The sequence below is a fragment of the Micromonospora echinospora genome (genome assembly GCF_900091495.1).
Classification (GTDB): domain Bacteria; phylum Actinomycetota; class Actinomycetes; order Mycobacteriales; family Micromonosporaceae; genus Micromonospora; species Micromonospora echinospora.
Genome location: NZ_LT607413.1, coordinates 1,546,235 through 1,660,879, shown reverse-complemented (window position 1 = coordinate 1,660,879; position 114,645 = coordinate 1,546,235). Strand labels below are relative to the sequence as shown.

General features: G+C 73.0%; 105 protein-coding genes, 1 pseudogene and 1 riboswitch (2 of these 107 only partly in view). Of the genes and pseudogenes, 64 read left to right on the top strand and 42 right to left on the bottom strand.

Annotated elements, in window-relative coordinates; all coding sequences use genetic code 11:
• Nucleotides 1–231 carry the 3' portion of a hypothetical protein gene (locus GA0070618_RS07420; protein WP_088980985.1) on the top strand. 279 nt of this gene lie to the left of the window's left edge, so the window shows 231 of its 510 coding nt (coding positions 280–510); its start codon lies beyond the left edge, outside the window; its stop codon occupies nt 229–231.
• Between the two features lie 16 nt (nt 232–247).
• Nucleotides 248–832: an RNA 2',3'-cyclic phosphodiesterase gene (gene thpR / locus GA0070618_RS07415; protein ID WP_088980984.1), complete on the top strand. Its 585-nt coding sequence runs from the start codon at nt 248–250 to the stop codon at nt 830–832.
• Between the two features lie 17 nt (nt 833–849).
• Here thpR and GA0070618_RS07410 read toward each other — a convergent pair whose 3' ends face one another.
• The 4 genes from GA0070618_RS07410 to GA0070618_RS07395 all read right to left on the bottom strand — a co-directional run bounded on the left by GA0070618_RS07410 (nt 850) and on the right by GA0070618_RS07395 (nt 5,766).
• Complete coding sequence (locus GA0070618_RS07410; RefSeq protein ID WP_088980983.1) at nt 850–1,836, bottom strand: aldo/keto reductase; 987 nt, start codon at nt 1,834–1,836, stop codon at nt 850–852.
• 103 nt (nt 1,837–1,939) lie between these two features.
• Nucleotides 1,940–3,007, bottom strand: coding sequence for a septation protein SepH (sepH, locus tag GA0070618_RS07405; protein WP_088980982.1), 1,068 nt, complete (start codon nt 3,005–3,007; stop codon nt 1,940–1,942).
• 182 nt (nt 3,008–3,189) lie between these two features.
• Nucleotides 3,190–4,317: a phosphoserine transaminase gene (gene serC / locus GA0070618_RS07400; RefSeq protein WP_088985352.1), complete on the bottom strand. Its 1,128-nt coding sequence runs from the start codon at nt 4,315–4,317 to the stop codon at nt 3,190–3,192.
• Between the two features lie 342 nt (nt 4,318–4,659).
• Entirely contained in the window at nt 4,660–5,766 is a 1,107-nt protein-coding gene (locus tag GA0070618_RS07395; protein ID WP_088980981.1) for a citrate synthase 2, read from the bottom strand.
• A gap of 249 nt (nt 5,767–6,015) precedes the next feature.
• Between GA0070618_RS07395 and pdxH the strand changes: the two genes are divergently transcribed.
• The 6 genes from pdxH to GA0070618_RS07365 all read left to right on the top strand — a co-directional run bounded on the left by pdxH (nt 6,016) and on the right by GA0070618_RS07365 (nt 11,504).
• Entirely contained in the window at nt 6,016–6,675 is a 660-nt protein-coding gene (gene pdxH / locus GA0070618_RS07390) for a pyridoxamine 5'-phosphate oxidase (RefSeq protein ID WP_088980980.1), read from the top strand.
• A complete protein-coding gene (locus GA0070618_RS07385) occupies nt 6,672–8,039 on the top strand; it encodes an MFS transporter (protein ID WP_231931647.1) in 1,368 nt (455 codons plus the stop codon). The genes pdxH and GA0070618_RS07385 overlap by 4 nt, the downstream gene beginning before the upstream one ends.
• A 172-nt stretch (nt 8,040–8,211) precedes the next feature.
• Nucleotides 8,212–9,141 (top strand): aldose 1-epimerase family protein, encoded by a 930-nt coding sequence (locus tag GA0070618_RS07380; protein WP_088980979.1) that lies wholly within the window; start codon nt 8,212–8,214, stop codon nt 9,139–9,141.
• Nucleotides 9,142–9,195: 54 nt separating this feature from the next.
• Entirely contained in the window at nt 9,196–9,837 is a 642-nt protein-coding gene (locus tag GA0070618_RS07375; RefSeq protein WP_088980978.1) for a nitroreductase family protein, read from the top strand.
• Nucleotides 9,838–9,985: 148 nt separating this feature from the next.
• Nucleotides 9,986–10,291, top strand: a complete 306-nt coding sequence (locus GA0070618_RS07370; protein WP_088980977.1) for a type II toxin-antitoxin system VapB family antitoxin — start codon at nt 9,986–9,988, stop codon at nt 10,289–10,291.
• 46 nt (nt 10,292–10,337) lie between these two features.
• Nucleotides 10,338–11,504 carry an acyl-CoA dehydrogenase family protein gene (locus tag GA0070618_RS07365; protein WP_088980976.1) on the top strand — a complete coding sequence of 389 codons (1,167 nt, stop codon included), beginning with the start codon at nt 10,338–10,340 and terminating at the stop codon, nt 11,502–11,504.
• Between the two features lie 67 nt (nt 11,505–11,571).
• Here the strand turns inward: GA0070618_RS07365 and GA0070618_RS07360 are convergent, their stop codons facing one another.
• The 3 genes from GA0070618_RS07360 to argS form a co-directional block, all read right to left on the bottom strand.
• Nucleotides 11,572–12,072: an SRPBCC family protein gene (locus tag GA0070618_RS07360; RefSeq protein ID WP_088980975.1), complete on the bottom strand. Its 501-nt coding sequence runs from the start codon at nt 12,070–12,072 to the stop codon at nt 11,572–11,574.
• 16 nt (nt 12,073–12,088) lie between these two features.
• Nucleotides 12,089–12,421 (bottom strand): ArsR/SmtB family transcription factor, encoded by a 333-nt coding sequence (locus GA0070618_RS07355; protein ID WP_088980974.1) that lies wholly within the window; start codon nt 12,419–12,421, stop codon nt 12,089–12,091.
• A gap of 64 nt (nt 12,422–12,485) precedes the next feature.
• On the bottom strand, nt 12,486–14,210 hold the full coding sequence (gene argS, locus GA0070618_RS07350) for an arginine--tRNA ligase (protein WP_414467600.1): 1,725 nt from the start codon (nt 14,208–14,210) through the stop codon (nt 12,486–12,488).
• 414 nt (nt 14,211–14,624) lie between these two features.
• Between argS and GA0070618_RS07345 the strand changes: the two genes are divergently transcribed.
• Complete coding sequence (locus GA0070618_RS07345) at nt 14,625–15,398, top strand: DUF4230 domain-containing protein (protein WP_088980972.1); 774 nt, start codon at nt 14,625–14,627, stop codon at nt 15,396–15,398.
• Nucleotides 15,399–15,494: 96 nt separating this feature from the next.
• Here GA0070618_RS07345 and GA0070618_RS07340 read toward each other — a convergent pair whose 3' ends face one another.
• The gene (locus tag GA0070618_RS07340) at nt 15,495–15,698 is read right to left on the bottom strand and encodes a PspC domain-containing protein (protein WP_088980971.1); all 204 of its coding nucleotides are present in this window, start codon (nt 15,696–15,698) and stop codon (nt 15,495–15,497) included.
• A gap of 265 nt (nt 15,699–15,963) precedes the next feature.
• On the opposite strand from GA0070618_RS07340, the gene GA0070618_RS07335 reads away from it, so the two are divergent.
• From GA0070618_RS07335 to GA0070618_RS07295, 9 genes are all read left to right on the top strand, one after another.
• Nucleotides 15,964–17,334 carry an L-serine ammonia-lyase gene (locus tag GA0070618_RS07335; protein ID WP_088985350.1) on the top strand — a complete coding sequence of 457 codons (1,371 nt, stop codon included), beginning with the start codon at nt 15,964–15,966 and terminating at the stop codon, nt 17,332–17,334.
• 77 nt (nt 17,335–17,411) lie between these two features.
• Complete coding sequence (locus GA0070618_RS07330) at nt 17,412–18,239, top strand: ABC transporter permease (protein ID WP_088980970.1); 828 nt, start codon at nt 17,412–17,414, stop codon at nt 18,237–18,239.
• A gap of 95 nt (nt 18,240–18,334) precedes the next feature.
• Nucleotides 18,335–19,009 carry an ABC transporter ATP-binding protein gene (locus GA0070618_RS07325; RefSeq protein ID WP_414467599.1) on the top strand — a complete coding sequence of 225 codons (675 nt, stop codon included), beginning with the start codon at nt 18,335–18,337 and terminating at the stop codon, nt 19,007–19,009.
• Nucleotides 19,006–21,003 (top strand): DUF5941 domain-containing protein, encoded by a 1,998-nt coding sequence (locus GA0070618_RS07320; RefSeq protein WP_088980969.1) that lies wholly within the window; start codon nt 19,006–19,008, stop codon nt 21,001–21,003. The genes GA0070618_RS07325 and GA0070618_RS07320 overlap by 4 nt, the downstream gene beginning before the upstream one ends.
• A gap of 37 nt (nt 21,004–21,040) precedes the next feature.
• On the top strand, nt 21,041–23,263 hold the full coding sequence (locus GA0070618_RS07315) for a bifunctional glycosyltransferase/CDP-glycerol:glycerophosphate glycerophosphotransferase (protein ID WP_088980968.1): 2,223 nt from the start codon (nt 21,041–21,043) through the stop codon (nt 23,261–23,263).
• 142 nt (nt 23,264–23,405) lie between these two features.
• Complete coding sequence (locus tag GA0070618_RS07310) at nt 23,406–24,719, top strand: ABC transporter ATP-binding protein (RefSeq protein ID WP_088980967.1); 1,314 nt, start codon at nt 23,406–23,408, stop codon at nt 24,717–24,719.
• A gap of 72 nt (nt 24,720–24,791) precedes the next feature.
• Entirely contained in the window at nt 24,792–25,256 is a 465-nt protein-coding gene (locus GA0070618_RS07305) for a DUF4442 domain-containing protein (protein WP_088980966.1), read from the top strand.
• A 64-nt stretch (nt 25,257–25,320) separates the two neighbouring features.
• A complete protein-coding gene (locus GA0070618_RS07300; protein WP_088980965.1) occupies nt 25,321–26,073 on the top strand; it encodes a beta-phosphoglucomutase family hydrolase in 753 nt (250 codons plus the stop codon).
• Complete coding sequence (locus GA0070618_RS07295; protein WP_088980964.1) at nt 26,070–28,442, top strand: glycoside hydrolase family 65 protein; 2,373 nt, start codon at nt 26,070–26,072, stop codon at nt 28,440–28,442. The genes GA0070618_RS07300 and GA0070618_RS07295 overlap by 4 nt, the downstream gene beginning before the upstream one ends.
• 26 nt (nt 28,443–28,468) lie before the next feature.
• On the opposite strand, the gene GA0070618_RS33930 is transcribed toward GA0070618_RS07295, so the two are convergent.
• Nucleotides 28,469–28,645 carry a hypothetical protein gene (locus GA0070618_RS33930; RefSeq protein ID WP_170107924.1) on the bottom strand — a complete coding sequence of 59 codons (177 nt, stop codon included), beginning with the start codon at nt 28,643–28,645 and terminating at the stop codon, nt 28,469–28,471.
• A 228-nt stretch (nt 28,646–28,873) separates the two neighbouring features.
• Here GA0070618_RS33930 and GA0070618_RS07290 point away from each other — a divergent pair, with 228 nt between their 5' ends.
• Nucleotides 28,874–29,557 carry a dienelactone hydrolase family protein gene (locus tag GA0070618_RS07290; protein ID WP_143740466.1) on the top strand — a complete coding sequence of 228 codons (684 nt, stop codon included), beginning with the start codon at nt 28,874–28,876 and terminating at the stop codon, nt 29,555–29,557.
• Nucleotides 29,558–29,628: 71 nt separating this feature from the next.
• Here GA0070618_RS07290 and GA0070618_RS07285 read toward each other — a convergent pair whose 3' ends face one another.
• Nucleotides 29,629–30,792 carry an AI-2E family transporter gene (locus GA0070618_RS07285; protein ID WP_231931645.1) on the bottom strand — a complete coding sequence of 388 codons (1,164 nt, stop codon included), beginning with the start codon at nt 30,790–30,792 and terminating at the stop codon, nt 29,629–29,631.
• Nucleotides 30,793–30,947: 155 nt separating this feature from the next.
• On the opposite strand from GA0070618_RS07285, the gene GA0070618_RS07280 reads away from it, so the two are divergent.
• From GA0070618_RS07280 to GA0070618_RS07270, 3 genes are all read left to right on the top strand, one after another.
• On the top strand, nt 30,948–31,130 hold the full coding sequence (locus GA0070618_RS07280) for an antitoxin (protein WP_088980963.1): 183 nt from the start codon (nt 30,948–30,950) through the stop codon (nt 31,128–31,130).
• A 143-nt stretch (nt 31,131–31,273) separates the two neighbouring features.
• Nucleotides 31,274–32,470, top strand: coding sequence for a cytochrome P450 (locus GA0070618_RS07275; RefSeq protein ID WP_172900268.1), 1,197 nt, complete (start codon nt 31,274–31,276; stop codon nt 32,468–32,470).
• Nucleotides 32,471–32,486: 16 nt separating this feature from the next.
• Nucleotides 32,487–32,714, top strand: a complete 228-nt coding sequence (locus GA0070618_RS07270) for a ferredoxin (protein WP_088980962.1) — start codon at nt 32,487–32,489, stop codon at nt 32,712–32,714.
• A 79-nt stretch (nt 32,715–32,793) separates the two neighbouring features.
• Here GA0070618_RS07270 and GA0070618_RS07265 read toward each other — a convergent pair whose 3' ends face one another.
• From GA0070618_RS07265 to GA0070618_RS07240, 6 genes are all read right to left on the bottom strand, one after another.
• Complete coding sequence (locus GA0070618_RS07265; RefSeq protein ID WP_088980961.1) at nt 32,794–33,399, bottom strand: hemerythrin domain-containing protein; 606 nt, start codon at nt 33,397–33,399, stop codon at nt 32,794–32,796.
• A 181-nt stretch (nt 33,400–33,580) separates the two neighbouring features.
• Complete coding sequence (locus tag GA0070618_RS07260) at nt 33,581–34,321, bottom strand: C39 family peptidase (protein ID WP_088980960.1); 741 nt, start codon at nt 34,319–34,321, stop codon at nt 33,581–33,583.
• A 179-nt stretch (nt 34,322–34,500) separates the two neighbouring features.
• The gene (locus GA0070618_RS07255) at nt 34,501–34,920 is read right to left on the bottom strand and encodes a pyridoxamine 5'-phosphate oxidase family protein (RefSeq protein WP_088980959.1); all 420 of its coding nucleotides are present in this window, start codon (nt 34,918–34,920) and stop codon (nt 34,501–34,503) included.
• A 75-nt stretch (nt 34,921–34,995) separates the two neighbouring features.
• On the bottom strand, nt 34,996–35,784 hold the full coding sequence (locus GA0070618_RS07250; protein WP_088985345.1) for a hypothetical protein: 789 nt from the start codon (nt 35,782–35,784) through the stop codon (nt 34,996–34,998).
• 152 nt (nt 35,785–35,936) lie between these two features.
• Nucleotides 35,937–36,314: a hypothetical protein gene (locus tag GA0070618_RS07245; RefSeq protein ID WP_088980958.1), complete on the bottom strand. Its 378-nt coding sequence runs from the start codon at nt 36,312–36,314 to the stop codon at nt 35,937–35,939.
• A gap of 167 nt (nt 36,315–36,481) precedes the next feature.
• Complete coding sequence (locus GA0070618_RS07240; protein WP_088980957.1) at nt 36,482–36,835, bottom strand: helix-turn-helix transcriptional regulator; 354 nt, start codon at nt 36,833–36,835, stop codon at nt 36,482–36,484.
• Nucleotides 36,836–37,001: 166 nt separating this feature from the next.
• Between GA0070618_RS07240 and GA0070618_RS07235 the strand changes: the two genes are divergently transcribed.
• Nucleotides 37,002–37,682: a carbonic anhydrase gene (locus tag GA0070618_RS07235; protein ID WP_088980956.1), complete on the top strand. Its 681-nt coding sequence runs from the start codon at nt 37,002–37,004 to the stop codon at nt 37,680–37,682.
• 79 nt (nt 37,683–37,761) lie between these two features.
• Here the strand turns inward: GA0070618_RS07235 and GA0070618_RS07230 are convergent, their stop codons facing one another.
• The 5 genes from GA0070618_RS07230 to GA0070618_RS07210 form a co-directional block, all read right to left on the bottom strand.
• Complete coding sequence (locus GA0070618_RS07230) at nt 37,762–38,772, bottom strand: coiled-coil domain-containing protein (RefSeq protein ID WP_088980955.1); 1,011 nt, start codon at nt 38,770–38,772, stop codon at nt 37,762–37,764.
• Nucleotides 38,773–38,776: 4 nt separating this feature from the next.
• A riboswitch (cyclic di-AMP (ydaO/yuaA leader) is annotated at nt 38,777–38,907 on the bottom strand.
• Nucleotides 38,908–39,072: 165 nt separating this feature from the next.
• Nucleotides 39,073–40,389, bottom strand: coding sequence for a YibE/F family protein (locus tag GA0070618_RS07225; protein WP_088980954.1), 1,317 nt, complete (start codon nt 40,387–40,389; stop codon nt 39,073–39,075).
• A 164-nt stretch (nt 40,390–40,553) separates the two neighbouring features.
• On the bottom strand, nt 40,554–40,787 hold the full coding sequence (locus GA0070618_RS07220) for a hypothetical protein (protein ID WP_231931644.1): 234 nt from the start codon (nt 40,785–40,787) through the stop codon (nt 40,554–40,556).
• A gap of 2 nt (nt 40,788–40,789) precedes the next feature.
• A complete protein-coding gene (locus GA0070618_RS07215) occupies nt 40,790–41,047 on the bottom strand; it encodes a DivIVA domain-containing protein (RefSeq protein ID WP_088980953.1) in 258 nt (85 codons plus the stop codon).
• Complete coding sequence (locus GA0070618_RS07210) at nt 41,044–41,733, bottom strand: hypothetical protein (RefSeq protein ID WP_143740464.1); 690 nt, start codon at nt 41,731–41,733, stop codon at nt 41,044–41,046. Before GA0070618_RS07210 ends, GA0070618_RS07215 begins: the two co-directional genes overlap by 4 nt.
• A gap of 169 nt (nt 41,734–41,902) precedes the next feature.
• Between GA0070618_RS07210 and GA0070618_RS07205 the strand changes: the two genes are divergently transcribed.
• Both GA0070618_RS07205 and GA0070618_RS07200 read left to right on the top strand, forming a co-directional pair.
• On the top strand, nt 41,903–42,706 hold the full coding sequence (locus tag GA0070618_RS07205; RefSeq protein ID WP_231931643.1) for a helix-turn-helix domain-containing protein: 804 nt from the start codon (nt 41,903–41,905) through the stop codon (nt 42,704–42,706).
• On the top strand, nt 42,697–42,888 hold the full coding sequence (locus GA0070618_RS07200) for a DUF397 domain-containing protein (RefSeq protein ID WP_088980950.1): 192 nt from the start codon (nt 42,697–42,699) through the stop codon (nt 42,886–42,888). Before GA0070618_RS07205 ends, GA0070618_RS07200 begins: the two co-directional genes overlap by 10 nt.
• Nucleotides 42,889–43,288: 400 nt before the next feature.
• On the opposite strand, the gene GA0070618_RS07195 is transcribed toward GA0070618_RS07200, so the two are convergent.
• A complete protein-coding gene (locus GA0070618_RS07195) occupies nt 43,289–43,585 on the bottom strand; it encodes a metal-sensitive transcriptional regulator (RefSeq protein ID WP_088980949.1) in 297 nt (98 codons plus the stop codon).
• Nucleotides 43,586–43,675: 90 nt separating this feature from the next.
• On the opposite strand from GA0070618_RS07195, the gene GA0070618_RS07190 reads away from it, so the two are divergent.
• From GA0070618_RS07190 to GA0070618_RS07170, 5 genes are all read left to right on the top strand, one after another.
• Complete coding sequence (locus GA0070618_RS07190) at nt 43,676–43,885, top strand: heavy-metal-associated domain-containing protein (protein WP_088980948.1); 210 nt, start codon at nt 43,676–43,678, stop codon at nt 43,883–43,885.
• Complete coding sequence (locus GA0070618_RS07185; protein WP_088980947.1) at nt 43,882–44,778, top strand: hypothetical protein; 897 nt, start codon at nt 43,882–43,884, stop codon at nt 44,776–44,778. Before GA0070618_RS07190 ends, GA0070618_RS07185 begins: the two co-directional genes overlap by 4 nt.
• A gap of 13 nt (nt 44,779–44,791) precedes the next feature.
• Nucleotides 44,792–47,047 (top strand): heavy metal translocating P-type ATPase, encoded by a 2,256-nt coding sequence (locus GA0070618_RS07180; protein WP_088980946.1) that lies wholly within the window; start codon nt 44,792–44,794, stop codon nt 47,045–47,047.
• A gap of 105 nt (nt 47,048–47,152) precedes the next feature.
• A complete protein-coding gene (locus GA0070618_RS07175; protein ID WP_088980945.1) occupies nt 47,153–47,326 on the top strand; it encodes a CsbD family protein in 174 nt (57 codons plus the stop codon).
• Nucleotides 47,327–47,388: 62 nt separating this feature from the next.
• Nucleotides 47,389–47,823, top strand: coding sequence for a hypothetical protein (locus tag GA0070618_RS07170; RefSeq protein ID WP_088980944.1), 435 nt, complete (start codon nt 47,389–47,391; stop codon nt 47,821–47,823).
• An 84-nt stretch (nt 47,824–47,907) separates the two neighbouring features.
• Here the strand turns inward: GA0070618_RS07170 and GA0070618_RS07165 are convergent, their stop codons facing one another.
• Complete coding sequence (locus GA0070618_RS07165; protein WP_088980943.1) at nt 47,908–48,438, bottom strand: DinB family protein; 531 nt, start codon at nt 48,436–48,438, stop codon at nt 47,908–47,910.
• A gap of 511 nt (nt 48,439–48,949) precedes the next feature.
• Between GA0070618_RS07165 and GA0070618_RS07160 the strand changes: the two genes are divergently transcribed.
• Entirely contained in the window at nt 48,950–49,543 is a 594-nt protein-coding gene (locus GA0070618_RS07160) for a hypothetical protein (RefSeq protein WP_088980942.1), read from the top strand.
• Nucleotides 49,544–49,619: 76 nt separating this feature from the next.
• Here the strand turns inward: GA0070618_RS07160 and GA0070618_RS07155 are convergent, their stop codons facing one another.
• Entirely contained in the window at nt 49,620–50,756 is a 1,137-nt protein-coding gene (locus GA0070618_RS07155; RefSeq protein WP_088980941.1) for a polysaccharide lyase family 7 protein, read from the bottom strand.
• Nucleotides 50,757–51,020: 264 nt separating this feature from the next.
• Here GA0070618_RS07155 and GA0070618_RS07150 point away from each other — a divergent pair, with 264 nt between their 5' ends.
• The gene (locus GA0070618_RS07150; protein WP_088980940.1) at nt 51,021–51,470 is read left to right on the top strand and encodes a DUF4383 domain-containing protein; all 450 of its coding nucleotides are present in this window, start codon (nt 51,021–51,023) and stop codon (nt 51,468–51,470) included.
• Here GA0070618_RS07150 and GA0070618_RS07145 read toward each other — a convergent pair.
• The 6 genes from GA0070618_RS07145 to GA0070618_RS07120 all read right to left on the bottom strand — a co-directional run bounded on the left by GA0070618_RS07145 (nt 51,467) and on the right by GA0070618_RS07120 (nt 58,595).
• Entirely contained in the window at nt 51,467–52,729 is a 1,263-nt protein-coding gene (locus GA0070618_RS07145; RefSeq protein WP_088980939.1) for an RNA polymerase sigma factor, read from the bottom strand. The two genes, GA0070618_RS07150 and GA0070618_RS07145, sit on opposite strands and share 4 nt — an antisense overlap.
• Entirely contained in the window at nt 52,726–53,127 is a 402-nt protein-coding gene (locus tag GA0070618_RS07140) for a YciI family protein (protein ID WP_088980938.1), read from the bottom strand. Before GA0070618_RS07140 ends, GA0070618_RS07145 begins: the two co-directional genes overlap by 4 nt.
• A 105-nt stretch (nt 53,128–53,232) precedes the next feature.
• Nucleotides 53,233–55,050, bottom strand: coding sequence for an IucA/IucC family protein (locus GA0070618_RS07135; RefSeq protein ID WP_088985343.1), 1,818 nt, complete (start codon nt 55,048–55,050; stop codon nt 53,233–53,235).
• Nucleotides 55,051–55,079: 29 nt separating this feature from the next.
• The gene (locus tag GA0070618_RS07130) at nt 55,080–55,682 is read right to left on the bottom strand and encodes a GNAT family N-acetyltransferase (protein ID WP_088980937.1); all 603 of its coding nucleotides are present in this window, start codon (nt 55,680–55,682) and stop codon (nt 55,080–55,082) included.
• Complete coding sequence (locus GA0070618_RS07125) at nt 55,679–56,971, bottom strand: lysine N(6)-hydroxylase/L-ornithine N(5)-oxygenase family protein (RefSeq protein WP_088980936.1); 1,293 nt, start codon at nt 56,969–56,971, stop codon at nt 55,679–55,681. The genes GA0070618_RS07130 and GA0070618_RS07125 overlap by 4 nt, the downstream gene beginning before the upstream one ends.
• A gap of 67 nt (nt 56,972–57,038) precedes the next feature.
• The gene (locus tag GA0070618_RS07120; RefSeq protein ID WP_088980935.1) at nt 57,039–58,595 is read right to left on the bottom strand and encodes a pyridoxal phosphate-dependent decarboxylase family protein; all 1,557 of its coding nucleotides are present in this window, start codon (nt 58,593–58,595) and stop codon (nt 57,039–57,041) included.
• Between the two features lie 207 nt (nt 58,596–58,802).
• Here GA0070618_RS07120 and GA0070618_RS07115 point away from each other — a divergent pair, with 207 nt between their 5' ends.
• A complete protein-coding gene (locus GA0070618_RS07115) occupies nt 58,803–60,851 on the top strand; it encodes a penicillin acylase family protein (protein ID WP_088980934.1) in 2,049 nt (682 codons plus the stop codon).
• Nucleotides 60,835–61,392, top strand: coding sequence for a GNAT family N-acetyltransferase (locus tag GA0070618_RS07110; protein WP_088980933.1), 558 nt, complete (start codon nt 60,835–60,837; stop codon nt 61,390–61,392). Before GA0070618_RS07115 ends, GA0070618_RS07110 begins: the two co-directional genes overlap by 17 nt.
• Nucleotides 61,393–61,496: 104 nt before the next feature.
• On the opposite strand, the gene GA0070618_RS07105 is transcribed toward GA0070618_RS07110, so the two are convergent.
• The 4 genes from GA0070618_RS07105 to GA0070618_RS07090 form a co-directional block, all read right to left on the bottom strand.
• The gene (locus GA0070618_RS07105; protein WP_088980932.1) at nt 61,497–62,417 is read right to left on the bottom strand and encodes a siderophore-interacting protein; all 921 of its coding nucleotides are present in this window, start codon (nt 62,415–62,417) and stop codon (nt 61,497–61,499) included.
• Between the two features lie 62 nt (nt 62,418–62,479).
• The gene (locus GA0070618_RS07100; RefSeq protein WP_088980931.1) at nt 62,480–64,588 is read right to left on the bottom strand and encodes an iron ABC transporter permease; all 2,109 of its coding nucleotides are present in this window, start codon (nt 64,586–64,588) and stop codon (nt 62,480–62,482) included.
• On the bottom strand, nt 64,585–65,571 hold the full coding sequence (locus GA0070618_RS07095) for an ABC transporter substrate-binding protein (protein WP_088980930.1): 987 nt from the start codon (nt 65,569–65,571) through the stop codon (nt 64,585–64,587). Before GA0070618_RS07095 ends, GA0070618_RS07100 begins: the two co-directional genes overlap by 4 nt.
• Before the next feature lie 33 nt (nt 65,572–65,604).
• A complete protein-coding gene (locus tag GA0070618_RS07090; RefSeq protein WP_088980929.1) occupies nt 65,605–66,429 on the bottom strand; it encodes an ABC transporter ATP-binding protein in 825 nt (274 codons plus the stop codon).
• Nucleotides 66,430–67,128: 699 nt separating this feature from the next.
• On the opposite strand from GA0070618_RS07090, the gene GA0070618_RS07085 reads away from it, so the two are divergent.
• A complete protein-coding gene (locus GA0070618_RS07085) occupies nt 67,129–68,235 on the top strand; it encodes a polyprenyl synthetase family protein (RefSeq protein WP_088980928.1) in 1,107 nt (368 codons plus the stop codon).
• 90 nt (nt 68,236–68,325) lie between these two features.
• On the opposite strand, the gene GA0070618_RS07080 is transcribed toward GA0070618_RS07085, so the two are convergent.
• On the bottom strand, nt 68,326–69,072 hold the full coding sequence (locus tag GA0070618_RS07080) for an SAM-dependent methyltransferase (protein ID WP_088980927.1): 747 nt from the start codon (nt 69,070–69,072) through the stop codon (nt 68,326–68,328).
• A gap of 165 nt (nt 69,073–69,237) precedes the next feature.
• On the opposite strand from GA0070618_RS07080, the gene GA0070618_RS07075 reads away from it, so the two are divergent.
• From GA0070618_RS07075 to mnhG, 8 genes are all read left to right on the top strand, one after another.
• A complete protein-coding gene (locus GA0070618_RS07075) occupies nt 69,238–69,681 on the top strand; it encodes an SRPBCC family protein (RefSeq protein ID WP_231931642.1) in 444 nt (147 codons plus the stop codon).
• A gap of 22 nt (nt 69,682–69,703) precedes the next feature.
• On the top strand, nt 69,704–70,630 hold the full coding sequence (locus GA0070618_RS07070) for an ion transporter (protein WP_088980926.1): 927 nt from the start codon (nt 69,704–69,706) through the stop codon (nt 70,628–70,630).
• A gap of 143 nt (nt 70,631–70,773) precedes the next feature.
• On the top strand, nt 70,774–73,611 hold the full coding sequence (locus GA0070618_RS07065; RefSeq protein ID WP_088980925.1) for a Na+/H+ antiporter subunit A: 2,838 nt from the start codon (nt 70,774–70,776) through the stop codon (nt 73,609–73,611).
• On the top strand, nt 73,608–74,069 hold the full coding sequence (locus GA0070618_RS07060) for a Na(+)/H(+) antiporter subunit C (RefSeq protein ID WP_088980924.1): 462 nt from the start codon (nt 73,608–73,610) through the stop codon (nt 74,067–74,069). The genes GA0070618_RS07065 and GA0070618_RS07060 overlap by 4 nt, the downstream gene beginning before the upstream one ends.
• The gene (locus GA0070618_RS07055) at nt 74,066–75,625 is read left to right on the top strand and encodes a Na+/H+ antiporter subunit D (RefSeq protein WP_088980923.1); all 1,560 of its coding nucleotides are present in this window, start codon (nt 74,066–74,068) and stop codon (nt 75,623–75,625) included. The genes GA0070618_RS07060 and GA0070618_RS07055 overlap by 4 nt, the downstream gene beginning before the upstream one ends.
• Before the next feature lie 11 nt (nt 75,626–75,636).
• Nucleotides 75,637–76,242 carry a Na+/H+ antiporter subunit E gene (locus GA0070618_RS07050; RefSeq protein WP_088980922.1) on the top strand — a complete coding sequence of 202 codons (606 nt, stop codon included), beginning with the start codon at nt 75,637–75,639 and terminating at the stop codon, nt 76,240–76,242.
• Between the two features lie 11 nt (nt 76,243–76,253).
• The gene (locus GA0070618_RS07045; RefSeq protein ID WP_088980921.1) at nt 76,254–76,517 is read left to right on the top strand and encodes a monovalent cation/H+ antiporter complex subunit F; all 264 of its coding nucleotides are present in this window, start codon (nt 76,254–76,256) and stop codon (nt 76,515–76,517) included.
• Nucleotides 76,514–76,873, top strand: a complete 360-nt coding sequence (mnhG, locus tag GA0070618_RS07040; protein ID WP_088980920.1) for a monovalent cation/H(+) antiporter subunit G — start codon at nt 76,514–76,516, stop codon at nt 76,871–76,873. Before GA0070618_RS07045 ends, mnhG begins: the two co-directional genes overlap by 4 nt.
• 57 nt (nt 76,874–76,930) lie before the next feature.
• Here the strand turns inward: mnhG and GA0070618_RS07035 are convergent, their stop codons facing one another.
• Nucleotides 76,931–77,311: a YccF domain-containing protein gene (locus tag GA0070618_RS07035; protein WP_088980919.1), complete on the bottom strand. Its 381-nt coding sequence runs from the start codon at nt 77,309–77,311 to the stop codon at nt 76,931–76,933.
• 267 nt (nt 77,312–77,578) lie between these two features.
• Here GA0070618_RS07035 and GA0070618_RS07030 point away from each other — a divergent pair, with 267 nt between their 5' ends.
• Complete coding sequence (locus GA0070618_RS07030; RefSeq protein ID WP_088980918.1) at nt 77,579–77,800, top strand: hypothetical protein; 222 nt, start codon at nt 77,579–77,581, stop codon at nt 77,798–77,800.
• A gap of 73 nt (nt 77,801–77,873) precedes the next feature.
• Here the strand turns inward: GA0070618_RS07030 and yidD are convergent, their stop codons facing one another.
• A complete protein-coding gene (gene yidD, locus GA0070618_RS07025) occupies nt 77,874–78,251 on the bottom strand; it encodes a membrane protein insertion efficiency factor YidD (protein ID WP_088980917.1) in 378 nt (125 codons plus the stop codon).
• A 359-nt stretch (nt 78,252–78,610) separates the two neighbouring features.
• On the opposite strand from yidD, the pseudogene GA0070618_RS07020 reads away from it, so the two are divergent.
• From GA0070618_RS07020 to GA0070618_RS07005, 4 genes and pseudogenes are all read left to right on the top strand, one after another.
• Nucleotides 78,611–80,595 (top strand): annotated as a pseudogene (locus tag GA0070618_RS07020) (ATP-binding cassette domain-containing protein); the annotation flags it as partial.
• 215 nt (nt 80,596–80,810) lie between these two features.
• Nucleotides 80,811–82,133 carry an NAD(P)/FAD-dependent oxidoreductase gene (locus tag GA0070618_RS07015; RefSeq protein ID WP_088980916.1) on the top strand — a complete coding sequence of 441 codons (1,323 nt, stop codon included), beginning with the start codon at nt 80,811–80,813 and terminating at the stop codon, nt 82,131–82,133.
• 22 nt (nt 82,134–82,155) lie between these two features.
• A complete protein-coding gene (locus tag GA0070618_RS07010) occupies nt 82,156–83,715 on the top strand; it encodes an aminotransferase class I/II-fold pyridoxal phosphate-dependent enzyme (RefSeq protein WP_088980915.1) in 1,560 nt (519 codons plus the stop codon).
• A gap of 231 nt (nt 83,716–83,946) precedes the next feature.
• Nucleotides 83,947–85,554, top strand: coding sequence for an amidohydrolase (locus GA0070618_RS07005; protein WP_088980914.1), 1,608 nt, complete (start codon nt 83,947–83,949; stop codon nt 85,552–85,554).
• 94 nt (nt 85,555–85,648) lie between these two features.
• Here GA0070618_RS07005 and GA0070618_RS07000 read toward each other — a convergent pair whose 3' ends face one another.
• Nucleotides 85,649–86,050: a hypothetical protein gene (locus GA0070618_RS07000; RefSeq protein ID WP_088980913.1), complete on the bottom strand. Its 402-nt coding sequence runs from the start codon at nt 86,048–86,050 to the stop codon at nt 85,649–85,651.
• A gap of 191 nt (nt 86,051–86,241) precedes the next feature.
• Here GA0070618_RS07000 and GA0070618_RS06995 point away from each other — a divergent pair, with 191 nt between their 5' ends.
• Both GA0070618_RS06995 and GA0070618_RS06990 read left to right on the top strand, forming a co-directional pair.
• Nucleotides 86,242–88,029, top strand: coding sequence for an HSP90 family protein (locus tag GA0070618_RS06995; RefSeq protein ID WP_088980912.1), 1,788 nt, complete (start codon nt 86,242–86,244; stop codon nt 88,027–88,029).
• 3 nt (nt 88,030–88,032) lie between these two features.
• Nucleotides 88,033–90,915: a hypothetical protein gene (locus GA0070618_RS06990; RefSeq protein ID WP_231931640.1), complete on the top strand. Its 2,883-nt coding sequence runs from the start codon at nt 88,033–88,035 to the stop codon at nt 90,913–90,915.
• 133 nt (nt 90,916–91,048) lie between these two features.
• On the opposite strand, the gene GA0070618_RS06985 is transcribed toward GA0070618_RS06990, so the two are convergent.
• Nucleotides 91,049–91,927 carry a hypothetical protein gene (locus GA0070618_RS06985; RefSeq protein ID WP_088980911.1) on the bottom strand — a complete coding sequence of 293 codons (879 nt, stop codon included), beginning with the start codon at nt 91,925–91,927 and terminating at the stop codon, nt 91,049–91,051.
• Nucleotides 91,928–92,334: 407 nt separating this feature from the next.
• Between GA0070618_RS06985 and GA0070618_RS06980 the strand changes: the two genes are divergently transcribed.
• From GA0070618_RS06980 to GA0070618_RS06965, 4 genes are all read left to right on the top strand, one after another.
• A complete protein-coding gene (locus GA0070618_RS06980; RefSeq protein ID WP_088980910.1) occupies nt 92,335–93,033 on the top strand; it encodes a hypothetical protein in 699 nt (232 codons plus the stop codon).
• A gap of 139 nt (nt 93,034–93,172) precedes the next feature.
• Nucleotides 93,173–93,724, top strand: a complete 552-nt coding sequence (locus GA0070618_RS06975) for a DUF5872 domain-containing protein (RefSeq protein ID WP_088980909.1) — start codon at nt 93,173–93,175, stop codon at nt 93,722–93,724.
• 97 nt (nt 93,725–93,821) lie between these two features.
• Nucleotides 93,822–94,169: a PadR family transcriptional regulator gene (locus GA0070618_RS06970; protein ID WP_231931639.1), complete on the top strand. Its 348-nt coding sequence runs from the start codon at nt 93,822–93,824 to the stop codon at nt 94,167–94,169.
• Entirely contained in the window at nt 94,166–95,224 is a 1,059-nt protein-coding gene (locus GA0070618_RS06965) for a hypothetical protein (protein WP_088980907.1), read from the top strand. The genes GA0070618_RS06970 and GA0070618_RS06965 overlap by 4 nt, the downstream gene beginning before the upstream one ends.
• Nucleotides 95,225–95,293: 69 nt before the next feature.
• On the opposite strand, the gene GA0070618_RS06960 is transcribed toward GA0070618_RS06965, so the two are convergent.
• Nucleotides 95,294–97,738, bottom strand: a complete 2,445-nt coding sequence (locus GA0070618_RS06960) for a PASTA domain-containing protein (RefSeq protein WP_088980906.1) — start codon at nt 97,736–97,738, stop codon at nt 95,294–95,296.
• A gap of 155 nt (nt 97,739–97,893) precedes the next feature.
• Between GA0070618_RS06960 and GA0070618_RS06955 the strand changes: the two genes are divergently transcribed.
• The 10 genes from GA0070618_RS06955 to GA0070618_RS06910 all read left to right on the top strand — a co-directional run bounded on the left by GA0070618_RS06955 (nt 97,894) and on the right by GA0070618_RS06910 (nt 112,061).
• Nucleotides 97,894–98,568 carry an FHA domain-containing protein gene (locus tag GA0070618_RS06955; RefSeq protein ID WP_197701730.1) on the top strand — a complete coding sequence of 225 codons (675 nt, stop codon included), beginning with the start codon at nt 97,894–97,896 and terminating at the stop codon, nt 98,566–98,568.
• A 130-nt stretch (nt 98,569–98,698) separates the two neighbouring features.
• On the top strand, nt 98,699–98,962 hold the full coding sequence (locus tag GA0070618_RS06950; protein WP_088980904.1) for a WXG100 family type VII secretion target: 264 nt from the start codon (nt 98,699–98,701) through the stop codon (nt 98,960–98,962).
• Between the two features lie 40 nt (nt 98,963–99,002).
• Nucleotides 99,003–103,463 carry an FtsK/SpoIIIE domain-containing protein gene (locus GA0070618_RS06945; RefSeq protein WP_143740421.1) on the top strand — a complete coding sequence of 1,487 codons (4,461 nt, stop codon included), beginning with the start codon at nt 99,003–99,005 and terminating at the stop codon, nt 103,461–103,463.
• Nucleotides 103,464–103,573: 110 nt separating this feature from the next.
• Entirely contained in the window at nt 103,574–105,325 is a 1,752-nt protein-coding gene (locus tag GA0070618_RS06940) for a serine/threonine-protein kinase (protein WP_170107909.1), read from the top strand.
• 94 nt (nt 105,326–105,419) lie between these two features.
• Nucleotides 105,420–106,403 (top strand): AAA family ATPase, encoded by a 984-nt coding sequence (locus tag GA0070618_RS06935; protein WP_088980901.1) that lies wholly within the window; start codon nt 105,420–105,422, stop codon nt 106,401–106,403.
• Nucleotides 106,403–107,731: a DUF58 domain-containing protein gene (locus GA0070618_RS06930; protein WP_088980900.1), complete on the top strand. Its 1,329-nt coding sequence runs from the start codon at nt 106,403–106,405 to the stop codon at nt 107,729–107,731. Before GA0070618_RS06935 ends, GA0070618_RS06930 begins: the two co-directional genes overlap by 1 nt.
• Nucleotides 107,728–109,869 (top strand): transglutaminase TgpA family protein, encoded by a 2,142-nt coding sequence (locus GA0070618_RS06925; protein ID WP_088980899.1) that lies wholly within the window; start codon nt 107,728–107,730, stop codon nt 109,867–109,869. Before GA0070618_RS06930 ends, GA0070618_RS06925 begins: the two co-directional genes overlap by 4 nt.
• A gap of 55 nt (nt 109,870–109,924) precedes the next feature.
• Nucleotides 109,925–110,176, top strand: a complete 252-nt coding sequence (locus GA0070618_RS06920) for a hypothetical protein (RefSeq protein WP_143740422.1) — start codon at nt 109,925–109,927, stop codon at nt 110,174–110,176.
• 2 nt (nt 110,177–110,178) lie between these two features.
• On the top strand, nt 110,179–111,570 hold the full coding sequence (locus GA0070618_RS06915) for a hypothetical protein (protein ID WP_088980897.1): 1,392 nt from the start codon (nt 110,179–110,181) through the stop codon (nt 111,568–111,570).
• A gap of 14 nt (nt 111,571–111,584) precedes the next feature.
• Nucleotides 111,585–112,061, top strand: coding sequence for a hypothetical protein (locus GA0070618_RS06910; protein WP_088980896.1), 477 nt, complete (start codon nt 111,585–111,587; stop codon nt 112,059–112,061).
• Nucleotides 112,062–112,239: 178 nt separating this feature from the next.
• Here GA0070618_RS06910 and GA0070618_RS06905 read toward each other — a convergent pair whose 3' ends face one another.
• Complete coding sequence (locus tag GA0070618_RS06905; RefSeq protein ID WP_088980895.1) at nt 112,240–112,968, bottom strand: PaeR7I family type II restriction endonuclease; 729 nt, start codon at nt 112,966–112,968, stop codon at nt 112,240–112,242.
• Between the two features lie 25 nt (nt 112,969–112,993).
• Nucleotides 112,994–114,645 carry the 3' portion of an HsdM family class I SAM-dependent methyltransferase gene (locus tag GA0070618_RS06900; protein WP_231931638.1) on the bottom strand. Its footprint extends 31 nt past the window's final position, so the window shows 1,652 of its 1,683 coding nt (coding positions 32–1,683); the start codon falls outside the window, past its right edge; it ends in the stop codon at nt 112,994–112,996.

Below are 114,645 nucleotides of genomic sequence, written 5' to 3'. Positions count from 1 at the left end.
GCGTACCGGCTGGGACGCGGGGGACGCCCGATCGTCTGGCCGCTGCTGCTGATCAAGGCGTACGACGACCGGCTCCGACTGGCCTGCCGGTGTCTCGGCGTTCCCGAGCACCTGGCCGAGCTGGAGGGGGTCGACCGCGAGATCGAGCGGGTCCGCGTCGAGGGGGCGCTGCACGCCGCCGGGCTGCCGCTGCCGGCGACCACCGCCGACCACCGCCAACGACACCGGTGACCCGACACCGGCGTCGATGAGGCTCTTCGTCGCGCTCCACCCGCCCGCCCAGGCGATGGCGGATCTCGCCGCGCAGGTCGCCCGGCTGCGGGTCGGACTGGCCGCCGCAGCCGGCACCAACGTACGACTGGCCGACCCGGCGGACGCGCACGTGACCGTCGCCTTCCTCGGCGAGGTCGCCGAGGACCGGCTGCCCGCCGTCCGGGACGCGCTGGGCCGGGCGGTCGGCGCGTGCCGGGGACCGGAACCGCCCCGGCTCCGGTTCGGCGGCGGCGGCCGGTTCGGGTCCGGCCGGCGCACCGTGCTCTGGGTGGACGTGCTCGGCGAGGTGGAGCGGCTGGGGACGCTCGCCGGGCGGATCCGGGACGAGCTGGATGCCGCCGGGCTGCCGTACGACGACCGGCCGTTCCGGCCCCACCTCACCATCGCCCGCCCCGGCGACCGGATCGACGTCGAGGAGGACCGGATCACGCTGGGCAGGTACCTCGGGCCGAGCTGGCCGGCGACCGAGGTGGTCCTGGTCCGCAGCCACCTCGGCCCGGTCGGCGGCCACCTCGGCCCGGTCCGCCGGTACGAGCACCTCGCCGCCTGGCCGCTGTGACCCGGCCGGGGCGGTGGCTACCAGGCCCACGCCTCCGGGGCGGGACCGCCGCTGCCGATCGGCGGGAAGAGCTCGTCGAGCCGTTCCCCGGTCGCCTCGTCGAGGCGGACCGCCAGGGCACCGAGGGTCCGGTCGAGCTGCTCGACGGTACGCGGACCGATGATCGGCGCGGTCACCCCCGGGCGGGAGAGCAGCCAGCCCAGCGCCACGTCGGCCGGGTCGTGGCCGAGGTCCGCGCAGAGCTGCTCGTACGCCTCGATGGTCTCGCGGTGGGCGGCCAACGCGTCGCCGGAACGGCCGGTCGTGCCGCGCGCCGCCCCACCGGCGGCCATCTTGGCCAGCACCCCGGCGAGCAGCCCGCCGTGCAGCGGCGACCACGGGATGATGCCGAGGCCGAGCTGCTGGGCGGCCGGGATGACCTCCAGCTCGGCGTGCCGGGTCATCAGGTTGTAGATGCACTGCTCGGAGACGAGCCCGAGGAAGTTGCGCCGTCCGGCGGCGGCCTGCGCGACGGCCAGGTGCCAGCCCGCGAAGTTCGACGAGCCGACGTAGAGCACCTTGCCCTGGGCGACCAGGGTCTCCATGGCCTGCCAGATCTCCTCCCACGGCGTGCTCCGGGAGATGTGGTGCATCTGGTACAGGTCGATGGTGTCGGTGCGGAGCCGGCGCAGCGAGTCCTCACAGGCCCGGACGATGTGCCGGGCGGAGAGGCCCTGGTCGTTCGGCCAGTCGCCCATCTTGCCGTAGACCTTGGTGGCCAGCACGACCTTCTCCCGGCGACCGCCGCCCTGGGCGAACCAGCGCCCGATGATCTGCTCGGTGACACCCTCGCCGGTCTGCCAGCCGTAGACGTTGGCGGTGTCGAAGAAGTTCAGGCCGTGCTCCAGGGCGCGGTCCATGATCGCGAAGCTGTCGGGTTCGCTGGTCTGCGGTCCGAAGTTCATGGTGCCGAGGCAGAGCCGGCTGACCGAGAGGCCGGTGCGGCCGAGGTTCGTGTACTCCATGGGCTCACCCTGCCACGGCACTGCCGACCGCACCGGCTGGCCGGTGCGGTCGGACCATGCGGTGGACCGGTGCGAACGTCGGGGGAGCCCGGCGCGGGTCGGATCAGGAGGACTCGCGGGCCGCCGGACCGGACCCGAAGAGGACGTCGTCCCAGCTCGGCAGCCGCTTACGTGGCTTGCCGGCAGCCTCGGCAGGGGTCTCGGCAGCGGGCGCGCCGGTGCGGCGGGGCCGGAGCACCGCCAGCGACGGCACGGCCGGCACCTCCTTCGGCGCGTCCGAGTCGTCGTCGAATGCCGAACCCTGGCCGCCGCCGAGCAGCGCTGCCGCACCCCCGCTGATCGCCCGCTGGCGGGGCGTCTCGTCGCCGAGGGCGGCCGGGGTGCGTGGTTCGAGGCCCCGGCCGGAGGTCGAGCCGAGCGGCCGGTCCAGCGAGGCGAGCAGGGCGTCCCGGCCGGCGCGGATCGGGTCACGACCGGTCCGGGTGCGCTCGACGGCAGCCGGCAGGCCGTGGCCGCCCCGGCTCGGCTCACCGCGCGACGGGCCGGGCAGCGCGTGGCCCCGCTCCGGCGGCTCCTGGCCGAGGATCGGGGTGGGCCGCTCGGCGCAGAGATACTGCGCCATGTCGTCGTGCGGCGTGACGTTCTGCCGGGTCTTGTCGAGATCCCAGACCGCCTGAGCGGTGGCCTTGCCGGAGGGCCAGGTGGCGATGATCCGCCAGGTGCCGTCGTCGCGACGGTACGCGTCCCAGGAGATCTTCTCGGTGTCGATCCCGTGCTGGGCCAGCCGGCCGTTGACCACCTCGGCGAGCGGGGTGGGCTTCTCGGCGCCCTTGAGGCGGGTGCGCCGGGCGTGCTGGGCGAGCATGGCCCGCTCCTGGAGCACCGGGCCGGCGTACCGCAGGACCCGGTCGACCGGGACGCCGGCGACCCGGGCCACGTCCTCGGCGGACTCGCCGGAGCGGATCCGGGCCTGGATGTCCCGCGGGGAGAGCGAGGGGATCGGGTCGGGGGCCCGTTCGGTCGCGACGGCCAGCGGCGGCGCGCCGGGCTCGGCGTGCAGCACGTTGGTGACGCGCTCGTCGATGGGCAGGGCGAGCAGTCGCCCCACCTCGTCGGCGAGCACCAGGGCCTGGCCGTCCTCGGAGAGGGCGACGAAGCGTACTGGGCGCATGACGTTGCCTCCGTCCCGCTTCGCTGGCCGCACGCCAGGGTCAGCCACCCGGGCGTCTGGTCAACACGGTACGCCCATCCGCCGGCGGGTGGGGGATGCCACGCCCGCATGTCACGGCTGAGCAGGTCAGGATCACAGTCGTAGGGGACGCCACCGGTCGGCGACGCCCCCCACCATAGCGGCTAGAGCCGCTCCACGACGTAGTCGATCGAGGCGGTCAGCGCCTCGACGTCGGCCGGCTCCACCGCCGGGAAGAGCGCCACCCGGAGCTGGTTACGGCCGAGCTTGCGGTACGGCTCGGTGTCCACGACGCCGTTCGCCCGCAGCGCCTTCGCGATCGCCGAGGCGTCCACCCCGTCGGCGAAGTCGATGGTGGCGACCACGTTGGAACGCAGTGCCGGGTCGGTGACGAACGGGGTCGCGACGGCGGAGCGCTCGGCCCAGCCGTAGACCGTCGCGGCGCTCTCGGCGGTGCGCTTGGCGGCCCAGGAGAGTCCGCCCTGCGCGTTCATCCAGTCGGTCTGCTCGGCGGCCAGGAAGATGGTGGCCAGCGCCGGGGTGTTGTAGGTCTGCTCCAGCCGCGAGTTGTCGATCGCGGTGACCAGGTCGAGGAAGGCCGGGACGTACCGGCCCGAGGCCTTGATCTCGGTGGCCCGCTCCAGCGCCGCCGGCGACATCAGCGCGATCCAGAGGCCGCCGTCGGAGCCGAAGCACTTCTGCGGGGCGAAGTAGTAGACGTCGGTCTCGCCGACGTTGACGTCCAGACCGCCGGCCCCGGAGGTGGCGTCGACCAGCAGCAGCGAACCCGGGTCGGCGCCGTCCACCCGGGCGATCGGCACCGCCACACCGGTCGAGGTCTCGTTGTGCGGGGTGGCGTAGACGTCGACCCCGGCCTCGGCGACCAGCGAGGGCGCGCTGCCCGGCTCGGACTTGCGGACGGTCGGCTCACCGAGGAACGGCGCGTCCTTGACCGACTTGGCGAACTTCGCCCCGAACTCACCGAAGCTGGCGAACTGCGTCCGGTCGCGGACCAGACCGAAGGTGGCGACCTCCCAGAACGCGGTGGTGCCGCCGTTGCCGATCACGACCTCGTACCCCTCGGGGAGGGAGAAGAACTCGGCGAGACCACGACGCAGCCGGGCGACCTGGTCCCGGACGGTCTTCTGCCGGTGCGAGGTGCCGAGGTAGCTGGTCGCGACGTCGGCGAGCGCGGACACGGCCGCCGGACGGACCTTGGACGGCCCGCAGCCGAACCGGCCGTCGGCGGGCTTGATCTCGTCGGGAATCCGGATGGTCGAAACATCAGCCACGGTGATCAGGCTTCCTTCTGTGGGCCACTTGACCGGGTGCGAGTGGTGGTCCGGCGACGCTGCCGAGGCACCCATCCTCCCATCCGGGCCCCCTGCCGGACCCCGCCGACGTCCGCCCGCCGGTGAGGCGCTGCCCACATCCCGGGGTGGCGTGCCTTCGCCCACCGCCCCCGTCGATCATGGACTTCGGGCACCTCATAAGTCCCGTAAAACCGGCTAATCGGGCACCACGACTCCATGATCGATGGAGTCGCCGGGAGTCGCCGGGGAATGGAGGGTGACGGCGGCAGGGCCCCGGCCACGTGAGGACGTGTGGCCGGGGCCCTGGGGTCGAGCGGAAACTCAGACGCCGTGCGGGATGGCGGTCCAGCCGTCCACGTCCTGCGGCTTACGAGGGCCGTGGCCGACGTAGCGGGCGGACGGGCGGACCAGCCGGTTGAGCTTCTTCTGCTCGAGGATGTGCGCGCTCCAGCCGCCCATCCGGGCGCAGGTGAACATCGAGGTGAACATGTGCGCCGGTACCTCGGCGAAGTCGAGCACCACGGCCGACCAGAACTCGACGTTGGTGGCGAGGACCCGGTCCGGCCGGCGGGCCTGGAGTTCGGCCAGCGCGGCCTTCTCCAGCGCCTCGGCCACCTCGAAGCGGGGTGCGCCCAGCTCGCGGGCGGTGCGGCGGAGCACCCGGGCACGCGGGTCCTCGGCCCGGTAGACCCGGTGGCCGAAGCCCATCAGCCGCTCGCCCCGGTCGAGCACGCCCTTGACGTACCCCTCGGCGTCGCCGCTGCGCTCGACCGCCTCCAGCATGGTCAGCACCCGGGAGGGGGCACCGCCGTGCAGCGGGCCGGAGAGCGCGCCGATGCCGGAGGAGATGCAGGCGGCGGCGTCCGCGCCGGTGGAGGCGACGATCCGGGTGGTGAAGGTCGAGGCGTTCATGCCGTGCTCAGCGGCCGAGATGAAGTAGGCGTCGACGGCCTTGACGTGCCGCGGGTCGGGCTCGCCCCGCCAGCGCTTCATGAACCGCTCGACGATGGTGGAGGCCTTGTCGATCTCCTTCTGCGGCACCGCCGGCAGGCCGAGACCCCGGGCCGACTGGGCGACGAAGGAGAGCGCGGTGACCGAGACCCGGGCCAGGTCCTCGCGGGCCTGCTCGTCGGAGATGTCGAGAAGCTGGTCGAGCCCCCAGTACGGGGCGAGCATCGCCACGGCGGACTGCACGTCGACCCGGATGTCGCCGGAGTGCACCGGCACCGGGAACGGCTCGGCCGGCGGCAGACCGGGACCGAACCGCCCGTCGACCAGCAGCGCCCAGACGTTGCCGAAGGAGACCTGACCGATGAGGTCCTCGATGTCGACCCCGCGGTAGCGCAGCGACCCACCCTCGCGGTCCGGCTCGGCGATCTCGGTCTCGAAGGCTACGACGCCCTCCAGGCCCGGTTTGAAGTCGGCCATGTCGTCTCCTTGGATCTGCTCGGTGCGCCCGCCTGGGCTCATCCGGCCGGTCGGCCGGGCGCCGTAGGCGACCCTCAGGGATGTGTTCGGAACATCTTGCCTGGTGGACAACCGGGTTTGCGACCCGCAACCACTGTGCTACAGGCGACATCCGGTGGGGCGGGCAACCGCAACATCGTGGTGACCCGGGGCACAACGTGCTGGTCAACGGCGTGTGGCACGGTATCGGCAGGCGAAGAGGAGGGGAACGTGACGGGAGACACAGTGGTCCCGGGCGTCGGGTCGGCCGGAAACGCCGAGCAGAAAGGGCTTTCCCGGGCGGATCTGGCGGCCGACTGGTGCACCCAGTTCGACCGCTGGTTCCGCGACGTGGTCGCCGCCGCGCTGCCCGAGCCGACCGCGATGGTGGTCGGCACCGCCGACGCGGCCGGCCGCCCGAGCGGGCGGACCGTCCTGCTCAAGCGGTACGACCCCGAGGGCTTCGTCTTCTTCACGAACCACACCTCCCGCAAGGGTGCCGAGGCGCTCGCCAACCCGTACGCCAGCCTGGTCTTCCCGTGGTTCGCGGTCGGCCGGCAGGTGACCGTCACCGGACGCGTGGGGCCGGTGGACCGGGCCGAGACGGAGGCGTACTTCGCCAGCCGGCCGCGCGGCTCCCAACTCGGCGCCTGGGCCAGCCCACAGTCCCAGGTGATTCCCGACCGGAACTACCTGGTGGAGCGCCAGCGGGAGGTGGCCGAACGGTTCGCCGGCACCGACCCGATCCCGCCCCCGCCACACTGGGGCGGGCTGCGGGTCGTCCCGGACGTGGTGGAGTTCTGGCAGGGACGGGCCAACCGGCTGCACGACCGGTTCCGTTACCGCCGTTCCGAGCAGGGCGACTGGATCGTCGAACGGCTCGCGCCGTGACCGGGACGACGGACGCGACCGGGATGAAGACCGGGACCGGGGTGAAGACCGGGACCGGGGTGCAGGACACGGCCGGGGAGGCGGGGGAACGGTCGGTCACCGCCCGCCGCTGGGCGATCGACCTGCGTCCGCTGCGGGTGCCCACGTACCGGCGGCTCTGGACCGGCAACAGCGTGGCGATGTTCGGCTTCCAGTTCACCGCCGTCGCGGTCCCGGTCGAGATGTACGCGCTGACCCGCGACTCGTTCTGGGTCGGGCTGATCGGGGTGGCTGCCTTCCTGCCGCTGCTGGTCTTCGGGCTCTGGGGCGGGGTGATCGCGGACCGCCGGGACCGCCGTCAGGTGCTGCTGGTGGGTTCCGTGCTGCTCTGGTTGTCCACGCTCGGGCTGCTGGTGCAGGCGCTGCTCGGGGCACGCAGCCCGGTGCTGCTGCTGGTCCTGGTGGCGGTGCAGTCGATCGCGTTCGCCATCAGCTCGCCGGCGCGCAGCGCGATGCTGCCCCGGCTGGTGCCGCTGGACCTGGTGCCGGCGGCCAGCACGCTGAACTACACCACCAACACCGCGGCCACGGTGGCCGGGCCGATGGTCGCCGGGCTGATCTTCGGCATCTGGGGCACCGACACCGGCCTGCCGATCGCGTACGCGGCGGACGCCCTGCTGCTCACCGCGCTGATCTGGGCCGCCCGGGGGCTGCCGGCGCTGCCGCCCGAACCGGACCCGGACGGCGCTCCGCGCCGACGCGGGCTGGCCAGCGTGGTGGACGGCTTCCGCTACCTGGTCACCACCCGGGTGCTGATGCTGTCGTTCGTCATCGATCTGATCGCGATGATCCTCGCCATGCCCCGGGCGCTCTTTCCGGAGGTCGCCGAGGAGCGCTTCGGCGGCGGCGCGGCGGTCGGCTGGCTGTTCAGCGCGATCGCCTTCGGCGCGCTGCTCGGCGGGTTGACCTCCGGCTGGATCGGCCGGCTCCAGCGGCAGGGGTTGGCGCTGGTCGTGGCGGTGGTCGGCTGGGGCGTGGCGGTCGCCCTGGCCGGGCTCGCCGGGCAGCTCTGGCTGGCCGTCGGGCTGCTCGCCGTGGCGGGTGCCGCCGACCTCGTCAGCGCGGTGCTGCGACAGTCGATGCTGCTGGTGCACGCGCCGGACCGGATGCGTGGTCGGCTCCAGGGGGTGAACACCGTGGTCGTCGCCGGTGGGCCCCGCCTGGGCGACCTGCGGGCCGGTTCGATGGCCGCCGGCCTCGGCAGCGGGGTGGCCTGGGTCGGCGGCGGTCTGGCCGCGGCGGCGCTGGCCGTGCTGCTCGCGGTCGCCTTCCCCGCCCTGGCCCGCTACCGGACCGCCCCGCCCGCCGCGACCCGGCAGCCCTGAGCCGACCGGCGCGCCGGCGGTACGACTGCCGGACGCGGTGTCGGTCGAGCGGCCCCGGGCGCGGTGGCGGACGTCCGGTCGCCGGGCGCGGTGTCGGCCGGGCGGCCCCGGGTGTGACGGTGGACGTGAGGTCGTCGGGCGCGGTGGTGGCCCAGGGACTAGGGTCGCCGGCATGCAGACCACCGAGCCCACTCCGCCCTCCGGAGCACAGTGGACCATCGCCGCCGCCGGTCATGAGGCCGTCATCGTGGAGGTGGGGGGTGGACTGCGGGTGTACCGCCGCGACGGCGTCGACTACGTCGACGGCTACGGCGCCGACGAGATCTGCCCCGGGTCCGCCGGGCAGGTGCTCGCCCCCTGGCCGAACCGGATCCGGGACGGCGCGTACACCTTCGACGGGCGGTCGTACGCGCTGCCGCTGACCGAGCCGAGCCGGCACGTCGCCATCCACGGCCTGGTGAACTGGGTGCCGTGGCGACTGGTCGAGCAGGCCGAGGACGCGGTGACCGTGGGCTACGACCTGCCGCCGCTACCGGCCTACCCGTGGGCGCTGCGCCTGCGCACCCGGTGGAGCGTGGGGACGGACGGGCTGCGCGCGGAACACGTGGTGACCAACCTTGCCACCGAGCCGGCCCCGTTCGGCCTCGCCGTGCACCCGTACCTGCGACTGCCCGGCGTGGCCGTGGACGACCTGCTGATGCGGGTTCCCGGACGCAACCGGCTGGTGGTGGACGGCCGGCTGCTGCCGGTCGGAGCGGCCCCGGTGGCCGGCACCAAGTACGACTGGACGGTGCCCCGCCCGATCGGCGACGCGGTGCTGGACACCACCTTCGGCGCGGTGGTCCGGGACGCCGACGGCGGCTCGACCGTCACCCTCGCCGCCCCGGACGGTTCGGACGCGGTGCGGCTCTGGGCGGGCGCGGAGTTCGGCTGGTGGCAGGTGTTCACCGGTGACGCCCTGTCCGGGGAGCGGCACCGCCGATCGGTGGCGGTGGAGCCGATGACCTGCCCGCCGGACGCGTTCCGCTCCGGCCGGGACCTGATCACGCTCGCCCCCGGCCAGACCTGGCGGGGCACCTGGGGCGTCCGGCCCGGAGCCTGAGCCCCAGACGACGAGGCCGGGAGTCTGAGCGACCGACGGAGAAGGAGGCGCGGCATGGAGTTCGCGGAGGTCGTCCGGCGGCGGCGGATGGTGCGCAACTACGATCCGGACCGCCCCGTCCCGCCGGAGGTGGTCGACCGGCTGCTCGACCACGCGATCCGCGCGCCGTCGGCCGGTTTCGCCCAGGGCTGGGGTTTCCTGGTCCTGGAAGACCCGGCCGACCGGGAGCGGTTCTGGGCGGCGGCGACGCCCGAACGGGGTGGCCGGGACCGTTGGCTGACCGGGATGCGACGGGCTCCGCTGATCGTGGTGCCGCACGCCAACCGCTCCGCATACCTCGACCGGTACGCCGAGCCGGACAAGGGCTGGACGGACCGCGCCGAGGAGCGCTGGCCGGTGCCGTACTGGCACGTCGACGCCGGGTTCGCCTCGTTGCTCATGCTGCTCACCGCCGTAAACGAGGGGCTGGGGGCGTGTTTCTTCGGCATCCCGCCGGAGCGCACCGCGGCGTACCGGGCCGCGTTCGACGTCCCGGCGGAGTTCACCCCGGTCGGTGCGCTCACCGTCGGTTACCGGGCGCCCGACCAGCGGTCACCGTCGTTGCGTCGCGGACGTCGACCGGTCGACGAGGTGGTGCACCGGGGACGTTGGGGCCGACCGGCTCCCACTCCGGACGCGGCGGACGCGGCCGAGTAGCGAAGCTGACAAGAGGGAGCAAAATGTGAAGTGACGGGGGCCGCTAGGCTGGCAAGGTCATCGAATACCGCTGGGTCGCGGTGTCACGCCGCGGCCCTCGGCTGGCGGGTGCCGGCCGGCTCGGCAAAGGGGAGGGGAGCGTGCCGTCGTGATCTTCAGAGCGGTTCGGGACGGGCGTCCCTACCCGGAGCACCACCTCACCCTCAAGCAGTGGGCCGAGATCCCACCGCGCCCGCTCCGCCTCGACCAGCTCATCACCACGAAGCGGGAGCTGGCGCTGGACAAGCTCCTCGCCGAGGACTCCACCTTCTACGGTGACCTCTTCCCGCACGTGGTGCAGTGGAACGGCGGGCTCTACCTGGAGGACGGGCTGCACCGAGCGTTGCGCGCCGCCCTCCAGCAGCGCAACCAGATCCACGCCCGGGTGCTCGTGCTGAGTGGCCACACCGAGTAGCCCTGCGGTGTCGCGTCCGCGCCTGAGGGATCGTTAGGGTGGCGGCATGAGCGCACCCACCCTCGACCTGCTCGACCTGGACTCGTCGCTCGGCGAGGAGGAGCGGCAGATCCGCGCCGTCGTGCGCCGGCTCGTCGACGACCGGGTACGCCCGTACGTCGCCGACTGGTACGAGCGGGGTGAGGTGCCCGCCCGCGAGCTGGCCCGGGAGTTCGGCAAGCTCGGCCTGCTCGGCATGCACCTGACCGGGTACGGCTGCGCCGGTTCCTCGGCGGTCGCGTACGGCCTGGCCTGCCTGGAACTGGAGGCCGGCGACTCGGGCGTGCGGTCCCTGGTCTCGGTGCAGGGCTCGCTGGCCATGTACGCGATCTGGCGGTACGGCAGCGAGGAGCAGAAGCAGCGCTGGCTGCCCGGCATGGCGACCGGCGAACTGATCGGCTGCTTCGGGCTGACCGAGCCGGACCACGGCTCCGACCCGGCGTCGATGGCGACCCGGGCCCGCCGGGACGGCGACGACTGGGTGCTCACCGGCGGCAAGATGTGGATCACCAACGCGCCGGTCGCCGACGTCGCGGTGATCTGGGCACGGGCCGAGGAGGGGGTGCGCGGGTTCGCCGTACCGCTGGACACGCCCGGGGTCGCCACCCGCGAGATCCGCCGCAAGATGTCGCTGCGCGCGTCGGTGACCGGTGAGATCTCCCTCGACGACGTCCGGCTCCCGGCGGACGCCCTGCTGCCGGAGGCGGTCGGGCTGAAGGCCCCGCTGAGCTGCCTCACCGAGGCCCGGCACGGCATCGTCTGGGGCGCGCTCGGCGCGGCCCGGGAGTGCCTGGAGACGACCCTTCGGTACGCGACCACGCGGACCCAGTTCGGCCGGCCGATCGCCGGGTTCCAGCTGACCCAGGCCAAGCTGGCCGACATGGCGGTGGAGTGGCAGAAGGGCTACCTGCTCGCCCTGCACCTGGGTCGGCTGGCCGACGCGGGCAGCCTCCGTCCGGAGCAGGTCAGCGTCGGCAAGCTCAACAACGTCCGGGAGGCGCTGGCCATCGCCCGGCAGTGCCGGACGATCCTCGGCGCGAACGGCGTCTCCGGGGAGTACCCGGTTATGCGGCACGGCGACAACCTGGAGAGCGTGCTCACCTACGAGGGCACCTCGGAGATCCACCAGCTGGTCATCGGCCAGAAGCTGACCGGCGTCTCCGCCTTCACCTAGGCCGACGACCAGCTGGTCCCCCGTTCCTTCGCCCGGCGTTACCGCCGGGACGACTCCCGCAGGCGGTCTAGCCGGCCGCGCGGTCCCCGGCGAGCAGCGCGTCGATCTGCCCCATGGCCGCGCGGGAGCCCTCCTCCATGCCCATGGCGACCAGTTCCTCCAGCTGCTCGACGCTGCGGAAGATGGAGACCGTGGTCATGCGGGTGCGGTCGCCGACCTGCTCCAGCGTCACCACCCCGTGTGAGCGGTCCTCGGGATCGACCGGTTCGCCGTCCTCGCCGGCGAAGCCGTCGTCGAACTCGAGCCGGTGCGGGGCGTCGATGGCGGTGATCGTCCACCAGCCACGCGACTTCTCGCCCTCGGGGCCGGTCATGTGGTAGCGGGAGGCGCCACCCACCACGAAGTCGTGCCGGTCGAAGGTGGCGGGCCACTCCGGCGGGCCCCACCAGCGCTCCAACTGGCGCGGGTCGGCCCAGAGCTGCCACACCCGATCCACGCGGGCGTCGAACTCGGCGACGATGGTGAGGGTCCTCGCCTCGGGGTCCTTCTGCGAACTGATGACAGGCATCTGTCGACCTACCTCTTCATTCCTCGTCCAGGATCTGGTCCATGCGGTGCACGCGGTGGCGCCACAGCTCCTCGTACGCGTCGAGAAGCTGGCTCACGCGGCGCAACGCCGCCAGGTCACCGTGCACGATCTGCTCCCTGCCCTTGCGTTGCTTCGTGACGAGAGACGCCCGTTCGAGGACGGCCACGTGTTTCTGCACCGCCGCGAAGCTCATGGTGTAGTGCCGCGCGAGCGCCGTCACGGACTGCCCACCGCGGATCACCCGGGCGAGGATGTCGCGGCGGGTGGCGTCGGCCAGGGCATGGAAGACGCGGTCGACCTCCGCCTGGTCCAACTCATCTACAACCATGTGGTTGTACGTTAGTGGCCCCGGGCGGTGGGCGCAAGCACCGCCTCCCTACAGCTGCTCCTGCCTACAGCTGCTCCGGCGCCTCGATGCCAAGCAGATGCAGGCCGGTGCGCAGGGTGTCGCCGGTGAGCCGGCACAGGGCGAGTCGGTTGCCCCGCTGTCGGACATCGGCGCGCAGCACCGGGCACTGCTCGTAGAAGGCGGTGAAGGTCTGCGCGAGCCGGTACAGGTAGCCGCAGAGCCGGTGGGGCTCGTGACCTGCCAGCACCTCCGTGAGGGTGTCCGCGAAGCCGTCGAGATCGAGGACGAGTGCCCGCTCTGCCGGCTCCAGGACCGCGTCGGTGTCGACGACCGCGTCACCACTGTCCGCGCGAGCCAGGATGGAACGGATCCGGGCGTGGGCGTACTGCAGGTACACGCCGGTGTTGCCGGTCAACGCCAGCATCCGGTCCGGGTCGTAGGCGTAGGCGCGAGCCCGGCCGGTGGCCAGATCGGCGTACTTGACCGCCCCGATGCCGACCTGCCGCGCCCGTTCGTCGAGGGCCGCGCCGGTGAGGTCCGGGTTCTTGGCGGCGACCACCCCCCGGGCCCGGTCGACCGCCTCGGTCAGCAGGTCGGCCAGCCGGACCGTGTCGCCGGCCCGGGTCTTGAAGGGCCGTCCGTCGGGGCCGAGGACGGTGCCGAAGGCCACGTGCACGGCGGACACGGCCGACGGCAGCCAACCGGCCCGCCGCGCGGTGTCGAAGACCATCCGGAAGTGCAACGCCTGCCGAGCGTCGACCACGTACAGCAGCCGGTCGGCCCGGAGTTGGGCCACCCGCTGCCGGAGCGCGGCCAGGTCGGTCGCCGCGTAACCGAAGCCGCCGTCGCTCTTGCGGACGATCAGCGGGGTGGGCCTGCCGTCGGGACCGTGAATGTCGTCGAAGAAGACGCAGAGTGCTCCGTCGCTGACCACCGCCACCCCGGCGCGTTCCAGTTCCTCGGCGACCTGGGGCAGCTCGCGGTTGTAGGCGCTCTCGCCGACCGCGTCGGCGTCGGATAGGCGTACGTCGAGTTGCCGGTAGATCTCGGTGAAGTACCGGGTGGACTCCGCGACGATGTCCCGCCAAGCGGCCAGGGTGGCCGGGTCGCCGCTCTGCAGGGCCACCACCCGCTGCCGGGCCCGCTCGGCGAACGCCGGGTCGGTGTCGAACGCTGTCCGCGCCCGCCGGTAGAGGGTGGCCAGCTGGCGCAGGGTGGCGCTGTCGTCCGCTGCCGACGGGCCGGGCTGCTCGAACCTGTGCTGGATCAGCATGCCGAACTGGGTGCCCCAGTCACCGATGTGGTTTCGCCGCACCACCTTCCCGCCGAGGTGTTCGAGGATCCTCACCAGGGCGTCCCCGATGATGGTGGACCGCAGATGCCCGACGTGCATCTCCTTGGCGATGTTCGGCTGTGAGTAGTCGATCACGGTGGTGACGCCCGCCTCGGGCATGCCGACTCCCAGGCGCGGATCGTCGAGGCGGGCGGCGGCCTGCGCCAGTAGCGCGGCGTCGGTGAGGTGGAGATTGACGAAACCGGGACCGGCGACGCGCGCCGAGGCCACCGGACCACCCGCTGGCAGCGCCGCGACCAGCTCCGCTGCGAGTTCCCGTGGCTGGCGCCGCAGGGCCCGGGCCGCCGCGAGGGTTCCGTCGGCCTGGAAGTCCGCGTACTCGGATCGGCGTACCTGGGGTGCCAGATCCGGAAGCCCGAGGGATGCTGCGGCGACGGTCACGGAGTCGGACAGGGACGAGGCCAACGAGGGCACGGTCACGGGTACTCCCGGAAGTTCGGGTGAATGGAGAGCGATGATCCGGAGGGAGCAGGCAGCTCCGGATCGAGGAGGCGACGCGTCGACGCGCCACGGGCACGGCCCAGGCGGCAGGAGTGCGCAGGTGGGTTGAGCGCCGACTATCGTCGTCGCAGGCGCGCGCGGAGGACGGTGCTGATCACCAGGTCCATGTCCACCGCCTCGGGCGCTACGGGCCGCGATCCACGCGACCCGACCGTCGAGCATTGTACGTGTCGCCGCCGCCTCGGCGCGGACTTATTCCTCCGGCCGTCTGCCAGCCGCGCGACCGCCACCGCCGTCAAGGTGAATCCCGCTCGACGGGCGCGTGTCGTACCGGGGACGTACCGTCATTCCCAGACAGCAATGTCACGACCGAGGACGGTGAGGGCGATGTCCCGCAACGGCGATGTCAACCAGCCCACGCGCGAGTTCCCGGAATACCCGACCGACAGCGGGTCGACCGATCCGGCACCGGCTGACCGGCCGGCCGTCGAGCCCGACGAGCCGGCCGACGCCGGTCGCCGTGGCCCGGCCCGTGGGCTGCTCCTGGTGCTCGGGGCCGCCGCGCTGGTCATGGTGATCCTGCTCGGCACCCAGGTGACCGGCCTCTGGCCGAGCTGGCGTAACCCGTTCGCCCAGGAGACCACCGACCGCAGCCAGCCGCCGTTGCTGAAGTCGATCCGGGACCTCAGCCGCTACGTGGCCGCCGAGGGCAACTTCCAGGTCGTCGTCGACCTGGAGACCGACCGGAAGTACGTGCCGGACTTCCTGCTCAACGAGCGCACCCTCTTCGTCGGGGCGGGCCGGGTCGAGGCGTACGTCGACTTCTCGAAGATCGCCGAAGGGGCGGTGGTGGAGTCCGCCGACGGGAAGTCCGTCGAGATCACTCTCCCCGCGCCGCAGATGAGCGACACCAACCTCGACATCGAGAAGAGCTACGTCTTCGCCGAGAAGCGGGGGCTGCTCAACCGGCTCGGCGACGTCTTCGCCGACGACCCGAACCGACAGCGGGAGGTCTACCGGCTGGCCGAGGAGCGGATCACCGCCGCCGCCCGGGACAGCGAACTCGCGGCCCGCGCCGAGGCGAACACCCGCAAGATGCTGGAGGGACTGCTCCGCTCACTCGGCTACCAGACGGTCACCGTCACCTACGCCGCACCCTGACCCTGCGACCGCCGCAACGTGGCGACGCCCGCCCCGGGAAGCCGGGGCGGGCGTCTTGGTCGTCGGGTCGCGCCACGTCGAACGTGGCGGCGCGGGTCAGTACTGGACGGCGTACCGGTCCTCGTTGGGCATCAGGAGCCAGAGCACCAGGTAGACGATGACCTGGGTGCCGGGCAGCAGCAGGGACAGCAGGAACAGCAGTCGGACAAACCCGGGAGACCTGCCGAACCGCTGGGCCAGGCCGGCGCAGACACCGGCGAGCATTCGCCCCTGACGGGGCCGGACCAGTTTGCGACTCATCGTCGTCTACTCCCACTCTGCGGCGCTTTGGCCGCCTCTGCAATCCACGGTAGGCGGGGCGCGCCACCGCGCCCTCGGCCCGCAGGTGGATCGGCAACCGGCGTACCCGTAGGTGCTTACCCGCGCCGGAGCCGGGTGACCCCTCCCCGACGACGGCGATCGGCGCGGGTGTGGTGGCGACCCATCGGGGAAACCGTGACCAGGGCGGGTACGCTCGCCGGCGGCCCCACCGACGTCGCCGGGGCCGAGGGGAGAGGTGGGGATCATGATCAGCGTCTTCGATCTCTTCAGTGTCGGCATCGGGCCGTCGAGTTCGCACACGGTCGGGCCGATGCGCGCCGCGCGCACCTTCGTGGAGGGGCTGAAGGCCGACGGGCTGCTCGCCGGCACCGCCCGGGTGCGCGCCGAGCTGTTCGGGTCGCTCGGCGCGACCGGACACGGGCACGGCAGCGACCGCGCCGTACTGCTCGGCCTGGCCGGTGAGGCTCCGGAGACCGTCGACACGGACGGCGTCGGCCCCCTGGTGGACCGGGTCCGCGCCGAGCGGCGGCTGAGCCTGCTCGACGTACACGAGATCGACTTCGACCCGGACCGGGACCTGGTCCTGCACCGTCGGCGGTCGCTGCCGTACCACCCCAACGGGATGACCTTCACCGGGTACGACGCCGACGGGGCCGAGCTGCGCACCCGTACGTACTACTCGGTCGGCGGCGGGTTCGTGGTGGACGAGGCGGCGGCCGGCGCGGACCGGATCCGGCCGGACACCACTCCGGTCCGGTACCCGTTCGCCACGGGCGTGGAGTTGCTGGAGGTCACCACCGCCACCGGGCTGTCGATCAGCGAGGTGATGCTCGCCAACGAGCTGTCCTGGCGCAGCGAGGCGGAGGTCCGCGCCGGTCTGCTGGAGATCTGGCGGGTGATGCGGGAGTGCGTCGACCGGGGCTGCGCGCGCGACGGCGTACTCCCCGGCGGGTTGAAGGTCCGGCGGCGCGCGGCGGAGCTGCGCCGGGGACTGGAGGCGGACGCGGGGAGCGCGGACCCGCTGCGGGTGATGGACTGGGTGACGCTGTTCGCCCTGGCGGTCAACGAGGAGAACGCGGCCGGCGGGCGGGTGGTCACCGCCCCGACCAACGGGGCGGCCGGGATCATCCCGGCGGTGCTGCACTACTACGCCCGCTTCGTGCCGGGCGCCGACGACGAGGGCGTGGTCCGGTTCCTCCTGGCGGCCGGGGCGATCGGGGTGCTCTTCAAGGAGAACGCCTCGATCTCCGGCGCCGAGGTCGGCTGCCAGGGCGAGGTCGGTTCGGCCTGTTCGATGGCGGCGGCCGGGCTGGCCGAGGCGCTCGGCGGCACCCCGGCCCAGGTGGAGAACGCCGCCGAGATCGGCATGGAGCACAACCTCGGCCTGACCTGTGACCCGGTCGGGGGTCTGGTGCAGATCCCCTGCATCGAGCGGAACGCGGTGGCTAGCATCAAGGCGATCACGGCGGCCCGGCTCGCGCTGCGGGGCGACGGGGTGCACGCGGTCTCCCTGGACAAGGTGATCAAGACGATGCGGGAGACCGGCGCCGACATGAAGGTCAAGTACAAGGAGACGGCACGCGGGGGGCTCGCGGTCAACGTGATCGAGTGCTGAGGCCAGGGGCCGGGCCACCCGTGTGACGGCTCCCGGCGAGCCGGTCGCCGGAGCGCGGGCCGGGGCGGGAGGCGACGGTGGCGACCGGTGCCGCGACCCTGTGGTCGCACCGCAACGCGCTGCGCATCCTGGTCCGCCGTGACCTGGCGGTGAAGTACCAGCGCTCCGTGCTCGGGTACCTCTGGTCGCTGATCGAGCCGCTCGGTCTGGGCGCGGTCTACTACTTCGTCTTCGGGGTCCTGTACGCCCGGGACACCGGCCGGCACCTGGGCGAGGCGGCCGGGACGTACCCGCTCTTCCTGGTCGCCGGGATCTTCGCCTGGCAGTGGGCCGCCTCGGCGATCACCGAAGCGGCCAACGCGCTGACCGGTCAGGCCCGGCTGGTCACCGTGCTGAACGTGCCCCGGGAGATCTTCCCGGTCGGCCGGGTCGCCGGCCGGTTCGCCGAGTACGTCGCCGGCCTGCCGATCCTGGTCGGCATCGCCGCGGTCTACGCCCTGCGCGGCCGGATCGACCCGGGCGTGGAGCTGCTCGCCCTCCCGTTGGCCCTGCTGGTGCAGGCGGCCCTGCTGGTCGGGGTGGCGCTGCTGCTCTCCGCCCTGAACGTGCTGGTGCGCGACGTGGAGCGGGTGATGCGACTGGTCCTCCGGGTGCTCTTCTACGCCACGCCGATCATCTATCCGCTGAGCCTGGTCCGGGACTCCCCGGCCCCCGGGTGGTGCAAGGCGGTCTACGAGCTGAACCCGCTGGTCGGCATCGTGCAGCTACACCACGCGGCCTGGTATCCGGACGAGTTCCCGGACACCCGGTTGCTGGTCACCTCGGTCACCGGCAGCCTGCTCGTGCTCGTCGTCGGTCGGCTGGCGTTCCGGCGCCTCGAACCGGCCGTGCTCAAGGAGTTGTGAGGCGTGCTACCGGGAAGCGGCGCGGAGTGACCGCGATGATCGAGGCGGACGGGCTGGGCATCCGGTTCGTCCGTAACCGGCGGCGGCGGTTGCGCCTGCGCGAGCTGGTCGTCCACCGGGGCGGCCGGGACCCGGACGGCGGTCGGTTCTGGCCGCTGCGGGAGGTGTCGTTCACCATCGCCCCCGGGGAACGGGTCGGTGTGCTGGGCCGCAACGGCAGCGGCAAGAGCACCCTGCTGCGGCTGATCGCCGGGGTGCTGATCCCCGACGAGGGACGGATCCGGGTGCGTGGTGCGGTCGCCCCGCTGCTGGAACTCTCCGCCGGCTTCGCGAACGACCTGACCGGGCGGGAGAACCTGCACCTGGTCGGTGGCCTGCACGGACTCTCTCCGGATTACCTCCGGCGGCACTTCGATGACATCATCTCCTTCGCTGGCGAGCAGGTCGAGCGGGCCGTCGACACTCCGGTACGGCACTACTCCTCCGGGATGAAGATCCGGCTCGGCTTCGCGATCGTCAGCCGGCTGCCGCACCCCGTGCTGCTGATGGACGAGGTGACGGCCGTCGGGGACGCGGAGTTCCGTGCGAAGTGCTACGCCACGATCGACCGACTGCTCGCGGAGGGGCGCACCTTGGTGCTGGTGTCACACAACGAGAAGGACCTGACCCGGTTCTGCCGTCGGGGTCTCTACCTTGACGGTGGCCGGTTGGCCGTCGACGGGTCGCTGGACGAGGCGCTCGCCGCGTACCACCGGTCGGTCGCGCGGTGACGCTCGCGATCGTGCTCGCCGCCGGGGGGCCGGCGGCGCTTCCCGACGACACCGTTCCCCACCTCGTCGCGCAGTGGCGGGCCGCCGGGGCGACCGAGGTCCGGGTCGCCGCCGACCTGGGCGAGCTGGCCGCGCTGGCCGAGCACGCGACCGGGCCGGTGCTGGTCTCCGGAGCGGACCTGGTGGCCCACACCACCGTGCTGAAGCACCTCGCCACCAGCCCGGTCCCGGGCACGGCCGCGCTGGTGCTGGCCGACCCGCCGGCCGACCGGCACGCGGTGGTCCACGAGGAACGCGGCCAGGTGGTGTCCGCCGGCTCCACCGGTACGCTGCCCGACGCCACCGGCAGCTTCGGCGGCGCGCTCCGGGTCGTTCCGGCCGACCTGCCCGCGCTGGTCGCCGCCGCCCGGACGGCCGCCACCACGACCGTCCCCGCCGGTACGGTCGGCCCGCCCGCCGACGTGGCCGGTGCTCCGGGCGCCGCCGTCCCCGCCCCGGTCGCGTCCGATGCCACGCCGGTCGGCACCGACCTGGACCGGCTCTTCGCCGCGTTCACGGCCACCGGGGCGCTGACCTTCGCGCACCGGGTGCGCCTGCTCGTCGCGCACCGGGTCGTCGACCCGGCGGGGCTGGCCGCCGCCCGCGCCGAGCTGGCCGGGGTGGACGAGGACGCGGCCGAGCTGCGGCTGTCGGTCAAGGAGCGGGACGACTTCTTCACCACGTACTTCGTCAGCACCTGGTCGCCGTACGTGACGAAGCTCTGCGCACGGCTCCGGCTGACGCCGACCGGGGTCACCATGATCTCGGTGCTCTTCGCCGTGGTCGCGGCGGTGCTGTTCGGGGTGGGCGGACGGCCCGCGCTGGTGGCCGGCGGCGTGCTGCTCTACCTCGGGTTCATGCTCGACTGCGTGGACGGGCAGCTCGCCCGGTACACCCGCAACTTCAGCCCCTGGGGCGGCTGGCTGGACACCATGGCCGACCGGGCCAAGGAGTACGTCGTCTACGCCGGGCTCGGCTTCGGGATGACGCACGCCGGGTTGGGCGACGGCTGGGTCCTGGCGCTCGCCGCGATGACCCTCCAGACCGTGCGACACCACATCGACGCCTGGTACGGGGTGCTGCACGACGCGGCGGCCCGCCGGCCGAAGGCCGCCAGCACCGGTGGGGGCATCGGCGACAAGCTGAACGCCGCGTCGAACCGGGTGCAGAACGACACCGGCTCGCTGTCGTACTGGCTGAAGCGGACCGTGGTCTTCCCGATCGGGGAACGCTGGGCGCTGATCGCGCTGGCCGCCGCGCTCTTCGACACCCGGGTAGCCCTGGTCGCCGTCCTGGTCTGGGGTGGGCTGGCGTTCGCGTACACCGGGGCGCTGCGCACCCTGCGGGCCCGGTTCATGCGGGTGCCGGCGCTCGGCACCGTCGACGCCGGTCTGCACCGCGACGACGGTCCGCTGCTGCGCCGGTTCGGCGGGCGGATCCCGGCGCAGCTCCCCCTCGCGGTGCTCGCCGCGCTGGCCGCGGCGGGCCTGCTCGGGATGGCGCTGGCCGATGCCGACACCGCCCGCTGGGCTGCCCCGGTGGCGCTGCTGGTGCTGCTCGCCGCCGGCCTCGCCGCGCGCGGCCGGGCCGAGGGCCCGCTGGACTGGCTGGTGCCGGCCGCGCTGCGGGCCGCCGAGTACGTCTTCGCGATCGCCGTCGGGGTGGCCGGCGACGTGCCGCTGCCGCTGGTCTTCGGGTACGTCTTCGTGCTGACCCTGCTCCACTACGACCTGGTGGCCCGGTTGGAGAAGCGGCAACCTGCTCCGCCGCTGCACGACCTCACGCTGGGCTGGGAGGGGCGTTCGATCCTGCTGGTCGTGGCGCTGATTGCCGGATTCGCGTGGGTGGGGATGGCTACACTCGGTGCGTACCTTTTCGTGGTGTTCGTGATGAGTGTGGTCGCCGCCTGGGTGACCGTCCCGGCCCGCGCCGCGCGTACCGCCCCGGCGCGGTGAGGGGGCACCGCGCGGTGGACTGACCGGGGGGCCCGGGATGGCGCTGATCAGCTTCGTCGTACCGGTCCACCGGGTCCAGGGCTACCTGCGCGAGTGCCTCGACTCCCTGCTCGGGCAGGCGTTCGACGACGTCGAGGTGATCGCCGTCGACGACTGCTCCCCGGACGCCAGCCCGGAGATCCTCACCGGCTACGCCGGCCGGGACCCCCGGGTCCGGCTGGTCCGGCTGACCGGGAACGTCGGGCTCGGTCCGGCCCGCAACGTCGGGCTGGACCGGGCCACCGGCGAGTACGTCTGGTTCGTCGACGGCGACGACTGGCTCACCCCCGGGTGCCTGCCGGTGGTCGCCGAGCGGCTCCGCGCCACCCGACCGGACGTGCTCCTGGTCGACCACGTCCGGGTGCACTGGGACGACAGCGTCACCCGCAGCGCGCTGCGCGACGTCCACCCGGAACCGGTCGGCCCGGAGACGTTCCGGCTGCGGGACCGCCCCGAGACGGTCGCCCTGCTGCACACCGCCTGGAACAAGCTGGTCCGCCGGGAGTTCCTGGTCTCCCTCGGGCTGCGTTTCGCGCCCGGCTGGTACGAGGACGTCTCGTTCAGCTATCCCGTGCTGCTGGCCGCCGGGCGGATCGGGCTGCTCGACCGGGTCTGCGTGAACTACCGGCAGCGGCGGGCCGGGGCGATCACCCGTACCCCGGGGGACCGGCACTTCGACGTCTTCGCCCAGTGGGAGCGGGTGTTCCGGTTCCTGGCCGACCATCCGGCCGCCGCCGGCGCGCAGGAGTTGCGCCCGGTGCTGTTCGAGCGGATGGTCTGGCACTACCTGACGGTGCTCGGCAACGGCGAGCGGATCGCCCCGGAGCTGCGGGCGGCGTTCTTCGACCGGGTCGTCGCCGAGCACGCCCGCTGGCGGCCACCGGGCGGGTACCGGGCGCCGGACGGGGTCGAGGGGCTCAAGCACCGGCTGGTGGCGGCCGGACGGTGGCGTACCTTCAGCGCGCTGCGCGGCGTCCACCAGGCGGGTGGGACGGCCCGGCGGACCGTGCGGGCGGCCCGGCGGCGGGGTGCCCCGGTGCTGCGCGGCGCGGCGCGGCTGACCCGGGACGCCGCGCTGCTCGCCGGCTACCGGGCGGAGTTGCGCCGGCCGGTGGACCCGACGCTCGCCGTCTACGCCGCGTACTGGTACCGGGGGTACGCCTGCAACCCGGCCGCGATCCACGCCGCCGCCCGCCGGCTGGCCCCGCACGTACGCGGGTTGTGGATCGTCCGGCGGGACCGGGTCGACTCGATGCCGCCCGGTCTGGAGTACGTGGTGGCGGGCACCGCCGCCTACTTCCGGGCGCTGGCCCGGGCGCGGTGGCTGGTCAACAACGTCAACTTCCCCGACCACCTGCGCAAACGCCCCGGCACCCTGCACGTGCAGACGCACCACGGCACCCCGGTCAAGGTGATGGGGCTGGACCAGCGGCGGTACCCGCTCGGCGCGTCCGGGATGGACTTCGCCGCGCTGCTGCGCCGGGTCGACCGGTGGGACTTCAGCATCTCCTCGAACAGCTTCTCCACCCAGATGTGGGAGCGGGCGTACCCGGCGTCGTACACCACCCTGGAGGTGGGCTATCCGCGCAACGACCGGCTGGTGAACGCCACCGCCGACGAGGTCGCCGACCTCCGGGCCGGGCTCGGTGCCGGGCCCGGGGAGCGGGTGGTGCTCTACGCGCCCACCCACCGGGAGCACCTGCCCGGCTACCGTCCCCCGTTCGATTCCCACCAACTGCTCGACGCGCTCGGCCCCGGCGGGCGGCTGCTGGTGCGCAGCCACTACTTCCACGACCGCGAGCCGGACGGGTCCGGCTGGCCGTCCGGCGACCGGGTGACCGACGTCAGCGCGTACGAGCCGGTGGAGGACCTCTACCTCGCCGCCGACGTGCTGGTCACCGACTACTCCTCGGCGATGTTCGACTTCGCCGTGCTGGACCGGCCGATCGTGGTGTACGCGCCGGACCTGGCGGCGTACCGGCTGGCGCGGGGCGTCTACTTCGACGTGACCGAGGAACCGCCGGGCGCGGTGGCGACCACCTTCCCCGGCCTGGTCGACGTGTTCCGCTCCGGGGCGGTCGACTCGCCGGCGGCCACCGGGGAACGGCAGCGGTTCCGGGCCCGGTTCTGCGTCTGGGACGACGGGCGGGCCGCCGAACGGGTGGTCCGCCGGGTCTTCCTCAACGAGCCGGCCGGCGACGGCCCGGGTGACGTGGGATGACGCGGAAAGTGGGGCAGCAGCAGGGCCGATCGGCGTAATAGGCCTGACACGAGGCGAACATCACACGTTTACCCGATGTCCCGATCCCTTGATGCTGGTCACAGTCAATGCGGTGTCCGCGACGACCAGCGGGAGGTGACGGGTGGCCACCGTCGCGTTGAAAGATGTCTCCAAGGTGTTCCCGAACGGGACGCTCGCGGTGGACAACGTCAGCCTCGATGTGAACGACGGCGAGTTCATGGTGCTGCTCGGGCCGTCGGGCTGCGGGAAGTCGACGGTGTTGCGCATGGTCGCCGGCCTGGAGGATCCGACCAGCGGCGCGGTGATGATCGACGGCGAGTACGCCAACGACCTGACCCCGCGCGACCGGGGGGTCGCCATGGTGTTCCAGGACTTCGCGCTCTACCCGCACATGACGGTGGAGGACAACATCGCCTTCCCGCTCAAGCTGACCGGGATGGAGTTGACCCCCCGGGAGGAGCGCGTGGCGAGCGTGGCCAGCGCGCTGGGCATCGGGGACGTCCTGGGCCGCCGGCCGAGCCAGCTCTCCGGCGGGCAGCGGCAGCGGGTCGCGATGGGCCGCGCGATCGTCCGCCGGCCCCGTCTCTTCCTGATGGACGAGCCGCTGTCCAACCTGGACAGCGGCCTGCGGGCCGAGCTGCGGGCGGAGATCTCCGGGCTGACCCGGGAACTCGGCGTCACCACGATCTACGTCACCCACGACCAGGCCGAGGCGCTGACCATGGCCGACCGGGTCGCGATCATGCGCCGGGGCGTGCTCCAGGACGTCGGCACCCCCACCCAGGTGTACGGCCGTCCGGCCACCCTCTACGTCGCCGCCTTCCTCGGCAGCCCCCGGATGAACCTGCTGGAGGCGTCGGTCTACGTCCACCTCGACCGGTACGTGGCGCTGAACCTCGGCGAGCAGTCGCTCTACCTGCCCTGGGACGACATCCGCAGCCGGGCGGTGGCGCACTACCACGGGGAGCGGATCGTGGTCGGGATGCGCGCCGAGGCGCTCACCCCGGTCGCGCCGGACGCCCCGGGCGACGTCCTCCAGGGGCGGATCCGCTTCCTGGAGCACCACGGGCACGAGTCGCTGGCCTTCCTCGACGTCGGTGCGACGGCGGTGGTGGTGGACGAGATGGGTCGCCGGGTCGACGTGGACGACACCGACTCCGGCTCGCGCGGCCTGCGCCGGGGGCTCGGGCAGATGGTGCAGCGGCTCACCGGCCGGTCGGCGGAGCCGGCACCGGAGCAGCCGGTGGTCCGCGACAACCGGGCCAGCGTGCTCGGCGAGCCGGGCCGGCACCACCGCCGTCCGGCGGAGCTGTCCGTCCGGCTGGCCCCGTACCCGGCGGTGACCGCCGGTCAGCAGCTGGCGGTCTCGGTCCGGATGGACGCCGTGCACTTCTTCGACGACCGGGGCGACCGGATCGACGTGGGCTGGCGCTGAGCGGACGCCGGTGACGGGCGGCTCCCGGCTGCCCCTTGCCCGGAAAGTTACCGGTCAGTAGCCTCTCTGGGTATGTCGATTGACTCGCGTCAGGTGGCTGCCGGTCTGCTGGCGGCGGTGCCGTTCGTCCGTACCCTCGACCTGGAGGTCGTCGAGGTCGTGTCCGAGGACGACGGCGGCCTCCGGGCCGTGCTGCGGCTGCCCGACACCACGGCGACCCACAACCACGTCGGCGGCCCACACGCCGGGGCGATGTTCACCCTCGGCGAGAGCGCCTCCGGCGCGGTGGTGCTCGCCGCCTTCGGCCACCTGCTCGACCGGGCGACGCCGCTGGCCGTGCGGGCCGAGATCGGCTACCGCCGGCTGGCGATGGGGCCGGTCACCGCGACCGCCCGACTCGGCCGGCCGGCCACCGAGGTGGTCGCCGAGCTGGACGCCGGCCGCCGGCCGGAGTTCCCGGTGCCGGTCGAGATCACCACCGCCGACGGCACCCCCACCACCACGATGACCGTCGTCTGGACCCTGCGACCCAACTGAGCCCTGTCGACGGGTGGGCGCCGAATGAGGTTTGTGGGCTGTTTCCACTGGTTAGATTCAGGGGGTGCTGGGCCTACCCGATCACGTGACCGCCTGCCTCTTCGATCTGGACGGCGTGCTGACCCAGACCGCCCGGGTGCACAACGCCGCGTGGACCGAGACCTTCGACTCGTTCCTGCGCGTCCGGGCCACCGCCACCGGTGAGCCGTACCGCCCCTTCGACCCCGGGGACGACTACAACCGGTACGTGGACGGCCGGCCCCGGGCCGACGGGGTCCGCACCTTCCTCTCCTCCCGGGGCATCGCGCTGCCCGAGGGGGCCCCGGACGACCCGCCCGGGGCGGAGACCGTGCACGGGCTCGGCAACCGCAAGAACATCGTCCTGCTGGAGCGGCTGCGCACCGGCGGCGTCGACGTCTACCCCGGCTCGGTGGCGTACCTGGAGGCGGTGGCCGCCGCCGGGCTGCGCCGGGCGGTCGTCTCGGCCAGCGCCAACTGCCGTGAGGTGGTCGCCGCCGCCGGCCTGGAACACCTGCTGGAGGTCCGGGTGGACGGGCTGGTCGCCCGGGCCGAGGGACTGCGCGGCAAACCGCACGCGGACACCTTCCTGGCCGCGGCGCGGCAGCTCGGCGTCGTACCGGCCCAGGCAGTGGTCTTCGAGGACGCGCTGGCCGGGGTGGCCGCCGGCCGGGCGGGCGGTTTCGGCTACGTGATCGGCGTCGACCGGGTCGGACAGGCCGACGAGCTGCGCGCCCAGGGCGCCGACATCGTGGTGCGCGACCTCGGTGACCTGCTCGACGCGGAGATCCGCGGGTGATCCGGGAACGGGCCTATCCGGTCGACCCGTGGCACGTGCGGGAGGTGCTGCTCGACCTCGACGTGCTGGCCCAGTCCGAGTCGATCTTCGCGCTCTCCAACGGGCACATCGGGCTGCGCGGCAACCTCGACGAGGGCGAACCGCACGGCCTCCCCGGCACCTACCTGAACTCCTTCTACGAGCTCCGCCCGCTGCCGTACGCCGAGGCCGGGTTCGGCTTCCCCGAGTCCGGGCAGACCATCGTCAACGTCACCAACGGCAAGCTGATCCGGCTACTCGTCGACGACGAGCCGTTCGACGTCCGGTACGGCGAACTCCTCGACCACGAGCGGATCCTCGACCTGCGCGCCGGCACCCTGCACCGGTACGTGCACTGGCGTTCCCCGGCCGGGCGGGAGGTCAAGCTGCGCAGCACCCGGCTGGTCTCGTTCCGCCAGCGCTCGGCCGCCGCGATCAACTACGAGGTCGAGGCGGTCGACGGGCCGCTGCGCCTGATCGTCCAGTCCGAACTGGTGGCCAACGAGGCGTTGCCCGCGCAGAGCAAGGATCCCCGGGTGGCGGCGGTGCTGGAGTCACCGCTGCTCGCCGAGGAGCAGCTCACCCGCCACAACGGCGGACTGCTGATCCACCGGACCAAGGTGAGCGGCCTGCGGGTGGCCGCCGCGATGGACCACGAGGTGCACGCGCCGGCCGACGTGACGGTCAGCACCGAGGGGTACGACGACTGGGTGCGCACCACCGTCGGCTGTGTGCTGGAGCCGGGGGAGAAGCTGAACGTGGAGAAGTTGCTCACGTACAGCTGGTCCAGCCAGCGTTCCCTGCCGGCGTTGCGCGACCAGGTCGGCGCGGCCCTCGCGGCGGCGAAGCTGGACGGCTGGGACGGGCTGCGCCGGGAACAGCGGGAGTACCTGGACGAGTTCTGGGAGGCCGCCGACGTGCGGGTCGAGGGCGACCCCGAGGTGCAGCAGGCGGTCCGGTTCGGGCTGTTCCACGTGCTGCAGTCCGGGGCCCGCGCCGAACGGCGACCGATCTCGGCCAAGGGGCTGACCGGCCCGGGGTACGACGGGCACGCGTTCTGGGACACCGAGATGTTCGTGCTGCCGGTGCTCACCTACACCCAGCCGAGCGCCGTCCGGGACGCCCTGCACTGGCGGTACGCCACCCTCACCCAGGCCCGGGAACGGGCCCGGACGTTGAACCTGGACGGCGCGGCGTTCCCCTGGCGCACCATCGAGGGGCCGGAGTCGTCGGCGTACTGGCCGGCGGGGACGGCCGCCTTCCACATCGCCGCCGACGTCGCCGACGCGCTGCGCCGCTACGTCCTGGCCACCGGGGACACCGAGGTGGAACAGTCGATCGGGCTGGAGCTGCTGGTCGAGACGGCCCGGCTGTGGCGCTCGCTCGGGCACCACGACCGGCACGGTCGGTTCCACATCGACGGCGTCACCGGACCGGACGAGTACACCGCGGTCAAGGACGACAACGTCTACACCAACCTGATGGCGCAGCGGAACCTGCTCACCGCCGCCGACGTGGCGATGCGCTACCGCGACCAGGCGCTCCGGCACGGGGTCACCGAGGAGGAGGCGGCGACCTGGCGGGACGCCGCGCACGCGATGCACATCCCGTACGACGACGAGGTCGAGGTGCACGAGCAGGTCGAGGGGTTCACCCGGCAGGAGGAGTGGGACTTCGAGCACACGCCGTCGGACAAGTACCCGCTGCTGCTGCACTACCCGTACTTCGACCTGTACCGCAAGCAGGTGGTCAAGCAGGCGGACCTGGTGCTGGCGATGCACTGGCGGGGCGACGCGTTCACGATCGAGGAGAAGCTGCGCAACTTCCTCTACTACGAGCGGCGGACCGTCCGGGACTCCTCCCTGTCCGCCTGCACCCAGGCGGTGCTCGCCGCCGAGGTGGGCCATCCCGAACTGGCGCACAGCTACCTGCGCGAGGCCGCGCTGATGGACCTGCACGACCTCAACGAGAACACCCGCGACGGCGTGCACATGGCCTCACTGGCCGGGGCGTGGATCGCGCTGGTGGCCGGGTTCGGCGGGCTCCGGGACCACGACGAGGAGCTGTCGTTCTGCCCCCGGCTCTCCAGCCGGCTCAGTCGCCTGGAGTTCTCGCTCCAGTGGCGGCAGCTCCGGTTGCGGGTGGACATCCGGGCGAACCAGACGACGTACTCGTTGCGGCACGGCGGGCCGGACGCGGTGCTGGAGCTGCGGCACTACGGTGAGTCGGTCCGGGTCACCTGCGACCAGCCGGTCACCATGCCGGTGCCGCCGCCCCGTCCGCCCGGCCCACCCCCGGCCCAGCCCCCCGGCCGCGCCCCCCTACGCCAGGCCGACAAGATCCGCGAGTAACCCCAAGCCCCCCACGGGGCGTGGGGTCAGAGGTGGCCGCCGGTGGTCGGCTTGCCGGCCGCGTCGTGCGGGGCCATCGCCCTCGGGTCGTCGGCGGTACGCGCCTGGGCCGCCTCGTCCGCCCAGTCCCGGCCGCGCTCCTCGTCCTCCGGACGCCGCTGCTCGTCGGTGCGCTCCTTGCGGGACTTCTGCTGCTGGCCCATGCCGGTCCTCCCCCGTCTGGTGGCGGCCGTGTGCCGGCCGTCTCGTGGCGGACGTCGCCCGCCGGTCGCCCACGGCTACCCGGGCGGTGCACCGGCAAACCCGCCGCAGCCGGGCCAGCCGACCCGTCGTGGGTCGTACCTCGTGGCTAGGTGACGGGCGTGCCGGCGGCGGAGCCGGGTAACGCACGCGGAGCCGGCGCAGGGGCCGGCGGTTGCGGAGGTCGGACCATGGACGTACGCACCACCGAGACGGCGATACCCGTCGCGAACGGACCCGCCCGGGTGACCGGCGCACCCTCGGGGGCCGCACTCACCGCAGACCTGTTCGTGCCCGCCGAACCGGTCGGGGTGGTGCTGTTCGCGCACGGCAGCGGTTCCTCCCGGCGCAGTCCGCGCAACGTGGCCGTGGCGGACACGCTCAACGACCGGGCGCTCGCCACCGTCCTGGTGGACCTGCTGACCCCGGAGGAGGAGCGGGTGGACGAGCGGACCGCCGAACTCCGCTTCGACATCGACCTGCTCGCCGGGCGGCTGGTGGGCATCGTCGACTGGCTGGCCGCCGAGCCCGCGCTGGGGCGGCTGCCGATCGGCCTGTTCGGAGCGAGCACGGGGGCGGCCGGGGCGCTGGTCGCGGCGGCGGAGCGGCCGGACCTCGTCCGGGCGGTGGTCTCCCGGGGCGGACGCCCCGACCTGGCCGGTGCCGCCCTGTCCCGGGTACGCGCACCGAGCCTGCTTCTGGTCGGCGGCCGGGACGAACAGGTGCTGGCGCTGAACGAGTCGGCCCTCTCCACACTCGACGGGGTGGGCGAGCTGCGGGTGGTGCCCGGCGCGACGCACCTCTTCGAGGAGCCGGGCACCCTGGAGGCGGTCGCCGACCACGCTGGCACCTGGTTCACCACCCACCTGCGCTGAGCCCTGCCACCAGCTCGCCCTGCCGTCCTTACCGGGGTGCCGGACCTCCGGCCGGACGGGCTGCCAGCGGGTCAGGCGGGGGCGGGCGGGACCGGTCCGGGCCCGGGTTCGACGCCGTCCGGCAGGTGGAGAGCCTCCTGGCGGACGGCCTGCTGGCGGTGCCGCTGGATGGTGTCGACCACACGGTAGGTGACGGCGGTGATCGGCACCGACACGAAAGCCCCGGCGATCCCGGCGACCAGCGTGCCGGCGGTCACCGCCACCAGGATCACCGCCGGATGCAGCCGGACCTGACGTTTCATGATCAGGGGTTCCAGCAGGTTGCCCTCGGCCTGCTGGACGGCGATCACGGCGGCGAGCACCAGCAGGGCCGTGCCGGGGCCGTTCGCGGCGAGCGCCACCAGGACCGCGACCGCGCCGGCCACGGTCGCCCCGATGATCGGGACGAACGCGCCGATGAAGGTGATCAACGCCAGCGGGAAGGCCATCGGCACGCCGAGCAGAACCAGGGCCAGCCCGATGCCGACCGCGTCGATCAGGGCGATCATCATCGTTCCCCGGCTGTACGCCCCGAGGGTGCGCCAACCGGCCCGTCCGGCTGCGGCGGCCACCGCCCGGTTCCGCTCGGAGACCCGCCGCACCACCCAGTGCCACATCGCCCGGCCGTCCTTGAGCAGGAAGAAGAGCAGGACGAGGGAGAGCAGCACCGACCCGGCCACCTCGGCGGCGGTACGCGCGCCGGAGACCGGATCCGGTGAGCTGCGGTCGATGCCGCTGCGGGCCTGCTCGGTCAGCCGGTCGAGTTGGCTCTCGCTGACCGGCAGCGTCGAGGTGACGAAGTCCCGGGTCCGCTGGACGCCCTGGTCGAGTTCGTCCGTCAGGTCCCTGAACTGTCCGGCGGTCAGGCTCCAGACCAGCGCGACGGTGCCGAAGAGCACGCCGAGCAGCAGGAGCACGGTGAGCAGCGCGGCGAGGGTCCCGGGCAGCCGCAGCCGGCGCAGCAGCCGGGTCACCGGGTCGAGCAGCGCGGTGAGGAAGAGGGTCACGGCGAGCGCGATCGCCAGCGGGGCGAGCAGCACCGCGATCCGGCCGAGCAGGTAGAGGGCGGCGACCAGCACCACCAGGCAGGCGCTCCACATGACCACCGACCGGACCAGCCAGGGCAGCCGGTCCCACGTTCCCCGCAGTCCGCCCGGCACCGGGCGGTCCGGGGTCTGTCCCTCGTCGTCGATCACTTCGGCCCTCCTCGATTCCCGCCCGGAGGTACCCGTCCATCCCGCCTGCGACACCCGCGGAGCGCCGGACGTGGCCGGGGCCGGACCGATGTGCTCCGTTTGCCCCTCCGGCCCCGGGGAAGGCGGAGAAGGACCGACAGAGGGAGGGGAGCACCGTGAGCGACTTCATGGACAAGGCCAAGGACTTCGCCGACAAGCACGACAAGCAGGTCGACCAGGGGCTGGAGAAGGGCGGCGACATGGTCGACCAGCGCACCGGCGGCAAGTACGACGAGCAGATCGACCGGGGCGTGGACCAGGCCCAGAAGCGTACCGGTGAGGGCGACCAGGGGCGCTGACGGCTCGGGCCACGCCGGGGGGCTCTGGTCAGGATCGACCACTCTCGCTACTATCCGCAGTCAGACCATGACTCGTCGTCGAGTCGTGTGTCGCGGACGTGCAACCGCGCTCGCGCGGGAGGCCGACGAGAGGACGTCATCCGGTGACCGACACGATCGCGCACCCGTACCCGTTCAGCCCACCCGACCGGCTCAACCTCGATCCCCGATACGCCGAACTCCGCCGCGACGAGCCGCTCGTCCGCGTCCAGTTGCCGTACGGCGAGCCGGCCTGGCTGGCCACCCGGCACGCCGACGTCCGCATGGTCCTCGGCGACCCCCGGTTCAGCCGGGCCGCCTCCGCCGGGCGGGACGAGCCGCGCAACGTGCCGGAGCAGCGGGAGTCCGGCATCCTCGGGATGGACCCGCCGGAGCACACGCGACTACGGCGGGTGGTGGCGAAGGCGTTCACCGCCCGCCGCGTCGAGCAGCTCCGGCCGGGCACCCGCCGGGTCGCCGGGGAACTGGTCGACGGCATGCTCGCCGCGGGCGCTCCCGCCGACCTGGTGGCCCACCTGGCGACGCCGCTGCCGATCCGGGTCATCTGCGACCTGCTCGGTGTGCCGTTCGCCGACCAGGACCGGTTCCACACCTGGTCCGAGGCGATCGTCTCGACCACCGCGCTCAGCCCGGAACGGGCCCGGGAGTACGTCGACAACCTGCTCGGGTACATGGCGGGGCTGGTCGAGCAGCGCCGGACGACCCCCACCGACGACCTGATCGGCGCGATGGTGCGCATGCGCGACTCCGACGGGGACCGGCTCAGCGAGGACGAGCTGGTGAGGCTCGCCGCCGGCCTGCTCGCCGCCGGGCACGAGACCACGGTGAACCAGATCCCCAACCTGGTCTACGTGCTGTTGACCAACCCGGAGCAGTGGGCGCGGCTGTGCGCCGAGCCGGGTCTGGTGCCGAGCGCCGTCGAGGAGCTGATGCGGTTCGTCCCGCTCGGCGCGACCGCCGCCTTCCCCCGCTACGCCACCGAGGACGTCGAGGTCGGCGGGGTGCTGGTCCGGGCCGGCGAGCCGGTGGTCGTCTCGATCCACTCGGCCAACCGGGACGAGCAAGTCTTCACCGACGCGGACCAGATCGACCTGGCCCGCCCGGTCAACCCGCATGTCGCGTTCGGACACGGGGTGCACCACTGCGTCGGCGCGCAGTTGGCCCGGATGGAACTCCAGGTCGTCCTGGAGACCCTGGTGGAACGGACGCCCGGTCTGCGGCTCGCCGTGCCCGAACCGGAACTGACCTGGAAGACCGGTCTGCTGGTACGCGGCCTGACCAGTCTGCCGGTGAGCTGGTGAGCGAAAGGAGACCCTGGTGACCTCGTCGTGGCGGGTGAGCGTCGACCCCACCCGGTGCATCGGATCCGGCATCTGCACGGGTGCGGCGCCGGACCACTTCGTCCTCGTCGACGGCCTGTCCTGCCCCCGGAAGGAACTGATCGAGCCGGCGGACCCGGTGATCGACGCGGCCGAGTCCTGCCCGATGGAGGCCATCCGGATCTCCGACGCGAGCAGCGACCGCCGGATCGCCCCGGAACTCTGAAACCTGGCGTCCCGTGCCGACGTGATTGCGGCACCTCCACGGGCCGTGCCGCCCGCGGGGGTGCCGCGATCAGGACCGGTCAGTGGCGCTGCTTCTCCCGTAGCTCCGCCATGCTGGTGGGACGGCCGCTGAGCGCGTCCCGCATCCGGTCGACCAGCCCTGCGCCCGGGGCGAGCAGCTTGTTGGCGGGCGGGCGGTCCGGCGCGGCCGGGTGCGGCCGGGTCGGTGCGATCCGCTTCGCCGCCGTCACCTTGTCGGCGAGCTCCACCAGTTCCTCGTGCGCGCACGCGGCCCGCAGCCGGGGGAACAGGTCGGTCTCCTCGTCCTGCACGTGGTGCCGGATCGTGCTGGTCAGGTGGGTGAGGAGCTGGTCGAAACGCGGGTCGGACGGGTCCACCGACTCCAGGTCCTTCATCGTGCGTTCGGCGTCGGCGTGCTCGGAGATCTCGTGGTCGGCGATCCGGTCACCGTCGGGGAGCGCCTTGCGGGCAGCCGGGTAGACGTACGCCTCCTCGGCGACGCTGTGCCGGACCAGTTCGGCGATCACCACGTCGACGAGCTGCCGGCGGTGCTCCGGGGCGCCCTGTCGGCTCTCCAGCTCGACGAAGAGCGCCTCGACCTCGCGGTGGTCGGCGGTCAGGACGTCGATGACGTCCCGTCCCGCCATGGCCTCTGGGTTGGTCATGTCGTTGCCCCCTACCCGTGCGAATCGTTGCGGATGCTCCCTTCCGTACCCTGCGTTCCGTCGACCAATCCGCGACGTTCCGTGGGATCGCGGTGCCGCCGGGGCGGGCACGACGCGGGGCCGGCCTCCCGGCAGGGAGACCGGCCCCGGCGTTCCGGCGGTCAGTGTGGTGAGCCGCTGGTCAGGAGCTGTATCCGCGCTCGGCGATCCAGTGGGCGAGCCGCTCGGTGGTCATCCAGTACTCGCCGACCGGGTCGGCCGGGTCGGCGATCCGGACGACGTCGCCGCCGTCCCGGTAGGCCACCACGGTCAGGTAGTGCCCACCCGGGAACGAGTGCGCCCGACCGTCGGTGTCGACCGTGCTGCCCTTGATGTTCGCCACCACCGGGTCCCCGGCCTCCAGCGCGTCGACCACGTCGGCGCGCAGCCGTTCGACCTGCTCCGGGCTGGCCGCCGACTCCCGGATCTCGGTGGTCCGGTAGCCGCCGCCGGTCAGCTCGTTGAGCACCCGGGTGACGTCCTCGGCCGAGTTGGTGCCGGCCTCGGTGGTGCCGAGCTTCCTGGCCAGGTCGTCCTGGCTGAGGTGCTTGCCGGCGGCGCTCAGGGCGATCCGGGTCGCGGCCGGCCCGCAGTAGTAGAAGTTCGGCTGGGCCTGGTACTCGATGCCGACCGCACGCTCACGGCGGCGGTCGTCCCGGCCGCGGTCCCGGTCGTCCCGGCGGTCCCGGTCGCTCCGGTCGCCCCGGCCGTCACTCCGGTCGTGCCGGTCCCGGTCACCCTGGTCGGCCCGGGGCGACGAGGTCGGGAAACGATCCGCCTTCGGGGGCGTGGCGTGGGCGGCCACGGCCGGTCCGGCGATCGCGCCGCCGGTGAGGGCCAGCCCGGCGACCGACAGCAGGCTCTTGCGCAGCATCCAGTTCATGTCGAAGCTCCTTCGGGGGATCGACGTCCGCGCCACGGGGTGGACGCGCGGACACCTGCACCGATTCAGGGTTTCGGCTGTACAGGAAGTCGCCCCTGCCGGGGCGTACCGAGGTGTCAACGACCGGTCCCCGCCGGCCATTCCGCCCCTGCGCGGCCGGGAGTTCGCGGCCTGCGGGGTCAGAGGGTCCCGAGGAGCCGGGTGACGGTGATCTCGATGACCACGCGGGCGGGATTGGCCCGGGGCGGGCGGTACCGCTCGGTGTAGCGGCGTTCGGCCTCGGCGACCGCCGGGGCGTCGGTCCGGACCACGGCCCGGCCCTCGATGGTGAGCCAGCGCCGGCCGTCGACCTGGCACACCGCCACCGGTGTCCCCTCCGGTCCGGCAGCGGCGACGTGGTGGGCCTTGTGGGACGTCCCCGAGGTGATCACCCGGGCCAGTCCGGCCGCCGGGTCGAAGGTCACCCCCACCGGCACGACGTGCGGGGTGCCGTCCGGACGCAGCGTCGTCAGCGTCGCGACGTGCCGTTCCCGGAAGAACGCGGCGACCCGTTCGTCGTGCGGGTCGAGCTGGTGTCCGCCCCCGGTCCGCTGGCGCATGTCGTCCCCTGTCTGCCGGCCACTGCGATCATGGCACGGCCGTCCCGGGTGCGGGCGGATGTCCGGTTTCGCTGGTCAGGCGACGGCGGCGCGTCCCTGCCGGAACTCCGGGCGACCCGGGCGGTTCCCGGCCGGCGTCGGCTGCTCCGTGCCGGACAGCAGGGGGAGCACGTCGGAGGTCTCGGGCTCCCGTCCGACGGCCGCGAACGCCTCGTCGCGCAGACTGCGGGCGGACGCGGCGGTCAGCTCCGCGTCGTGCCACGCCGCCCGCTCCCGCTCGGCGGCAGCCCGGTGCCGGGCGAGCAGGTGGTCCCGGACGGCCCGGCGCAGCACCAGTTCCTGCTCGACCGGGTGCAGCCGGGGATCCCATCCGTTGCGGTGCGCGAAGACGTCGCTGAGCTGTTCCTCGGACAGCTCCTGACGCCAGTACGCGGCCAGCGCGGCCCGGTGCAGGTAACGCTCCCGGTCGGCGTACTCGGCCGGGGTCTGCGGGGTGTGCGGCAGGGGCAGGGCCGCGGCGGCGTCCAGGCGGCGCAGGTCCGCCTCGACGTCCTGGTACGCCTGCCAGGCGGCCTCCACCGCCTCCTGGGCGGCGAGCCACTCGGCCCGCCGACGCTCGGCGGCCACCGCGGCGCGCTCGGCGGCGACCGCCACCTCCTCTGCGTACCGGTCGAGGTCCTGTCGCTCCCGGGCCACCTCCAACTCGGTGGGGAGCACGGCCTGGCGGATGCGGCGGCCCACGCGGAACCGGTCCGGGCGGGCGAGCAGGGTGGCGACGGCGGCCACGATGACGCCGAGGAGAGCCAGCCAGATGACGGCGGCCCGGGGTACGTCGAGCAGGACGGAGGAGAGGACGGTCTGCATCACCAGCACCTCGTGAGGGGAGGACGGGAAGGGCTCAACGGGGTGCCCGGTCCAGGCGGGCACGGGGGCGCGCGAGCGCGGCGGGGATTCCCCGCCCACGGCGGACGTCGACCGGCCCGGGATCGTCCGGACGGTCGCTCGTGGACGGTCGGTCAGACCCGGGGCGGGCCGCGTCGGCCGACGGAACCCTGTCCGGGGTCGGTGGCCGGCGGCGGCAGCGGAACGGTGACCGTGGTGGTGGTGCCCGGGTCGCCGGCGGGACGGGCCGGCGCTGCTGGGGCGTCGGCGTGCTCGTCGGCGGGCCGGGGCGGCAGCGGTGCCACGACCGGCCGGGCGGCCGGTTGCGGGAAGCCGACGACCGGGACCGGCCGGAGCTGGGGCGAGGCCGGGAACGATGCCTCGGCCGGGGCGGCGGTGGTCCCGCCGAAGGCCAGCGTCAGGACCAGGGCGGTCAGCGCCAGGCGGGTCAGCACACGCAGGGCGCGCAGCATCGTCGGCCCGATCGGGCGGACGAAGGCGGGCGGCTGCACCGTTCCAACCTAACGCCCGATCCGTCCGGTTGCCCGTCGGAGACCGTGGTGTGACCGGATCCACCGGTCGCCCCCGTCGCATCGTCCCTGGTCGCGCCGCCGCCGACGCGTGGCTCCGCGTCGCGTTCGTCAATCCGGTGTGGACCGTCCAGGGGCGACGGACCGGGTCAGGAGGGCAGCGGGCCGGCGGCGGCCGGACCGGTGTCGCCCGGTTCGGTGAAGAGCGCGAGCAGGGCACCCACGTGCTGGTACGCCTCGGCGGGGTGCCGGAAGCGCCCGGCCGGGTTCACGGTGTACTCGTTGCGCCGACCGACCCGGGTGCGTTGGAGGTAGCCCCCGGCCTCCAGGTCGGCCACGATCGCCTGCGCGGCCCGTTCGGTCACGCCCACCTCGTCGGCGACGTCGCGCAGCCGGGCGGTGGGGTTACGGGCGATGGCGAGCAGTACGTGTGCGTGGTTCGTGAGGAAGGTCCAGTTCCGCTGGCTCCCGTTCTCACGCTGCGTCGTCGCCATGACCGTCATGTTATGACCTTCCCTTCGCATTCGGCGTCGCGCCCTCCGCTGTCAACACCTGAAACGCAGATCACGTATCCCTTGACGTAGTTTGCGCTCCGTGTGACCGTGGTGGCTGGCCGTGTCAGCCGCGTCGGGCGTGCGGTCCCGGTCCGGAGAAGGGGTGGATTGAGTCATGGCCGTTCCTGGTGGACAGCAGCCTCCGGCGAGTCCCGCACAGGCGCTGGTCGAGTTGCAGTCGGGCAACCGGCGCTTCGTCACCGGCAACCCGCTGCACCCCAACCAGGATGCCGGGCACCGGGCTGCCGTCGCCGACGGGCAGCACCCCTTCGCGGTCGTGCTCGGCTGCTCCGACTCCCGGCTGGCCGCCGAGATCATCTTCGACCGGGGCCTCGGTGACCTCTTCGTCGTCCGGACCGCCGGGCACATCGTCGGCACCGAGGTGCTCGGCAGCATCGAGTACGCGGTGAGCGTCCTGGAGACGCCGCTGGTGGTCGTCCTCGGCCACGACTCCTGCGGAGCGGTGCAGGCCGCCCGGGAGGCCGACGGCGCCGGGACGACGCCCCCCGGTTACCTGGGGGCGGTCGTGGGGGCGGTGGTGCCCAGCCTCCGCCAGGCCGCCCGGCAGGGCGTCGACGACATCGACGGGATCGTCGACATGCACATCGACCACACCGTCGAGGTGCTGCTGGAGCGCTCGGTGACGCTCAACCGGGCGGTGCGGGAGGGGCGGTGCGCGGTGGTCGGCATGTCGTACCGGCTGGCCGCCGGCGAGGTGCGGGTGGTCCGCTCCATTCCCGCCACCGAGGATGTCGCTCTCGCCGCCGGTCCGGCCGCCTCCTCGGCCTGCCCCTGACCCGCCCGGCTCCGGCCGGTCACGCGAATGGGCCCCGCCTCCGGTCGAACGGAGGCGGGGCCCGAATCGGCGCGGTGGGTCAGAGCATGGAGACGTGTACGTGGTCTGTGTGGTCCGAGGGACCGCTGTACGAACTCCAGCCGCTCGCCGGGAACCAGATCTGCTTGTTCCAGATCACGTAGTAGATGCCGAGCACGTCGGCGTTACGGACCAGGAACGCGGTCAGGTTGTTGCCGTACATCCGTTCGGCCGTGGTGTCCCACCGGCTGAAGCCACGCTTCTGGAGCGACCAGTCGCAGGCCCGCCCCTTCGGATGCTCGTACGGCCCGCCGGGACGGTAACAACCGACGAACATGTCGAAGCCGGCCCGCTTGACCTCCTTGTACATGTGCAGGGTGCGCGGGGTGATGCAGCCGCCGGTGGTCGGGTCGTCCTCGGTGCAGCCCAGCGGACGCCAGTTGCCGTTGCTGTCCCGGCCGGGACCCGGCCGGGCGATCGGGGAGGTGGCGTCCACCAGGCCACCGGTCAACCCGATGCCGCCGACCAGGGCGAGGGACTTCTCCGCCTCGCGCTTGCGCTTCTTCAGGATGTCGGCCTGCTTCTGCTCCTCCATGACCTCGGCGTCGAGCGCCTTCTTGGCCAGTTCCGCCTGGTTCTTGGCGGCGGTGACCGCGGCGACCTTCTTGCTGTTGACCATGTTCATCTCGTCCAGCGCGCCGGCCCGCTTGACGAACGAGTCGGGGGTGTTGGCGTCCAGCAGCATGGAGGCGGGGCCGACCCGGCCGGTCATGTAGGACCGCACGGCGATCGTCGCCACCTGCGGGGTGAGCGCCTTCAGCTCGTTCCGGGTCCGGTCGACCTCCATCAGGAGCTTGAGCTGGCGGTCCTTCGAGGCTTTCAGCTTCGCCTGTGCCTGGGTGTAGCTGCGGTTCGTCTCCTCGATCACCTCGTTGAGGAGCTTCGGCTGCTCTCCTTCGTGCCCGGACGGGCTCGATGGTTCCGCCATGGCCGGCGCGGGCACGGCGGCCACGGCGAAGGCGGCGAGCACGGCCACGACAGGTTTCAGCCAGCGGCGCAGGGGTGCCGTCACAGTGTTCCCTTCCGTCGACCGCCGACCGGGTTAGCTGACGGGTTCGGGGCGGAAGTGGCCCCTACCGCTGACGCGGATGCACCCCATGAACCTGGTTCCCCGGTTCGCCGGTGGGCGATTAGGCGGTGGCCCCGCTGGCGCCGGTGCGCGCCTTCGGCGGTAACCGGCAGCGAGGTTACCTGACAGTGGGCGTGGGGTTCTACGCCCGGATCCCGACCAAAAGCGTTATTTCCCTATTGCTTTCCGTCACTCCTGTCACATTTGTCAAGATCATACGATTGGCGGTCACTCTGTGGAGTTCTACCATGCCGGATCCGTGTTCCCTGGGCGGCCCGGCCCGGCGGCGGAATCGGTGGCCCCGGTGGCGGCACGGGGACCGCTGAGGGCGGCGAGGGCGTCGTCCCGTCCACCGGCGGGCCGGGGCGGGCGGCGGCTCGGCGTGCCGCCCCGGCCGGCGGTGGTCACCAGGGCGGCCAGGCCGGTGGTGATCGGCACGGCGGCGATCAACCCGAGCGTCGCGACGATGCTGCGGACGATCTCCTGGGCGAGGAACTCGCTGGTCACGATCTCGCTGATCCCGCGCGTGTCGGCGGTCAGCAACAGCAGCAGGGGCAGCGACGCGCCCGCGTACGCGAGCACGATCGTGTTGACCGTCGAGGCGATGTGCGCCCGGCCGACCCGGGTGGCCGCGCGGTAGAGCTGGAGCCGGGTGAGGTCGGGGTTGGCGCGGGCCAGCTCGGTCACCGTGGCGGCCTGGGTGACCGTGACGTCGTCCAGGACGCCCAGGGAGCCGATGATGATGCCGGCCAGGAGCAGCCCGTGCAGGTCGACGTCGGCCTGGAACATCGACAGCGTGGTGGCGTCCTCGGAGCCGTACCCGGTGAGGTGGGTGAACGCGGTCGCCAGGCTGCCGAGGAGACCGGTGAGCACCAGGCTGGCCAGGGTGCCGAGGACCGCGACGGAGGTCTGCGCGGTGACCCCGTGGGTGAGGTACAGCACCACGAACATGATCAACGCGGCGCCGGTGACCGCCACCGGCAGCGGCGACTCTCCGGCGCCGATACCGGGCAGCACGAAGGTGAGCAGGATGGCGAAGCTGGCCGCCAGCCCGCCGAGCGCGGCCAGGCCGCGCCAGCGGCCGAACGCGACGATGGCGACGGCGAACGCCAGGGCCAGCCAGATCAGCGGCTTCCCCCGCTGGTGGGCGGCGATGGAATAGCTGCTGACCGTCGGGTCGGCCGGGTCGGTCAGCACCACCAGGACGATCTCGTCGCCGACCTCCACCCGGGGTGATCCCGGCCCGGCGGGCAGCGCCGTCTCGACCTGCTGCCCGGCGTCGGGCCCGGTGTCGACGGTCACCGTGGCGGTGCCGCACGGCCCCTCCGTCGTCCCCTCCGGGGCCTCCGGCGTGGGCGGGCAGGGCTCGGTCACCACCCGCGTCACCGTGCCGTGGTAGCGGGCCGCGTCCTCGCCGCCGCCGACCGACGGGGCGTCCCGGGGCCAGAGCACCAACGCCGCGACCAGGGTCACCAGGAAGAGCGGGACCACGGTCGCGATCAGGACACGCCGCACGCGCGGCGGCGCGGCGGCGGTGGGACGGCTGTGGTCGTGGCCCATGCTTCTCCCAACGATCCTGGCGTGGCGGGTGCCCTGGCCGGACCATTCTGCCGGCTCCGAAGTCGCAGCTCGCAGCCTGTTCGGCGGTCCGGCCCGAGTTCCGCGCGGCTCGGTGGGGAGTTCGTCGGCACGCTGTGGAGCTGCCCCGTCCATGCGCCCACCGGTCACCGGCACCTCCCGTCGTGCCTGATCGGCAGCACACACCGCCGTCCGTCGCCCAGTCGCGCGTCACACCAGATCCGGGTACGCCGCGACTGGTCGTCCTCCGCGCTGAGCGTGGCCTCCCCGAAGTCCAGTTCCGGCACGTGCCCGAGGGAGTCGCGCAGCACCACCACGAGGGCGACGGCGTACGCCCGGCTGGGCAGCGTCAGCGGCAGGTGCAGGACCCAACGGCTCACCGTCACCACCGCCCGTGCCGAGGGCCGGAGTCCGCCGGCCGGCGCTGGGCGTACTCGGACTGCCAGCAGCGCAGCGCCTGACGAATCCGGTCGCCGTCGGCCTCCACGGCCCGGATGTGCCGGTGCAGCCGCTCCACCTCCCCGGCGACCCGGTCGAGATGGGAGCGGACCTGGTCCGGTGCGAGTCCGCGCCAGCACCGGTCGAATTCCACGCTCCGGATCTGGTGCGGCCCGAGCCGCTTGCCGGTCAGGTAGATCACGGCCGTCGACCTCTCCCTGCCGGGTCCGCCGCGTCGGCGGGAAACTGCGCCGCGAGCGCGGCGACGGTCTCCCGCAGAGCGGCGGCGGTCAGTTCGAGCTGCCCGGCGGCCCGTGCCCACTCCCCGGTCGCCGCCTCGACGGTCGGGCCGTCCTCCCCGGCGGCCCGGAGCTGTTCCCCGGCCACCCTGATCCGGTGCGGGAACCGGTCGATCCGGTCCGCCGCCGCACGGAGCCGGACGACGACCGCCTCCACCGTGACGGCCACGTCGTGGCCGGGTGCGCCTCGTCCGCAAGCCGTTCGCAGGCGCGCTACGCCCAGGCCGAGCAGCCGCTCCGCCTCGTCGGCCAGGTCCAGCGCGTGATCGGCACCCCGCTGCGCCGCGCGCAGAGCGGGATTCGCGGCACCGACCCGCACCCGTTCCAGCAGGACGACGGCCGCGCCGACCGCGACGTACGCCTCCCGCAACTCGTCGGCGACCCCGGACACCGCCCAGGCGGCACTGGCCACCGGCACGTTGCTGACCTGCGGGTAGGTGGGCGGTGCCGGCGCGACGGCCGGCTCGACCGGCACCGACAGGTACCGGTCCGGGCAGGGCCAGGCGCAGCCGCAGCCGCAGCGCCGCCAAGCCGTACGCCAGTCGCGGCGGTGACGCGGAGCGAGCGGGACGGAATGGTGTCGGGGCACGGGACCTCCCTCTTTCGGCATTTCGGCGATGTCGTGGTGACCGTGGGTGTACAGCGTGCCCGCCTCGCCCTAGGATTCCGAACACTCCGCTTCGTCATGACGACCCTGGGTGACCGTCTCGGGCTGGGTGGGGGTACGGCGACGTGGACCGAGGAGAGTGGAGGAACGTGTGGGAATCTCGCCGTCCGAGTTCCTGTTGCGCGAGCTGCGTCGGCGGCGGGTGGCCGCCGGACTGACCCAGGACGCGTTGGGTGAACGGGTGCACTACTCGAACACGCACGTCAGCGCGATCGAGACCGGCGTCAAGCCGCCCAAGCCGGAGTACCTCAAGGCCGTGGACGAAGCCCTGGAGACCGGCGGGATCCTGCTCAGCCTCTGGGAAGACCTGGTGCGTGACGCGAGCGCTCCGGTGTGGTTCCGGAACTGGATCGAGATCGAACGCCAGGCACTGTCCCTACGGTGGTACGAGATGACCACCGTGCCGGGACTGCTTCAGACGGAGGCGTACGCCCGTGCGCTGTTCGCATGCGGTGGCCTCCTGAGTTCTGATGAGGTCGAGCGTCGGACGTCGGCCCGCATCATGCGGCAGGAGGTTCTCACGAGCGAGTCGCCACCGCAGTTTGTGGCCGTTATCGATGAGAACGTGCTGCAACGAGAGGTGGGTGATGCCGCGATCATGCATGCGCAGTTGTGTCGGATGCTGGAGTTGTCCACCCAGCTTCCGCACGTACGAATCCACGTCGTGCCGTCATCTACCGGGGCGTACGCTGGTATGGGCGGCCCGTTCGTGTTGGCCTCCCTCGAAGGAGGGGACGAATACGCCTATCTGGACAGTCAGCTTCAGGGGCAGGTGGTCGACGAGTCGTCCAGCCTGATCTGGGTGCAGCAGGCGTGGGAGTCCATCCGGGGCGAGGCGTTGCCTCACAGGCAATCGGTCGAGTTGATCGAGAGGGTGGCTGAGAAATGGAACTGAGTGGCGCTGTCTGGCGCAAGAGCACGCGCAGCGGCCAGAACGGTGGAGCCTGCGTCGAGGTGGCGGACAATCTGGCGGGGGTGGTTCTCGTGCGGGACACGAAGGACCGGTCGGGCGGCACGCTCGCCTTCACCCCCGAGTCCTGGCGCGCGTTCGTCGCTGAGGTCGGTTGCCAGCGATAACAGACTTGCAGCGGATCGGGCGTTCGACCCTGGGGTGGGGGCGGACGCCCTTTCGGTGTCTGACTCCTGACGATCTCGAAGAGGCGCTTCGAATCTTGGACAGTTACCGTCTTATTTGAACGGTAACTGTCCAAGATTCGGCTCTTGAGTTGGGTGTCGGCTGCTCTGGCTCGATGTCACTCCGAGATCGCCACCTTCTTCACCGACAGGCGAGCGCCATATTCCGATATCGCGCCCTGAAGTCCGCACCGTGCCGACTGCGACGGTCGTCGTGCCGGGGTCGCCGCGCGGAGCAGGTCCCGCTGCATGGTCGAGACGGGGTGTCCAGGGAGCCGGGGCGGCCCCCGTCCGCCAGACGGAGTCGATCATGCCTGTTCGCGGCCGTGGAGGCCTCCGGCGGTCAGCCGCGTTTCATCAGGCGGCCGACGGCCGCCATCATCTCGGTCGCCATCTCGTCGGCGCGACCCTCGGCAGCACCCTCGTGCATGCAGTGCCGGGCGTGGCCGTCGAGCAGGCCGAGGGCGACCTTGTCCAGGGCGGCCTGGATGGCGGAGATCTGGGTGAGCACGTCGATGCAGTACCGGTCCTCGTCGACCATCTTCTCGATGCCCCGGACCTGCCCCTCGACCCGGCGTAGCCGCGCGAGCAACTGGTCCTTGGTGGCCGTGTATCCCCGGATCGGTGTGGGTGTGCTCATGGTGTCGAGGATAGCGTACCCCCCTGGGGTATGTTACGGTCCAGTCGAGGGGATACCCCAGGTGGGTATCCATCGTCGAGAGGAGTTTCGATGGCCACCAAGACGTACCAGGTCCAGGGCATGACCTGCGGACACTGCGTCAGCGCGGTCAGCAGCGAGCTCGGTGCGGTCGCCGGTGTCACCGACGTCCAGGTCGACCTGCCGTCGGGTCAGGTCACCGTCACCAGTGACGCGCCGCTGGAGACCGAGACGGTCCGCGCGGCGGTCGACGAGGCCGGATTCGAGCTCGTCGGAGCATGAACACAGCGACGAAGCTGAGCGGTTTCGCCCTCGGCCTCGTGGCGGTTCTCGGTGCGGCGTACGGGGTCGGGTTGCTGACCGGCCCCGTCACTCCCGCCGAGAGCGGCCACCCCGGCGCGGGACACCCCGAGGGCGGCGGCGGACACGAGGACGTCCCGGGCGCTGCCGACGCCCACCTCCCCGGCGGACTGCTCGTCTCCGACCAGGGCTACACGCTCACCCCCGTGTCCACGCCGGCCGGCGAGTTCGCCTTCCGGGTCACCGGCCCGGACGGGCACGCGGTCACCGCCTTCGACGTGGAGCACGACAAGCGGATGCACCTGATCGTCGCCCGACGGGACCTCGCCGGGTTCCGGCACGTGCACCCGACGATGGATCCGGACGGCACGTGGCGGATCGCCTCCCCGCTCGCCGAGCCGGGAAGTTGGCGGGCGTTCGCCGACTTCACCCCGACCGGGGCGAAACCACTCACCCTCGGTGTGGACGTCGCGGTCCCCGGCGGGTTCACGCCGCGTACGCTGCCCGCGCCGGCAGCCACCGCCACCGTCGACGGGTACGCCGTCACCCTCACCGGTGAGCTGCGACCCGGCGGGGCCAGCGAGCTGACCCTGACCGTGCGCCGGGACGGCGAACCGGTCACCGATCTCCAGCCCTACCTCGGCGCGTACGGGCACCTGGTGGCGCTGCGCCAGGGTGACCTGGCGTACGTACACGTGCATCCGGACGGTGCCCCCGGTGACGGGCGGACCCGTCCCGGCCCGGAGGTGCGCTTCCGCGCCGAGGTGCCGTCCGCCGGGACGTACCGCCTCTTCCTGGACTTCCAGCACGGCGGCACGGTCCGCACCGCCGAGTTCACGGTCGTGGCCGACCCGGCCGACCACGCGCACGACTGACCGGAGGTACCCGATGTCCACCGCTGGACCCCTGCGGGTGGCGCCCCACCGGATCGAACTGGCGATCGGCGGCATGACCTGCGCCTCCTGCGCCTCCCGGATCGAGAAGAAGCTCAACCGCCTGGACGGCGTCACCGCCACGGTCAACTACGCCACCGAGAAGGCGTCCGTCTCGTACGACGACACCGTCACGCCGCAGGACCTGATCGCCACGGTCGAGAAGACCGGCTACACCGCCGCGTTGCCCGCTCCGCCCACGCCGGCCGCCGGCCCGGATGGAACCACCGAAGCGGTGGACGAGCTGCGCGGGCTGCGTACCCGGCTGTGGGTGTCGGCCGTGCTGACGGTGCCGGTGATCCTGCTGGCGATGGTGCCGGCCTGGCAGTTCACCTACTGGCAGTGGCTCTCGCTGACCCTGGCCGCCCCGGTGGTGGTCTACGGCGGGCTGCCCTTGCACCGTGCCGCCCTGGTCAACCTGCGTCACGGCGCGGCAACCATGGACACGCTGATCTCGCTCGGCACCCTCGCCGCGTTCGGCTGGTCGCTCTGGGCGCTCTTCCTCGGCGACGCGGGCACGCCGGGGATGACCCACCCGTTCACCTTCGACATCGCGCGCAGCGACGGAGCCGGCAACATCTACCTGGAGACGGCGGCCGGGGTGACCATGTTCATCCTCGCTGGCCGCTACTTCGAGGCCCGCGCGAAGCGCACCGCCGGGGCCGCCCTGCGTGCCCTGCTCGAATTCGGCGCGAAGGACGTCGCCGTGCTGCGGGACGGCGCGGAGGTCCGGATCCCGGTCGACCAGCTCGCGGTGGGGGACCGGTTCGTCGTCCGGCCCGGCGAGAAGGTCGCCACCGACGGGGTGGTGGCCGAGGGCACCTCGGCGGTCGACGCCAGCATGCTCACCGGCGAGTCGGTGCCGGTCGAGGTGGGACCGGGCGACGCCGTGGTCGGGGCGACCGTCAACGCGGGCGGCCGACTGGTGGTCACCGCCACGCGGGTCGGTGGGGACACCCAGCTCGCCCAGATGGCGAAGCTGGTGGAGCAGGCGCAGACCGGCAAGGCGGCCGTGCAGCGGCTGGCCGACCGGATCTCCGGGGTGTTCGTCCCGATCGTGATCGCGCTCGCGGTCGGCACCCTCGGTTTCTGGCTGGGCCGCGACGGTGGCCTGACCGCCGCGTTCACCGCCGCCGTGGCGGTGCTGGTCATCGCCTGCCCGTGCGCGCTCGGCCTGGCCACCCCGACCGCCCTGCTGGTCGGCACCGGTCGGGGCGCGCAGCTCGGCATCCTGATCAAGGGGCCGGAGGTGCTGGAGTCGACCCGGCGGGTGGACACCGTCGTGCTGGACAAGACCGGCACCGTCACCACCGGGAAGATGACCCTGGTCGACACGCTCCCGGCCGACGGGCAGGACGCCGACGAGCTGCTGCGGCTGGCCGGCGCACTGGAGGCGGCCAGCGAGCACCCGATCGCCCGGGCGGTGGCCGCCGGGGCCGCCCGCGCCGGCACGCTGCCCCCGGTGACCGGGTTCGCCAACGTCGAGGGGCTCGGCGTCACCGGCACGGTCGACGGCCGGGACCTGGTGGTCGGCCGGGTACGGCTGCTGCGCGAGCGCGGTCTCGACGTACCCGGGGGGATCGAACGGGCGGTGCGGGACGCGGAGGCCAAGGGCCGGACGGCGGTGCTGGCCGGGTGGGACGGCTCGGCGCGCGGCGTCCTGGTGGTCGCCGACGTGGTCAAGCCGACCAGTCGGGCCGCGATCACCCGGCTCCGCGAGATCGGCCTGACGCCGGTGCTGCTGACCGGGGACAACCTGGCCGCCGCCCGCACGGTCGCCGCCGAGGTGGGCGTGGACGAGGTGATCGCCGAGGTGCTGCCGGTGGAGAAGGTCGACGTGGTCAGGCGGCTCCAGGCCGAGGGGAAGGTCGTGGCGATGGTCGGCGACGGGGTCAACGACGCCGCCGCGCTCGCCCAGGCCGACCTGGGACTGGCCATGGGCACCGGCACGGACGCCGCGATCGAGGCGTCCGACCTGACCCTGGTCCGGGGTGACCTCGTGGCGGCGGTGGACGCGATCCGCCTCGCCCGCCGGACCCTGCGGATCATCAAGAGCAATCTGTTCTGGGCGTTCGCCTACAACGTGGCGGCGCTGCCGCTGGCCGCCGCCGGGATGCTCAACCCGATGATCGCCGGAGCGGCGATGGCCTTCTCCTCGGTCTTCGTGGTCGCCAACAGCCTCCGTCTGCGTGGTTTCCGCCCGGTGGCGTGAGACGCCCTGTCGGACCCGTCGCCGGAGGGTTGGGCCGGGGCGGTCGGGGTAGGAGGAACGGGGTAGGACGACGAGGTTCCACACCCGCGACCCCGGAGGTGCCGCATGGGTATCGATGACAAGATCAATAATGCGTCCGAGCAGGCGACCGGCAAGGTCAAGGAAGGCGTCGGCCGGGCCACCGACAACGAGCGCCTGGAGGCCGAGGGTCGCCAGGACCAGGCCAGCGGCCACCTCAAGCAGGCTGGCGAGAAGATCAAGGACATGTTCCGCAGTTGAGGTCCGCGTTTCGCGTCGGGTCGGCCCCTCGGTCGGCCCGACGCGCGCGTACGGGAGGGAAAGTGGCGGTCACCCTCGACGACCTCGGTGCCTGGCTGCTCAAGGGCAACGCGGACACCACCGACCTGACCGGCCGGTTCGCCCACGATCCCCGGGTACGTGGCTGGTGCGTCCGCCCCGGCTACCGGGCCCGGCTGATGGCGGCCGGACAGCCGGTCGTCCTCTGGGCCAGCGGGAGCCGGGGGCGACTTCCGTACGGCGTCTGGGGGGTCGGCCGGCTCACCGGTCCGGCGGTGCCCCACGGCGACGGGCCGTGGACGGTGCCGCTCGACCTGACCGTCCTCGCCCCCGAGCACCGGGTGCGCCGCGGGCCCCTGCGCGCCGACGCCCGCCTGGCGGCGGCGGAGGTCTTCCGCCAGCCGCAGGGGGCCAACCCGTCCTACCTGACCGTCGCCCAGTACGCCGCCCTCCGCGACCACCTGCCACCGATCGCCTGACCGGGACGAACCGAGCATCCGTCGCCCGACCGGGACAACCGGGCACCGCCTGACCGGGTCGGCCGGGTTCCGGTCGCCTGACCGTCAGCCGGACGCCTGCGCGGCGCGCAGCAGCCGGAGCTGACCGATCTCGGCGACGTTCTTCATCAGTTCGGCGTTCACCCAGCCGAGGGTGTGCGCGACCGTGTGCGCCGGGTCGTCCTGCCACGGGAAGGCCGCGGGACGGTCGAGGTCGGCGTCGGTGAGCCGGTCGAGCACGGCCAGCCATTGGACGCGCAGGTCACGTAGCCAGGCCACCGTCGGCTCACCGGGGCCGGGCCAGTGGACGTCGGTACGCTCACGCGGCGTCCGTCCCTCAAGGTGGTCCAGGGTCACGCTCCACCACCAGCCGAGGTGCCAGGTGAGCCAGCCGATCGTGGGCACCGGGACCGGATCCGGTTCGGTGTCGGCCCAGTCCGGCGCCCATCCGCCGTCGGGTCCGGTACGCATCGTCCAACAGAGTGGGGCGGGCTCCCAGCGGAAGTCCTCAGGTTCGAGTCGGTCGAGGTGGTACTCGAACAGGGACCAGGTCAGGTCGAACTGCCACCGCGCGAGCGTGGCGGAAGGTACCGGCATCCCCGGCACGATGCCACCGCCTCGTCCCGTCGGTCGACCGAATATGGCGCGTCGGCACGCCGGACGTCGCCGGTTGATCGACTGCACGACGCCGGAACGGCGGTCCCCGGATGTCGTGGACAGCCCCGTTTCGCCAAAACGGAGTCGATCGTCCGGGGCCGGCGGCGAGGCCGTGACGGAACCAGCGGCGAGGCCTGGGCGGAATGGTGGCGGGGGCGGGGTGGTTGTATCCCCCGTGCGGCCGTGACCCGCTGCCGGTGAGCGCGGCGGGTGGCCGGGTGGCCCCGGGAATGGGGGCGGCCGGTCGGTCGTTACACCATGTCGACGCCGATGGAGCAGCCCGCATCGCGGGCCTGGCGGATCCCCCCGGGTCCCCCTGCCGGCGCGACGGAAATCCCCCGGAACGTCTCTCAGAGCGCCCTTGCGTGTGGTGCTTACGCCCTGTCCCGTCACCGCCCGGTTGGGCGGTTTGTCGGGATGGGCGCGTCAACCCCCGAACGGAGCTTTGACCATGAACAAGCTTATCCAGCGTGGTGTGCTGTCCATCGCCGGTCTGACCGCCGTGGCGGGAATCGCCGCCGGTCCCGGCCTGTCCGCCGACACGACCCCGGCGGTCACGGTGAAGCCGGTGGCGGCGACCCAGTCGGCCGACACGCCGGTGTCGATGGACAAGCTCCTGCCCAACGGGGTGCCGGCCGGACAGTCGACCGTGCCGCTCTCCGGTGAGCAGAAGGACAACGCCAAGGCCATCATCGAGGCCACCAAGAAGGCCGGCATGGACGAGCGGGCCGCCGTGGTCGCCATCGCCACCAGCCTCCAGGAGTCGAAGCTGGAGAACCTGGGGCACCTGGGTGACCGCAACGACCACGACTCGCAGGGCCTGTTCCAGCAGCGCCCGTCGTCCGGGTGGGGCACGGTCGAGCAGATCACCGACCCCGAGTACTCCACGACCGCGTTCCTGAAGGGCCTCAAGCAGGTCGACGGCTGGAAGGACATGCCGCTGACCCAGGCCGCCCAGACGGTGCAGGTGTCGGCGTACCCCGACCACTACGCCCAGTGGGAGAAGCAGGCCGCCGACCTGGTCGCCGAACTCTGGAACAAGTGACACCACACGAGGGCCCCTTCCCGATCGGGAAGGGGCCCTCGTGCTGTCTACCGGCCGGCGGGGTCGCGCCAGGCGGTCAGGAGTGCGACACGCTGAGGCCGTAGATGAGCGTCTGGCCGTAGTTGTCACTGCTGCACGGCGACGAGTTGCTGCAGTTGGCCTGGGTGTACGCGCCGGCCTTGAAGTACGCGCCCGAGAAGCTCTTGCTCAGCGTGGTCTGGAGGACGCCGTTGTAGTACGCCTTGACCTGCCCGCCGCTGACCACGAACTTCACCTGGATGCGGGTGCCGAGCTGGTAGCTGCTGGTGACCAGCTTGTGGTGGGTGGTGTCGCCGTTGGTGACGTACAGGCTGGACCCCTCCAGCCGGAACACGGTGACGTCGTCGCTGCCGTCGTGGATCTGCGCGCCGACGACGTGCGGCTTGGTGGACGGCAGGCGGGTGAAGGCGAGGTCCACGGTCAGGGTGTGCGTGCCGGAGGTGGAGGACCAGGCCGCGTTGGACGTTCCGTTGTTGGTCATCTCGCGCAGCTCCGAGCGGGGGTAGCTCGATCCGCTGGTGGTCACCCCGTTGACCGGGGCGCGGAACTGCACCGCCCGGCACGAGTCGGCGGTGACGAACCAGGGGTTGACCTGGTAACCGTCCAGCGCCGGCTGCTTGATCTCGGTCGGGCTCTCCGACGACCCGGTCGGCAGGGTGATCTTCCAGTTGGTCAGGTCGAGCACGTCGGCGGGAACGGCGCAGGTTCCGCTGCCGCCGTCCGCCCCGTACACCCGGGCCTCGGTGATGCTGTTCCAGTCGTTGTACGTGTTGCCGTAACCGACCACCCGGATGTAGCGGGCGGTGCGGTCGGCGAAGCCGTACGTCTCGAGTTGCGTGGTGCTGCCACTGCTCGTCCGCTGGCTGACCACCGTGTTCCAGGTGGAGCCGTCGGCGGAGACCTGCACGGCGAACGTCTGCACCCGGGTGTCGCCCTGGTGCCAGGCGATGCCGATCGAGCCGATCGTGGTGCTCGCCCCGACGTCGAAGCGGATCCAGGAGCCGTCGCCCTCGGCCGACCAGCGGGTGTTCAGGTCGCCGTCGATGGCGTTGGCCGGCACGTTGCCGTCGTGCGAGCTGGCGGTCACGGCGGAGACCGGCAGGGTCGTGGCGGCCTGGGCGGGCGCGGCGGTCAGGCCGGAGCCGAGCAGCGCCAGCGGCAGGATCGCAGCCATCGATCGTCGCAACGGACACCTCACAGGGTTCGGGGCAAGCGCCATCGCTTGCCAGCCGCGAGCGACCATAGGAAATGCTTCGGCACTCGTCAATGTGTGGTGGGCCCATACCGTTGGCCGAGGAAGAGACGGTCGTGGAATTCCGGTCCGCTGAGCAGCGTGAACAGTTCGGGCGTCGGTCGGTCGCGGTGGTGCCGCCGCCAGGTTTCAGGCGGGCTGAAAGGGGGAGATGCGGTCGGATTTCCCATCTGCGGAGGGAGCGACATGGCCACCAGAACCGGTGCCCGCGCTCGGACCAGTCATCCGGTGCGCCGGGCCGCCCAAGTGGTCGGGGCGGTCTTCCTGCTGGTCGGGGTGCTCGGCTTCGTGCCCGGCATCACCACCGACTACAGCACGATGACCTTCGCCGGCTACGACTCCGAGGCGAAACTGCTCGGCCTGTTCCAGGTGTCGGTCCTGCACAACCTGGTGCACCTCGCGTTCGGCGTCGCCGGGCTCGCCCTGTCCCGTACCGTTTCGGGCGCACGGACGTACCTGGTCGGCGGTGGCGCGCTCTACCTGGTGCTCTGGCTCTACGGCCTGGTGATCGACTACGAGTCCAGAGCGAACTTCGTGCCGCTGAACACGGCCGACAACTGGCTGCACCTGTTCCTCGGCGTGGGCATGATCGCCCTCGGCGTCATGCTGACCCGGGGCAACCGGGCGCGGCGCTAGCCTGCCGTCTGGCGGGGACCGGCGAGTCGGGCGGCACGCATCAGCAGGTACCGCTGCTCCGGCTGGCTGCTGGTGCGCTCGGCCGCCGCCCGGTAGTGCTCGACCGCCGCCTCCCGGTCACCGGCCATCTCGTGCAGGTGGGCGCGGGCCGCGTACAGGCGGTGGTGACCGGTGAGGCGGGGGTCGGCGGCCAGCTCCGCGAGGGCGGCCAGGCCGGCGACCGGCCCGTGCACCATGGCGTACGCCACCGCGCGGTTCAACGACACCACCGGGTTGTCGGCGTGGCGTTCGAGGACCTCGTACAGGGCGAGGATCTGCGGCCAGTCGGTCTCGGCGGCGGTGGGCGCCTCGTCGTGCAGTGCCGCGATGGCGGCCTGGAGCTGGTACGGGCCGACCGGTCCCCGGGGCAGCGCGTGGGTGACCAGGGCGACGCCCTCGGCGATCGCGGCCCGGTCCCAGCGGCTGCGGTCCTGGTCGGTCAACGAGATCAGCTCCCCGTGCGGGCCGGTGCGGGCCGCGCTGCGGGCGTCGGTGAGCAGCATCAGGGCGAGCAGTCCGGTGACCTCGCTGTCGTCTGGCAGCAGGTCGTGCAGGATCCGGGTCAGCCGGATGGCCTCGTCGGACAGGTCGACCCGGAGCAGGTCGGGGCCACCGCTGCTGGTGTGCCCCTCGGTGAAGACCAGGTAGAGGACGTGCCGCACGGCGTCGAGCCGAGGGCCGCGTTCCGCCGCTTCGGGCATCCGGAACGACAGGCCGGAGCTACGGATGCGCTGTTTGGCCCGGCTGATCCGCTGGGCCATGGTGGCCTCGGGCACCAGGAAGGCGTGGGCGATCTCGGCGGTGCTCAGGCCGCCGACCGCCCGCAGGGTGAGTGCGATCGCCGAGGCCGGCGAGAGCGCGGGGTGGCAGCAGAGGAAGAGCAGGACCAGCGTGTCGTCCCGGTCCGCCGTCAGGGTCTCGTCCGCTGGCGGCGCGTACCGCCGGTCCGCCGGCTCGTGGCGGGCGGAGAGATCCTCCCGTCGCCGCCGGGCCTGCTCGCTCCGGACCTGCTCGACCATCCGGCGGTACGCGACCTGGATCAGCCAGCCGCGCGGGTTCTCCGGCACCCCGTCCGCCGGCCACTGCGTCGCCGCCGCCAGCAGTGCCTCCTGCACCGCGTCCTCGGCGGTGGCGAAGTCGCCGAACCGACGGGCGAGCACGCCGAGGACCTGCGGCGCCAGTTCGCGCAGCAGGTCCTCGGGGGCGTGGGCGCTCGTCACATGTCCTGTGGCGGCGCGGACATCACCGGGTGCACCTCGATCGGCATGTGGAGCGGGCGTCCGCCGGGACCGGGCGCGGTCGAGGCGAGGGCGGCGATCTCGACGGCCCGCTCCGGGGACTCCACGTCCACGATCCAGTAGCCGGCGAGGAACTCCTTCGTCTCGGCGAAGGGGCCCTCGGTGACCACCGGCCGCCCGTCCGCACCGGCCCGGACGATCTTCGCCTGCTCCGGTCCGCCCAGACCCTGCGCCTCGACCAGCTCACCGGCGGAGGCCAGCTTCGCGTTCAGGTCGCGCATGAACCCGATGTGGGCCTGCACCTCCTCCGGCTGCCAGGTGTAGATCATGGGGAACTCGTCGAACGCCGCGCTGAACTGCATCAACAGCATGTACTTCATGGTCTGCTCCTCAGGGCCACCGCACCATTCTCGGTGCTTTCACCCCAGGTCGAAGCCACCACCCGGGTTCTCGACATCCTCGCCGGAAAAAATCTGCGGAGATTTTCAGCCGGCCGGGGCGAAGCGGGCCAGGGGGTTGGCGAGGGTGCCGACCAGTTGCAGGGCGGCGGACGGGTCGGCGAGATCGACCATCTGCTCGTTGTTGCGCAACTGGAGCCGGTTGAGGCAGGACAGGGCGAACTCGTCGGCGAAGAGGTCGTACCGGGCGAACCGCTCGGCCAGGTGCGGCACCCGGTCGCGGTAGTCGGCGGCGCACTCGGCCACCGTCCGCCAGAAGGTCTCCTCGTCGAGGACGCCCTCGGTGGCCAGCACCGCGTTCAGGTGTCGGAAGAAGCAGTCGAAGACGTCGGTGAAGATCGACAGCAGCCGCATGTCCTCCGGGACGTCGGCCTGGACCCGGCGGACCTGCTCGGGCAGCTCCACCGCCGGGTCCATCACGCAGATCTCCTCGGCGATGTCCTTGAAGACGGTCCGCTCGACCGTCCCGCCGTCGAGCACCAGGATGACGTTCTCGCCGTGCGGCATGAACGCCAGGTCGTAGGCGTAGAAGGCGTGCAGCAGCGGCACCAGGTAGGCGTCCAGGTAGCGGCGCAGCCACACCTCGGGGGCCAGCCCGGACTCCTCGACCAGCGCGGCGGCCAGCGAACGCCCGTCGCGGTCGACGTGCACCAGGGACGCCATGGTGGCCAGGCGGCGGCCCGCCGCCAGGCCCGGCACCGGACTCTCCCGCCACAGCGCGGCGAGCATCTTCCGGTACGGCGAGTACCGGTCGGTGGCGGCCTCGAACTGCCGGTGCCGGTAACCGACGGCGGCCCGCTCACGCAGCAGGGTTAGGCCGGTCTCCTTGATCACCTCGTCGGTGTCGAACAGTCCGGCGAGCCAGTCGTTGATCGCCGGGGTGGCCTCCATGTACGCGGCGGAGAGGCCACGCAGGAAGCCCATGTTCAGCACCGACAGGGCGGTCTTGACGTAGTGCCGCTCCGGGACGCTGACGTTGAAGAAGGTGCGGATGGACTGCTGGGCCAGATGCTCGTCCGGCCCCTCGCCGAGGCAGACCAGCCGCCGCTGGGCCACCTCGCCGGCGAAGGTGACCGCCAGCCGGTTCCACCACTGCCAGGGGTGCACCGGGATGAGCAGGTAGTCGGCCGGGTCGAGGCCGAGGCCGGTGAGCGTGGCGGCGAACCGGTCCAGGGTCTCCCCGCCCAGCTCGTACGTCACCAGGGCGTCGTAGTCCAGGTCGGCGGCGCAGGTGAAGGTGGCGTGGTCGCGGTGCGCGGCGAGCCAGAGCAGACGGACCGGGTGGGCCGCCTCCGGGGCGTACCGGTGGTAGTCGTGGATGCCGAAGCCGAGCCGTCCGTTGTTCGCGACGAAGCAGGGGTGGCCCTCGGTCATGCCGGTCTCGATGGCCTGGAAGTCGGCGCGGGCCAGCTCGGCGGCGCCCACCGCCGGCCGGCTCAGCTTGTACGCGGTGCCGGCCAGGGTGGAGGTGATCTCCTCCAGGTAGACCGGCAGTACGCGGTCGGAGAGGCCGAGCGCGCCGCGCAGCTCGGTGACCAGGTCCAGGGCGTCCAGCGGCAGTTCCGCGCCGTCGCGGTGGCGGGTGATGCTCTCCGGGTCGATGTGCCAGTGCTCCAGGGAGAGCAGCCGGGCGGCGAACCGGTACTCGACGCTGCCGTCGTCGCTGCGGACGACGTACGCCCGCGCGGCCGGACCGGTGGGCTCGTCGCCGACCGGCTCGGGGGTGAGCAGGCGTTCGTGGGCGAACTCGGCGAGCGCCTTGCGCACGAGCAGCCGGTTGGCCCGGGCCCAGTGCTCCGGGGCCAGGTGGGCGACGGCCAGCTCCGGGCTCGGGTCGACGGACAGCTCCGGGGCGGCGACGGGCTCGACGGGGTTCACGCGGGGGACTCCTCCGGGGACGGCCGGACCGTGGTGTCCAGGCCGGTGGCTTTCTCGAACATGGCCCGGGTGCAGACGCTGAGCAGCGCCTCCTTCTCGGGCTTGGCGACCGGGCCGACCACCTCGAAGCCGACCGCCGCGTTGAGGGCGTGCACCGCCGTGTTGCGCACGTCCGGCTCGACCACCACCCGGCGCGTCGCCGGATCGGCGAAGAGCCAGGCCATCACGGTGGTGATCACGGCGAGGGTGAAGCCGTGCACGGGGGTCTCGGCGGGAGCGCAGAGGAAGTGCATGCCGACGTCCCCCTCGGCCGCGTCGTACAGGCCGACGAGTTCGATCCGCGCCGGGTCGTACCGCTCGGCGAGGAACGCCGACCGGTCCTGCCACAGGCCGACGAAGGCGTCGTGGTGCGGGTGCTCGTGGATGCGACGGTACTCGGCGGCGACCCGGGCCCGGTCCGCGTCGAGCATCAGCCAGTACGCGGCCTTCGGGTGGGTCACCCAGCCGTGCAGCAGCGTGGCGTCCGCGTCCGGATCGAGGGTACGCAGGGCGAACCCGCCGAGCCGTGGGTCGACCCGGCGGTAGACGACGGCGGTCACGAGCCCGCACCCGCCGGTACGCCGAACTCCTGGAAGGCGATCCGCTTCTCGATCGGGTAGTGCTCCCGCCCGGTCAGCTCGCGGATGATCCACGAGTTGCGGTACGGCCCCATGCCCAGGTCGGGCGAGGTGATGCTGTGCGTGTGGGTGCCCGCGTTCTGGAGGAAGATCTCCCGGCCGGCGAGGTCGACGGTGTAGTTGCGGGCCACGTCGAAGCGACCGTGGTCGTCCCAGCGGATCCGGTCCCGCACCGGTTCGAGGAAGTCCGGCACCCGGTAGTGGTAGCCGGTGGCCAGCACCAGCCCTTCGGTGTCCAGGGTGAAGTCCCGCTCCTGCTCGACGTGGCGCAGCCCGAGCCGGTAGCTGCCGGTGTTCTCGTCGTACGCCGCGTCGGTCAGCTCGGTGTTGGTGAGCAGCCGGGTGCGGACCGGGCCGTCGAGGCTGCGGGCGTAGAGCAGGTCGAAGATGTCGTTGATCAGGTCGGAGTTGATCCCCTTGAACAGGTTCTTCTGCTCGGACTCCAACCGGTAGCGGGTCGGCTCGGGCAGGGCGTGGAAGTAGTCCACGTAGTCCGGGGAGGTCATCTCCAGCGTCAGCTTGGTGTACTCCAGCGGGAAGAAGCGCGGCGAGCGGGTCACCCAGTTGAGCTGGTAGTCGTAGGTGCCGAGGTCGCCGAGCAGGTCGTGGTAGATCTCCGCCGCGCTCTGCCCGCTGCCGACCACGGTGATGCTCCGCTTGGCCCGCAGCGCGTCCCGGTGCTCCAGGTAGTGCGCGTTGTGGATGAGGTCACCGCCGAGCCCCTCGCAGGACGGCGGCAGGTACGGCGGGGTGCCGGTGCCCAGCACCAGGTGCCGGGCGCGGTACTCGACCGTCTCGCCGCTCGCGGCGACCGTGGCCCGGACGGTGTACCCGCCGTCGGCGTACTCGACCGAGGTGACCTGCTGGCCGAACCGGAGCGAGCCCAGCTTGCCGGCCGCCCAGCGGCAGTAGTCGTTGTACTCCCGGCGGAGCGGGAAGAAGCTCTCCCGGATGTAGAACGGGTAGAGCCGCCCCGACTCCTTGAGGTAGTTGAGGAACGAGTACGGCGAGGTGGGGTCGGCCAGGGTGACCAGGTCGGCGATGAACGGCGTCTGGAGCCGGGTGGACTCCAGCAGCATCCCGGGGTGCCAGTCGAAGTCCGGGCGGGCCTCCAGGAAGACGCCGTCCAGGTCGGCGATCGGCTCGGTCAGACAGGCCAGGCCCAGGTTGTACGGGCCCAGCCCGATCGCGATGAAGTCGTGGATGGACAAGCGGCTCTCCAGGGGCGAGGGGCGAGGGCGGTCGGCCGACGTGGCAGGGCCAGCGGGGCGAGGGAGGTCAGCCGACGTGGCAGGGCTCGGCGGCGACGTCGGGGGCCGGCACCGACACCTCGGCGGCCGTCCGCGCCCGGACGTACCGGCTCGCGTGGGCGGCGACCAGGTCCAGGACGTGCGCGATGTCGTCGATCGTGGTCTCCGGGTTGAGCAGGGTGAACTTCAGGAAGTGCCGACCGTCCACCTTGGTCCCGGCGACCACGGCGGCACCGGAGGCGGCCAGTGCCTCCCGGGCGTGCAGGTTGGCGGCGTCGGCGAGGTGACGGTCCGCCGGGAGGTACCGGAACACCACCGTGCTGAGCTGCGACCGGGTGACCACCTCGAAGCGCGGGTCGGTGCTGAGCAGCGTGTAGGCGTCCGCGGCCCGGTCCACCACCTCGTCGAAGAGCGCGCCGAGGGCGTCCGCCCCCATGATGCGCAGGGTCAGCCAGAGCTTCAGCGCGTCGAAGCGGCGGGTGGTCTGGAGGCTCTTGTCGACCTGGTTGGGGATGCGCTGCTCGACCATCCGGGCCGGGTTGAGGTAGTCGGCGTGGTAGGTGGCGTGCCGCAGCACCCGGCGGTCGCGCACCAGCACCGCGCTGGAGCTGACCGGCTGGAAGAAGGACTTGTGGTAGTCCACGGTGACCGAGTCGGCCTGCTCGATGCCGTCGAGCAGGTGCCGGCGGGTGGTCGAGACCAGCAGACCGCAGCCGTACGCGGCGTCCACGTGCAGCCACACCCCGGCGGCCCGGCACTGCTCGGCGACGGCCGGCAGGGGATCGATGGTGCCGAAGTCGGTGGTGCCGGCGGTGGCGACGACGGCCATCACGACCTGGCCGGCGCGGTGGCAGCGGTCGATCTCGCGGGCCAGTGCCTCGGGGCGCATCCGCCGGTCGGCGTCGGTCTCGACGGTGACCACCGCGTCGCGGGCCAGGCCGAGCAGCTTGGCCGACTTCTGCACGCTGAAGTGCCCGGCCTCGGAGGTCAGCACCCGCAGCCGGGGGAGCAGGTCGGCCCGGGGCAGCGGCTGGGACGCGCAGGCCTCTTCCCGGGCCATCAGCATGGCCTGGAGGTTGGACTGGGTGCCGCCGCTGGTGAAGACCCCGTCGGCGGTCGGGCCGAGGCCGATTCGGTCGGTCGTCCAGTCGACCAGTCGGCGCTCGATCAGCGTCCCGCCGGCGCTCTGGTCCCAGGTGTCCATCGAGGAGTTGACCGCGCTGAGCACCGCCTCGCCGAGCAGCGCCGGGATGACCACCGGGCAGTTGAGGTGGGCCAGGTAGCGGGGGTGGTGGAAGTACACCGCGTCGCGGAGGTAGACCGTGTCCAGTTCGTCGAGGGCGGCGGCCGGGTCGTGCAGCGGCCGGTCCAGGTCGATCCGGTCGATCTCGGGGGCGAGCCGGTCCGGGGTGATCCCGGTGAACGGACGGTCGGCTCCGGCGACCCGGCCCGCCACCCGGTCGATCCCGGCGCCCACCGTCCGCCGGTAGTCGTCGACCGTGTCCTGGTTGAGCAGGTACGCGCGGGCGGCCGTCGGCCGGCGTCGCGCCGGGACCGGCGCGGCTTCGTGCCCCTGGAGGTTCATGGCGGTTTCCTCAACGGTCGCGTGGAGACGGTCAGGGTCGGCCGGCAGCCGGAAACGGACAGACCGACGCGAGCCGTGGTTAGGTTACCCTAACCTAACTTCTTGTCAAGGAGTTGTGATCGAATCGCGTACCGTCACGGAGGCGGGATTGTGCGTGACCCCCTCGGTTACGTAGGTTAGGCAAACCTTATCGATGGAAGGGGTCGGGTGGAACATCAGGTCTTCCGTGATCCGTGGGGAATTCCCCACCTGCGGGCCGACGATCCGCACGCCCTCGCCTTCGCCCAGGGGCGCAACGCGGCGACCGACCGCGCCTGGCAGATCGAGGTGGAACGGCACCGGTCACAGGGGACCAGCGCGTCCTTCCTCGGGACGGACGCGCTCGACTGGGACCGGTTCGCCCGGCAGGCCCGGCTCGCCGACACCGCCCGCCGCTGCCACGACAACCTCGACCCGGCCACCGCCGCCTGGCTCCACGCGTACGTCGACGGCGTGAACGCCGGCCTCGCCACCGGAGCCCGCCGGGCACCGCAGTTCGCCGCCACCGGGCTGACCCCCGGCCACTGGCAGCCCTGGACCCCGCTCGCCGTCTGGCTCGCCCACCACATCCTGTTCGCCGGCTTCCCGGCCAAGCTCTGGCGGACCGAGGTCGCCCGCCACCTCGGCGAGGACGCGATCCGCCTCTTCGCCACCGACCGCCCCGACACCGCCGGCAGCAACGGCTGGCTGCTCACCGGCGCGCGGACCGCCAGCGGGTCGCCGATCGTCGCCGGGGACCCGCACCGGTTCATCGAGGACCCCGGCATCTACCAGCAGATCCGGCTGGCCTGCCCGGCGTACGACGTGGTCGGACTGGCCGTGCCCGGCGTGCCCGGAATCGCCCACTTCGGACACACCGGAACGGTGGCCTGGGCGATCACCAACGCGATGGCCGACTACCAGGACCTCTACGCCGAGCGGCTGCGTCGCCGGGGCGACACCGTCGAGGCGCTCGGCCCGGACGGCTGGCACCCCGCCGAGCGGCACGTCGAGACGGTCGAGGTGGCCGACGGCGACCCGGTCGAGGTCGAGATCGTCGAGACCGCACGTGGGCCGGTGATCATCGGCGGCCCCGACGACGAACAGGCGATCAGCCTCCGCTACCCGCCCCGGGTCTCCGGCGACCTCGGCTTCGCCGCGCTGCCCGCCCTGCTCGCCGCCACCCGGGTCGCCGACGTGGACGCCGCCGTCGACCACTGGGTGGAACCGGTCAACGTGGTGCTCGCCGCCGACACCGCCGGTGGTCTGCTGCACCGGGCCGCCGGGGCGGTCCCGGTCCGGAACCGGGCCAACGGGCTGCGGGTCGTCCCGGCCTGGGAGCCCGGCCACGAGTGGCGCGGCTGGCACGACCTGCCCCGCGCCGAGGTCCACGACCTTGCCGTGATGGCCAACGAACGGGGCGTCGCCACACCGCTCGGCGTCGAGTTCGCCCCGCCGCACCGGGCCGACCGGATCCGGGAACTCCTCACCGCCCGCCGGGACTGGACCGCCGACGACCAGAAGACCGTCCACACCGACACCCGGCTGGCCTCCGCCGAGCCGCTGCTGGCCCTCCTCGCCGGCCTGGACGGGCTCGCCCCGGCCGCCGCCACCCTGCGGGACCGGATGCTGCGCTGGGACCGCGAGATGCGCGCCGACAGCGTCGACGCCACCGCCTTCGCCGTCGTCCGGGCCATCGTGGTACGCCACCTCGCCGCCCACCCGACGCTGACCCCGCTGGCCGACCCGACCCGGTACCCTGCGCTGTTCCACCCCTGGCTCGCCCTGGTACCGAAGGTCGGCTTCGCCCTGGAGACCCTGCTCACCACGGATCTCCTTCCGGCAGCCGACCGGATCGCCGCCGCCCGTGCCGCGCTCGACGAGGCGGCCGACACCGCCCCGACCCCGTGGGGTGAGGTGCACCGGCTCGCCCCCTGGGCGGCCCTGCCCGACCCCGAGGAACAGTGGCCGGGCCTGTCCGGCGACCACGACTGCGTGCTCGCCACCTCCAGCGTTCCCGGGGCCACCCACCTCTGCTTCCGGGCGTCGGCCGCCCGGTACGTCTGGGACCTGGGCCGGCGGGACGACAGCCGGTGGATCGTGCCGTTCGGGGCGTCCGGGGTGCCCGGCGACCCGCACCGCCGCGACCAGCTGCCGTACTGGCTGCGCGGCGATCTCGCACCCGTGGTCACCGACTGGCACCGGCTCACCGAGGAGCGCGATGACGACATTCACTGACCCGGTCTGGCGGCGGCACGTCGACGGCTTCGGGGAGGTGACCATCCGGCCCGTCGCCCCGGCCGCCGACGCCGACCTGATCCACGACTGGGTCACCCGGGAGCGGTCCCGCTTCTGGGGCATGCGGGACGCCAGCCGGGAGCGGGTCGAGGAGATCTACGCCTACCTGGACTCGCTCACCACCCACCACGCGTACCTGATCCACCGGGACGGCCGCCCGGCGGGACTCTTCCAGACGTACGAGCCGGCGGCCGACCCGGTGGGCGAGTGCTACGACGTGCGGCCGGGCGACTTCGGCATCCACCTGATGGTCGGGCCACCCGACGGCGGCACCGAGCCGGGCTTCACCGGCACCGTGCTCGGCGCGTTCCTCGACTTCGTCCTGACCGACGAGTCCCGACGGCGGATCGTCGCCGAGCCGGACGCCCGCAACGACCGGGCCATCGCCCGGCTGGTCCGGGCGGGATTCGTGCCCGGCCCGGAGGTGGACCTGCCGCACAAACGCGCCCGGCTCCTCTTCCTCGACCGCCCCGCCCCCTGACCCGCCGCCCCCGGGTCCACCGACTCGTCTTGCGGTATGTCGGGGTGTCCGTGGCCCGGATGGGGCCGACATACCGCAGAACGAGTCGATCAAGCGGCCGGCCGTCAGTCGGCGGTGCGGCCGAGTCGCCAGTAGCCCATGAAGGCCACCGCGCTCCGGTCGAGCCCCCGTTCGGTGACCAGGTGCCGGCGCAGTCCCCGGATCACCGCCGCCTCGCCGGCCAGCCAGGCGTAGAGCGGGGCGGCGGGGGGCACGTCCGGCACCTCCCAGAGGATGTCCCGGTCGACGTCCACCTCGGCCAGCGACCCGGCCGGTACGCCGGCCAGCGCGAGAGCGGGCCGGGCGGCCGGCAGCAGTTCCCCGGCGAGCGCCGCCACGGTCGGGGCGAGCCGGCTGCCGTGGGCCGCGCCGATCCGGGGCAGCCAGGTCACCGTCACGCCGGACGGAGCGCTCACCGGCAGGACGTCGCCGGTGTCGGGCACCTCGATCAGGGCGTGGCCCCGGGCGTTGGCCGGCAGCCGTTCCAGGATGGCGCAGATCGCCGGGGCGGCCGTCTCGTCCCCGGCGAGCAGCAGCGTCCCGACCGCCGGGGGCCGGAACTCGACCCCGCCGTGCACGCCGTCGTACCCGGCGTCCGGGCCCACCAGGGCGAGCCGGTCGCCGAGCCGGGCCCGTCGCGCCCACCGGGTGGCCGGTCCGCCGTCGCCGTGCAGCACCAGGTCGACGTCCACCTCCTGGACGTCCTGCCGGACCGCCCGGACCGTGTACGTCCGGATGTGGCAGCGCGACTCCTCCGGCAGCGTCCGCCACTGCTGGTACCAGTCGGCGCCGTGCGGCAGTTCGGCCGCCGTCTCGCCGGTGCGCGGCAGCGCCACCTTGATCCGCTGGTCGTACCCGTTGTCGGCGAACCGGTCCAGGTCCGGGCCGCTGAAGGTTACCCGCAGGAACGACGGGCTGAGCCGGCGCAGCGCACGGACCTCGACGGCGAAGACGCGCCAGGGGGCGACGGAGAGGGTGCTCGGCATGACGGCCTTCCTTTATCGGTGCGCGGTGGTCCGGTACGGGTGCCGGACCACCGGTCGGGAACTCATCGCGGCCCGGTCGCCGCGCCGCGCGAGCGCCACAGCAACCAGACGAAGTAGGGGGTGCCGACCAGCGCGGTGACCAGGCCGGCGGGGACCTGGGCGGGAGCGATGACCGTGCGGCCGAGGGTGTCGGCGAGGCTGACCAGGGCCGCGCCGAGCAGCACGGCGACCGGCAGCACCCGCGAGTGGCGACCGCCGACCAGGGCCCGGGCGGCGTGTGGGGCGACCAGCCCGACGAAGCCGATCACGCCGACCGCGCTGACCGCCGTCGAGGTGAGCAGCGCCGCCGCGCCCAGGGCGAGCAGCCGGGTGCGCTCCAGCCGGACGCCGAGCACCCGGGGGGTGTCGTCGTCCAGCGAGAGCAGGTCGAGTTCCCGCCGGGCCGCGACGACGGCCGGGATGCTGAGCAGCAGCGCGATCGCCACCGGGAGGATCTGCGGGGCGGTCCGGCCGTAGGTGGAGCCGGAGAGCCAGGTCAGCGCCTTGCCGGTGTTCCACGGGTCGGAGGTGACGATGATGAAGGTGATGATGGCGGTGCCGCCCTGCCAGACCGCGAAGCCGATCAGCACCAGGCGGTCGGAGCTGAGGCCGCCCTGCCGGGCCAGCCCGTAGACCAGGGCGAACGCCAGGATCGCGCCGAGCCCGGCGGCTCCGGAGATGGCCGCGACCCCGGCCAGCGGGACGAAGGTCAGCAGCGCCACCGCGCCGATGCCGGCGCCACCGGTGATGCCGAGGATGCCCGGCTCGGCGAGCGGGTTGCGGCAGACCGCCTGCACGGTGGTGCCGGCGACCGCGAGAGCCGCGCCGGCCAGCAGCGCCGCCGCGACCCGGGGCCAGCGCTGGTCCAGCACGAAGGTGTACGCCGGACCGGTCCGTCCCTGCACCCAGTTGACCACGTCGCCGAGGAGCACCCAGGTGTCCCCGAAGAGCATGCCGACCACCACCGCGGCGACGGTGACCAGGGCGGCGGCGGTGACCACGCCGAGATGGAAGGTGCGGGACCGCACCGCCGCGTGCCCGCCGGGCGGGCGACGGGTGGGACCGGCGTCCCGGTAGCGGCGGGCCAGCCACACCATCAGGACCGCGCCGAAGAGGGTGGTGACCACACCGGTCGGCACGTCCACTCCGGCCTGCCCGCCGAGGACGGCCCGCAGCAGCACGTCGGAGCCGAGCACGATGACCACGCCGGCCAGGCCGGAGAGCGGCAGCAGGACCCGGTGCCGGTGCACGCCGGGGACGATCCGGCCGAGCAGCCGGACGATCACCGGGGCGCAGAGCCCGACGAAGCCGATCGGCCCGGCGAGGGTCACCGCGGCGGCGGAGAGCAGGACGGCGAGCACGACCACCAGGAGGCGGGTGCGTCGGACGTCCAGTCCGAGCACGGTGGCGGTGTCGTCGCCGAGGGCGAGCACGTCCATCCGGTGTCCGAGGGCGACCAGCAGCGCGGCGGCGATCGCGATCACCGGGGCGAGCTGGGTGAACGCCGCCAGGTCGGCCTGCACCAGCGAGCCGTTGCCCCAGGCGAACAGACCGATCGTGGCCTGCTCGAAGAGGAGCATCAGCAGCATGGTGACGGAGCTCAGGGCGAGCGCGGTGGCCGAACCGGCGAGGATCAGCCGGGTGGTGGCGGCCTGGCCGCCGGTGGCGAGCGTCAGCACCAGGCCGGCGGCGAGCAGGCCACCGACGAAGGCGATCACGCCGGAGGAGAACACCGGCAGCGAGATGCCGAACGCCGCCACGGTCACGATCGCCAGGTGCGCCCCGGCGTTGACCGCGAGGGTGTCCGGGGACGCCAGCGGGTTGCGGGCCAGGGACTGGAGGGCGGCCCCGGCGAAGCCGAGCGCGACGCCGACGGCGAGTCCGGCGAGCAGCCGGGGGATCCGGGAGGCGACCAGCACCCGGGCCGCCTCGTCGTCCGAGCCGACGAGCAGGCGCAGCAGGTCGAGCGCGCCGACGGTGGAGGTGCCCTGGGTCAGGTGCACCGCCGTGATCACCAGGACGAGACCGACGGCGAGGACGAAGGCGGTGACGACGCGGGAGGGGGCGAGCGGTCCGCCCGGGACGGCCGTGGTGGCCGCTCCCGGACGAACGGGCGTGCTGAGCTGGCTCAAGCCGTGTAGACCTTCACGAACTCGTCGACGTACTGCTTGCCGGAGAGCGGCCCGCCGAAGGTCCAGATGCCGTCCGGCATCCGGTGCAGCTTGTTCTGCTGCACGAAGGGCAGCGACTTCCAGATCGCGTTGCCGGCGAGGCCGTCCTTGAAGACGTCGTCGCCGTCCGAGGCGTTGTAGAAGAAGGTCAGGTCCTGGCCCTTGAGGACGGTCAGGCCCTCGACGTCGGTCTGGCCCAGCCCCCACACCTCGTCGACCTTGCCGGTCCAGGCGTTCTTCAGGCCGAGCTGGATGCCGATCTGGGAGACGAAGGCGCCCTGACCGAACATCCGGACGGTGACGTTGCTGCCGTCCTTCCAGCCGTCGGCGACGGTGAACTGCCGCCCGGCCGCCCCGGCGTCGGCGATCTTCTTCTTGCCGTCGGCGATCGCGGCGTCGAAGTCGGCGAGCAGCTTCTCGCCCTCGGCGGTCTTACCGGTCGCCTGGGCGATCATGGTCACGTCCGACCGCATCCGGCCGATGTTGTCCTTGGCGTCGCTGGCCTTGGTGACCAGCACCGGGACGTACTTCTCCAGCTGCGAGACGACCGCGCCGCCCCGGTCGTCCGCCATCACGACCAGGTCGGGCTGGAGCGCGACGATCGAGTCGACGCTGGGCTCGCCCCGGGTGCCGACGTCCTTGACGGTGCCGTCGAGCTTCACGGAGGTGACCCAGGTGGCGTAACCCTTGGGGTCGGCCACGCCGGCCGGCATGACACCCAGGCTGGCCAGGATCTCGGCCTCGGCCCACTCCAGCGCGACGACCTTGGTGGCCGGCGCCTTGAGGGTGACGGCCTTGCCCCGGCTGTCGGTGACGGTCACCGGGCCGCTGGACGCGGCGTCGGAGGCGGAGGGGCTCGCGGCCGGGTCTTCGGTGGTGCCGCAGGCACCCAGTGCCAGCGCGGCGACGGCGGCGACCAGGAGGGTCGCGCGGGTACGCATCATGACGTCTTCTCTGCTCGTGGTTCGGTTGGCGGGTCAGGCGAGGGACCTGGTCGAGTGCCGGCCGACGGGTCGGGTGCTGAGGAGCCCGTTGAGCGGGTCGACGGTCACCTCGATGCGGATGCCGTACGTCTCGGTCAGGGCCTCCTCGGTCAGGACATCGGCGGGAGAGCCGGTGGCCCGGACGCGTCCGGCGTGCAGGAGCACCACCTCGTCGGCGACGGCGGCGGCCTGGTTGAGGTCGTGCAGGACGACACCGACGGCGACCCGGTCGTCGTCGGCGAGGTCCCGCATCAGGTCGAGGATCTCGACCTGGTAGCGCAGGTCGAGGAAGGTGGTCGGCTCGTCGAGCAGCAGCACGCCGGTGTCCTGGGCCAGACAGGTGGCCAGCCAGACCCGCTGCAACTCCCCGCCGGAGAGTTCGTCGACCGGTCGGTCCGCCATCGCGGTGACGCCGGTGGTCGCCATGGCCCGGTCGACCATGGCCGGACCGTCGGGGTCGCCGGCCCGCCAGCGTCCCCGGTACGGGTGCCGGCCGTAGCCGACCACGTCCCGGACGGTGACCCCGCTGGGGGTGGGTCGGCTCTGGGCCAGCAGCGTCACCCGGCGGGCGAACTCCCGGGCCGTGAGCGTCCGGGCCGAGGTGCCGTCGGCGAGCTGCACCTCGCCGTGTTCCAGCGGGTGGAGCCGGGCGAGTCCGCGCAGCAGCGTCGACTTGCCGCTGCCGTTCGGCCCCACCAGGGCGGTCACCGCGCCGGGACGCAACGTGATGGCGGCGTCGTGGACCACGGTCGCCCCGTGGTAACCCAGACGCAGATCCACGCCGCGCAGACCCTCGACGTGACTGTCCCGACCACTCATGGCGGTTAGGTTAACCTAACCTTAGTTAGATCTGTCAAGGTTGGGTGATGGTCCTGTTGCCGCTGGTGGGCCGGGATCGCGGCCGGCCCGTCGGCGCGCCAATTCTCTGCGGTGTGCGACGGGGTGCCGGGGAAATGCGCCGGGTCGGCTGGACCAATGCGCGGGCGGGTGCCCGGTCGGGTCGCGGCCCGACGGCGCCGATCCCGGCGGCGTGCGGCCGGTGAACGGCAGGTCGGGTCCGTGCGGGAAGTGCGCGTAGGCCTGTTGCGTCGTCGTCCCGCCGAACCGCCGGCGTTCCGGCTGGATCCTGCCTGAGCTGCGGAAACGGCGAGTGGTCGCGGCCCCGCCGGGTGGCAGGGCGGGGCGGGAAAAATGCCCGTCGAGGGCCGTCGTCGAGTTCCCGTTCCGATACAATCCATCGAGCGTTGCCGAATTGTCGCTCGCGATTGCCGAAACCGGCCACGCAGTGCGTGAACCGCTGCCTTCAGGAAGGGAACAGCGCCCGCGTATGTGGACGGTCGGATTTCGTGACGGCGGGACGGGCGGAAATCGTCGATCCGGCGGTCGCCGGCTGTGCGGTTCCGCCGGTGGCTGGCGGAGCTCGGTGACCCGCCCTGACACCACCGCGTCACCCGGCAGGCCTGCGGCGGGGACCGTGCGGTCACGGCCGACCGGCTGACGGCTGAGGGGAGAACACTCATGATCAACGTAGGTGGCGCGACCCCGGCGGTGGCCATCGGCCCGACGGCGGTGACCGCCGATCCCGGGGCCGGGTCGCTCCGGCGGGAGGTCGACGCGGTGCTCGCCGAGTTCCTCGGTGGACAGCTCGACGCCACCGGCGACGAGGACTGGCGGCACGGGGTCGAACTGCTCCGCTCCTTCGTCCTAGGCGCGGCCGGCAAGCGGACCCGGCCGACCTTCTGTCACCTGGGCTGGCGGGCCTGCGGCGGGGGCGGGCCCGGGGTGGCCCGGGTCGCCGCCGCCCTGGAGCTGTTCCACGCCTTCGCGCTGATCCACGACGACGTCATGGACGACAGCGACACCCGACGTGGCCGGCCGACCCTGCACGTCGACCTCGCCGACCGGCACCGGCGACGCGGCTGGCGCGGGGACGCCGAGCGGTTCGGCCGGAACATGGCGATCCTCTGGGGAGACCTCTGCCTGGTCTGGTCCGAGCAGCTGTTCTGCAGCGGCGGCAGCGCCGACCGGGTGGACCGGGTACGGACGTTGTTCCAGCGGATGCGCGTCGAGGCGATGATGGGGCAGTACCTCGACGTCCGAGGCGAGGTCGCCGGTGCCGGGCTGGACGACTGCCTGCGGATCCTGCGCTACAAGTGCGCCCGCTACACGGTGGAGCGTCCGCTCCAGATCGGGGCCGCGTGGGCCGGTGCCGACCGCGCCGAGCTGGCCACCTTCTCCCGGATCGGCATCCCGCTCGGCGAGGCGTTCCAGCTCCGCGACGACGTGCTCGGCGTCTTCGGCGACGACACGTGCACCGGCAAGTCCACCCTGACCGACCTGCGCGACGGCAAGGCGACCGTGCTGATGGCGCTCACCCGGCAGGCCGCCAGCGACGCGCAGGCCGCCCAGATCGACCGGTGGCACGGTGATCCCCACCTCGACCGGGCCGGCGCGGACGTCCTTCGGGAGATCATCGTCGACACCGGCGGCCTGCGCCGGGTGGAGGAGATGATCGCCGCCCGGACCGAGGAGGCCGTGGCCGCGCTCCACGAGGCGTCGATCGTGGACGACGCGCGGACCGAGCTGGTCGGGCTGGCGCGCAGGCTCTCGGTCCGGAGTCGCTGACGACCCACCGGGGTCGCCCACACGATCGAGGCCGCGGGCGGGCGAGACGTGCGGCAGCGTGCCCGCCGCCCCTGCCGGCCCGCCGTCCGGTCAGCGGCGGCGCAGCGCGAAGACCCCCCAGCCCAGGTACTCCCGGACGTACCGCACGTGGCGGACCGGGTCCTCGGTCAGCTCGGCGCGCAACTGCGGGGCGAGGTCGTCGTCCGGGTTGTCGTCCAGCCACCGGCTCAGGTTGAGCCAGTGCGCCGCCGCGTACCGGTCCCAACTGTCCTGGTCGGCGAGGACCATCTCGACCAGGTCGAAGCCGCACCGCCCGAACAGCTCGACCAGACCCGGCAGCTCGTGGAAGTCCTCCCGGGAGGTGGCGTGGCAGCCCTGGACGGTCGCCTGGTCCGGGGGCGTCCGCCGCCAGTAGGGCTCGCCGACCAGCAGCATCCCGCCGGGGCGCAGGGCGCGTTCCAGGATCTCCAGCGTGCCGGGGACACCCCCGCCGATCCAGGTGGCACCGACGCAGGCGGCCACGTCGACGAGTTCCCCGGGTACGTACGCGGCGGCGTCGCCGTGCACGAAGCGGACCCGGTCGGCCACCCCCAGCTCGGCGGCGCGCTCCCCGGCGGCGGCGACGAAGGCGGTGCTGATGTCGACGCCGGTGCCGGAGATCCCGTGCTCCCGGGCCCAGGTGCAGAGCAGCTCACCCTTGCCGCAGCACAGGTCCAGCAGGGACATCCCGGGACGCAGGCGGATCGCCTGTCCGAGGGTGGCCAGTTTCCCGGCGTCGAACGGGTTGAGGATGCGCAGGTCGCCCTCGCGGATGACGTGACTGCGGTCGAGATCCAACGAACGCCTCCTCGGCTCCGGTGCGCCGGCCGCTCCGGTGCGGTGGCAGGTGGTCTCCCGTCCGCAGGGTAGGCACGGGGGCGGTACGTGCCAATCCGAATTCCCGCCCCGGTGACCTGTGCCGGGGCGAGCACCGTTCATGATTGACCTGGACGGGGAGGAGGCGTGAGGACGTTGGGCATCGCGTACCACCGGAAGGTGGAGATCGCCGCGCCGGCCGAGGAGGTCGCCCGGGTGCTGCGGGACGTGGCGGGCTGGCCGCGCTGGAACGCGTCCGTCGCCCGGCTCGACCGGCCGGCGTCCGGGGCGCTCACGGTCGGCGAGACCGTCCGGCTCAAGCAGCACCGTCTGCCGGAGAACACCTGGACGGTCACCCGGGTCGACGGGGCCGGCTTCGCCTGGACGGCCACCAGCCCCGGGGTCCGCACCACCGGCGACCACCAGGTGCGGCCGACCGGTCCGGGACGGTCCGAGGCCACCCTCACGCTGCGGCTGGACGGACCGTTCGCCCGGCCCACCGCCCTCGTCGGCGGTCGGCTGATCCGCCGCTACCTCGACATGGAAGCCGACGGGTTGCGCCGGGAGGCCGAGCGGGACAGCGCCCGGTGAGCGCCACGGTGGCTGCGGCCCGGTGAGCGGCGTCACCACCAGGGCGGACGGTCGGTCCCGCCTGGCCGACCGCTGCGGTCGGATCGCCCGGTCCCGCCCGTTCGAGATCGCCATCGTCGTCGTGATCATCGCCAACGGGGTGGTGCTCGGCGTCGAGACGTACCCGCACCTGGGGGTGGCCGGGCCGATCCTGCACGGCCTGGAGTGGTGCTTCCGGATCGCCTTCGTCGCCGAGATCGTCATCCGGCTGCTCGCCTACGGCCGCCGCCCGCAGGACTTCTTCCGGCACGGCTGGAACGTCTTCGACTTCGTGGTGATCTCGGCGATCTTCCTGCCCGGCCTGCACGGCGACTCCGCGCTGCTGCGGGTGGTGCGGGTCGCCCGGATGGTTCGGCTGGTGCGCTTCTCCCCGGGCCTGCGCACGATCGTCGCCGCGCTGTGGCGCAGCCTGCCGGGGGTCGGCGGCTTCCTCGCGCTGGCCGTGGTGACCCTCTACGTCTACGGCATGGCCGGCTGGCTGATCTTCGCCGACGCCTACCCCGAGCAGTACGGGGACATCGGCCGCTCGCTGCTGACCCTGTTCGTGCTGCTCTCCCTGGAGACGCTGCCGGACCTGATCGAGCAGGGCATGGCCCTCTCCCCGTGGACCCTGCTCTACTACGTCAGCTACGTGCTGATCACGGTGAACCTGCTGCTCAACATCCTGATCGCGGTCATCGTGAACTCGATGGAGGAGGCCCGCCGGCTGGAGATGACCGAGCGGCTCGCCCCGGACTACGACGAAGACGGCGACGGCGTGCCGGACGAGGTGGACCGGATCGCCATCAGCCAACGGCTGGACGACCTGCGCGCGGTCGTGGCCGAACTCGAACGGGAACTGCGCATCGACCGTGACGACCCGCACACCCGGGTGCCGCACCGGCACCCGGACCGCCCGGAAGGGCACTGACCGCCCCTCGCGCCCAGCAGGTCCGCTGGTCAGGGCGGGCCCGCGTGGCGTAGTTGATCGATGACGTGGCCCACGACCCGTGTTGATTTCCCGTCTGCCTGGATAGTGTTGTGGGAAAGCCGGGTGGATCTTGGGGAGGTCGTGTGCTGGTACTGGTGGCGGTCCATGCCCTCGCTGCTGTGATCGCCCCGGCGCTGGTACGCACCTGGGGGCGGCGGGCACTCTACCTCGTGGCGGCCGTGCCGGCCGCGACCCTGGTCTGGGCACTCGCCCACACCGGTCAGGTCCGCTCCGGCACCCCCGTGGTGGAGACCTTCCCCTGGGTGCCGGGGCTGGGGTTGGAGATCGCCCTGCGGATGGGCGCGCTGGGCTGGTTACTGGTCGTCCTCGTCGGCGGGGTCGGCGCGCTGGTGCTGGCGTACAGCGCGCACTACTTCAGCTCCGACGACCCCGGACTGGGCCGGTTCGCGGCGGTCTTCGTCGCCTTCGCCGGGGCGATGCTCGGTCTGGTGGTCTCCGACGACCTGCTGCTGCTCTACGTCTTCTGGGAGCTGACCACCGTCTTCTCCTACCTGCTCATCGGGTACGACCCGGCGAAGCGGGCCAGCCGTCGGGCGGCCATGCAGGCCCTGCTGGTCACCACGCTGGGCGGTCTCGCCATGCTCGCCGGGTTCATCATGCTCGGCCAGCACGCCGGCACCTACCGCTGGTCGGAGATCGCCGGGAACCTCCCCGACGGCGGTTACCTGGCCGTGGCGCTGGTGCTGGTGCTGCTCGGCGCGATGAGCAAGTCGGCGATCTTCCCGTTCAACTTCTGGCTGCCCAACGCGATGGCGGCCCCCACCCCGGTCAGCGCCTACCTGCACGCCGCGGCCATGGTCAAGGCCGGCGTGTTCCTGGTCGCCCTGATGGGCCCGGCGGTCGCCGACGTCGCCCCGTGGCGGCCGGTGCTGCTCACCACCGGTCTGGTCACGCTCTTCCTCGGTGCCTGGTCGGCGCTGCGCCAGGTCGACCTCAAACTGCTCCTGGCGTACGGCACGGTCAGCCAGCTCGGCCTGCTGATGGTGGTGCTCGGCGCGGGCACCCGGGACACCGCGCTGGCCGGCGTGGCGATGGTGCTGGCCCACGCGTTGTTCAAGGCCACCCTGTTCCTCTCGGTCGGCATCATCGACCACGCCACCGGCACCCGTGACCTGCGCGAACTCAGCGGACTCGGCCGGCGCTCCCCGGCGCTGGCGGTGGTCGCCACGCTCGCCGCCGCGTCCATGGCCGGCCTGCCGCCGCTGGCCGGGTTCGTCGCCAAGGAGGCCGCCTACGAGGCGTTCCTGCACGGCGGCGTCGCCGACCGGGTGGTGCTGGCCGGGGTCGTGCTCGGCTCGGCGCTGACCGTGGCGTACACGCTGCGCTTCCTCTGGGGCGCCTTCGCCGCCAAGCCCGGGGTGCCGACGACCGAGACGACGCACCCGGTGGGCTGGCCGTTCCTGGCGGGACCGGCCCTGCTCGCCGCCGCCGGGCTGGTCGTCGGCGTGTCCGCACCGGCCGTCGACCGGCTGCTCGCCCCGTACGCCGACCTCTACCCGACCACCGGAACCCCGTACCATCTGGCGCTCTGGCACGGGCCGACGCTCGCGCTCGGGCTCTCGGTGGCGGCCGTCGCGGCCGGTGCCGGACTGTTCCTGCTGGTCCACCGTGGGCGGCTGCGCACCGGCGCGTGGCTGCCGTTCGACGGTGCCGCCGGCTACCAGCGGGTGGTCAACGGGGTGGACCGGCTGGCGGTGGAGCTGACCGGCGCGACCCAGCGTGGTTCGCTCCCGTTCTACCTCGGCGTCATCCTGATCGTGCTGGTCGTCCTGCCCGGCAGCGCACTGCTGGCCGGCAGCCCGTGGTCCGGTTCGTTCCGGGCCTGGGACACCCCGCTCCAGGCGGTGGCCGCCGCCGTGGTGATCGTCGCCGCGATCGCCGCCGCCCGGGCGCTGCGCCGGCTGACCGCGATGATCCTGGTCGGGGTCGCCGGCTACGGCACCGCGGTGCTCTTCGTCCTGCACGGCGCGCCCGACCTGGCGCTGACCCAGTTCCTCGTGGAGACCGTCACGATCGTGATGTTCGTGCTGGTCCTGCGCCGCCTGCCGGAGAAGTTCTCGGAGCGGCCGATCCGGTCCAGCCGGCGCGGTCGGATCGGGCTCGGCATCGCCGTCGGCGCGGTCACCGCCGGCATGGCGTACGTCGCCGCGTCCGGCCGGCAGGCCGTCCCGATCTCGGTCGGCTTCCCGGACGAGGCGGTCTCCTACGGCGGCGGCAAGAACGTGGTCAACGTGACCCTGGTGGACATCCGGGCCTGGGACACCATGGGCGAGATCGCCGTCCTGGTGGTGGCCGCCACCGGCGTGGCCAGCCTGATCTTCCGGCGCTCCCGTGACCTGGACAAGCGCAGCGGCATCCCCGGGGCGACGACCACGACGGCGTCCCGACCACGGTGGCTGACCACCGGCGCGACCACCCGCCGCCAGTCGGTGATCCTCCAGGTGGTCACCCGGCTGCTCTTCCACGCCATCGCGGTCTTCTCCATCTACCTGCTCTTCTCCGGCCACAACGCCCCCGGCGGCGGGTTCGCCGCCGGCCTGGTCGCCGGTCTCGCCCTGACCGTGCGGTACCTGGCCGGCGGACGCACCGAGCTGAACAGCGCCGCACCGGTCGACGCGGGCAAGCTGCTCGGCGCGGGGCTGTTCGTGGCGGTGGGCACCGGGGTGGTCGCGATCCCGTTCGGCGGGGAGTTCCTCCAGAGCGCCCTGCTGGACTTCCACCTGCCGGTCGTGGGTCACCTGCACTTCGTCACGTCGGTCTTCTTCGACGTCGGCGTGTACCTGATCGTGGTCGGGCTGGTGCTGGACATCCTGCGCAGCCTCGGCGCGGAGATGGACCGGCAGCACGAGACCGAACGGAGCGACGTACCGGCCGAGGTGCGGGACAAGGAGCTGGTGTGACCCCGAACCTCACCTACGTGCTCGTGGTCGGCGTGCTCTTCGCCGCCGGGGTGACCCTGCTGCTGGAGCGCAGTCTCACCCGGGTGCTGATGGGCGTCATCCTGCTCGGCAACGGCGCCAACCTGCTCCTGCTCACCGGGGGCCGGGCCGGCGGGCCGCCGATCGTCGGCACCACTCCCGAGGAGGAGATGAGTGATCCGCTGCCCCAGGCGATGGTGCTCACCGCCATCGTCATCACCCTCGGCATGACCGCGTTCCTGCTCGCGCTCTCCTACCGGAGCTGGCACCTCAACGGCCACGACGAGGTGCAGGACGACGTGGAGGACCGCCGAATCATGGACCTGGCCGAACGGGACGAGGGGCCGGGCACCGCCGACGAGCAGACCGCCGGTGAACCGGGCGAGGACGACGATCCGGTGCCCGCCCCCTCCGGCGCGGACGCGGGGAGGGCCGGATGAACCACCTCGTCCCGATGCCGGTGGTGATGCCGCTGCTCGGCGCGGCGCTCACCCTCATGCTGGCCGGCCGGCCCCGTGCCCAGCGCTGGGTCAGCCTCACCGTGCTCACCGCCACCGTGGTGGTCTCGGCGCTGCTGCTGATCCGTTCCACCGTCGACGGCCCGCTCGTCGTCGAGGTGGGCGGCTGGGTGGCGCCGCTCGGCATCGTGCTGGTCGCCGACCAGCTCGCCGCGCTGATGCTCGTCGTCTCCGCCTCGGTCACCCTCTGCGTGCTGGTGTACTCCATCGGGCAGGGTATGGCCGACGGCGACGAGGAGACGCCGCTGTCGGTCTACCACCCCACGTACCTGGTGCTCACCGCCGGCGTGTGCAACGCGTTCCTCTCCGGTGACCTGTTCAACCTCTACGTCGGGTTCGAGATCCTGCTGGTCGCCAGCTACGTGCTGCTGACCCTGGGCAGCACCGAGACCCGGATCCGGGCCGGCACCACGTACGTCGTGGTCAGCCTCCTGTCGTCGATGATCTTCCTGGTGGCGATCGGGCTGGTCTACTCGGCGACCGGCACGCTCAACCTCGCCCAGCTGGTGGAACGGCTCGACGCCCTCCCCGACGACCTGCGCCTGGTCCTCCAGGGCATGCTGCTGCTCGCCTTCGGCATCAAGGCCGCCGTCTTCCCGCTGTCGGCGTGGCTGCCGGACAGCTACCCGACCGCGCCCGCCCCGGTCACCGCGGTCTTCGCCGGCCTGCTCACCAAGGTCGGCGTGTACGCCACCATCCGTACCGAAACACTGCTCTTCCCCGGTGGCCGGACCGCCGACCTGCTGCTCTGGGTGGCCGGACTGACCATGCTGGTCGGCATCCTCGGCGCGGTCGCCCAGTCCGACATCAAACGACTGCTCTCCTTCACGTTGATCAGCCATATCGGCTACATGCTGTTCGGGGTGGGGTTGACCACCTCGCTCGGCCTGGCCGCCGCGATCTTCTACGTGGTGCACCACATCACCATCCAGACGACCCTGTTCCTCGCCGCCGGCCTGGTCGAGCGGCGGGGCGGCAGCACGGCCCTGGACCGGCTCGGCGGGCTGGCCCGGCTCTCCCCGCTGCTCGCGGTGCTTTTCTTCGTACCCGCGCTCAACCTCGCCGGCATCCCGCCCTTCTCCGGCTTCCTCGGCAAGCTCGGCCTCGTGCAGGCCGGGGTCGACGACGGTGGGCCGCTGGCCTGGGGGTTGGTCGCCGCCGGTCTGGTCACCAGCCTGCTCACCCTCTACGCGATCGCCCGGGTGTGGAACCTGGCCTTCTGGCGGGCACCGCACGCGGACATGCCGACGGCGACCGGCCGTGACGACGCGGACCAACCGTACGAGGACCCGGCCGCCGGGCAGCCGGGCGTGATGCTGCCCAAGCTGATGATCGGGTCGACCGCCGCCCTGGTGGTGTTCGGGCTGGCCCTGACCGTGGTCGCCGGGCCGCTCTTCGACATCAGCACCGACGCCGCCGACGACCTGCTGCAACGTACGCCGTACGTGGAGGCCGTCTACCCGGAGGGGACGCCGTGAGTGCCGATCCGATGACGCCGGGCCAGCCGATCGAGCCGACGAACCCGCCACTGACCCGCCGCGACCGGCGGCGCAACCTGGTGATCGCGGTGACCGGCCTGGTCGCCGTCTGGGTGCTGCTCTGGGGCACCTTCACCTGGGCCAACCTGATCAGCGGGCTGCTCGTCGCCGCCGTGCTGCTGGCCGTGTTCCCGCTGCCACCGGTGACCTTCGCCGGGCGGCTGCACCCGCTGGGGCTGCTCCGCTTCGGGCTCCGCTTCCTCTACGACCTGGTGGTGGCCAGCGCCCAGATCGCCTGGCTGGCCGTCCGGTTCGGGCACGAACCGCGCAGCGCGATCATCGCCGTGCCGCTGCGGGTCAACACCGACCTGAACCTCACCCTCACCGCCGAGGCCCTGTCGCTGGTGCCGGGCAGCCTCATCCTGGAGGTCGACCGGGCCACCGGCACCCTCTACATCCACGTGCTCGGCGTCCGCACCATCGAGGAGGTCGAGCAGTTCCGGCGCGAGGTCCTGGAGCTGGAGGAGCGGATCATCGCCGCCGTCGGCTCCGAGGACGAACAGCGCCTCATGATCGAAGCCACCCACACCGGCACGTCACCGCCGGCCGACCTGTAAGGGGCACCGAGATGACCGCCGTAGCCGTGACCGTCACCGTCCTGCTCGCCCTGGCCGGCGCGCTGACCCTGACCCGGATCATCCGGGGACCGTCCATCCTCGACCGGGCCGTCGCCACCGACGTGCTACTGGCCGTCGTCGTCGCCGCCATCGCCACCGAGGCGGCGTACAGTCGGGACGCCACCGCGCTGCCCGTGCTGGTGGTGCTCGCCATCCTCGGCTTCGTCAGCTCGGTCAGTGTCGCCCGCTTCGCCGCGCGGAAGAGCCCGAAGTGAGCCTCGACGCCGTCCTCGACGCCATCGCTGCGGTCTGCCTGATCGCCGGGGCGCTGCTCAGTCTCGCCGCCGGGGTGGCCCTGGTCCGCTTCCCCGACCTGCTCTCCCGGATGCACGCCGCCGCCAAGCCCCAGGTCCTCGGCCTGCTGCTGGTCCTGCTCGGCTGCGCGTTGCGACTGCGTACCGGGGTGGACATCACCACCCTCGTCCTGGTCGGGGTGTTCCAACTGGCCAGCGCGCCGGTGGCCGCGCACATGGTGGGGCGGGCCGCGTACCCGCACGACCAGATCCGGACCGACCTGTTGATCACCGACGAACTCGCCGCGCACCTGGACCGGATCAGCGAACGCTCCTGACCGCGACCGGTGTCGCGGCCGGTCGCGGGGACCGGCGTGCGCGCCGGGCCGGGCCGGTCAGGGGGTGTCGACCACCTGCCGCCCGAGCGGCCAGAGGGCGGCCGGGACGAGCTTGAAGTTCGCCACGCCGAACGGGATGCCGACGATGGTGACGCACTGGGCCACCCCGGCGACGACGTGCGCCAGGGCGAGCCACCAGCCGGCGACCAGCAGCCAGACGACGTTCCCGATGCCGGAGGGCAGACCGGCGTCGGGCTTCTCGACCAGGGTGCGCCCGAACGGCCAGAGCGAGTACGCGGCCAACCGCAGCGAGGCCACCCCGAACGGGATCGTCACGACGAGTGCGAAGCAGACCAGCGCCGCGATTCCGTAGCCGATTCCCAGCACGATTCCGCTGCCGAAGACGAGCCAGAGCAGGTTCAACAGAAATCGAATCACCGTTCCATCATGACCGGCCGCCGCCACCCTCCCCGCCGATGTGGCCGGCAGCGGAGCCAGCCGCCCGGGAAAGGCGTTTCCGCAGCCCGTTCCGCCGATTCTGTCAGCGATTTCCCAGGTTGCGTTGCTAACGTGCCGGTACGACGAGGTCCACACAGGACCACGCGGTGATCCATTGTGTCGTGCTCGCCCCGTGGTCATTTCTGTGTCGTTCGTCGTGGTTCACAATCGTTTCCGGCCACCGGCCGGGATCTCGAAGGAGAATGCATGCCCGTCACCGCCGACCTCACCGCACTGGTCGACAAGGCGTACCAGGACAAGACCCTCACCGAGCTGGTCGACGCCCCGGTGTCCGCCCTCGCCGGGGTCAGCTCCGGCGACGCCAAGCTGCTGAAGGAGGCCTTCGGCATCGTCACCGTCGGCGACCTCGGCCGGAACCCGTACTTCCGCACCGCCAGCGCCCTGGTCGCGCTGCACGCCGAGAAGTAGTCGGCGAAGCGTCCGGTGGCCGTGGAGTCGGGTCCTCCCGGCCACCGGGCCCCGCCCGACGGGGTGACCCCGGTCAGCGCACCGGGTCGTGGGTGCCGCGTGGCACCGAGGGGCGGCAGCGCCGCACGCGTCCGGCGGCCATCCGCCCGCCCACCGCCAGTCCGTGCCGCTCCACCGCGGTCAGGCCGTACGCCCCGCAGGTCGGGCTGAACCGGCACCGGCCGGGCCAGTACGGCGACAGCCAGCGCCGATAACCGCGGATCGCCGCCACTCCCGCCCGGTCCAGCCCCGGCGCCCCGGTCCGGCTCGCCAGGGCCGAGCCGAGCAGCAGCATCGTGGAGAAGAGCCCGAGGTCGCAACAGTCGCAGCAGCCGTCCGGGTTCCGGGACCTGTTGATCTTTTGCTGCTGCCTGTAGTTCTCCCGGGCCTGCTCCCGGATGCGCCTGAACATGACGTCATCCTCGCAGGTCGGTGCCACGCGGCCAGCCGGCGAGACCAGGTGGGGTCGACCACTTCCCCTGGCCGGTGTCGATGGCGTTAAGTGGTGGGGTCGGCACCGTCGGCGACGGGTCGGCCGCTGCGGTGGCCGTCCGGCGTGCCGGTGGCCGTGCGCCTGCCGGGAAGGTCGTGCCGGTGGTCACGTGGCCGCCGGAAACGGTCGTGCTGGTGGCCGTGCGCCCGCCGGGAAGGTCGTGCCGGTGGTCACGTGGCCGCCGGAAACGGTCGTGCTGGTGGCCGTGCGCCCGCCGGGAACGGTTGCGCGGTCGGCGTCGACGCCCGTCCCGTCACCCTGCCGAGGAGCGCCCGTGACCGGAACCGCCGTCGGACCCGCCCGCCCCACCGACGGGGACGACCCCGGACGACTCGGTCGGGCGTCCGCAGAGGCGGTCCTGCCCGAGTTGCGGACGATGTGGTGGGAGACCGGGGTCCGGGCGCGGGCCGAGGCGGGACTGTTCGCCGTGTTCGCCGAACTGCCCCGGCTGGTCGCGGAGGCGGTCCGGGTCAGCTGGCGGGCCGACCGGTTCCGTACCTCAGTGGTGGCCGTCGCGACGGTCGGCGGTGGGGTGATGTCGGCGTTCGGGCTGCTCGCCACCCAGCGGGTGCTGGTGGAACTGTTCGCCGGCGGCCCGACCGCCGACCGGGTGGTCGGCGCGCTGCCCGCGCTGCTGGCCCTGGCCGGGGTCACCGCGATCCGGGCCGGTACGGGCATCGCCACCGGGTACGCGCAGAACGGCCTCACCCCGAGGGTGAGCCGCGACGTGGAGCGCCGGCTGTTCGAGGTGACCACGGCGGTCCGGCTGGACGCGTTCGACGCCGACGCGTTCGCCGACGAGATGGAACGCGCGTCCCGGGGCAGCGACTCGGTGATCTCCCTGGTGCAGGCGTCGATGAACCTGCTCGCCGGGCTGGCCGGGCTACTCGCGGTGGCCGTGGCGGTGGTCGTGATCCACCCGCTGCTGCTGGTGGCGCTCCTGGTCGCGACGCTGCCGAAGGCCTGGGCGGCACTGCGCGCCGGGCACCTGCGCTACCAGACGTACACCGCCGGGTCGGTCCGGCGTCGCCGGCAGTGGCTGCTGCACCGGCTGATGGCCGAACGCGTCTCTGCCCCGGAACTGCGCTCGTACGGACTGCGCCGGTTCCTGCTCGACCAGTACGACCGGGTGATGGGGGTGGAGACCGACATCCAGCTCGCCCTGGCCCGGCGGGTCACCACGACCACCACGGTCGGCGCGGTGGTCGGCGGCGTCGCCACCGGCGTCGTCTACGCCCTGCTCGGTTTCCTGCTGGTCGAAGGGCAGATCCCGCTCGCGGCGGCGGCCACCTGTGTGGTGGCGGTGCAGTCCGCGCAGCGGTCCCTCGGCACGGTCACCTTCCAGATCGACCAGGTCTACACCGAGGGGCAGCACGTCAGCGACTACACCGGTTTCCTGGCCCGGGCCGCCGCCTACCTGCCCGACGGGACCGGCGACGGGGCGGCCCCGCCGCCACTGCGGGAGATCGCGGTGCGGAAGGTCACCCTGCGCTACCCCGACCGGGAGACACCCGCCGTCGCCGACGTCACGCTCACCGTCCGGGCGGGGGAGACCGTGGCGTTCGTGGGGGAGAACGGCTCCGGCAAGTCCACCCTGGCCGCGATGATCGCCATGCTGCGTACCCCGAGCGGGGGTGTGATCGAGTGGAACGGCCGGCCGCTGGCGGAGTGGGACGCCGGCCGGCTCGGGGCCCGGATCGCGGTGGTCACGCAGGAGTACCACAAGTGGCCATTCACGGCCGCGACGAACATCGCCATCGGCGATGTGGACACCGAGGCGCGGCAGGACCGGATCGAGGCCGCCGCCGCCCGCGCGGTCGCCGACGAGATGATCCGCGACCTGCCGTACGGCTACGAGACGCTGCTCGACCGGACCTTCGCCCAGGGGCAGGACCTCTCCGGCGGGCAGTGGCAGCGGATCACCGCCGCCCGGGGTTTCCTCCGCGACGCCGAACTGCTGATCATGGACGAACCCTCCTCCGCGCTCGACCCCCGGGCCGAGGACGCCCTCTTCCAGGCGATCCGGGACCGGCAGGGCCGGGCCACCACCATCCTGATCACCCACCGACTGGCCAACGTCCGGCACGCCGACCGGATCTTCGTCCTGCACCAGGGCCGCCTCGTCGAGGCCGGCAGCCACGACGAACTGACCGCGGCCGGTGGCCGGTACGCCGAGCTCTTCGCCCTCCAGGCCGCCGGGTACGACCCGGAGACCCGGACGGGGCACCCGGTTCCACCACCGCACGGGACCACCACGTCCTGACCGCCGCACCGGGCCACCACGTCTGACCGCCGCCCGACGCATGCTCGCGGGCCGACCGCCGGATCGTGGACGCCCGAACACCCATACCGATCCACTGTGTACGGTGACTGTCCATCGCCGCCCGACCGGTGACACCCCCGCGCGGCGGCCTCCGGCCCGCTTCCGTGGCCCGGCCGGCGGAGGACACGGACCCCCATCGAAGGATCGAGACGAAAATGTACGACGCGATAGTCGTCGGTGCGCGCTGTGCGGGCGCCTCCACCGCCCTGTTGCTCGCCCAGCGCGGGCACCGGGTGCTCGTGGTGGACCGGTCGTCGTTCCCCAGCGACGTCATCTCGACGCACTTCCTCTGGCCGCACGGAATGTCCTACCTGAACCGGTGGGGCGTGCTGGACCAGGTCACCGCGGTCACCCCCACGTTCACCTCCGTCGACGTGGTCAACGACGGAATCCGGCTGACCGGCTCGGTGCCGCCGGAGCTGCTGCGGGAGTACTTCCGGGACCTGCACGGTGACGACTCCGGCGTGGTGCAGAGCTACGCCTCGGTGCGCCGCCGGGTGCTCGACCAGATCCTCGTCGAGGCCGCGGCCAAGGCCGGCGCGGAGGTGCGCACCGGTTTCTCGGTCCGGGAGCTGATCACCGAGGACGGCCGGGTGGTCGGCATCCGGGGCCGGTCCGTCGACGGGCAGACGGTCGAGGAACGCGCGAAGATCGTGGTCGGCGCCGACGGCCGGAACTCGTTCGTCGCCCGTACCCTCGGCCTGCCGAAGTTCGACGAGCGGCCCCGGTGCACCTTCGCCTACTGGAGCTACTTCTCCGGCTTCGACCCCGGCCACGCGCAGCTGCACCGGCGTGGCCGGCTCGCCGCCGCCGCGGTGCCCACCAACTTCGAGCAGAACATGGTCCTGGTCTGGGGGCCGAGTGACTGGTCCCGGGAGTTCCGGGCCGATGTGCCGGGCAACTTCCAGCGGGCGCTGGACTTCGTCAGCCCCGAACTCGGGGAGCTGGTCCGCAGTCAGGGCACCCGCGAGGAGCGCTTCTACGGCACCCTGGACCAGTCCGGCTTCCTCCGCCCCCTGCACGGGCCCGGCTGGGTGCTCGTCGGCGACGCCGAGTCGGCCAAGGACCAGTGCACGGCGATCGGCATCACGCACGCCTTCCGGGACGCGGAACTGGTCACCGCCGCGCTCGACCGGTGGCTGACCGGCGAGACGTCGATCGAGGAGGCGATGGCCGCGTTCGAGGGCCGTCGGCGCAGCCAGAACGCCGCCGCATATCACGACTACGTCTGCACGCTCGCCGAGATGCGCCCGTACCGGCACGACGAGCTGCAACTCTTCGTCGCCCTGCGCGGCAACCAGCAGGAGACCGACCGGTTCATCGCCACCCACGCCGACGTCGCCCCGGTGTCGGAGTTCTTCCAGGCGTCCAACCTGTTCCTGCTCAACGACGCCGCGAAGGAGTCCTCCGCCGACCACGCGGTCTTCGAGGACTTCGCCGAGACGTCCCGCATGTACCAGCAGAACCTCTTCGCCTGAACACGCCCCGGGAGACGACACCATGACCACCGAGCTGCACCAGCGTGACGACGGCGAGCTGATCGAGATCATCCTCGACGCGGCCCGTCGGGGCGACGTCGAGACCATGGCGAAGACCGCCATCGAGGTCTCCGAGATGACCCGCAACTGGGCCACCCACGTCCCCTGGGACGACTTCGCCGACCTCGACGCGTCCGGGGCCGACGGCGAACTCGCCCGGATCGTCGAGGACCTCACCGAGATGTGGGAGCCGGCCCACCTGCGCAACCCCGTCGACCCCGACGAGGAGTACGCGCTGGACAAGAACGCCTACGACTTCTACCGGCCCGCCGGCCGGAACCTGCTGGCCCGCACGGAGGACTTCTACGGCTGGGTGGAGGCCCGCCGCCGGACCGAGACCTGGCAGTACTCCCGGGTGCTGGAGGCCGCCCCGGACAGCATCGCCCAGATCACCAACGACCTCGGCAAGCAGACCCGGGGCATCAACTTCAACTCGCAGGACTACCTGTCGTTCAACACCCACCCCGGCATCCGCGAGGCGGCGGCCCGGGCGATGCGCGACTACGGCCCGCACAGCGCCGGCTCCCCGATGGTGCTCGGCAACACCCACATCTCCAACGAGCTGGAAGCCGCCCTCGGCGACCTGGTGCAGCTCGACCACGTGACGCTCTTCCCCACCGGGTGGGCGGCCGGCTTCGGCGCGGTGGTCGGGCTGGTCCGGCAGTCCGACCACATCCTGATCGACCGGCTGGCGCACTCCTGCCTGCAACAGGGCGCGCGGGCCGCGACCCGCAACGTGGTGCGCTACGAGCACCTCAACGTCGAGGCGGTCCGCCAGCACCTGATCGAGATCCGGGCCACCGACACCCGCAACGGCATCCTCGTGGTGACCGACGGTCTCTTCTCGGTGGACGCCGACTGGCCCGACCTGGTCACCCTTCAGCGGGTCTGCCGGGAGTACGACGCCACCCTGCTGGTCGACGTCGCCCACGACCTCGGCTCGATGGGGCCGGGCGGCACGGGCGTGCTGGGCCTCCAGAACCTGCTCGGCGAGATCGACATCGTGATGGGCGCGTTCTCGAAGACGTTCTGCTCCAACGGCGGCTTCGTGGCCTCCAACTCCCCGGCGCTCAAGCAGTACATCAAGATGTTCGGCGGCTCGCACTTCTTCTCGAACGCGCTCTCGCCGGTGCAGACCGCGGTGGTGCTGGAGGCCACCCGGATCATCCGGTCGGCCGAGGGGGACGCGCTGCGCGCGCAGCTCTTCACCGCGATCGACGCCCTGCGCGACGGCCTCACCACGCGGGGCCTGACCTGCATGGGTGAGCCGTCCCCGATCGTGCCGCTGCTGATCGGCAACGAGAAGCTCGCCCGGATCGCGAACCGGCTTCTCTTCGACCGGGGGGTGCTCGCGTTCATGGTGGAGTTCCCGGTGACCCCGACCGGGTCGTCCCGGTTCCGGCTCCAGGTGCAGGCCGGGCACCGGCCCGAGGAGGCCCGCGAGGCGGCCCGGATCATCGAGGGCGCCATCGCCGACGCCCGGGGGTACCTGTCCAGCGCGTTCGGCAGCGCCCCCCGCTAGCCGGCCGGCGACGGGCCGCGTCGCGGCCGGCGGGGCGGGTCCGTACCGGTGCGGGTACGGACCCGCCCGCGTCCCGGGCGGGGCGCGGCGCGGGACACCTGCCGGGGCCGCCGGGCCCGGCGCGGTTCGCGTGGTCGGACCGACGTGACCGGACCAGCGTCGTCGGGGCCACCGACCGGCGTGGGCCGGCACTAGCATGGTGGACCCTGCCCGACGTCGAATCAGGCCATCATGACCGACACGGTTTTCGAGAATGCCCGCATCCACACGCTCGACCCGGCCCGTCCGCGCGCCGAGGCGATGCTGGTGCGCGGCGAGCGCATCGTCGCGATCGGGGAACGGGACGCGTGCCGGGACCGGGCCGTCGGTGGGGCCCGTCGGGTCGACCTGGCCGGGATGACCGTGCTCCCCGGGCTGATCGACAGCCACATCCACTCCGCGCTCTATGTGCGCGGCCTGGAACAGGTCGACCTGCGCGGCACCACCAGCCTCGACGAGGCGTTGGCCCGGATCACGCGGCACGCCGCGAGTCTGCCGCCCGACGCCTGGCTCTTCGGCGGTCGCTGGGACAGCCACAAGTGGGCCCGGCCGGTGCAGCCGACCCGGGCCGACCTGGACCGGGTCTGTCCCGACCGGCCCGCCGTGCTGCCCAGCATCGACGGGCACACCACCTGGGTCAACAGCGCCGCCCTGCGGCGGCTCGGCATCGACGCCGACACCCCCGAGCCGGCCGGCGGGCAGATCGTCCGGGACGAGCACGGCGAGCCGACCGGCATCCTGCGGGAGGCGGCCGGCGACGCGGCGTACGACCTGATGCGCTCCTCCCTCTCCGGGGACCTGGTCGCGCAGTTGCGCACCCACCTGCCCCGGCTGCTCGCCGTCGGCCTCACCAGCATCCACGACCTCGACGGGCAGGACTGCCGGGCCGCGTACGAGACCCTGTACGCCCGGGGCGAGCTGCCGTTGCGGGTGCACAAGTCGATCCCGTCGACCGCGTTGGACGAGGCGATCGACCGGGGCTGGGCGACCGGCGACGGGGACCGCTGGCTGCGTACCGGACCGGTCAAGATCTTCACCGACGGGGCGCTCGGCTCACACACCTGCCTGATGACCGAGCCGTACGAGGGCGAGCCGGACAACCACGGCATCGCGGTCACCCCGGCGGAGGAGTTCGAGCAGCTCGTGGCGAAGGCGTCCGGGGCCGGCATCGCCGTGGCGGCACACGCGATCGGCGACGCGGCGAACCGGATGGTGCTGCGCGCGTACGCCCGCTGGCAGGAGACGGCGTGCACCGATCCCGCCTCCGCCGGGGCGGTGCCCCGCCTGCGGCACCGGATCGAACACACCCAGCACCTGCGTCCGGCGGACGTGCCGCTGCTCGCCCGGCTGGGCGTGACCGCCTCGATGCAGCCGACCCACTGCACCAGCGACATTCCCCTGACCAGCCGGATGCTCGCCGGCCGGGATCTGGCCTCGTACGCCTGGCGCAGCCTGCTGGACACCGGCGCCACGGTGGCGTTCGGGTCGGACGCCCCGGTGGAGGACCCGGACCCGTTCCACGGCATCCACGCCGCGGTGACCCGGCAGCAGCCCGACGGCACCCCGCCCGGCGGGGTGGACCCGCACGAGCGGCTCGACCTCGACGCGGCGCTGCACGGCTTCACCGCCGCCGGCGCGTACGCCTCCTACGAGGAACACCTCAAGGGGCGGCTGCGGCCGGGGATGCTGGCCGACTTCATCGTGCTGCCGGTCGATCCGTACCAGGTCGCGCCAGCGGACCTGCGCGACCTGGTCGTGGCGCTCACCGTCGTCGGCGGCGTGGTCCGCTGGGAGCGCTGACCCCGCCCGGCCGTTCACCCACCGGTCGGGTCCTCTGGCCGAAAGCCCCTGGCCAGGGTCCGGAGGCCTTGGCGCGCCGGTCGGCTGGGACGGGTCAGGCGCTGCCGAGGACGGAGACCGAGGCGGCGCCGCCGTTGCTGTCGCCCATCAGGGCGTTGACGGTGACGTCGTGGAAGAGCGTCCAGGTCGCGACGATGGTGACCTCCCAGGGCACCGGCCCGGCGGCGCACGGCACGGTGACCGACGCCGAGCCCATGGCCCAGGGCATGACCTGCCCCCCGATGGCGGTGATCTCGGCCGTGCCCGTGGCGGCGCTGCACGTGACGGTGCCGCCGACGTGCAGGAGCAGGCTGCTGGACGCGCCGATCGCGTCGACGGTGATCGCCGCCGACCCGAGGGCGCCGGGCGCCGCGGCCTGCGCCGGTGCCGCGCCGGACAGGCCGATCGCGGCGAGCAGGGCGAGGGACGACGCGGTGCCGGTGAGCCGTGAGATCATGGCCGCCTTCTCCCGGAAGGTGTCGGAACCCGTGGTGGGCCGACCGCCACTCTATCTATATCTATCTATTTAGTCGATGTGCCGCCACACCGGTCCGGTCGAGCGACGGGCGGGCGGGTGAAAGGGGGAGGCGGCGTGTCGGGGTGCGCCGGTACGGTGGGCGCCGACTCAGGACGGGGAGCAAACCAGGCGTGGACCACACCTTCCAGGTCGACCTCCGAGGCGTGGTCGACCTGCTCAGTCATCATCTCTACGGCAGCCCGCGGGTGTACGTCCGCGAGCTGATGCAGAACGCGGTGGACGCGATCACCGCGCGGCGGGCCATCGAGCCGGACGCGCCCGCGCTGATCCGGATCGAGCCGCCCGAGCTGACCGGCGACGGGACGCTGCGGGTGCACGACACCGGCATCGGGCTCACCGAGGCGCAGGTGCACGAGCTGCTGGCCACCATCGGCCGCAGCTCCAAGCGGGACGAGCTGGGCTTCTCCCGGCACGAGTTCCTCGGCCAGTTCGGCATCGGGCTGCTCTCCTGCTTCCTGGTGGCCGACGAGATCCGGGTCGTCACCCGGCACGGCGACCAGCCGACGGTGTGCTGGACCGGCCACTCCGACGGCCGCTACGCCGTGGAGCCGGCCGCACCGGGAGCCGGGCGGAGCGAGCCGGGCACCACGGTCACGCTGGTCCCGCGACGGGACGCCGAGCAGTGGTTCGCCACCCCGACCGTCACCGACCTGGCCCGGCTCTTCGGCTCGCTGCTGCCGGTCACCGTCCGGGTCGGTGACGTGGTGACCACCGCCGGTCCGCCGCCGTGGCCGACCGCGCCCGGCGAGCCGGTGGACCGCGCCGCGCTGGTCCGGTACGCGCGCCAGACCCTCGGCGTCGACCCGTTCGACGTGCTGCCGCTGTCCGTGCCGGAGGCGGGGCTGACCGGTGTCGCGTTCGTCCTGCCCGACGCGGTGAACCCGGCGGCCCGGACCGGCCACCGGGTCTACCTCAAGCGGATGCTGCTCACCGAGCACGCCGACGGCCTGCTGCCGGACTGGGCGTTCTTCGCCCACTGCGTGGTGGACGCCAGCGAGCTGCGGCCGACCGCCAGCCGGGAGGCGCTGTACGAGGACACCCTGCTGACCGCCACCCGCGAGGCGCTCGGCGACCAGGTGCGCGGGTGGCTCGTCCGGCTGGCGAAGCACGCCCCGCGCCGGCTGGCCGAGTTCCTCCAGGTGCACCACCTGGGGGTGAAGGCGCTGGCGCTGCACGACGACGAGATGCTGCGCCTGGTCGACCAGTGGTGGCCGATGGACACCAACATGGGCACGCTGACCCTGGCCGAGTTCCGCCAGCGGCACGGCCTCGTCCGGTACGCCGCCAGCCTGGACGAGTTCCGCCAGCTCGCCGCGGTGGCCGCCGCGCAGGACCTGGCCGTGGTCAACGGCGGCTACACCTACGACACCGAGCTGATCGAGCGGCTGCCCACCGTGGACCGGTCGGTGCTCATCGAGCGGCTGGAGCCGAGCGATCTGACCACCCGCTTCGACAGCCTCGACCCGCAGGTCGAGCTGGCCCTGCGGCCGTTCCTGGTCGCCGCCCAGCGCGCGCTGGAGCGGACCGGCTGCGAGGTGGTGTTCCGGGCGTACGACCCGGTGTCGCTGCCGGCGCTCTACCTGGTCAGCCGGTCGGCGGCGTTCCACGACCAGCTCACGGCCAGCCGGGACCGGGCCGACGAGCTGTGGGGCGGGGTGCTCGACGCGCTCGCCGCGTCCGCCCCGCCGGACCGCCCGCAACTGGTGCTCAACCACCGCAACCCGCTGGTCCGCCGGGTCAGCACGCTGACCGACCCGGAGCTGGTCGGGCTCGCCGTCGAGGCGCTGTACGGTCAGGCGCTGCTGCTCGGCCACCATCCGATCCGCGCGGCCGACGCCGCGCTGCTGAACAGTTCCTTCCTCGGCCTGCTCGGCCGGGCCGTACCCGGACGGGAGTGATCGGTGTCCACCAGCGACGAGGACCTGTGGCGGGTGCTCCGCGAGGTCAGCAACATGCCGTACGGAGCGGGGCAGATCGCCGCCCTGGAGCAGTTGCTCCGGCGGGTCGACGCCGCCGACGACCGGGAGTTGGCCTTCGCCACCCGCATGCAGGGCACCACCGTCTACATCTACGGTGGTGAGCCGGCCAAGTCCTTCGTGACCTTCTCCTGGTGCCTGGCCGAGTTCGACCGGGACCCGCAGCCCTACCACGCCCGCGCCGCCCGGCAGCTGCTCTGGCACTTCAAGTACATGGTCAACGGTCTGCTGAACTTCCCCGAGGTGCCGCTGGACCGCACCCGTGCGGTGCTCGACGACATGGAGCGGCGCTACCGCGCGGGCGGGCACAGCCTCCAGGCCGTCCACAAGCACCGGTTCATGGTGGCCGACCACGTCGGTGACGCCGAGGCGGCGGCGCACTGGTACCGGCTCTGGCAGACCACTCCGCGCGACGACCTCTCCGACTGCGCCGGCTGCGACCCCACCACCCAGGTGCGTTACCTCGCCGACACCGGCCGGTACGCCGACGCGGTCGCCCTGGCCGAGCCGGTGCTCGCCGGGCGGCTCAACTGCAACGAGCAGCCGCAGGCGATCTTGACCACGCTCCTCGTGCCGTACCTGCGCACCGGCCGGCACGACGACGCGCGCAACGCGCACCGGGAGGCGTACCGCCGGATGCGCGGGAACCTCGCCGACCTGTGGGAGATCGGCGACCACGTCGAGTTCCGCACGGTCACCGGAAACGAGGCCGGCGCCTTGGAGCTGGTCGAGCGGCACCTGGACTGGCTGGACCGCGCGCCGTCGCCGGCCGCCGCCATGCACTTCGCCGCCGCCGCGAGCGCCGCGCTGCGGCAGGTGGACGGTGAGCTGACGGTCTACCGGCGGGCCGCCGCCGACCGTCCGACCGCCGACGTCCCGGCCGGCCGCCTCGCCGACGAGCTGGCGGAGACCGCCACCGCGCTGGCCGCCCGGTTCGACGCCCGCAACGGCACCACCCACCAGTCCGAACTGGTCGCCCACCGCCTCGCGGCCCGGCCGACCGGCGAGCACCTGCCGCTCTCGGCGAGCCTGCGCCGCCGCCCGGTCCGCCCGACCGCCGGCACCACCGTCCCGGGCGGAGCTGCCCCGGCCGCCGGCGCGGGAGGCGGCGCCGTGCCGCCGTCCGGGCCGCCGGTCGAGATCTCCGCCGACGCCGGCCCCGAGCAGCTCCTCGACCTCGCCGAGGCGCGCTGGCGACGACACGACCAGGACGGCCTCCGGGCCGTTCTGGCTGCGTACGACGACCGGTTCGCCGGGGCGGAGGTGTCCCCGGCCACGGCGGCGCGGCGGCTGGAGCTGCGTGCGGCCGAGCTGGGCGACGACACGGAGATCCCGGCCGCGATCGAGGCCAACCGGGCGGCGCTGGCCGCGTACCGGGACCTGGGCGACGAGGTCCGGGCGCAGGTGGTGACCGGTCGGCTCGGGGTGCTCCTCGCCGTGGCCGGCGAGGACGGCGAGGAGGGGCTGACGCTGGCGAGCACCGCTGCCGAGGCGCTGGACCGGCTCGGCGACGACCGGCTCCGTGCCGCCGCGCACGACCGGGTCGCGCTGGCCCTGATGTGCGCGCAGCGCTGGGCGGAGGCGCTCGCCGCGCTGGACCGGGTGCCGGCGGACGGGGGCGGCGACCCATACCTCGCGGCCCGGGTGGCGCTGCACCGCGTCCAGGTGCTCGACGCGCTGGAGCGGGCACCGGAGTGCCGGGAGGCGGCGGAGGTGGCCCGGCGGCTCGGTCGCGAGCTGGGCCTCGGGGAGCTGCTGGCGGCGGCCTGTCTGGCGTCCGCCCGGACGGCGGACGACCCGACGGACGCGGTGACCGCCTGCGACGAGGCCCTGGCGGTGGCCCCGCCCGGGATGCTGGTGCCGGCGCGGGTGACCCGGGCCCGGTCCCTGATGGCCGCCGGGCGGGCCGGCGAGGCGGTCGACGACCTCGCCGAGGCGGTGACGCTCTGCGTGGAGCGGGGGGTCGAGGGGGACGCCTTCCTGCGCTGGGAGTTGGCGAACGCGTACCGGGTCGCCGGCCGGCTCGGCGAGGCCGCGGAGGTCGCCGAGGAGGCGGTGCTCGGACTCGACCGGCTCGGCGCGCAGGCCGAGGCGGACCGCTGCCGGCACCTGCTCGCCGACGTCTACCGGGGACTCGGCGAGATCGATCCGGCGTTGGCGCTGCTGGCCCAGCTCGCGGAGAACCTGGACGGGCCGGACAACCTTCCGCACCGCGCCCAGGTGCTGGAGGAGGCCGGCGGCGTCCTCTACGACGCTGACCGGGACGCCCAGGCCGCACAGCGGTTCGCCGAGGCGGCGCACGCGTACCGCCTCGCCGGGCACCGGGTCGACGAACTCCGGGCCCGCCGCCGCGAGGCGTACGCCCGGCTCTGGGCCGGCGACCACCCGGCGGCGGTCCGGACCGTCGAGACGGTGGACGCGCTCGCGGATACCCTCGCCGCCGATCCGGACCAGGAGCCGGTGGTGACGTACGAACTGGCGTTGGCGGCCGAGGCCGGGGCGCGGGTGCTGGCCGACGCCGACCGGCCGGGCGAGGCGCTGGAGCGGTTGACCGGCGTGCCCGACCGGCTCCGGTCGATCGAGGCCTTCGGCGAGGCGGCCCAGATCGACGTCCTCACCGGCGACCTGCTGCTCCGCCTCGACCGGCCGGCCGACGCGGAGCACCTGCTGCGCCGGGTGCTCGGCGGGCTGCCCACCGGGTCGCGGCCGGCGCAGCAGGCGGCCTGGCTGCTGGCCCGGGCGTTGGACGAGCAGGGCCGGTCGGACGAGGCGAGCGCGGTACGCGAGGAACACGACCTCGACGAGTGACCGTACGCGTCCGGCTGCCGGCGGCGCTTCGCGTCGGCGGCCGGACGGCGGTGGACGGTGCCGGCACCGGGTGGAGGCTGCCGCCCTCCGCCCGGGCGGCGCTCCGCTCGCCTCGTTGCCGAGGGCCGGGGGATCAGGCGCAGATCGCGTACGCCCGGGGCGCCCAGTTGCCGGCGAACCCGTCCTCGTCCTCGGCGGCGGTCACCCGGACCTGGGTGTCCGAGAGCAGGTCGACGCCGGTCATCCGGACCTGCCCGGCACCGCTGTCGACCTCGCCGCCGACGCCGTGCACCCGCTGACCTGACGGGCAGGTCGCCGTGACGGACTTCACCGGGGTCGAGTCGAGCACCCCGAAACCGGAGACCCGGTTCAGGCCGGCCGGCGGCGTCACGCAGATGACCTCGCCCCGGAGCTGCCACGTGCCGGTGTGGCCGGTGCCGTCCTCGATCGCCGTGAAGCTGACGTTGCTCAGGTCGGCGGCCGGACGCAGGTCGTCCACGACCACCTGACCGAGGCCGCCGTTGACCTCCACCCCGGCGCCGAGCACCTGCTTGCCGCTCGGGCAGCCCACGGTGATCGTCTTGCTGCTGTTCGAGTTCCAGACGCTGGCCGCCTCGGCGTGCTCCCAGCCGACCGGCGGCTGTGCGCACAGTGCGGTGGCGGTGATCGACCAGTTGCCGGCGAAGCCGGGGGCGTCGTCCTCCCGACCGGTCACCGAGTAGACGTCGGTCGTGCCGAAGACCGGCACCATGGTGTCCATCACGATCTGGCCGTCGCCGCCGTTGAGCCGACCGCCGCCGCCGATGAGCAGGGTGTTGGCGGGGCAGGCCGCCTGCCAGGTCTTCCAGTCGCTGTTGCTCGGGCCGGTGCTGGTCACCCGGGTCAGGCCGGGCAGTGCGGCGGCGGCCGGCGCGACCAGCGTGAGCTGGGTCGTCAGCACCGTGGCGGACACCAGGGCGAGCGACAGGGCGGTCCGTCCGGCGGCGCGGACCCGGTGGGATCGGGCGTGCATGGGAATCTCCTCGTTGGTCGGTGGGGTTCGGTGCGGTGGCAGCCGTCGCGCCGGTGACGACACCCGGATGTCGTCGTGCGGGGCGACTCGTTCCGGCCTTTCGGCCGCGCCCGACGTTACGAAAGGCCGTCCACAGTCGACGCACGATTTTCCGGTGTGCCGCTGGGGATGCCGGCCCGGACGGCGAGTCGACCGGTGCGGATTCGTCCTGCTTGTCGCGCCGTCACGGTGCCGTTCGAACGCCGTGCGCGGAACACCGCTGACGACGGTGACGGGTATCGGACAGCGGCCGGAACCCGAGAGGGAATGACCTCGGTCGGGTTTGGCACCGATGGATAACGAGCATACGGAATGTCCGACGATGTGCCGTCGGACGTGACGGCCCGCCGATCGAGGAGGCACCGGAGATGCAACGTCCGATCCCCCGTTCCACCCGTACCGGCACGGTTGCCGTGCTCTGCGCCGGACTGCTGCTCACCCAGGCCTGCGCCGCCGACCCGGACGGGCAGCCCGCTGCGGCGCCGTCGGCCGGCCCCACGACGGGTCCCCCGAGCGGCGAACCATCGGCCACGCCGTCCGCCACCACGTCGTCGGCGCCCACCGGTTCGCCGTCGTCGGGCGGTGGCGGCGGTGGCGACGACGCCATCCTGCAGGGGGAACGCCAGGTCGTCATCGCGCCGGTCGACTCGTTCGAGTCGGTCCTGGCCGTCGACGCCAAGGGGCGACTGAACCTGACCGACGGCGAGGCGGAGTACACCCTGTTCGTCCTCGACCCGGTGGCCGGCCGGTACCAGATCAAGACGGCGAAGGCCGGCAGCGGGGGTGAGCCCTTCTGCATGGGTCTGCGGGACAACGGCACCAAGCCGAAGACCATCGTGGCGGCCGGCTGCGACACTTCGGCGGCCGGGCAGCTCTTCACGCTGGAGCGGATGAAGGACACGGACGAGAAGGGCCGCCCGACGTACGCGATCCGTGGCGACGGGGACGTCTACGTGCGGAACACCGCCAACGACGGCCTGGTGGCCGAGCCGGCGGGCGACGATGGGCCGGGCACGACCTTCGCCTTCGTCGACAACGGCAAGGCCAACCTGCCGGACCTCGGCTAGTGACATGTTCGCCGGTGGGCCGGACCAGGGGTCCGGCCCACCGGCGTGACCGCCCCGATCCCGGCGGTGCTCCGCGCCCCGGCGGTGGAGGCCGGTCCGCCTGACGTTCACGACGGGCGGCACCGGGTAACGGCACGGTATGGCGCGGTACACGAAACCGGAACTCCGGGAGCAGATCAAGGCGGAGATCAGGGCTTCCGACCGGGGCGGCAGGCCGGGACAGTGGTCGGCCCGCAAGTCCCAGCTGCTCACCAAGGAGTACGAGAAACGCGGCGGGGGCTACGAGGGGCCGAAGGACCAGCGGCAGCGGTCCCTGCAACGGTGGGGTGCCGAGAAGTGGCAGACGAAGGAGGGCTCCACCCGCGCCCGCCGCAACGGTGAGACGAGCCGGTACCTGCCCGAACAGGCCTGGGCGCGGCTCTCCGAGGAGCAACAGCGCGCGACCGACGTCCGGAAGCGGAAGGCGTCCAGGACCGGCCGGCAGTACGTGGGCAACACGGGACCGGCCAGTCGGGCACGCCGGGAGGCCACCGCGCCCGAGCAGTTGACGGACCTGCCGGTCGCCGAGGCGGCCAAGCTCGTGCGGGGCCTCGACACACGCAAGCTCAGGGCGGCGCTGCGGCGCGAGCGCGGCGGCAAGGCCCGCAAGACGCTGATCCAGCGGATGGAGTCGGAGCTGAACCGCCGTTGACGGGTGGACGCGGTCCACTCGACGTGTCGACGGGCCAGTGGGATCAGTCCGGCGTACCTGCTTCACAGGATATCCTGTCTGACATTATATTGGCCGCATGAGTTCTCGGGCGATGACGGAACCCGCCTTCTTCATCCTCACCGTGCTGCTCGCCGGACCGCGTCACGGCTACGGCATCGTCACCGACGTGGCCGACGCGTCAGAGGGGCGGGTGCGGCTGAAGATCGGCTCCCTGTACGGGGCCCTGGACCGGCTCGTCGGCGAGGGCCTGGTGGAGCCGGACCGGGAAGAGGTGTGGCAGGGCCGGTTACGCCGGTACTACCGGCTGACCGAGCCGGGACGTCACGCCCTCGCCGCAGAGGCCGAGCGGCTGGCGGCGAACGCCCGCATCGCCTCCACCCGACTACGGGAGCAGCGGAACCCGATCGCGGACGTGACCCCGTGACGAGCCGGCTGGAGGAGCGTTACCGCGCGGTGCTGCGGCTGCTGCCCGCCGGATACCGGCAGCGGTGGGAGGACGACATGGTCGCCGCCTACCTCGACAGCGTGGACACCGGCGACCCCGAGACGACCGCCGACATCCTCGACTGCGGCCGGCCGAGTCTGTCGGAGGTCGCCAGCATCGTGGCCCTCGCGGTCCGGTTGCGCCTCGGTGGGGCGGACGCGCCACCCCGGGCGTACGCCTGGGGTCAGGCGGTGCGGCTGGCGACCCTGACCGCTGTGCTGGCCCACGCCGTCATGGCCACCGGCGGCATCGTCGGCACCCTGTGGTTCTCCGGAACCCTCGCCTGGCTGCCCGCCGTCCCGCCCGACCTGGCGCTCACCCCGCCGTCGAGCACCTGGCACGCGGCGTGGGGCCTCGCCGGCTACGCCTGGTTGCCGGCGTACGTCGCGCTCGTCCTGGGACACCGGCGGGTGGCCCGGGCGGTCGCGCTGGTCGCTGTCGTCCCGCCCACGGTCACCGTCGCCGTGGCCCAGGCCACCGGCGCGGCACCGCTGACCGTGTCGCCCTGGGCGGACCGGCTCGTCGACGTCGTCCTGCTCCTGGCCATGGCGACGTTTGCCCACGACAGCGCCCCGGTGCCGCGCCGTCCCTGGCTGCTCGCGCTGCCGGTCGGCATCGTCCTCGTCCCCGTGCCGCTGGTCGCCCTCCAGGCGGCCCGACCGGAACTGCGACTGCTCGACTGGCCGGGCCTCTGCTGCCTCCTGGTCGCCGCCGCGATGCTGGTCCACCCCGCCGTCCGCCCCGGCCGGCCGGCACGGCTGCCGTGGTCACTGGCGTTCACCCTGCTCGCCGCGACCACGCTCGCCGTGCGCCTGGTGACCCTGCCCGACTACGGCGGGCAGGCAGAGCGCACCGCGCTGTTCGTCCTCGCCGGAGCGCAGGTCGCCGTGGTCCTGGCGGTGGGTGTGCCGGTCGCCCGGCAGGCCGTCCGAGCGTTGCGCCGAATTCCACCGACCCCCGCCGACACCGTGGGGCCCACCATGTCGACCGGATGACGACCGGACCTCGGCGCACCCCGACTCCACGTCGGAGGGTGCGCCGAGGTCCGGTTGCCGGCGTTCGGGTCAGGGGCGGGGCCAGACGTTGCAGATCCGGAACTCGAAGTGGTGGGTGAACCCGTGTTCCTTGAAGTAGGCGTACTCCGCGCTGCCGGGCTGCGCCCAGACCCAGACCGCGTCCGCGCCGTGGAACAGCGCGTGCAGCGGGACGGTGCCGGGCGGGGTGTCCGCGAAGCAGGAGAAGGCCGACCCCTCCATCACCCAGCTCTGCTGCGCCTGCGGGTTGTCGGAGTAGTAGTAGCCGCCCACCTCGCCGCAGCCGCTGACACAGCGCGACTGGTAGATGGTCTTCAACCCGGGCACCGTTGCCCCCGGCGGGTAGACCTGGCCGATGGTGGACTGCTGGCTCCAGCCGCCGGGGCCGCCGCCGCCCGGCGAGAGGAAGTTGGCCCGCTTCGGCGCCGGCGCCTTGAACCGGTGTAGCGGCACCGCTGCGGTCGACTCGTAGGTGATGGTCACCGCCGAGTTCGCCGGCAGCGCGGCCCCGGCTGCCGGGTCCTGGGCCTGCACCTGGTTGACCGAGAGGGTGACCGCGTTGTCGTTGCGGTTGCAGGCCAGCTGCACCGACTGGAGCGTGGCGCACGCCTGGTCGGGGCTCATCCCGACGAGGTTCGGCACGGCCGGGTGCGCGTAGTGGTCCAGCACCACGTTCGAGCCCGGGTCCGCGCCCGCGCCCGGGGCGGGGTTCTGCGCGACCACCACGTACGCGGGGGCGCCGGGTCCGAGGTCGCGGGGCACGCAGTTCAGCCCCACCGGGCACGCCGTGTCGTGCCGCTGCCCGACGAAGTTGCCGACCGCGATCTGCGCCGGGTAGGTGATCTCCACCGGGGCGTTGGTGTCCGCCGCGCTGTCCGGTGCCGGGGTCTGCCCGGTCACCACCCGCACCTTGCTGCCGTCGGCGGCCAGCCCGGCGACCCGCTCCACGCACGTCAACCGGGCGGCGATCAGGGCCTGGCAGGCCTCGCCGGCGGGCAGGCCGGCCACCCGGGGCACCCGGGTCGGGCCGCGGTAGACCACGGTCACCGGGCGGCCCTCGCTGAGCCGTGAACCGGCCGGTGGGTTCGTGCTGAGCACCTTGTCGGTCTCGCCCTCGCCGTCCGGCTGGGCCACCGGCACGCAGCGCAGCTTCGGTTCCAGCCGGGCGCAGGCCGCCGCCCGGTCCAACCCCACCAGGTCGGGGACGGTCAGCAACTCCGGCGCGCGGGGCGGCGGGGTGGGCCGGGGCGTCCTGGGCGGCGGCGGAGGGGTGGCCGACCGGCTCGGCTTCGGCTTCTTCGGGTCGTCCCCCCGGCCGGTGATGTCGATCTCGTTGGAGCGGCCGTTGGTGTCGAAGGAGACCACGATGCCGGTGCCGTGCGGGTCGTTGATCCACACCCGGTTGTCCCGGACGCTCACCTCGAAGGTGGCCGAGGTGCCCGGCACGGTGGTGTAGGTGGCCACCCGCATCTCGGCCACCGGGACCACCAGCACGTGCCGGGTGGTGAAGTCCGGTACGTACACCCGTCCGTTGAGGACGACCGGAGGGCCGAACTGGTGACCGGCCCGGTCGGGCAGCGTCATGCGCTTCACCTCGCCGCTGCCGAAGTCGGCGATCACCAGTTCACCGCTGTTCGGCACCACCACGGCCAGGTGGCTCGGAGCGCCGGGGGCGGAGGAGACCCCGTACCGGGCGTCGAGGTCGAGTTGGCGACGCAGCCCGTCCGGCCCGTAGAGGCTGGCCTGTCCGGTCTCTGGCCGGTAGAGCACCGGCGCGCCGCTGACCAGGGTCAGGCCGACCTGCTCCCCGCTGCCGGTGACCCGCTGCCTGCCGGTGACCGTACCGCCGCTGATCTGCACCAGCTCGCCGCTCTCCGGGGCGTACGCCCAGGCGGTGCCGTTGCCGTCGACGACCGCCTTGGTGACGCGCGGGGCCGGCACCGGCGCGCCCGGGCCGTCCTTGCGTTCCAGCTTGTTGAGGGTGCCCTGCTCGGCGTCGACCAGGTAGGTCGACCCACCGCCGGTGACCACGGCGAGCTTGCCCTTGGAGTCGGGCCGCCGCTGCACCGGCTCCGGCTCCAGGGACTCGGTGGGCAGGCGGGTGACCACGCCGGTCTCGTTGTTGACCACGTAGACCAGCTCCGGTCCGACCTGGACCACCTCCAGGGTCTGCTTCCCGGTGGCGAGCTGCTTGGCGGTCCGCGCGTCGATGTCCCGGTTGTCCGCGTTGACGTGCACCACCCGGGACGACTTCTGCAGGTACGCGCCGCCGTCGTCGAAGGCCGCCCGGGAGGACCGGTATCCGGTGCCGAAGGCGAACGCGGTCGCCGCGACGGCCAGGGCGGTCACCAGCACGATCCGGTTGAGCCGGGTCCCGGTGAGAGCCTTCCGGCTGGGCCGTACGGCGGCCAGTCGGCGCAGCACGCGCGGAGCACGCCGTCGCTGCGGAGTGGATGCTCCAGCGGAGCCGGACATGGGAATCCTCCAGGGAACGCGGTGGGCCGCGGTGCGCGGGGCGGCATCTGCGCGATGAGGCGGCAGTGTCCGAGAATAGGCGAGGACCGCGGGGGCGGGCGGGCCCGGCGGATGGGGAAGGATCCCCAGCAGTCGCGGGAAGGAGTGCGGGACCGGTGACAGGGATGCGGATCGAGGCGGCCGATCACACAGTGGAACCCGACCCGGACCAGCGGGTGACCTTCGGCCGGATCCGGGAGTGCACCATCTGCCTGGACCCGACCGACACGGGCATCTCCCGGATCGCCGGCACGGTGGCCCGGGAGGGCGACACCTGGTGGTTGACGAACAGCTCCACCACCCGTCCCCTCTCCGTCGTGGACGACCTGGGGTTCCGGTCGGTGCTGGCACCCGGCCGGCGGATCGCGGTGGAGAGCCCGACCAAGGTGCTGGTGGACGGCACGCACGGCCAGCACGGGCTGACCCTGTTGCCGCCGGCGGTTCCGACGCCGGCCGGCGAGGCGCCGCCCGAGGACGTGGCCGAGGCCACCGCGGTCGGTGCCGAGGTGATGATCAGTACGGCGGACCGGTTGGCCATGGTGGCGCTCTTCGCCGGCTACCTGGAGGAGTTGCCCCGCTACGACCCCTACCCGAAGAGCTACGCGGCGGCGGCGGCCCGGCTCGGCTGGCCCCGCAGCACGCTGGTCAAGCGGATCGAGTACCTACGGACCCGGCTGCACGCCGCCGGGGTGCCCAACATGACCGGCTTCAGCGCGCTGACCAACCTCGCCGAGTACGCCATCAGCCGTGGCCTGGTGACCCGGGAGGATCTCGCCCTGCTCCGTCGCTGACCGGTGCTCACTCCGCTGCCCGGTCGGGGCGCTGGGCAGGCCCGGCCCGGAGTTGGGGAGCCTTTCCGATTTTGCCGGCCGGTGCCGCTGCCTAGCGTGGTCGACGACGCCGACCAGCGAAGGAGATCCGATGTCGGTCATCGGTGGCGAGATCAGCCAACTGCACTCCCTGAACACCAACTTCAACCGGCAGAGCTCGGCGGTGGACAGCCTGCTGCGCGAGCTGCGGACCGAACTGGCCAACACCTACTGGCGCGGCGGTGCGGCCGAGCGGTTCCGGACCTCCTGGAGCAGCGAGTACGAGCCGGCCCTGACCCGTCTCTCCGCCGCCCTCCAGGACGCGGCGCTGGAGGTGCGTCGTCGCGCGGACGCCCTGGAGCAGGCGGGCGGCTGACCGGTCGGGGTCGGTGCGGGTCGGGGCTCGGGAGGCCGGGATGGAACGGGAAATACGGATCGCGGTGGGGGGACGGGAGGTCCCGATGGTGGTGCGGGCCGGAGCCCGGGCCACCGTGGCGGACCTCGTCGCGGCGATCGACCGGGTGCTGCCGGACGCCGGTCCGGGGCCGGTCGCCCCGGTCCGGCTCTGGCTCCGGGGGCGGCCGTTGTCCCGTACCGCCCGGCTGGCCGACCTGCCGCTGCCCGCCGGCAGCCGGATCGAGGTGGCCGCCCGCCCGGGGGACACCGGCACCGAAACGGTCGGCGCGGTCGAGTTGGCCGTCGTCGGCGGGGCCGGTGGGGTGGCGGCCACCTCGTTCCGGTCCGGTACGGACCTCACCGTCGGCCGGTCGCCCGAGGCCGACCTCGTCCTGACCGATCCCGAGGTCAGCCGGGTCCACGCCCGCCTGACCACCGGAGCGGACGGTGCCGCGGAGCTGACCGACGCCGGTTCGCGCAACGGTACGGCCTGGCGGGGCGTCCGGCTGGACGCGCCGACCCCGGTCGCCCCGGGGGACGTCTTCGGGGTCGGCGAGACGGTGCTGACGCTGCGGCCGGTGGACCCGGCCGACGCCCCGGTCGAGCCGGTCGACGCGACCGGCGCCATCCAGTACAACCGGCCGCCGCGCATCGCCGTCCGCGTCGACACCCCCCGGCTCACCGTGCCCCGCCGTCCCGAACCGCCGCGCACCGTACGGTTCCCGCTGCTGGCCATCCTGCTGCCGGTGCTGCTGGCCGGGGTGGCGTACGCGATCTTCCCGAACGCCGGCTACCTGCTGCTGTTCATGGCGCTCTCGCCCCTGCTGCTGCTCGCCAACGTCTTCTCCGACCGGCGCGGCGGTCGGAAGGAGTACCGCCAGGCGCTGGCCGACTACGAGCGGCAGCGCACCGAGCTGGCGGAGCGCCTGGACCGCCTTGCCGAGGAACAGGGACGGACCCGCCGGGAGGAGCTGCCCGACCCGGGACGCCTGCTGCGGACCGCCACCGGACCCACCCGACGGCTCTTCGAGCGCCGCCCGGCGGACGCCGACTTCCTGCGGCTGCGGGTGGGGCTCGCGTCGACCCTGGTGGAGGCGACCCTGACCGGTCCGGGTGCCGAACCCGATCCGGCCGCCGAGCCCCTGGAACTGCCGGCGGTGACGCAGAGCCCGGTCGCGGTCGACCTGACCGTCGCCGGGGTGCTCGGACTGGCCGGTCCCCGGCCCGGTCTGCTGGCCACCGTCCGCGCGGTCCTCGCCCAGCTGGCCACCCTGCACGCCCCGCACGACCTCGGGATCGTCCTGCTCACCGGTGGTGACGAGGCCGACGACTGGGCCTGGCTGAGCTGGCTGCCGCACACCCTGCCGCACACCGCCGACCTGGAGTGCGACCGGATGGTCGCCACCGACGCCGAGCAGGCCCGCGCCCGGCTGGCCGGGCTGCGCCGCATCGTCGACCAGCGCCGGGCCGAACGGGCCGCCACGCTGCGGGCCGGCGCGCCGGCCGGGCGGCGGATGGTCCTGGTGGCCGACGGGGCCCGCCGGCTGCGCGGCCTGCCCGGCCTGGCCGAACTGCTCGCCGACGGCCCCGAGGTGGGGGTCTACGCGATCTGCCTGGACGCGCTGGAGACCGAACTGCCCGGGGAGTGCCGGGCCACCGTGGTCGTCAACAGCGGCTCGGGCACCCGGGCGGTGGTGCGTCGACCGGAGCACCCCGACGTGGACGGGGTGCTGCTGGACCGCCTCGACCCGGGCGGCGCGGCCAAGCTGGGGTACGCGTTGGCCCCGCTGCGGGTGCTCGGGGAGCGCTGGGGTGAGGGCGGCGGCGTACCGGAGACGGTCCGACTGCTGGAACTGGCCGGCCTGGGGCGCAACCCGGGGCCGGCGCAGATCCAGCAACGGTGGGCCGCCGAGCCGGCCGGCCGTTCCACCCGGGTGCTGCTCGGCGTCGGACCGGACGGGCCGATCACCGTCGACCTGCGCCGGGACGGCCCGCACGCGCTGATCGCCGGCACCAGCGGCGCGGGCAAGTCGGAGCTGTTGCAGACCCTCGTCACCGGCTTGGCGCTCGGCAACACCCCGGACGCGCTCTCCCTCGTGCTGGTCGACTACAAGGGCGGCAGCGCGTTCGCCGAGTGCGCCCAGCTACCGCACTGCGTCGGTATGGTCACCGACCTGGACGGGCACCTGGTCAACCGGGCCCTGTCCGCGCTCCGGGCCGAGCTGCGCCGCCGGGAGGCCCTGCTCGCCGAGGCGGCGGCGAAGGACATCGAGGACTACTGGGCGATCACCGGCGGGCGGCTGCCCCGGCTGGTCATCGTGATCGACGAGTTCGCCTCGCTGGTGGAGGAGGTGCCCGAGTTCGTCAGCGGGGTGGTCGGCATCGGCATGCGTGGGCGCAGCCTGGGCGTGCACGTGGTGATGGCCACCCAACGACCGGCCGGCTCGGTCAACGCCGAGCTGCGCGCCAACCTCAACCTGCGGATCTGCCTGCGGGTCACCAGCGCGGCCGACAGCGCCGACGTGGTGGACGTACCCGACGCCGCCCGGCTCTCCCGGCACCAGCCCGGTCGGGCGTACCTGCGGGCCGGACACAGCGACCTGACCCTGGTGCAGACCGCCCGGATCGGCTGGCCCCGGGCGGCGGCCACGGCGGAGCCGACGAGCGTGGCCCTGCGCCCCCGACGGGTACGGGACCTGGGGCGCGGCCCCGTCCCGGCCGCCGAACCGCCGGCCGTCCCACCCGGCCCGGCCCCGGCCGACGGCGCGACGCCGCCGGTGGGACCGGCTGTCCCCGAGCAGGTGGAGACCGACCTGACCGTCCTGGTCACGGCGATCCGGGAGGCCGCCGGGGCGGCCGGCATCCGGACGCCGGACAGCCCCTGGCTGCCACCCCTGCCCGAGCTGGTGGTCGACGCCGAGCTGCCCGGTGGCACCGGCGGCGGGGCGCTGGCCGCGCCGATCGGACTCGCCGACCACCCCGAGCAGCAGGCGCAGCGCCCGTACCTGCTCGACCTGGAACGCACCGGGCCGGTGCTGGTCGCCGGGATGGCCCGCAGCGGCCGGTCCACCCTGCTGCGCGCGCTCGTGGTCGGGCTGACCCGGCGGACCGGCCCGGCCGACCTGCACCTCTACCTGCTCGACCAGGGCAACCGGGCGTTGGCGCCGCTGGCCGGGCTGCCGCACTGCGGCGCGTACGTCGACGGTGACGACAGCGACCGCACCACCCGGGTGCTCACCCTGCTGGACGCCGAGATCGGCCGTCGGCAGCGGCTGTTGGCCAGCGGCGGGTACGCGGCCCTGGCCGAGCAGCGGGCCGCCGTCGCCGACACCGAGGCGTTGCCCTACCTGGTGCTGGTCCTGGACCGGTACGAGACGTTCGTGGCCCGGTACGGCGAGACCGACGGCGGACGGCTGGTGGACCTGCTCGACTCCCTGCTGCGCCGGGGGCCGGCGGTGGGCGTGGTGACCGTGCTCGCCACCGACCGGTCCGGGTTCACCCACCGACTCGCCGGGGCGGTGGCCACCCGGCTGATCCTGGCCCACGCTGACCCGGACGACCTGGCCGCGTACGGCATCAACCCGCGCGAGGCCCCCCGGACGATGCCACCGGGCCGGGCCATCGGCCTGCCCGGGACCACGATGTTCCAGGTGGCGCTCCTGGACCCCGACCCGGACGGCACGGTGCAGGCGGCGGCGGTGCAGCGGCACGTCGCGGCGACCCGCTCCCGCTGGGACGGGCTGCCGGCGGAACTGCTGCCACAGCGGGTCGACCCGCTGCCGGTGACCATCACCGCCGCCGAGGCCGACGCGCTGCGTCGGGGCCCGCTGCCGACCCGGCCCACCGTGGGTACGGTCGGCGTCGGCGGGGACCACCTCGGCCCGGTCGACGTGGACCTCGCCGAACTCGGGTACACCTTCCTGGTCGCCGGGGCTCCCGGCACCGGACGCAGCGGCGCGCTCCTGGCGCTGGCCGACTCGCTGCTGCGCCGGCCGGAGGCGCTGCCGGTGGTGGCGCTCTGTCCCCGTCCGTCCCCGGTGCAGGAGCTGGCCGGCCGACCCGGCGTGGCGGCCGTCCTGACCGGACCACGGGCCGATGCCGAGCTGGCCGCCGTCCTGGCCGACCTGGCCGGTCCGGTCACCGTGCTGGTCGACGACGCCGAACTGCTCGCCGACGGGTCGGCCGCGCACCTGCTGGAGGACCTGGCCCGGCAGGCCCGGGACACCGGCAACCTGCTGCTCGCCGCCGGGACCACCGACGACCTGGTCCAACTGCGCTACCGGGGCTGGCTGGCCCGGATGTGCCGGGCCCAGGCCGGGCTGCTGCTCAACCCGGTGTCCCACGTCGACGGCGACCTGTTCGAGGTCAAGTTGCCCCGCTCGACCTGCGGGGCCTGGCCGCCCGGTCGGGGGCTGCTGATGCTGCGCCGACGGGCCAGTCAGCTCCAGATTCCCCTGCCCGAGCTGGCGGTACGTGGATGACTCGCCCGACCCCGGGGGTGGACGGCTATGGTACGACCACGGTGGCGCTCGCGACGGATGGTCCGACGCCCCCGCTCCGGTCCGACCGCACCCCTGTAACCGTGGAGATCATGACCACCCCGGACGTAGACCCGGCGGGGCAACCCACGCTGCCGCCGACCATGCCTCCCGCCGCGCCGGCCACGCCGGCCGAGCAGCCTGTCGCGCTCGGCAGCCGCTACGTGATGGAGCGCCCGATCGGGGAGGGCGCTCACGGTCGGGTGTGGCGTGGCCGACGCCTGGCCGACGAGGCGCCGGTGGCGATCAAGACCCTGCGGGAGGAGTACGCGGCGGACCCGGCGGCGGTGGCCCGCTTCCTGCGCGAACGCAACGCGCTCCGGGCGCTGCGCCACCCGCACCTGGTGCCGGTCCACGACCTCGTGGTCGAGGGGGACACCCTGGCGATCGTGATGGACCTGGTCACCGGGGAGAACCTGCGGGTCGCCGCCAGTCGGGGCGCCTTCGACCAGGACCGGGCGGTGACCGTGCTCGCCCAGGTCGCGGGCGCGTTGGCCGAGGTGCACGCGGCCGGGATCGTGCACCGGGACGTCAAACCGGAGAACGTCCTGGTCACCTGGCGTGGTGGTGAACCCTGGTCCCGGCTCACCGACTTCGGCGTGGCGCAGGTCGCCGACGGGCAGACGCTCACCCAGCACGGCTACACCGTCGGCACGCCCGCCTACCTCGCCCCGGAGCTGGCCCTGGGGCGCACCGCCACGGCGGCGGTCGACGTCTACGCCCTCGGGGTGCTCGGCTACGAACTGCTGGCCGGCCGTCGGCCGTTCGACGCCGAGCATCCGCTCGGGCTGCTGCGGGCGCACATCGAGGACGAGCCGGTCCGCCCGGACGGGCTGGCCGAACCGCTCTGGCAGCTGGTACGGCAGTGCCTGGCCAAGCGCCCGGATGAGCGGCCGGACCCGGTCCGGCTCGCCGAACGGCTGTCCGCCCTGGGTGGACCGGCCGGCACGCTGCCGGTCGACGCCCCACCGCCGCTGCCGCCCGTGCCGCGGGCCGCCGAGGCGGACCAACCGGCGTGGCGCTTCGAGCCGACCCCGGTCGGTGGGGTCAGGACACCGGATCCGGAGGACCTGCGCCTCGACTCCACCGCCGGGGCCACCCCGGCCGGCCGGACCGGCGCGGACGCACCGGCGGCCCCGACCGGGGCGGCGTCGACCGGCGTCGCGCCCGACGGACCGGCGTCGACCGGAACGGCCCGCACCGGAGCGGCCCCGACCGGAACGGCCCGTACTGGAGCGGCGTCGACCGGAGCGGCCCGCACCGGGGCGGCCCGGCCGGACGGCGCGGTGGAGGTGCTGCCGACCACCGGCGCGACCGTGCCGGTCCCCGAGGCGGCGAAACCCGAGCCGGCAAAGCGCCGCCGCTGGCTGGCCCCGGCCGCCGGGCTGGCCGTACTGACCCTGGTCAGCGCGGGCGTGGGGGTGTGGTGGGGGCGACCGGACGACACCACCCCACCGGACACCACGGCCGCCACGCCCACCGCCCCCACCGGTCCCACCGCCCAGCTCTATCCGCTGCCGGTCACCGCGAGCAGCCCACGGTCCGGCACGGTGCGACTGGACTTCGGTGACCAGTCCAAGCTGCCGGGTTTCGACTCGTACGTGATCTGGCGGGACGACACGAAGATCGGTCAGGTCGGTGCGGCCGAGAAGGTGCCGCCGTACCTCATCCCCGGCGTCGACCGCCGGACCCGGCACTGCTACCGGGTCTGGGCACTGGTGGTCACCGACCGGCCGCCACCGGCCCCCGCCGAACCGGTCTGCCTGACCGCCGACGGCCGGCAGTCGGCCAAGGATCCGAGCTGACCCACCGGTCGTACCGGCGGACCCGTCCCCACCCGGGCGACCCGCGTCACCCGCCGTACCCGGCTCTCCCACCGACTCCCAGAGCGAGGATCGCGTGAACACCAGCAACTCCGAGGCCGGCCACGACCCCGCCGCCTACTTCGCGGCCCGGTACGAGGCGGTCCGGGCCAACGTCACCCGGGCACTGTCCGGGAAGCCGGAGGCGGTACGTCTCGCCCTGACCTGCTTCTTCGCCGGCGGTCACCTGCTGGTCGAGGACGTGCCGGGCGTGGGCAAGACCACCCTGGCCAAGGCCATCGCCGCCTCGGTGGACGCCAGTTGGCACCGCATCCAGTTCACCCCGGACCTGCTGCCCTCGGACATCACCGGCACCACCGTGTACGACCAGCGCACCGGCACCTTCGAGTTCCGGCCCGGCCCGGCCTTCGCCCACCTGGTGCTCGCCGATGAGATCAACCGGGCGTCGCCGAAGACCCAGTCGGCGTTGCTGGAGGTGATGGCGGAGCGGCAGGTCACCGTGGACGGTCGCAGCTATCCGGTGCCGGCACCCTTCCTGGTCGTCGCCACCCAGAACCCGGTCGACCTGGCCGGCACCTACCGGTTGCCGGAGGCGCAGCTCGACCGCTTCCTGCTGCGCATCTCCGTCGGCTATCCGGACGTGGCGGCCGAACGGGACATCCTGGTCGGCCGGTCCCGGGACGGCGGGGTCCCGGAACTCTCCCCGGTGGCCAGCGTCGAGCAGGTGCGCTGGATGATCGAGTACGTCAGCCGGGTGCACGTGGCGGACGCGGTGGCCGAGTACGTCGCCCGCATCGCCGAGGCGACCCGCCGGGACCCGCGCCTGCGTCTCGGCGCCAGCCCCCGGGGCAGTCTGGCCCTGGTCCGGGCCGCCCAGTCCTGGGCGGCCGGGCAGGGCCGGGGCTACGTCGTACCCGACGACGTGAAGGCGGTCGCCCAGCCGGCCCTCGGGCACCGGCTGCTGCTCGCCTCCGCCACCGAAATCGAGGGCGGTTCCGCCGACGACGTGCTGCGCGACGTGCTGGGCACGGTGCCCGTCCCCCTGGCGGCCCGGGTCTGATGCGCCGCCTCCGGGAAGGCACCGGGCTGACCGGCACCGGTCTGGCGGTGGCCCTGGGCTCGATCGTGCTGCTCGCCGCCGGCGCGCTCGGCGGCTATCCCACGCTGGGCGGGCTCGGTGCCACCGGGGTCGCGGTGGTGCTCGTCGCCGCGATCCTGGTTCGCATGCCGGCCCGGGTCCGGGTGACCCGTACCGTCGCCCCGCACCGGGTGACCGTCGGTGAGCAGGTCACCGGCTGGCTGGAGGTGGTCAACGCCGGACGCCTGCGTACCGGACGGTTCGAGGCGGTCGACGGGCTGGCCGCGCTGGGCGGCCGTCCCGCGTCGGGCCCGGCCACCCCCGTCGACGTCGACGCGGCCCCCGCCGGGCGGGCCGCCTCCGGGCGGCGGCGGCCCGCCCGGGACGACCACGGCGGCGGGCTGCGGATCGTGGTGCCCCCGCTGTCGCCCGGCGGGACGACCCGCCTGCGCTACCCGGTGCCGACCGCCGACCGGGGCGTGCTGCGACTCGGGCCGGTACGGCTGCACCGCCGTGACCCGCTGCGGCTGGCTCTGCGTACGCAGACCCTGGCCGCGCCGGACCAGGTCTGGGTACGGCCCCGGGCGCATCCGGTCCGTCCGCTGCCGATCGGCCCGGTCCTCGACTTCGAGGGGCGGCTCACCGACCGGGTGCTCCGGGGCTCGATGGCCTTCGCCGCGCTGCGCGAGTACCGGCCGGGTGACGATCCCCGGCAGATCCACTGGCGCTCCACCGCCCGGGCGGGTGAACTCATCGTCCAGGACCGGGTGGACACCACCGAACCGAGTGCCGCGGTGCTGCTGGACACCCGGGCCACCGTGCTCGACCGGGAACTGTTCGAGGAGGCGGTGGAGTTGACCGCCTCGGTGGTGGTCTCCACCAGCCGCTCCGGTCAGGCGGTCGACCTCGCGGTGCTCGGCGAGGACGTCGCGGACCTGGCCCGGCTCGGTGCCCGTGGTCCGCTGGACCGGCTGGCCGCGGCCAGCCGTACCGACGACGGTGATCCGGCCGAGCTGTTGGCGATGGTCGCCCGCGCCCCGGCCGGCGGCGGGCTGGTGGTGGTCAGCGGCGCGGATCCGGGGTTGGCGCCCGCGCTGACCGGGCAGACACGCCGGTTCGGCGGGATCGTGCTGGTGCAACTCGTCGCGGACGGGTCGGCGCAGCCCGCCGCCGCTGCGCTGGACAGCGCGGCTCCACCTGGACCGGCCGGCACGTCGGTCAGCGTCCAGAGCGGCCTGGTGGTGATCCGCGCCGACCGGGCCCGGACCGCGGCGACCGCCTACAGCGGCCTCGCGGGAGGCCGACGGTGAGCCGATGGCTCCTGGTCAGGGCGGCGCTGGCCGGCCTGCTCGGACTGGCGCCGGTGGTCGCGTTCGCGGGGCTCTTCGGCCGCACCGCCGACGAGGCCCTGGCCGACCCCGGATACCTGCTGGCGACCGCTGGCGCCGCCCTGCTGCCGGCGCTGGCCGGGATGCTGCTCGCCACGACGACCCGGGTTCCGCCGGTCACCCGGCTCACCGTCGAACTGACGGTGCTCGTCGCCTACGTCGGGCTGGTCAGCCCGGCCCGGGTCACCGACGGGCCGTACCGGCTGCTCACCTCCGTGCCCCCGGTCGACCCGGGCGGGCCGGAACTGGCCCTGGTGGCGGTCTTCGCCGGGCTGGCCGGCATCGGCGCGGTGGAACCGTCGCTGCGTCGTGCCGCCGCGCCCTGGGCGTTGCCGGCGCCGCTGCTGGCGATGACCGCCGGCCTGCTCCTGACCACGCCGACCGGGGTTCCGGGCTGGCTGGCACCGGCGGTGGCCGTGATCGCCCTGGCGATGCTCGCCACCGCCGCCGCCGGACACCGTGACCCGGACGCCGACCCCGGTGTGAGGGCTCCGGGCCGGTTGGTCGGCCTGCCCGGGCTCGTCCTGGTGCTGGCCGCCGGGGCGGCGGCCAGCCTGCTCGGGCCGGCCCTGGTCACCGTGGCCGGCGAGCGGACCCCGGCGGATCCCCGGGACCTGGTCGCGCAACCCGTGCGCCCGCGCACCGGCAGCAGCCCGCTGGCCCAGTTCCCGGCGCTGCGCACCGGAAAACTCGGCCTGCGGCTGACCGTCACCGGCGACGGGACGCCCGACCGGTTGCGGTACGCCACCCTGGACCGTTTCGACGGCACCTACTGGACCAGCGCGGCCACCTACTGGCGGGCCGGACGTCAGCTGCCCGCCCCGACCGGTCCGGCGGAGCTGGTCACCCAGCAGATCCGGATCGACCAGCGTGGCCCGCTCGAATGGCTGGTCAGTGCCGGGCGGCCGGTAGAGGTGTCGCTCGGCGGACTCGGGGTGGACCGGACCACCGGGGACGTGATCTTCCCGGAGAACCGGCCGGCCCCGGAGGGGTACACCGTACGGAGCGCCGTACCCCGCTTCACCGTGGCGGACCTGCCGGCCGACCCGCCGGCCGTGCTCCCGCCGGGGTCGGTGCCGGCCGGGTCGGTGCCGGCCGGACTGCTCGCCCAGGCCACCTCGATCACCGGGGCCAGCGCGGGCTACCCCGCCCTGCGCCGGCTCGCCGACCACTTCGCCCGCAACGGCGACTACCGGCTGGACACCTCGCCCCGACCTCCGGCCGGGCACGGGCTCTACCAGATCGACCGGTTGCTGGAGACCCGCAACGGCACCGCCGAGCAGTACGCGTCGGCGTTCGCCGTGCTGGCCCGGGCGCTCGGCTACGACGCCCGGGTGGTGGTGGGGTTCCGCACCCGGACGGGCCCCGGCGACAGTCGCGTGGTCACCGGCCGGGACGTGGACGCCTGGGCGGAGGTGCGCTTCACCAATGCCGGTTGGGTGCCGTTCCATCCGACACCCGGCCAGTCCGGGGACCGCCGTCCGGAGCAGCCCGATCCGCCACCGAGCAGCGCGCCCGAGCCGGCCCGTACGCCGAACGCACCGAAACCCGTCGGCTCCCCCGGCTCGGCCGCCCCGCCGGGTGCCGCCCCGGACTCCGGGCGGCCGGCGTCGGGCCCACCCTGGCCGGCCGTGGCGCTGCTCTCCGTACTGGGACTGTTCGTGCTGGTGGGTGCGCCGCCGACGGCCAAGCGGGCGGTGCGGGCCAGACGGCGTCGTCTCGACGATCCCGGTCGCCGGCTGCTCGCCGCCTGGCGGGACACGCTGGAACGCTGTGCCGAGACGGGAGTCACCGTCTCCCGGGCCAGTACGACCGGCGAGGCGCTGGCGACGCTGACCGGCCGGGTCCCGGCGGCCGACGGACCGGCGCGGGCCCTGGTGGCGTTGGTCGACGCGGCGGCCTACGGCCCGGCGCGGGTGACGATCGTCGAGGCCGACCGGGCCTGGGCCCTGGCCGACACGGTACGGCGACAGCTCGCTGCGGCGTCGTCCCGGCGGCAGCGGATCGCCGCCGCACTGCGGGTTCCGCCGAGGATTCCGGTGGCCGGCGCCGGGCGGTGACGCTGGGGAACACTTCCCATTGGCCGTCGCCCGGCGCGGACCTAGCGTGTCGTCCATGAGCTTGGGATCGATTGGGGCCGACCCCGCCGGGCTGCGCGCGGTGAGCACCGCGGTCAGCACGGCGGCGGCTGGACTGCCCCGGACCTGCCCCGTCCCGGCGTCGGTGGGGGATCCGGCGGCGGACGCCGCGCTGGCCGACTTCGTCCGCCGGTGGAGCGCCCAGTTCGGACGGTTGCAGGATGCGGCGAGCGTCATCGCCCGCCAGGCGAACATGACCGCCGTGGCGTTCGCCCTGGCCGGGGAGTGACCATGACGACCGATACCGCCGACCCGGACGCCCTGCGCCGGGCGGCCCGGGACAACGGGGCCCGTGCCGGTGCCCTCGACCACTCGGTGCGTACCGTACGGCGGGCCAGCGCCAGCTTCGCCGGCACGGGCACCGCCGGTGCCGCCCAGGTGCTGGTCGGCCCGGCCGGTGCCCGGTTCCACGGTGCCCTCGGCGCGTTGGACGCCGCGCTCGCCGCCGCACGGGCCGCGCACGAGCGGGTGGCCCAGGCGCTCGGCACGGTCGCCGGACCGATCGAGGACGAGCAGCGGGCCCGGAAGGTGCTGGACCGCGCCGAGACCCGGTTGGACGAGGCCCGTCGGCAACTGGGCGCCGAGCAGATCGGGTTCGGCGCGGCGGCCAAGCGTGCCTCGGCCGACCGCGCCGCCGGGCTGGAGGTTCCCGCCCCGGACATGTCCGGTGTGCTCCGGGCCCAGCGGGAGGTGGAGGAGGCCGAGCGGGCCCACCGCCGGGCCGCCGAACGGCACGAGGACGCGCTGCGGGACCGTAGACGCGCCGTGCGGACGTTCGTCGCGGTGTGCCAGTCGGCCGCTGCGCTCGCGCCGGCCATCCCGGGCGCTCCGGGCGCTCCCGGCGCGGTCAAGAACCACACGGTGTTCGGCCCCCGGCTCCTCGACGACCTGAAGAGCCGCAGCCTGCCCAACAAGCGCCGGGGCACCGGTGGCCGCAACCTGACCGACGCGGAGCGGCGGCGGTTGGCCCGCAACGGCCTGAGCCCCCGGGAACCCCTCTTCTCCCTGCTGTACGGCTCCCGCACCTGGCAGGGCGCGTGGAAGAACTACGAGAAGGCCCTGTTGAAGGGGCGCAACGGGAGCGTGGACGCACAACTGCGCCTGCTGCACCGACTCGCCATGGCCGAGGGCGGCCTGGGCCGCGTCGGCAAGGACCGGTACGGCACCACCCTCAACGCGCGGGCCGAGGTGACCGCCTTCGACGCCCGGCTCAAGGCCAAGCTGCGCGCCGGCGGGTTCGGCGCGGAGGGCGAGCTGCGCGGCCGGGGCGGCGCGGACGCCAGCGGCGGGCTGGACCTCAACGCGGGGCGCAGCGGTGGCCGGCTCCGGGCGGAAGCGGAGGCCTTCGCCGGACTCCGGGGCAGCGCCCGGGGCGAGGTGGACGTGCTCGGTGTGCGTCCCCGGGGGGTCGCCGAGGGGCAGATCGGCGTCGGCGCTTCGGCCGGCGTTGATGCGGGGGTCGACGGCGGCAAGGTGAAGGTGCAGGCCAGCGTCGGTCTGGCGCTCGGCCTCGGCGGCAAGATCACGGTCGGTGGCGAGGTAGACGTACCGAAGATCGCCGATCACATCGGAGACGGCGCCAAGGCGGTCGCCGACGTGGCCGGCAAGCTCAACCCGTTCTGAGAGAAGGAAGACTGATGACCGCCGTGGAGTGGCCGAACGCGATCTCCCCCGGGCTGTGGCCGTTCCGGCTGGACGCGCCGGAGCAGTGGAGCGCGGTGGAACCGGACGAGGGGCTGATCGCCTTCCTCGGCCCGCCGGCCGACGACTTCCGGGCCAACCTGGTGGTCTTCGGGCGGCGACTGCCCGAGGAGATCACCCTCGGCGAGGTGGCCGAGCTGGCGCTGAGCGACGACGGCCCGCACCGGCTGGTCGACCCCGGCATCGACCAGCCGGCCGCCCCGGGGGGCCTGCCGGTCGCGGTCCGCTCCAGCGGCACCGTGGTCGAGGGGCGCGAGGTGCGCCAGATCGCCGTGGTGACCGAGGCGCCGGACCGTTCGCCGTCCGGGCTGCGCAGTGTCTACACCATGCTCGGCACCTACCTGGCCGACCGCGCCGATCCGGACGAGTCGACCCTGACCTCGGTGATGGCCTCCTTCGAGTTGATCCGTTAGTTCGCACCGAGGGGCAGAGCTCGGGATGTCCTCCGACTGACAAGCTGAGGTTGCACGGCCGCCCGCAGGCCACTCCCATTGCAAAGCCAGAGCTCCCCGCCGGAGGGCAGGTCACCGCGACCCACGATCGCAGCCAGCTCGCCGATGGGGCCGGCATCCGCCGCGAAGTTGCGCAGCCTCACAATGAGGTTGTTTCCCCGGAGCTCATGCCCTGAACGACGGCCTTGATGAAGTCCAGCCTTCCGCGGATGGCAGTCTGGAAAGCCAAGGCGGTGGCGGTCGCGAGGGGTTCGGCGTAGCTGACCGACTCCGGAGTCATCTTGGTGGTTATAAACCATCCGGCTTGGTAGATGTTGTCGCCGATAAAGCGGCGCAGCATTTCCTGGTAGCGCTGATTGTACGTGGTGTCGCGGAACGCAGGGTCGCCGGGGAACAGCATGGTCGGCTCACGCGGCACGCTCTCGGTCTCCGCGGTCTCGGCCAGGATGAAAACGTAGCCGAGCCACGGCGGAACCTCGCCGAACGCCTGATTCTTAGCCTGGGCCGCGTGAGTGTCCGTGGCGGTGCCCAGTGCCTCCTCAAAGCGGTTATTGATGTTGCGCTGGACGCTTTTGATCTGAGACTTTAACTCGATCGCGGCGACAAGGATGCCTCGGTATCTCACCACGAGGTCCCATTGCTTCCGGGCGCGGTAGTAGCCGGGCAGGTACGGCTTACCGGCAAGGATTTCAGCACCGGACAGACCCGCGTCACGGAACTCCTGCGCGACGATGTCGGTCAAGGTTCCCATGTGGCCGTTGGCGCGCGCGCCGCCGCCGGCCTTACCGCCGTCTTCCAGCGCTTCGTCCTGCGCACCGCGTTTGAGCCAGAAGTCTTCCACCGCATGCTGGATCGCCGCACGGTCCATCTGCTGCCCCTCCCAAGGCGTTGTGTCAGTCGAGGTCGAACGTGTCGAGGCCGTAGGCGGCGACGGCGGCGCGGGTCGCGGCCTGCCGGTCGCGGTGACGGAACGCCAAGCGCAGCCGTTCGCCGACCGTAGTGTCGATGGCACCTGGCTGCGGCACGCGGATCTGTTTGAGGTATTGAGCCTGAAACCGCAGCGTGCCGCCGCGCATCCGCACGCAGTACGCCTCGATGAACGCCTGCGCGACTCCGGATAGCAGCAGCCCGCCGAGCACCTCCATGTCCCACACATCGGAGACGACGAAGTACAGGTTGTGATGTGGATAGGAGCCACCCCGCTCCAGAACGGGGTGGATCGTCGTCTTCATGTCCTGCAGCAGGAGCTTCGGCCGGGCGGTCAGCTCGTGATTGACCTTGTCGATCGTCCGGTACCACGTTGCCGGCCGCTGCTTGGCTATGAACCGGCCGCGCAGCGTAGTGCTGTGCCTCGCCAGGTAAGCCCGCAATCTCGGATAGGCGTTTAGGTCGACCAGCGACCCATCGGCCTCCCACGGGTTGACCAGATAGCGCCCAGACCAGGCAAAGGCGCCGGTGGCGATGTCACGGACCATCGACAGGGGAAGCAACCTGTCGGGCTCGACCGCCTCTCCGTCGGTGGTGACGAAGACCTGATCAGCGCCGGTGGCGACGCCGATACCAACCCGGGTGCCGCCGTCTGGATCGTGCAACGGCGAAAAGTTGTCCTTCAGGTGCTCAATCATCGCCAGCCGCGCCGGCGAACCCGCAGGCCACATTTCATCGCCGGGAAACCAGTGTGGCAGCCGGTGAGCGGCAAAACCGCTGCCCTGGAAAGAGTTGGTCTCTGACCTCTGGGACCATCTGACCAACTCCGCCGCAGAGGCGGCACCGAAGGAGGCATCGGTGTCGGCGACCACCGCGCTGCCCTGCTCGCCGCGACGTAGCAGGGTTATCGCCGGGTAGGCCGAGACCCGACTTTCAAAGGCGTCCACGTCGTGCATGGTCCACACCGCGTCAACAGAGAAGCCGTCGGTAACGAAGCGGCGCAGCGCAGCTCCGTACTGGTTGCGCATCCACCGGTCCGCGCAGATGAACCCGAGCCGTCCACCCGGCTTGAGCGTGGACAGCCCGCGTTGAATGAAACCAACGTAGACGTCTGCTCGTCCAGTCATCGTGCTCCAACGGCGGCGGTACGCCTCGTTGATCTCGGTGGGCAGGTCTTCGATGCGAATGTATGGCGGGTTGCCGATGATCACATCGGCTGGCCTGGAAACACCCTCATCAAGCAGGTAGTCGGCCCGGATTACCCAGATCCTGGACAGCTCAGCGGCCTCTGCCACCGGACAGCCATCGTCGAGCAGAATCTGTTCAACCAGGTGGCGGCACCGGGCGACGTGCTCAGATTGCACGTCGAAGGCCCGTAGACAGCCATCCAGACTCGCGAAGGCTGTTCCGGTGCGACGTCGCGCCAGTAGGAGCCGCTGAACCGCGGCGGTCAGGAAGGCGCCGGAGCCAGCCGAGGGGTCAACGATAGTCAGTGCAGGCAGATCTGCGTCAGCCGTGTAGCCGACCATGTCTAGCAGCGTGTCTACGACCCAGCGGCGGGTGAAGACCTCACCGAACGCCGGACGGTCCTCGAGGCGCTCGAGTTCAGTCGTGGAGC

Coding starts and splice junctions, on each gene's coding strand:
- GA0070618_RS07340 (WP_088980971.1), bottom strand. CDS start 15,698: ATGAGTCGCAAACTGGTCCGGCCCCGTCAGGGGCGAATGCTCGCCGGT.
- GA0070618_RS07195 (WP_088980949.1), bottom strand. CDS start 43,585: ATGAGCACACCCACACCGATCCGGGGATACACGGCCACCAAGGACCAG.
- GA0070618_RS06975 (WP_088980909.1), top strand. CDS start 93,173: ATGGCGCGGTACACGAAACCGGAACTCCGGGAGCAGATCAAGGCGGAG.
- GA0070618_RS07250 (WP_088985345.1), bottom strand. CDS start 35,784: ATGCAGACCGTCCTCTCCTCCGTCCTGCTCGACGTACCCCGGGCCGCC.
- GA0070618_RS07335 (WP_088985350.1), top strand. CDS start 15,964: ATGATCAGCGTCTTCGATCTCTTCAGTGTCGGCATCGGGCCGTCGAGT.
- GA0070618_RS07225 (WP_088980954.1), bottom strand. CDS start 40,389: ATGGGCCACGACCACAGCCGTCCCACCGCCGCCGCGCCGCCGCGCGTG.
- GA0070618_RS06950 (WP_088980904.1), top strand. CDS start 98,699: ATGTCGGTCATCGGTGGCGAGATCAGCCAACTGCACTCCCTGAACACC.
- GA0070618_RS07140 (WP_088980938.1), bottom strand. CDS start 53,127: ATGAAGTACATGCTGTTGATGCAGTTCAGCGCGGCGTTCGACGAGTTC.
- GA0070618_RS07235 (WP_088980956.1), top strand. CDS start 37,002: ATGGCCGTTCCTGGTGGACAGCAGCCTCCGGCGAGTCCCGCACAGGCG.
- GA0070618_RS06940 (WP_170107909.1), top strand. CDS start 103,574: ATGACCACCCCGGACGTAGACCCGGCGGGGCAACCCACGCTGCCGCCG.
- GA0070618_RS07000 (WP_088980913.1), bottom strand. CDS start 86,050: ATGATCTCACGGCTCACCGGCACCGCGTCGTCCCTCGCCCTGCTCGCC.
- GA0070618_RS06985 (WP_088980911.1), bottom strand. CDS start 91,927: ATGCACGCCCGATCCCACCGGGTCCGCGCCGCCGGACGGACCGCCCTG.
- GA0070618_RS07005 (WP_088980914.1), top strand. CDS start 83,947: ATGACCGACACGGTTTTCGAGAATGCCCGCATCCACACGCTCGACCCG.
- GA0070618_RS07365 (WP_088980976.1), top strand. CDS start 10,338: ATGAGCGCACCCACCCTCGACCTGCTCGACCTGGACTCGTCGCTCGGC.
- GA0070618_RS07050 (WP_088980922.1), top strand. CDS start 75,637: ATGACGCCGGGCCAGCCGATCGAGCCGACGAACCCGCCACTGACCCGC.
- yidD (WP_088980917.1), bottom strand. CDS start 78,251: ATGTTCAGGCGCATCCGGGAGCAGGCCCGGGAGAACTACAGGCAGCAG.
- GA0070618_RS06980 (WP_088980910.1), top strand. CDS start 92,335: ATGCAACGTCCGATCCCCCGTTCCACCCGTACCGGCACGGTTGCCGTG.
- GA0070618_RS07120 (WP_088980935.1), bottom strand. CDS start 58,595: ATGAACCTCCAGGGGCACGAAGCCGCGCCGGTCCCGGCGCGACGCCGG.
- GA0070618_RS07110 (WP_088980933.1), top strand. CDS start 60,835: ATGACGACATTCACTGACCCGGTCTGGCGGCGGCACGTCGACGGCTTC.
- GA0070618_RS07200 (WP_088980950.1), top strand. CDS start 42,697: ATGGAACTGAGTGGCGCTGTCTGGCGCAAGAGCACGCGCAGCGGCCAG.
- GA0070618_RS07345 (WP_088980972.1), top strand. CDS start 14,625: ATGTCCCGCAACGGCGATGTCAACCAGCCCACGCGCGAGTTCCCGGAA.
- GA0070618_RS07265 (WP_088980961.1), bottom strand. CDS start 33,399: ATGACCAACCCAGAGGCCATGGCGGGACGGGACGTCATCGACGTCCTG.
- GA0070618_RS07315 (WP_088980968.1), top strand. CDS start 21,041: ATGGCGCTGATCAGCTTCGTCGTACCGGTCCACCGGGTCCAGGGCTAC.
- GA0070618_RS06920 (WP_143740422.1), top strand. CDS start 109,925: ATGAGCTTGGGATCGATTGGGGCCGACCCCGCCGGGCTGCGCGCGGTG.
- GA0070618_RS07375 (WP_088980978.1), top strand. CDS start 9,196: ATGGAGTTCGCGGAGGTCGTCCGGCGGCGGCGGATGGTGCGCAACTAC.
- GA0070618_RS07010 (WP_088980915.1), top strand. CDS start 82,156: ATGACCACCGAGCTGCACCAGCGTGACGACGGCGAGCTGATCGAGATC.
- GA0070618_RS07305 (WP_088980966.1), top strand. CDS start 24,792: ATGTCGATTGACTCGCGTCAGGTGGCTGCCGGTCTGCTGGCGGCGGTG.
- GA0070618_RS07180 (WP_088980946.1), top strand. CDS start 44,792: ATGTCCACCGCTGGACCCCTGCGGGTGGCGCCCCACCGGATCGAACTG.
- thpR (WP_088980984.1), top strand. CDS start 248: ATGAGGCTCTTCGTCGCGCTCCACCCGCCCGCCCAGGCGATGGCGGAT.
- GA0070618_RS07155 (WP_088980941.1), bottom strand. CDS start 50,756: ATGGCTGCGATCCTGCCGCTGGCGCTGCTCGGCTCCGGCCTGACCGCC.
- GA0070618_RS07090 (WP_088980929.1), bottom strand. CDS start 66,429: ATGAGTGGTCGGGACAGTCACGTCGAGGGTCTGCGCGGCGTGGATCTG.
- GA0070618_RS07085 (WP_088980928.1), top strand. CDS start 67,129: ATGATCAACGTAGGTGGCGCGACCCCGGCGGTGGCCATCGGCCCGACG.
- GA0070618_RS07045 (WP_088980921.1), top strand. CDS start 76,254: ATGACCGCCGTAGCCGTGACCGTCACCGTCCTGCTCGCCCTGGCCGGC.
- GA0070618_RS07190 (WP_088980948.1), top strand. CDS start 43,676: ATGGCCACCAAGACGTACCAGGTCCAGGGCATGACCTGCGGACACTGC.
- GA0070618_RS07175 (WP_088980945.1), top strand. CDS start 47,153: ATGGGTATCGATGACAAGATCAATAATGCGTCCGAGCAGGCGACCGGC.
- GA0070618_RS07055 (WP_088980923.1), top strand. CDS start 74,066: ATGAACCACCTCGTCCCGATGCCGGTGGTGATGCCGCTGCTCGGCGCG.
- GA0070618_RS07290 (WP_143740466.1), top strand. CDS start 28,874: ATGGACGTACGCACCACCGAGACGGCGATACCCGTCGCGAACGGACCC.
- GA0070618_RS33930 (WP_170107924.1), bottom strand. CDS start 28,645: ATGGGCCAGCAGCAGAAGTCCCGCAAGGAGCGCACCGACGAGCAGCGG.
- GA0070618_RS07030 (WP_088980918.1), top strand. CDS start 77,579: ATGCCCGTCACCGCCGACCTCACCGCACTGGTCGACAAGGCGTACCAG.
- GA0070618_RS06905 (WP_088980895.1), bottom strand. CDS start 112,968: ATGGACCGTGCGGCGATCCAGCATGCGGTGGAAGACTTCTGGCTCAAA.
- GA0070618_RS07165 (WP_088980943.1), bottom strand. CDS start 48,438: ATGCCGGTACCTTCCGCCACGCTCGCGCGGTGGCAGTTCGACCTGACC.
- GA0070618_RS07395 (WP_088980981.1), bottom strand. CDS start 5,766: ATGGCCGACTTCAAACCGGGCCTGGAGGGCGTCGTAGCCTTCGAGACC.
- GA0070618_RS07260 (WP_088980960.1), bottom strand. CDS start 34,321: ATGAACTGGATGCTGCGCAAGAGCCTGCTGTCGGTCGCCGGGCTGGCC.
- GA0070618_RS07185 (WP_088980947.1), top strand. CDS start 43,882: ATGAACACAGCGACGAAGCTGAGCGGTTTCGCCCTCGGCCTCGTGGCG.
- GA0070618_RS06930 (WP_088980900.1), top strand. CDS start 106,403: ATGCGCCGCCTCCGGGAAGGCACCGGGCTGACCGGCACCGGTCTGGCG.
- GA0070618_RS06945 (WP_143740421.1), top strand. CDS start 99,003: ATGGAACGGGAAATACGGATCGCGGTGGGGGGACGGGAGGTCCCGATG.
- sepH (WP_088980982.1), bottom strand. CDS start 3,007: ATGCGCCCAGTACGCTTCGTCGCCCTCTCCGAGGACGGCCAGGCCCTG.
- GA0070618_RS07410 (WP_088980983.1), bottom strand. CDS start 1,836: ATGGAGTACACGAACCTCGGCCGCACCGGCCTCTCGGTCAGCCGGCTC.
- GA0070618_RS07150 (WP_088980940.1), top strand. CDS start 51,021: ATGGCCACCAGAACCGGTGCCCGCGCTCGGACCAGTCATCCGGTGCGC.
- GA0070618_RS07015 (WP_088980916.1), top strand. CDS start 80,811: ATGTACGACGCGATAGTCGTCGGTGCGCGCTGTGCGGGCGCCTCCACC.
- GA0070618_RS06970 (WP_231931639.1), top strand. CDS start 93,822: ATGAGTTCTCGGGCGATGACGGAACCCGCCTTCTTCATCCTCACCGTG.
- GA0070618_RS06910 (WP_088980896.1), top strand. CDS start 111,585: ATGACCGCCGTGGAGTGGCCGAACGCGATCTCCCCCGGGCTGTGGCCG.
- GA0070618_RS07095 (WP_088980930.1), bottom strand. CDS start 65,571: ATGATGCGTACCCGCGCGACCCTCCTGGTCGCCGCCGTCGCCGCGCTG.
- GA0070618_RS07355 (WP_088980974.1), bottom strand. CDS start 12,421: ATGGTTGTAGATGAGTTGGACCAGGCGGAGGTCGACCGCGTCTTCCAT.
- GA0070618_RS07240 (WP_088980957.1), bottom strand. CDS start 36,835: ATGACGGTCATGGCGACGACGCAGCGTGAGAACGGGAGCCAGCGGAAC.
- GA0070618_RS07105 (WP_088980932.1), bottom strand. CDS start 62,417: ATGCCGAGCACCCTCTCCGTCGCCCCCTGGCGCGTCTTCGCCGTCGAG.
- GA0070618_RS06915 (WP_088980897.1), top strand. CDS start 110,179: ATGACGACCGATACCGCCGACCCGGACGCCCTGCGCCGGGCGGCCCGG.
- GA0070618_RS06960 (WP_088980906.1), bottom strand. CDS start 97,738: ATGTCCGGCTCCGCTGGAGCATCCACTCCGCAGCGACGGCGTGCTCCG.
- GA0070618_RS07380 (WP_088980979.1), top strand. CDS start 8,212: ATGCAGACCACCGAGCCCACTCCGCCCTCCGGAGCACAGTGGACCATC.
- GA0070618_RS07255 (WP_088980959.1), bottom strand. CDS start 34,920: ATGCGCCAGCGGACCGGGGGCGGACACCAGCTCGACCCGCACGACGAA.
- GA0070618_RS07360 (WP_088980975.1), bottom strand. CDS start 12,072: ATGCCTGTCATCAGTTCGCAGAAGGACCCCGAGGCGAGGACCCTCACC.
- GA0070618_RS07160 (WP_088980942.1), top strand. CDS start 48,950: ATGAACAAGCTTATCCAGCGTGGTGTGCTGTCCATCGCCGGTCTGACC.